Origin of the sequence: Blautia sp. MSJ-19 (assembly GCF_018918125.1) — a bacterium.
Lineage (GTDB): Bacteria > Bacillota > Clostridia > Lachnospirales > Lachnospiraceae > Blautia_A.
Genome location: NZ_JAHLQA010000017.1, coordinates 1 through 115,343, shown reverse-complemented (window position 1 = coordinate 115,343; position 115,343 = coordinate 1). Strand labels below are relative to the sequence as shown.

Annotated in this window: 94 protein-coding genes, 7 tRNA genes, 1 pseudogene and 1 riboswitch (1 of these 103 running past the window's edge); of the genes and pseudogenes, 19 read left to right on the top strand and 83 right to left on the bottom strand. The window is 43.8% G+C overall.

What is annotated here, in order from left to right; genetic code table 11:
• From KQI91_RS07510 to gpr, 18 genes are all read right to left on the bottom strand, one after another.
• Nucleotides 1-401, bottom strand: the 5' portion of a protein-coding gene (locus tag KQI91_RS07510; RefSeq protein WP_216392226.1) for an ATP-grasp domain-containing protein. It extends 787 nt beyond the left edge of the window; only the first 401 of its 1,188 coding nucleotides appear in the window; it begins with the start codon at nucleotides 399-401; its stop codon lies beyond the left edge, outside the window.
• Nucleotides 398-2,512 (bottom strand): pyridoxal-phosphate dependent enzyme, encoded by a 2,115-nt coding sequence (locus tag KQI91_RS07505; RefSeq protein WP_216392225.1) that lies wholly within the window; start codon nucleotides 2,510-2,512, stop codon nucleotides 398-400. The genes KQI91_RS07510 and KQI91_RS07505 overlap by 4 nt, the downstream gene beginning before the upstream one ends.
• 104 nt (nucleotides 2,513-2,616) lie before the next feature.
• Nucleotides 2,617-3,699 carry a dTDP-glucose 4,6-dehydratase gene (rfbB, locus tag KQI91_RS07500; RefSeq protein WP_216392224.1) on the bottom strand — a complete coding sequence of 361 codons (1,083 nt, stop codon included), beginning with the start codon at nucleotides 3,697-3,699 and terminating at the stop codon, nucleotides 2,617-2,619.
• A 57-nt stretch (nucleotides 3,700-3,756) separates the two neighbouring features.
• Nucleotides 3,757-6,447: a L,D-transpeptidase family protein gene (locus tag KQI91_RS16260; protein WP_216392223.1), complete on the bottom strand. Its 2,691-nt coding sequence runs from the start codon at nucleotides 6,445-6,447 to the stop codon at nucleotides 3,757-3,759.
• Between the two features lie 33 nt (nucleotides 6,448-6,480).
• Nucleotides 6,481-6,744, bottom strand: coding sequence for an HPr family phosphocarrier protein (locus tag KQI91_RS07490; RefSeq protein WP_216392222.1), 264 nt, complete (start codon nucleotides 6,742-6,744; stop codon nucleotides 6,481-6,483).
• Between the two features lie 14 nt (nucleotides 6,745-6,758).
• Nucleotides 6,759-8,039, bottom strand: coding sequence for a CdaR family protein (locus tag KQI91_RS07485; RefSeq protein WP_216392221.1), 1,281 nt, complete (start codon nucleotides 8,037-8,039; stop codon nucleotides 6,759-6,761).
• Entirely contained in the window at nucleotides 8,017-8,904 is an 888-nt protein-coding gene (gene cdaA / locus KQI91_RS07480) for a diadenylate cyclase CdaA (protein WP_216392220.1), read from the bottom strand. Before cdaA ends, KQI91_RS07485 begins: the two co-directional genes overlap by 23 nt.
• Before the next feature lie 44 nt (nucleotides 8,905-8,948).
• Nucleotides 8,949-10,055 (bottom strand): hypothetical protein, encoded by a 1,107-nt coding sequence (locus tag KQI91_RS07475; protein ID WP_216392219.1) that lies wholly within the window; start codon nucleotides 10,053-10,055, stop codon nucleotides 8,949-8,951.
• Entirely contained in the window at nucleotides 10,052-10,486 is a 435-nt protein-coding gene (locus KQI91_RS07470) for a hypothetical protein (protein WP_216392218.1), read from the bottom strand. The genes KQI91_RS07475 and KQI91_RS07470 overlap by 4 nt, the downstream gene beginning before the upstream one ends.
• A gap of 104 nt (nucleotides 10,487-10,590) precedes the next feature.
• Complete coding sequence (locus KQI91_RS07465) at nucleotides 10,591-11,310, bottom strand: ComF family protein (protein WP_253288428.1); 720 nt, start codon at nucleotides 11,308-11,310, stop codon at nucleotides 10,591-10,593.
• Nucleotides 11,311-11,345: 35 nt separating this feature from the next.
• Nucleotides 11,346-13,574: an SF1B family DNA helicase RecD2 gene (gene recD2, locus KQI91_RS07460; protein ID WP_216392217.1), complete on the bottom strand. Its 2,229-nt coding sequence runs from the start codon at nucleotides 13,572-13,574 to the stop codon at nucleotides 11,346-11,348.
• A gap of 108 nt (nucleotides 13,575-13,682) precedes the next feature.
• On the bottom strand, nucleotides 13,683-14,672 hold the full coding sequence (locus KQI91_RS07455; RefSeq protein WP_216392216.1) for a rod shape-determining protein: 990 nt from the start codon (nucleotides 14,670-14,672) through the stop codon (nucleotides 13,683-13,685).
• A 112-nt stretch (nucleotides 14,673-14,784) separates the two neighbouring features.
• Nucleotides 14,785-17,625 (bottom strand): excinuclease ABC subunit UvrA, encoded by a 2,841-nt coding sequence (gene uvrA / locus KQI91_RS07450; RefSeq protein WP_216392215.1) that lies wholly within the window; start codon nucleotides 17,623-17,625, stop codon nucleotides 14,785-14,787.
• Nucleotides 17,626-17,640: 15 nt separating this feature from the next.
• On the bottom strand, nucleotides 17,641-18,801 hold the full coding sequence (hemW, locus tag KQI91_RS07445) for a radical SAM family heme chaperone HemW (protein ID WP_216392293.1): 1,161 nt from the start codon (nucleotides 18,799-18,801) through the stop codon (nucleotides 17,641-17,643).
• On the bottom strand, nucleotides 18,773-19,231 hold the full coding sequence (locus tag KQI91_RS07440) for a hypothetical protein (protein WP_216392214.1): 459 nt from the start codon (nucleotides 19,229-19,231) through the stop codon (nucleotides 18,773-18,775). Before KQI91_RS07440 ends, hemW begins: the two co-directional genes overlap by 29 nt.
• Nucleotides 19,232-19,329: 98 nt before the next feature.
• Nucleotides 19,330-21,138, bottom strand: coding sequence for a translation elongation factor 4 (lepA, locus tag KQI91_RS07435; RefSeq protein ID WP_216392213.1), 1,809 nt, complete (start codon nucleotides 21,136-21,138; stop codon nucleotides 19,330-19,332).
• Between the two features lie 279 nt (nucleotides 21,139-21,417).
• Complete coding sequence (locus KQI91_RS07430; RefSeq protein WP_330654483.1) at nucleotides 21,418-22,686, bottom strand: stage II sporulation protein P; 1,269 nt, start codon at nucleotides 22,684-22,686, stop codon at nucleotides 21,418-21,420.
• Between the two features lie 104 nt (nucleotides 22,687-22,790).
• Nucleotides 22,791-23,699 (bottom strand): GPR endopeptidase, encoded by a 909-nt coding sequence (gene gpr, locus KQI91_RS07425; protein ID WP_216392212.1) that lies wholly within the window; start codon nucleotides 23,697-23,699, stop codon nucleotides 22,791-22,793.
• Nucleotides 23,700-24,003: 304 nt separating this feature from the next.
• Here gpr and rpsT point away from each other — a divergent pair, with 304 nt between their 5' ends.
• On the top strand, nucleotides 24,004-24,267 hold the full coding sequence (rpsT, locus tag KQI91_RS07420; RefSeq protein WP_022213351.1) for a 30S ribosomal protein S20: 264 nt from the start codon (nucleotides 24,004-24,006) through the stop codon (nucleotides 24,265-24,267).
• A 159-nt stretch (nucleotides 24,268-24,426) separates the two neighbouring features.
• On the opposite strand, the gene KQI91_RS07415 is transcribed toward rpsT, so the two are convergent.
• From KQI91_RS07415 to KQI91_RS07290, 26 genes are all read right to left on the bottom strand, one after another.
• Complete coding sequence (locus KQI91_RS07415; protein WP_216392211.1) at nucleotides 24,427-25,188, bottom strand: IclR family transcriptional regulator; 762 nt, start codon at nucleotides 25,186-25,188, stop codon at nucleotides 24,427-24,429.
• A 165-nt stretch (nucleotides 25,189-25,353) separates the two neighbouring features.
• Nucleotides 25,354-26,304: a phosphoglycerate dehydrogenase gene (locus KQI91_RS07410; protein ID WP_216392210.1), complete on the bottom strand. Its 951-nt coding sequence runs from the start codon at nucleotides 26,302-26,304 to the stop codon at nucleotides 25,354-25,356.
• A gap of 17 nt (nucleotides 26,305-26,321) precedes the next feature.
• Nucleotides 26,322-27,245, bottom strand: coding sequence for a dihydrodipicolinate synthase family protein (locus KQI91_RS07405; protein WP_216392209.1), 924 nt, complete (start codon nucleotides 27,243-27,245; stop codon nucleotides 26,322-26,324).
• A 9-nt stretch (nucleotides 27,246-27,254) separates the two neighbouring features.
• Entirely contained in the window at nucleotides 27,255-28,151 is an 897-nt protein-coding gene (locus KQI91_RS07400) for a dihydrodipicolinate synthase family protein (RefSeq protein ID WP_216392208.1), read from the bottom strand.
• A 13-nt stretch (nucleotides 28,152-28,164) separates the two neighbouring features.
• Nucleotides 28,165-30,921: a family 78 glycoside hydrolase catalytic domain gene (locus KQI91_RS07395; RefSeq protein WP_216392207.1), complete on the bottom strand. Its 2,757-nt coding sequence runs from the start codon at nucleotides 30,919-30,921 to the stop codon at nucleotides 28,165-28,167.
• A 27-nt stretch (nucleotides 30,922-30,948) separates the two neighbouring features.
• A complete protein-coding gene (locus KQI91_RS07390; protein WP_216392206.1) occupies nucleotides 30,949-31,776 on the bottom strand; it encodes a carbohydrate ABC transporter permease in 828 nt (275 codons plus the stop codon).
• The gene (locus KQI91_RS07385) at nucleotides 31,776-32,636 is read right to left on the bottom strand and encodes a carbohydrate ABC transporter permease (protein WP_216392205.1); all 861 of its coding nucleotides are present in this window, start codon (nucleotides 32,634-32,636) and stop codon (nucleotides 31,776-31,778) included. The genes KQI91_RS07390 and KQI91_RS07385 overlap by 1 nt, the downstream gene beginning before the upstream one ends.
• A 137-nt stretch (nucleotides 32,637-32,773) precedes the next feature.
• Nucleotides 32,774-34,048 carry an ABC transporter substrate-binding protein gene (locus KQI91_RS07380; RefSeq protein ID WP_216392204.1) on the bottom strand — a complete coding sequence of 425 codons (1,275 nt, stop codon included), beginning with the start codon at nucleotides 34,046-34,048 and terminating at the stop codon, nucleotides 32,774-32,776.
• A gap of 10 nt (nucleotides 34,049-34,058) precedes the next feature.
• A complete protein-coding gene (locus KQI91_RS07375) occupies nucleotides 34,059-35,090 on the bottom strand; it encodes a zinc-dependent alcohol dehydrogenase (RefSeq protein ID WP_216392203.1) in 1,032 nt (343 codons plus the stop codon).
• A gap of 362 nt (nucleotides 35,091-35,452) precedes the next feature.
• Complete coding sequence (locus tag KQI91_RS07370; RefSeq protein WP_253288427.1) at nucleotides 35,453-36,376, bottom strand: hypothetical protein; 924 nt, start codon at nucleotides 36,374-36,376, stop codon at nucleotides 35,453-35,455.
• Nucleotides 36,377-36,689: 313 nt separating this feature from the next.
• Complete coding sequence (gene nadA / locus KQI91_RS07365) at nucleotides 36,690-37,607, bottom strand: quinolinate synthase NadA (RefSeq protein WP_216392202.1); 918 nt, start codon at nucleotides 37,605-37,607, stop codon at nucleotides 36,690-36,692.
• Nucleotides 37,604-38,155, bottom strand: a complete 552-nt coding sequence (locus tag KQI91_RS07360) for a transcription repressor NadR (RefSeq protein WP_216392201.1) — start codon at nucleotides 38,153-38,155, stop codon at nucleotides 37,604-37,606. The genes nadA and KQI91_RS07360 overlap by 4 nt, the downstream gene beginning before the upstream one ends.
• A gap of 11 nt (nucleotides 38,156-38,166) precedes the next feature.
• A complete protein-coding gene (gene nadC, locus KQI91_RS07355) occupies nucleotides 38,167-39,018 on the bottom strand; it encodes a carboxylating nicotinate-nucleotide diphosphorylase (protein ID WP_216392200.1) in 852 nt (283 codons plus the stop codon).
• A complete protein-coding gene (locus KQI91_RS07350; RefSeq protein ID WP_216392199.1) occupies nucleotides 39,011-40,300 on the bottom strand; it encodes an L-aspartate oxidase in 1,290 nt (429 codons plus the stop codon). Before KQI91_RS07350 ends, nadC begins: the two co-directional genes overlap by 8 nt.
• Before the next feature lie 629 nt (nucleotides 40,301-40,929).
• Nucleotides 40,930-41,919 (bottom strand): DNA polymerase III subunit delta, encoded by a 990-nt coding sequence (holA, locus tag KQI91_RS07345; protein ID WP_216392198.1) that lies wholly within the window; start codon nucleotides 41,917-41,919, stop codon nucleotides 40,930-40,932.
• A 145-nt stretch (nucleotides 41,920-42,064) separates the two neighbouring features.
• Complete coding sequence (locus KQI91_RS07340; RefSeq protein WP_216392197.1) at nucleotides 42,065-44,329, bottom strand: DNA internalization-related competence protein ComEC/Rec2; 2,265 nt, start codon at nucleotides 44,327-44,329, stop codon at nucleotides 42,065-42,067.
• 91 nt (nucleotides 44,330-44,420) lie between these two features.
• Nucleotides 44,421-45,368 (bottom strand): GerMN domain-containing protein, encoded by a 948-nt coding sequence (locus KQI91_RS07335; protein ID WP_216392196.1) that lies wholly within the window; start codon nucleotides 45,366-45,368, stop codon nucleotides 44,421-44,423.
• A 10-nt stretch (nucleotides 45,369-45,378) separates the two neighbouring features.
• A complete protein-coding gene (locus tag KQI91_RS07330; RefSeq protein ID WP_216392195.1) occupies nucleotides 45,379-46,806 on the bottom strand; it encodes a sensor histidine kinase in 1,428 nt (475 codons plus the stop codon).
• A gap of 3 nt (nucleotides 46,807-46,809) precedes the next feature.
• Complete coding sequence (locus KQI91_RS07325) at nucleotides 46,810-47,499, bottom strand: response regulator transcription factor (RefSeq protein ID WP_216392194.1); 690 nt, start codon at nucleotides 47,497-47,499, stop codon at nucleotides 46,810-46,812.
• Nucleotides 47,500-47,536: 37 nt separating this feature from the next.
• Nucleotides 47,537-48,199, bottom strand: coding sequence for a ComEA family DNA-binding protein (locus KQI91_RS07320; RefSeq protein ID WP_216392193.1), 663 nt, complete (start codon nucleotides 48,197-48,199; stop codon nucleotides 47,537-47,539).
• Nucleotides 48,200-48,317: 118 nt separating this feature from the next.
• The gene (locus tag KQI91_RS07315) at nucleotides 48,318-48,752 is read right to left on the bottom strand and encodes a DMT family transporter (protein ID WP_216392192.1); all 435 of its coding nucleotides are present in this window, start codon (nucleotides 48,750-48,752) and stop codon (nucleotides 48,318-48,320) included.
• Between the two features lie 343 nt (nucleotides 48,753-49,095).
• On the bottom strand, nucleotides 49,096-49,245 hold the full coding sequence (locus KQI91_RS07310) for a hypothetical protein (protein WP_216392191.1): 150 nt from the start codon (nucleotides 49,243-49,245) through the stop codon (nucleotides 49,096-49,098).
• 11 nt (nucleotides 49,246-49,256) lie between these two features.
• Nucleotides 49,257-49,454 (bottom strand): FeoB-associated Cys-rich membrane protein, encoded by a 198-nt coding sequence (locus tag KQI91_RS07305; RefSeq protein ID WP_216392190.1) that lies wholly within the window; start codon nucleotides 49,452-49,454, stop codon nucleotides 49,257-49,259.
• 101 nt (nucleotides 49,455-49,555) lie between these two features.
• Nucleotides 49,556-51,736, bottom strand: coding sequence for a ferrous iron transport protein B (gene feoB, locus KQI91_RS07300; RefSeq protein WP_216392189.1), 2,181 nt, complete (start codon nucleotides 51,734-51,736; stop codon nucleotides 49,556-49,558).
• Between the two features lie 50 nt (nucleotides 51,737-51,786).
• On the bottom strand, nucleotides 51,787-52,005 hold the full coding sequence (locus KQI91_RS07295) for a FeoA family protein (RefSeq protein WP_216392188.1): 219 nt from the start codon (nucleotides 52,003-52,005) through the stop codon (nucleotides 51,787-51,789).
• A 215-nt stretch (nucleotides 52,006-52,220) separates the two neighbouring features.
• Nucleotides 52,221-52,430 (bottom strand): FeoA family protein, encoded by a 210-nt coding sequence (locus KQI91_RS07290; RefSeq protein WP_216392290.1) that lies wholly within the window; start codon nucleotides 52,428-52,430, stop codon nucleotides 52,221-52,223.
• A gap of 419 nt (nucleotides 52,431-52,849) precedes the next feature.
• On the opposite strand from KQI91_RS07290, the gene KQI91_RS07285 reads away from it, so the two are divergent.
• Entirely contained in the window at nucleotides 52,850-53,224 is a 375-nt protein-coding gene (locus KQI91_RS07285) for a metal-dependent transcriptional regulator (RefSeq protein WP_216392187.1), read from the top strand.
• 68 nt (nucleotides 53,225-53,292) lie between these two features.
• Here the strand turns inward: KQI91_RS07285 and KQI91_RS07280 are convergent, their stop codons facing one another.
• The 4 genes from KQI91_RS07280 to argC form a co-directional block, all read right to left on the bottom strand.
• Nucleotides 53,293-54,489 (bottom strand): aspartate aminotransferase family protein, encoded by a 1,197-nt coding sequence (locus KQI91_RS07280; protein WP_216392186.1) that lies wholly within the window; start codon nucleotides 54,487-54,489, stop codon nucleotides 53,293-53,295.
• Nucleotides 54,476-55,372, bottom strand: a complete 897-nt coding sequence (argB, locus tag KQI91_RS07275; RefSeq protein ID WP_216392185.1) for an acetylglutamate kinase — start codon at nucleotides 55,370-55,372, stop codon at nucleotides 54,476-54,478. Before argB ends, KQI91_RS07280 begins: the two co-directional genes overlap by 14 nt.
• Before the next feature lie 77 nt (nucleotides 55,373-55,449).
• A complete protein-coding gene (argJ, locus tag KQI91_RS07270; RefSeq protein ID WP_216392184.1) occupies nucleotides 55,450-56,673 on the bottom strand; it encodes a bifunctional glutamate N-acetyltransferase/amino-acid acetyltransferase ArgJ in 1,224 nt (407 codons plus the stop codon).
• A gap of 40 nt (nucleotides 56,674-56,713) precedes the next feature.
• A complete protein-coding gene (gene argC / locus KQI91_RS07265; RefSeq protein ID WP_216392183.1) occupies nucleotides 56,714-57,754 on the bottom strand; it encodes an N-acetyl-gamma-glutamyl-phosphate reductase in 1,041 nt (346 codons plus the stop codon).
• Nucleotides 57,755-58,302: 548 nt separating this feature from the next.
• Between argC and KQI91_RS07260 the strand changes: the two genes are divergently transcribed.
• The 4 genes from KQI91_RS07260 to KQI91_RS07245 all read left to right on the top strand — a co-directional run bounded on the left by KQI91_RS07260 (nucleotide 58,303) and on the right by KQI91_RS07245 (nucleotide 63,644).
• Nucleotides 58,303-59,535, top strand: a complete 1,233-nt coding sequence (locus tag KQI91_RS07260; RefSeq protein ID WP_022213603.1) for an argininosuccinate synthase — start codon at nucleotides 58,303-58,305, stop codon at nucleotides 59,533-59,535.
• Nucleotides 59,536-59,716: 181 nt separating this feature from the next.
• A riboswitch (purine riboswitch) is annotated at nucleotides 59,717-59,812 on the top strand.
• A 75-nt stretch (nucleotides 59,813-59,887) separates the two neighbouring features.
• A complete protein-coding gene (locus tag KQI91_RS07255) occupies nucleotides 59,888-61,174 on the top strand; it encodes an amidohydrolase family protein (RefSeq protein WP_216392182.1) in 1,287 nt (428 codons plus the stop codon).
• 35 nt (nucleotides 61,175-61,209) lie between these two features.
• Complete coding sequence (locus KQI91_RS07250) at nucleotides 61,210-62,586, top strand: NCS2 family permease (RefSeq protein ID WP_216392181.1); 1,377 nt, start codon at nucleotides 61,210-61,212, stop codon at nucleotides 62,584-62,586.
• A gap of 143 nt (nucleotides 62,587-62,729) precedes the next feature.
• Nucleotides 62,730-63,644 (top strand): DMT family transporter, encoded by a 915-nt coding sequence (locus tag KQI91_RS07245; protein WP_216392180.1) that lies wholly within the window; start codon nucleotides 62,730-62,732, stop codon nucleotides 63,642-63,644.
• 142 nt (nucleotides 63,645-63,786) lie between these two features.
• Here the strand turns inward: KQI91_RS07245 and KQI91_RS07240 are convergent, their stop codons facing one another.
• Both KQI91_RS07240 and KQI91_RS07235 read right to left on the bottom strand, forming a co-directional pair.
• Nucleotides 63,787-64,161, bottom strand: coding sequence for a metal-dependent transcriptional regulator (locus KQI91_RS07240; protein WP_216392179.1), 375 nt, complete (start codon nucleotides 64,159-64,161; stop codon nucleotides 63,787-63,789).
• 129 nt (nucleotides 64,162-64,290) lie between these two features.
• Entirely contained in the window at nucleotides 64,291-65,025 is a 735-nt protein-coding gene (locus KQI91_RS07235; RefSeq protein ID WP_216392178.1) for a hypothetical protein, read from the bottom strand.
• 388 nt (nucleotides 65,026-65,413) lie between these two features.
• Between KQI91_RS07235 and KQI91_RS07230 the strand changes: the two genes are divergently transcribed.
• The 7 genes from KQI91_RS07230 to KQI91_RS07200 all read left to right on the top strand — a co-directional run bounded on the left by KQI91_RS07230 (nucleotide 65,414) and on the right by KQI91_RS07200 (nucleotide 66,201).
• Nucleotides 65,414-65,488 (top strand) — tRNA-Pro (locus tag KQI91_RS07230).
• A 30-nt stretch (nucleotides 65,489-65,518) separates the two neighbouring features.
• Nucleotides 65,519-65,589 (top strand) — tRNA-Gly (locus KQI91_RS07225).
• 23 nt (nucleotides 65,590-65,612) lie between these two features.
• Nucleotides 65,613-65,686, top strand: a tRNA-Arg gene (locus tag KQI91_RS07220).
• A gap of 5 nt (nucleotides 65,687-65,691) precedes the next feature.
• Nucleotides 65,692-65,765 (top strand) — tRNA-His (locus KQI91_RS07215).
• 8 nt (nucleotides 65,766-65,773) lie between these two features.
• Nucleotides 65,774-65,845 (top strand) — tRNA-Gln (locus KQI91_RS07210).
• A gap of 10 nt (nucleotides 65,846-65,855) precedes the next feature.
• A tRNA-Lys gene (locus KQI91_RS07205) sits at nucleotides 65,856-65,928 on the top strand.
• Nucleotides 65,929-66,120: 192 nt separating this feature from the next.
• Nucleotides 66,121-66,201 (top strand) — tRNA-Leu (locus KQI91_RS07200).
• A gap of 318 nt (nucleotides 66,202-66,519) precedes the next feature.
• Here the strand turns inward: KQI91_RS07200 and KQI91_RS07195 are convergent.
• From KQI91_RS07195 to KQI91_RS07170, 6 genes are all read right to left on the bottom strand, one after another.
• Nucleotides 66,520-66,999 (bottom strand): metallophosphoesterase family protein, encoded by a 480-nt coding sequence (locus KQI91_RS07195; RefSeq protein ID WP_216392177.1) that lies wholly within the window; start codon nucleotides 66,997-66,999, stop codon nucleotides 66,520-66,522.
• Nucleotides 66,996-67,580 (bottom strand): XTP/dITP diphosphatase, encoded by a 585-nt coding sequence (locus KQI91_RS07190; RefSeq protein ID WP_216392176.1) that lies wholly within the window; start codon nucleotides 67,578-67,580, stop codon nucleotides 66,996-66,998. Before KQI91_RS07190 ends, KQI91_RS07195 begins: the two co-directional genes overlap by 4 nt.
• Nucleotides 67,577-68,728 carry a THUMP domain-containing class I SAM-dependent RNA methyltransferase gene (locus KQI91_RS07185; protein WP_216392175.1) on the bottom strand — a complete coding sequence of 384 codons (1,152 nt, stop codon included), beginning with the start codon at nucleotides 68,726-68,728 and terminating at the stop codon, nucleotides 67,577-67,579. Before KQI91_RS07185 ends, KQI91_RS07190 begins: the two co-directional genes overlap by 4 nt.
• Entirely contained in the window at nucleotides 68,725-69,270 is a 546-nt protein-coding gene (yfcE, locus tag KQI91_RS07180; protein ID WP_216392174.1) for a phosphodiesterase, read from the bottom strand. Before yfcE ends, KQI91_RS07185 begins: the two co-directional genes overlap by 4 nt.
• A gap of 89 nt (nucleotides 69,271-69,359) precedes the next feature.
• The gene (locus tag KQI91_RS07175) at nucleotides 69,360-69,671 is read right to left on the bottom strand and encodes a rhodanese-like domain-containing protein (RefSeq protein WP_216392173.1); all 312 of its coding nucleotides are present in this window, start codon (nucleotides 69,669-69,671) and stop codon (nucleotides 69,360-69,362) included.
• A gap of 147 nt (nucleotides 69,672-69,818) precedes the next feature.
• On the bottom strand, nucleotides 69,819-70,007 hold the full coding sequence (locus KQI91_RS07170) for a hypothetical protein (protein WP_216392172.1): 189 nt from the start codon (nucleotides 70,005-70,007) through the stop codon (nucleotides 69,819-69,821).
• A 514-nt stretch (nucleotides 70,008-70,521) separates the two neighbouring features.
• On the opposite strand from KQI91_RS07170, the gene uraA reads away from it, so the two are divergent.
• Complete coding sequence (gene uraA / locus KQI91_RS07165) at nucleotides 70,522-71,772, top strand: uracil permease (RefSeq protein ID WP_216392171.1); 1,251 nt, start codon at nucleotides 70,522-70,524, stop codon at nucleotides 71,770-71,772.
• A gap of 128 nt (nucleotides 71,773-71,900) precedes the next feature.
• Nucleotides 71,901-74,033 carry a glycogen debranching protein gene (locus KQI91_RS07160; RefSeq protein ID WP_216392170.1) on the top strand — a complete coding sequence of 711 codons (2,133 nt, stop codon included), beginning with the start codon at nucleotides 71,901-71,903 and terminating at the stop codon, nucleotides 74,031-74,033.
• Nucleotides 74,034-74,159: 126 nt separating this feature from the next.
• On the opposite strand, the gene KQI91_RS07155 is transcribed toward KQI91_RS07160, so the two are convergent.
• From KQI91_RS07155 to KQI91_RS07030, 26 genes are all read right to left on the bottom strand, one after another.
• On the bottom strand, nucleotides 74,160-74,459 hold the full coding sequence (locus KQI91_RS07155) for a helix-turn-helix domain-containing protein (RefSeq protein ID WP_216392169.1): 300 nt from the start codon (nucleotides 74,457-74,459) through the stop codon (nucleotides 74,160-74,162).
• Nucleotides 74,460-74,586: 127 nt separating this feature from the next.
• Nucleotides 74,587-75,114 (bottom strand): hypothetical protein, encoded by a 528-nt coding sequence (locus KQI91_RS07150; protein WP_216392168.1) that lies wholly within the window; start codon nucleotides 75,112-75,114, stop codon nucleotides 74,587-74,589.
• A 601-nt stretch (nucleotides 75,115-75,715) separates the two neighbouring features.
• Complete coding sequence (locus KQI91_RS07145) at nucleotides 75,716-76,411, bottom strand: L-ribulose-5-phosphate 4-epimerase (RefSeq protein WP_216392167.1); 696 nt, start codon at nucleotides 76,409-76,411, stop codon at nucleotides 75,716-75,718.
• 88 nt (nucleotides 76,412-76,499) lie between these two features.
• The gene (locus KQI91_RS07140) at nucleotides 76,500-78,098 is read right to left on the bottom strand and encodes a xylulokinase (RefSeq protein WP_216392166.1); all 1,599 of its coding nucleotides are present in this window, start codon (nucleotides 78,096-78,098) and stop codon (nucleotides 76,500-76,502) included.
• A 42-nt stretch (nucleotides 78,099-78,140) separates the two neighbouring features.
• Nucleotides 78,141-79,640 (bottom strand): L-arabinose isomerase, encoded by a 1,500-nt coding sequence (gene araA / locus KQI91_RS07135; protein WP_216392165.1) that lies wholly within the window; start codon nucleotides 79,638-79,640, stop codon nucleotides 78,141-78,143.
• 104 nt (nucleotides 79,641-79,744) lie between these two features.
• Nucleotides 79,745-80,755 carry an ABC transporter permease subunit gene (locus KQI91_RS07130; protein WP_216392164.1) on the bottom strand — a complete coding sequence of 337 codons (1,011 nt, stop codon included), beginning with the start codon at nucleotides 80,753-80,755 and terminating at the stop codon, nucleotides 79,745-79,747.
• Nucleotides 80,755-81,813, bottom strand: coding sequence for an ABC transporter permease (locus tag KQI91_RS07125; RefSeq protein ID WP_216392163.1), 1,059 nt, complete (start codon nucleotides 81,811-81,813; stop codon nucleotides 80,755-80,757). The genes KQI91_RS07130 and KQI91_RS07125 overlap by 1 nt, the downstream gene beginning before the upstream one ends.
• A complete protein-coding gene (locus tag KQI91_RS07120) occupies nucleotides 81,810-83,333 on the bottom strand; it encodes a sugar ABC transporter ATP-binding protein (protein WP_216392162.1) in 1,524 nt (507 codons plus the stop codon). Before KQI91_RS07120 ends, KQI91_RS07125 begins: the two co-directional genes overlap by 4 nt.
• A gap of 165 nt (nucleotides 83,334-83,498) precedes the next feature.
• Nucleotides 83,499-84,536 carry an ABC transporter substrate-binding protein gene (locus KQI91_RS07115; RefSeq protein ID WP_216392161.1) on the bottom strand — a complete coding sequence of 346 codons (1,038 nt, stop codon included), beginning with the start codon at nucleotides 84,534-84,536 and terminating at the stop codon, nucleotides 83,499-83,501.
• Between the two features lie 146 nt (nucleotides 84,537-84,682).
• Entirely contained in the window at nucleotides 84,683-86,119 is a 1,437-nt protein-coding gene (locus KQI91_RS07110; RefSeq protein ID WP_216392160.1) for a sensor histidine kinase, read from the bottom strand.
• Complete coding sequence (locus KQI91_RS07105) at nucleotides 86,116-87,765, bottom strand: response regulator (protein ID WP_216392159.1); 1,650 nt, start codon at nucleotides 87,763-87,765, stop codon at nucleotides 86,116-86,118. The genes KQI91_RS07110 and KQI91_RS07105 overlap by 4 nt, the downstream gene beginning before the upstream one ends.
• 193 nt (nucleotides 87,766-87,958) lie before the next feature.
• A complete protein-coding gene (locus KQI91_RS07100) occupies nucleotides 87,959-88,393 on the bottom strand; it encodes a DUF1700 domain-containing protein (RefSeq protein ID WP_216392158.1) in 435 nt (144 codons plus the stop codon).
• 97 nt (nucleotides 88,394-88,490) lie between these two features.
• The gene (locus KQI91_RS07095; RefSeq protein ID WP_216392157.1) at nucleotides 88,491-89,450 is read right to left on the bottom strand and encodes an ABC transporter permease; all 960 of its coding nucleotides are present in this window, start codon (nucleotides 89,448-89,450) and stop codon (nucleotides 88,491-88,493) included.
• A 12-nt stretch (nucleotides 89,451-89,462) separates the two neighbouring features.
• Nucleotides 89,463-90,959, bottom strand: a complete 1,497-nt coding sequence (locus KQI91_RS07090) for a sugar ABC transporter ATP-binding protein (RefSeq protein WP_216392156.1) — start codon at nucleotides 90,957-90,959, stop codon at nucleotides 89,463-89,465.
• 10 nt (nucleotides 90,960-90,969) lie between these two features.
• Nucleotides 90,970-91,908 carry an ABC transporter permease gene (locus KQI91_RS07085; RefSeq protein WP_216392155.1) on the bottom strand — a complete coding sequence of 313 codons (939 nt, stop codon included), beginning with the start codon at nucleotides 91,906-91,908 and terminating at the stop codon, nucleotides 90,970-90,972.
• A 152-nt stretch (nucleotides 91,909-92,060) separates the two neighbouring features.
• Complete coding sequence (locus tag KQI91_RS07080; RefSeq protein ID WP_216392154.1) at nucleotides 92,061-93,203, bottom strand: sugar ABC transporter substrate-binding protein; 1,143 nt, start codon at nucleotides 93,201-93,203, stop codon at nucleotides 92,061-92,063.
• A gap of 139 nt (nucleotides 93,204-93,342) precedes the next feature.
• Nucleotides 93,343-94,947, bottom strand: coding sequence for a response regulator transcription factor (locus tag KQI91_RS07075; RefSeq protein ID WP_253288434.1), 1,605 nt, complete (start codon nucleotides 94,945-94,947; stop codon nucleotides 93,343-93,345).
• Nucleotides 94,937-96,775: a cache domain-containing sensor histidine kinase gene (locus KQI91_RS07070; protein ID WP_216392152.1), complete on the bottom strand. Its 1,839-nt coding sequence runs from the start codon at nucleotides 96,773-96,775 to the stop codon at nucleotides 94,937-94,939. Before KQI91_RS07070 ends, KQI91_RS07075 begins: the two co-directional genes overlap by 11 nt.
• A gap of 261 nt (nucleotides 96,776-97,036) precedes the next feature.
• Nucleotides 97,037-98,287: a serine hydrolase gene (locus KQI91_RS07065; RefSeq protein WP_216392151.1), complete on the bottom strand. Its 1,251-nt coding sequence runs from the start codon at nucleotides 98,285-98,287 to the stop codon at nucleotides 97,037-97,039.
• A 91-nt stretch (nucleotides 98,288-98,378) separates the two neighbouring features.
• Nucleotides 98,379-101,663, bottom strand: coding sequence for a family 78 glycoside hydrolase catalytic domain (locus tag KQI91_RS07060; protein WP_216392150.1), 3,285 nt, complete (start codon nucleotides 101,661-101,663; stop codon nucleotides 98,379-98,381).
• Between the two features lie 66 nt (nucleotides 101,664-101,729).
• Nucleotides 101,730-104,255: a glycoside hydrolase family 3 protein gene (locus KQI91_RS07055; RefSeq protein ID WP_216392149.1), complete on the bottom strand. Its 2,526-nt coding sequence runs from the start codon at nucleotides 104,253-104,255 to the stop codon at nucleotides 101,730-101,732.
• Nucleotides 104,252-104,881 (bottom strand): YesL family protein, encoded by a 630-nt coding sequence (locus tag KQI91_RS07050; RefSeq protein WP_216392148.1) that lies wholly within the window; start codon nucleotides 104,879-104,881, stop codon nucleotides 104,252-104,254. Before KQI91_RS07050 ends, KQI91_RS07055 begins: the two co-directional genes overlap by 4 nt.
• A gap of 19 nt (nucleotides 104,882-104,900) precedes the next feature.
• Complete coding sequence (locus tag KQI91_RS07045) at nucleotides 104,901-105,539, bottom strand: hypothetical protein (RefSeq protein ID WP_216392147.1); 639 nt, start codon at nucleotides 105,537-105,539, stop codon at nucleotides 104,901-104,903.
• A 146-nt stretch (nucleotides 105,540-105,685) separates the two neighbouring features.
• Nucleotides 105,686-106,558 (bottom strand): carbohydrate ABC transporter permease, encoded by an 873-nt coding sequence (locus KQI91_RS07040; RefSeq protein WP_216392146.1) that lies wholly within the window; start codon nucleotides 106,556-106,558, stop codon nucleotides 105,686-105,688.
• Complete coding sequence (locus KQI91_RS07035) at nucleotides 106,558-107,472, bottom strand: carbohydrate ABC transporter permease (RefSeq protein WP_253288418.1); 915 nt, start codon at nucleotides 107,470-107,472, stop codon at nucleotides 106,558-106,560. Before KQI91_RS07035 ends, KQI91_RS07040 begins: the two co-directional genes overlap by 1 nt.
• Nucleotides 107,473-107,567: 95 nt before the next feature.
• Entirely contained in the window at nucleotides 107,568-108,890 is a 1,323-nt protein-coding gene (locus KQI91_RS07030; RefSeq protein ID WP_216392145.1) for an ABC transporter substrate-binding protein, read from the bottom strand.
• Between the two features lie 139 nt (nucleotides 108,891-109,029).
• Here KQI91_RS07030 and KQI91_RS07025 point away from each other — a divergent pair, with 139 nt between their 5' ends.
• The 4 genes and pseudogenes from KQI91_RS07025 to KQI91_RS07015 all read left to right on the top strand — a co-directional run bounded on the left by KQI91_RS07025 (nucleotide 109,030) and on the right by KQI91_RS07015 (nucleotide 113,639).
• Nucleotides 109,030-110,763 carry a sensor histidine kinase gene (locus KQI91_RS07025; RefSeq protein ID WP_216392144.1) on the top strand — a complete coding sequence of 578 codons (1,734 nt, stop codon included), beginning with the start codon at nucleotides 109,030-109,032 and terminating at the stop codon, nucleotides 110,761-110,763.
• A 58-nt stretch (nucleotides 110,764-110,821) separates the two neighbouring features.
• A pseudogene (locus KQI91_RS07020) lies at nucleotides 110,822-112,288 on the top strand (response regulator); the annotation flags it as partial.
• Complete coding sequence (locus KQI91_RS16475; RefSeq protein WP_442860602.1) at nucleotides 112,240-112,380, top strand: helix-turn-helix domain-containing protein; 141 nt, start codon at nucleotides 112,240-112,242, stop codon at nucleotides 112,378-112,380. The pseudogene KQI91_RS07020 and the gene KQI91_RS16475, both read left to right, overlap by 49 nt.
• A 500-nt stretch (nucleotides 112,381-112,880) precedes the next feature.
• Nucleotides 112,881-113,639 carry a PBECR4 domain-containing protein gene (locus KQI91_RS07015; protein WP_216392142.1) on the top strand — a complete coding sequence of 253 codons (759 nt, stop codon included), beginning with the start codon at nucleotides 112,881-112,883 and terminating at the stop codon, nucleotides 113,637-113,639.
• Nucleotides 113,640-113,736: 97 nt separating this feature from the next.
• Here KQI91_RS07015 and KQI91_RS07010 read toward each other — a convergent pair whose 3' ends face one another.
• Nucleotides 113,737-115,140, bottom strand: a complete 1,404-nt coding sequence (locus tag KQI91_RS07010; protein ID WP_216392141.1) for a glycoside hydrolase family 1 protein — start codon at nucleotides 115,138-115,140, stop codon at nucleotides 113,737-113,739.
• Nucleotides 115,141-115,343: the final 203 nt, after the last annotated feature.

The window sequence follows — 115,343 nt, the reverse complement described above, 5'->3', positions numbered from 1 at the left end:
TCAAGAGATTTTTCCAGTTCTTCTCTGCTTCGAATGCAGGTATGACGTGCACAGCGGACTCCGCCCTGCATAAATGCTTCTTTCATTTTGAACTTATCATTACTGATATCAGCGGCTTTTTCTGAAAGTCCCCTGAGTCCCAGTCTTTCACAGGTGTAACCAATTGCACGGACTCCTGCATCCAGACAACAGGTCGTAATGCCATCTGCCCCCAGCTCTCTGGCTGCTTCCAGTACCCTCACCGGATCTGTAATATCTGTATAAGAGCTCTGGTCTGCTTCTGCAAATCCGGGCCAGTCACCCGGGGTGCTGACTGCGATCGTCTTCAGTCCCATCTCATGTGCTTTTCTGTAAAGGGGAAGCTGTGAATAGCTTGCCCCAAGAATCATCAGTTTTTTCATAACTTTTTATTTTTCTCATCTTCCAGGAAATCAAAAAACAACGGTGTTCCGCCTGTATGCAGAAACAGTATCTTCCTGTCCTGGATATGATTTTCCTCCAGATATTTAACCATACCATAAAAAGCCTTTCCTGTATAGGTCATATCCAGTGGAATCCCATCTGTACCATAAACTGATTCAATCAGATCCGCAACTGGTTCTGACCAGACACCATAGCCACCTTCCATATAAGCATCTGTAAAACAGATGTTTTTTTCAAAATCTACCGGTAATTCTCTCTGAAATCTCTGTGCATACTCCCGCAGATTTTCAGCGATCACTTCCCGGCCTCTCTGTGCATTTCTGGAAACCGAGATTCCTATGATTCTGCGCTCATCCATTTGCCTGAGACTGCCCGCCAGAAGTCCGGACTGTGTCGCATTGGTACTGGATGCCAGAAAAATATAATCAAACCTGATACTGTGCTGTTTTTCATAGCAGCAGATCTCATCATAAACCGCTTCATATGCTTTCATTGGAACCCATTCTTTTCCCTGTCCTCTGGAATTTCCATAAATATAATATGGACGGTATCCTTTTTCTCTCAGTTCCTCCATTGCCTGTTCTACCGCATCCGCTATTCCGGATTTTTTGCAGGCAATCTCTGTAATTCCCATTTTTTTAATGATGCGGCTGTTTGCAGTTTCTCTGTCTTCCCGAACATCTTCTGTATTGTGTACCATATAGCACGGAATTTCCAGTTCATGGCACAATGTCGCCAATATCCTGCAGAGATTTGAATGATAATTTCCATATATGATCATACTGTCGCAGCGTTCTCTCTGCATATCTTCCACAAATCTGCGAGCGAAACGCACTTTGTTCCCGCCAAATGCAAATGGCAGAAGATCATCTCTCTTCATATAGAATTCATTATGGTTTTCGGTAAATCGCAGTTTCTGTGTCGGTGTATCGAATACATGAATCGGGTTTTCCCACGGTCCATGATGCAGAAGTTCCATCATTTCTTCTATGCTGTCTGCCTGCAGGATAAAAAATCCCGGTCTGCTTCCGCTGTCCACAATATGCGCATCTTTTACCCCATGCTCTATAACTGTTTTCCGAATTTTATCCGGATGATTTTCCTGCAGATATGCAAGAAGTTTTTCATCATTTTCATTCATAAGAAAACGAATCGCCGAGACATGGGGCACCGCCTCACAAAATACCGGAGCTTTGCCGGCAGCAGTATCTACCACCATCCCCACAAAATCCTGTCCGGTAGACAGAGGAACCAGATCCGAACCGATGCAGTCGCCTCCCATTCTGGATCCAATCTCTATGATACGTATCTGTCCGTTCCGGTCAATGCGAAGCTCACTGTGTCCGGCTCCATATCGCACTTCCAGTGCATCCAGTGCCCGAAAAACGGTCTCTTCCACTTTTTTCTTCATATCTTCTGACAGTGGTGCCGGCTGAAGATGTGCAACTTCAATATAGTGCGGACTTCCTGTCGTAAATTTCTTGGTAATTGCCAGACAGGTATGTTTTCCCTCAAAACTGATCGTCTCGACGCTGTACTCTGCACCGGAAATATATTCTTCCACAATTGCCTTTTTCTCAAAAGACTGAGCAGTCGCAAGTGTGATCGCCTCTGCCAGTTCCCCCGGATCATTCACTTTCGTGATTGCTCTGCTTCCCGACCGGTCCGTCGGCTTCACGATTACCGGATAGGAAGGCGGTGTAACCTGTTCTCCCTCAGAAACGCACTGAAAGAACGGTACCGGGATTCCGGCATTTCGAAAAGCTTCACGCATGGCATATTTGTTTGTCGAATGATAAATACAGGAGCTGCTGTTTCCTGGCAGACCAAGTTTTTCCGCCAGAAACTGTACCGTGATATTTGCCAGATCCGACCCGATCGTTGCAACCGCATCTGGCCTGATCTTCCGACAGATTTCCAGTATTTCTTCCTTTTCTGTAATACTGATCTCATAAAAATGATCCGCATCTTCTGCCCCGGTTGCTCCTTCCCGCCATGCAAATACATGCGTCTCATATCCCATATTATGAGCTTTCTGAATCAACGGCCTCTGAAAATCATTGGCACCGATAATCACAATTTTTTTCATTTTATCCTCTTCTTGTATCTTTTTTATAACAAAAATGCTGCAATCATTCAGGTTTGATCCGGAATCTCGCAGCATTTCATCCTCCGTATGATCACCGGAGCATTTTATTTGGTTTTGTACATTTCATCATAATATTTCTGGTAATCGCCGCTGGTGACATTTTTCATCCAGTCTTCATGTTCAAAGAACCACTGAATCGTCAGGCGGATGCCATCTTCAAAACAGGTTTCCGGATACCAGCCAACCTCTTCTTTGATCTTGTCCGGAGCAATCGCGTAACGACGGTCATGTCCCTTACGGTCTTCTACATAAGTGATCAGATTTTCGCTGACAAGTGCTTTGCGCGGATCATCATCCGGCAGCATTTCCTGCAGAGTATCCAGGATAATGTGGATAATCTGGATATTCTGTTTCTCGTTATGTCCGCCAATATTGTAAGTTTCGAAAAGTCTGCCCTTTTCCTGTACCATATCAATACCTTTGGCATGATCCATAACGTACAGCCAGTCACGAACATTCTTACCGTCTCCGTATACCGGAAGTTTCTTTCCCTGAAGTGCGTTGTTGATGATCAGCGGAATCAGTTTCTCCGGGAACTGATACGGTCCGTAGTTATTGCTGCAGTTCGTGATATTTGCCGGAAAATGATACGTGTCCATATAGGATTTTACCAGCATATCAGAAGATGCCTTGCTTGCAGAATACGGGCTATGCGGATCATACGGTGTTGTTTCATAGAAAAATCCACCATCTTCTTCCAGAGATCCATAAACCTCATCCGTAGATACATGAAGGAATTTTTTGTCCGGCTTGAAGGTTCCATCCGGAAGTTCCCAGGCTGCTTTGGCTGCATTCAGCATAACCAGAGTTCCAAGCACATTGGTCTTTACAAACACTTCCGGATTACGAATGCTTCTGTCTACATGACTTTCTGCCGCAAAATGTACCACACGGTCAATATCATTTTCTTCAAAGATCTTCATAATTGCATCACTGTCACAGATATCTGCTTTTACAAATGTATAATTCTCACGGTCTTCGATATCTTTGAGATTCTCAAGATTTCCGGCATAGGTCAGCTTGTCAACATTGATGATACGGATTTCATTATCGTACTTCTGAAACATATAATGAATATAGTTGGATCCGATAAAACCTGCACCGCCTGTTACAAGGTAAGTTCTCATAATTTCTTTTCCTCCTGAAAAGTGCCCTCCCTCTGGGAGAGCACCTTAGATTTTGTATTATTTGTTTGCGTAAGCCGGATCTGTAGGATCAAAGGTCTTGTTTCCTCTCAGAGGTGTCAGACGATTTCTTCCCAGAGGTCCTTTAAACACTTCCTGTGACTGGTAAGTTCCGCTCATAATATGAATGGTAGAACCATTGCAGTTGTCATATACCCATTTGGCATCAGCCACACAGCAACGGATACATCCATGAGAAGCAGGATTACCAAGCTTCAGATATTCTCCGACCGGAAGGTTATGATCATTTTTCTGACTGCATGCTACAGAGTGAACGAAGATTCCTCCCTGTCCACATCCATCTACATGTGTACCATACTGTCCCCAGGATGGTCCCATCAGAGGCTGCCAGCGCAGAGACCTGGAAAGCGTATAGGTACCTGCTGATGTCAGAGTGATCGGATTTCCTACAGAAACTCGAATTGTCTTGATCGGAATCGTCTTGGTGCTGTCGGTATATACCGTCATAACACCGTTGACACGATCGCATTCCAGATAATAACTGCTGCGTCTGTATTCAGAAGTTCTGTCATTGACTCTGTTTCCATATTTGTCAAATCGATACTGTTTTCCGTCAATCCATCTTACACAGTTCTTCAGAAGTTTGCCTGTCTTGGAATCCACATAGCGGACAAGATTCTTGCTGTCATTATATACAAACCAGCCTGCAGAAATAAAACGTCCTCTGCTGTCCACGATGCCTTTTTTGCCGTTCTTTGTAACAGACTTATTCGTCATTACTGTACAGTCTTTCTGGAAATAGAACCAGTAATTCTTGCCGTCAGATTTTACATATTTCCATCCATTGGAATACAGAGTACCGTCTGCACTTGCATAGTAATATTTGTTGTTCCATTTAATCCACTGGTTCTTGTACATCTTACCATAGTATTTCGTGCTGCTGCTTCTCTTGAAGAAGTAATATTTGCCGTTAACCTTGGTAAGACCATTTGCCATACGTCCGTCCGGCAGGTAATATCTGCCACCGGTCCAGTAATTCATAAGGCTGTTTCCCTTGCTGGAGAACTGGAACCATCCGATAAATTTGCCGTTTACTGTAACTTTCTTGATGCCCTTCTGCTCCTGTACGCGACCCGCGGTCTTGCCGAAGTAGTAATAACGGTTGCCCGCACCTTTGCATTTTACCCAGCGGTTTTTCCAGGTTGCACGCCGTCCGTCACTCACAAAATAGTATCTGTAATTGCCATATTTGACAAGTTTCTCTCTGTATACTACTGCTCCGTTGTTGGAAAGGTAATAGTATCCGTTAGCTGCCTTGACCATCTTGTTGCGAATCAGATATCCATTGGCATCTACCAGATACAGATTGTTAGTATCTGTACGAAGCTTATAAGCACCGATGCCTTTTTTCTGATAAACACCGTTGGCATCAAAGTAACGCCACTGTGTGCCACGGCTGGTCTTGCGTCCTGCCCATCCATTGCGTACCATCTTACCAGGAATGTCTGTTGCAGAAGCAGCTGTACGGAACATATATGTTCCCTTCTTATTGTTGTAGGTAAGATATTTGTCACCAACGTACGGCTTACCGTCTTTCAGAAGGTAATAGTAGTCCCCATCAATCTGATAAACCTTGTTGACATCAAACACTTCCTGCTTCGGATTGTAGTAATTGAATACTCCATCTGCTGCATTCCATCTCCATGCATTCTGAACCATCTGTCCCAATGCAGAGTTATATGGGGTCTTATAAGAAGATGTGATATCTGTTTTTGTGATCGTTGTCTCATCTGCGGTTGTAAAATAATAATAATCCATAGTATTACTTCCAACCAGACTTCTTCCTGTGATGAGATATCCATCTTTGTCAAATGCGTAATATCCTGTAAACAGCTCTGTTCCATCTGCTTTCATGGTCGTGATCTTTACCAGGCCATCTGCAGATGTATAATAAGTAGCAGAAGCTCCTGCTGCCTGTGTATCGATATCTTCTGTTACCTGAGTCACTTCTGCATCTGCATCCGTTGTCTCATCTGCCTGTGCCAGCTGTCCGGAATCCGCGTCCGATGTCTGTTCGCCTTCTGCAGATGGCTGTTCTTCCACAGTGCCTGCTTCTCCATTCTCTTCCACGGCAGCCTGTATAGCAGTTTCGTCCTCAGATACCTCTGTATTTTCTTCTGATATATCTGCTGCGTCTGCAGAATCATCATTTCCTGCGGTCTGTACAGTTGCTTCCTTCGCAGTAGTTTTCTCAATCTTATGCAGTTTCCATTTGGTCGGATTCTTTGCATTATCCGGCTCCCAACGTGTATAGTAGAGTTTTGCCTCCTGACCGCCCTCCTGATTGTCATTGATGGAAGTTTCTTTGGAAGCTCCCGCTGCTTCTGGAGTTTCCTCTGTCACAACTGCTGCCGTCTGTGTATCGGAAATCTCTGTATCCACTTCTGCATCAGAAGTAAAATCCACTTCTGCATCCTGCGTATCAGCAGTGTCCGTGTTATCCTCCTCCGGCACGACTTCCGGCTGTGCGGTATCAGCATCTGCCGTCTGAGAATCATCCTCACCTGTTATGTCCTCACTGTCATCCACGGTCGATACTTCTGCAGTATCTGTTGTTTCTGATGTTGCTGCTTCAGCAGAAAAATCCGCGGCACTGACAATACCTGCTTCTGCTGCTGTTGTCATGCTCATCGCCAGACTCAGCACTACAGCTACAACCTGTTTTTTCACAATTACTCCTCCTTATTACCCTTACACACTTTTTTATTCACCAAGACCTCCGCGTATCGCTTCAGTCAAAGCTTGCATTGCCACATCTTCGTCTGCTCCCTCACAGACAAGTTCTATTTCATCTCCGCATTTCACGCAGGCTCCCAGAACGCTCAGAACGCTCTTGGCATTTGCCGTTCCGCCTTCAAAAGAAAATGTGATAACGGAATCATACTTCATCGCCTCATTACACAAAACACCTGCCGGACGAAGATGAAGTCCTGACGGATTGTTGATTGTTATCTTCTGACTGACCATCCCTTTATCTCCTGTTAATTATTCTCATCAGCTGTGGAAATTCTGGATACCTCAACACCTGTCTTAACCTCATCCACCAGTTCATAACCTTCCGGAATGCTGATGCTGACAGGAACCTCAAAGCTTCCTTCTTCCATATCTTTGAGATCAATTGATGCTTCTATATCGCTGTCCTCCAGATCATCCAGACTGCTGTCGATCTTTTTGACGCGCACTTCTACATTTGCAGTATCAAAGGATACCTGCATACCATCCGGTGCATTTCTGACCAGAATGTTTTTTGTAGGTACCTCACATACGGTGCTTCCCTCCGGAAGAATATTCACACGTACAAATACGTCTTCACTGGAATCACTTGTAAGTTTGATTCCATCCGGAAGATATTGCGAAATATTGATTTTTTCTTCAAAATCGCTGTCTCTGCCTGAAATATCTGCGACAGAAGCCGGAAGTGTGATCGTATTATTCTGTTCTTTTAATGCTGCCAGTGATTCCTCGCTGCCTGCCACACTGATCACATTTGGTGTCGTGCTGACGCTCTCAACCTGATAACCGTCTGCAGGTGTTCCGGAATAATCTGCGCTGATCTTGACATTGGACTGAACCTTCCACAGTTTTGCTGTAACATAAACTTTGGAAACATTCAGATAGCTCATATCAGAATCCGTAAATTCCTCTCCATTCTTATCAATGATCTTGACATCTGTTTCCTGTATCACATCTTCAGTCACACCATCCACATCAATGGAGGCATTTACTTTATCTATTTTATTGATCAGAGAGACCGGACCTGTAATCTTGATTTTCTCCGGATTGGAAGTAAGTGAACCAACTTCATATCCTCTGTCCGGTTTGGTATTGTTCGTTGTTACATTGACTACAAATTCCTGCGTATCTTTTTCTTCCAGATGAAGACTCAGATTCTGTGGTGATACCTCTATATGATCCTGAGAAATCCTTCCACAGGTCACTGTGATCGGTACCATAACAGGGTCTGTATCCAGGCTGACTGCCTGCTGAAGATCTGCAACTGCGCGAATATCATTAATAGAAATCTTATCCAGGATCTTTCTCTGTGCTTTGATCGTAACACGGATCGGAACCTGCTCTTCATCCTGCATGCACATCTTGCCGTCCGCATCAATATACGCCTCATTGAGAAGCTGTACATCCGATACCACAAAAGATTTTGTGCTGATCGGATTACTGATATTCACAACCAGCAGCCATACGAGAATTGCAATCACAAGCGAAAGAATTTTCAGTGAAAGGTTATTTCCCACTTTTTTCTTCATGTCTCACTCTTCCCTTCAGCAACTGTCTCAGTTTATTGTTATCCACGATTTTCTTGTTCTGTGCTCTTTCCAGAATCTCACGAAGCTGACTGCTGCTGATATTCCGCATCAGCCTGCCATCCTGTGCTGCGGAAACCTGACCCGTTTCTTCTGAAACGATGATCGTCAGAGAATCTGTCACCTCGCTGATTCCAACACCGGCACGATGACGTGTTCCGAGCTGCTTGCTCAGTTCCATGTTATCAGACAATGGCAGATAACAGGTTGCCGCCACGATCCGGTTGCCCTTCACGATCACAGCACCGTCGTGAAGCGGCGTATTATGTTCAAATATGTTGATCAGAAGCTGACTTGTAAGAATCGCATCTACATTGATACCGGTCCGCACATATTCATCCAGACGGACTTCCTGTTCGATTACGATCAGTGCTCCTGTCTTTACCTCGGCCATGTCATAACATGCTTTGATCAGTTCATTGACTGTTTTGTCTGTAAACCGTTCCTTGACTTCTTTTCCCGAATCAAATGGTATGATCGAAGCCATGATTTTTTTCTGTCCCAGCTGCTCCACAACCTTACGCAGCTCCGGCTGGAAAATCACGACAATTGCCGTGATCAGCGCACTTGCCAGTTTTGAAACGATCCACAGAATCGTATTCATCTTGAACACATAAGCGATGATCAGAAACGCGCCAATGACCAGCAGCCCCTTAAGCAGAGTATATGCCCGTGTAAATTTGATCCATACCATAAACTGGTACACAAAAAATGTGATCAGACATATTTCAATTACATCGATAATACTGACAGACGGAAGGTTAATATCCGATAAATATCTTGTCAGTATCTCTGTAATATTCTGCATAAACGCTCCTCTCCTTTGGCTGCTTTTTCTGATTATTTACCTGATCAAAGGTCTTTCAGTGATTCTTCAAGTTTCTTTTCGAAATCAATGTCATTCATATCCGCTTTTTCTACAACAGATGCTTCTTCCGGCACTGATTCAGTTTTTTTTCTGACTGGTTCCTCTCCCTGAAACAGAGGTGTTGAATAATTTACTACTTTTTCTGCCGAACGTCTTTCTGCCCTGCCGGACTCTCCATTGATCTTTTTGATGCTTCTCTCAGACGTTGCGACCAGTGCCTTCGGAACAGCCTTTACATAATAATAGTAATCATCATCTTCATATTCCAGGCGTTCTGTTCTGGTATAGTCACCACCAAATACAAAAAACTCAAGCACGATTCCGATCAGTACGGCAATTACTGTATAGATGATCACTGATACTACCGGAATTGTGATTCCAAGACTCATACTTCCGGCAAGCATGATCACAATATAGATCACACCGCCAACTACGATAGCGATTCTCCATGCATAGTCAAACATACGCGTTCTGATCAGATTGACCGCCAGCACGACTACGATAAACGCGATCAGTGTCAGCCACATTTCTCCATTCTTCATCAGTCCATCCGCTAACAGAGTGATTTTGGTCATCACATCACTGTCTGCAGTCATCAGTATCGGAGACTGCACACGGATAAAACGGATGAAATAATATATGATCACGCCGCCTGCTGCCGGTAATGCGGATACCGCACTGCTCAGCAGTCCACTTCCGATCGGAAGAAGTGCCGGAATATCAAACGCAAAAGCAAGTGGTGTAAATACCAGTACAATATTCTTACTGCCACTGAAACGCAGGAACAGAATCATCATGAACAGGACCAGGATCAACATAAAACCTGCCACTTCGATTCCCAGTGCATAACTGTGTCCTACCATCAGTGCAAATCCGGTAAAGATCATCATTCCTGGTGGAAGGATACAACAGATCAGTGATAAGATCAGCACAACAAATATATTATCCAGAGCCGCCATATATCCCATATTGGAGTTGATCCAGATAAAATATACCAGAGCAAGGAGAAATTTTAATAAAGGAAGCAGATATATTTCATACTGCCCGTAAAGCCCTTTCAGTTTCTGTTTAAATTCCAGTAATGCTGTCATTTGCGATACCCTCCCGCTGTTCCTCTTCCGGACATCTTTTTCTCTTCCCGGCTGTAGATTTTATTCAGCTCAGTAAGCTGACTGTAGTACTCTTTGACACTTTTTTTGGCTCGGTAATATCTGACAGAATACTGTACATACGTCAGAATGGAATACAGGGCCAGAACGACCAGGTAGCCGATCAGTATATAGATTCCGAGTACCATAAGATTCATCTTATGGATATTTTCCATCAGATATTCTCCAAAGTATACCGCAACTGCTGCAATGATCAGAGCATATCCGATTGTTACCAGGAAAAAGTTCTTGATCAGTGCCAGTCCGATATAATCACTTCTGTAATATTTGCTGATCGGAAGATATTTTTTTCCTTTTCCCTGCTCATACATGGCAAGGTCTGTCATTATTTTAACCTTTTCTTCGTTGATCATATTTTGCTCCTTACAACCTATTATTTCTTCATACTATCAGAAATAATCATACATAGCTTGATTGTAACATATATCACGAACCATGAAAAGTGTTTTTTATGTTGTCAGCCTTCTCCATTCCCACTCTGTCCAATACATAAAGTCACGAAAAATACAGCCTCTGCCCCATTTTCCACCAGACACTCAGCAAGTGTTTCCACTGTACTCCCTGTCGTATATACATCATCCATGATCAGAATGGTAAGGCCCTTTACCGACTGTTCTACATAAAAAGCATTTTTCAGGTTATTTCTTCGTTCCACAGCATCCAGTTTTTTCTGAGATTTCGTTTCTCGCACTTTGCTTACAAGCTCCGGAGCGACCGGAACCTGCAATATCATCCCTGTTTTTTCCGCAAGATCAGCAGCCTGATTAAACCCACGCATCCGATATCTGCGTCCGGACAGTGGCACCGGCACGATCACATCCGGGTTCCATCGCAGAATTTCCTCTCCGACATACCTGCAGATTGATTCTGCATAAAACTGTCCGTATTCTCTGCATCCCTGATATTTATACCGCATAAGAGACTTTTTCATCCGGGTATTATACAGAAATACACCTCTTCCCCGGCAGAAACTCCTCCTTCTGCGTATGCATTCTCCACAATACTCTTCCAGTTCCCCTATTGGTTTTCCACATTTCAGGCAATAGTGTTCTGTCACCGGGTGGAAACTTCCTTTGCATTCCGGGCAGATCCGGATCGTCCTTTCTCTGAGGATCCCCCCACATGCCGGACAGCGGGGCGGATACAGAAGATCCAGACATTTTTCTTTGATTTTCAATAAGCACCTTTCTCCCCGATGGCACGCTCTCTTTGCTATTCTGTTTCCAGTATTCTCCGATCAAGAGAACTGTATCTTCTCTGTTGTTTTTCATTTCTGATCATTTCGCGGAAAGTTTCCTCACTTCCCACAACCGTCACACACTTTCTCGCCCTTGTGACTGCAGTATAAAGCAGATTACGGTTCATCAGCATCCTCGGGCCGGAAAGAAGCGGAATAATGACTGCCGGATACTCCGATCCCTGTGATTTGTGGATTGTTACCGCATAAGCAAGTTCCAGTTCTTCCAGCTGTTTAAACGAATACTCTGCCCATCGTCCATCTTCGAATTCTACTTCTGCCGTCTCGGCAAATTCATTGATCGTCTTGATGATTCCGGTATCTCCGTTGAATACGCCGACGCCTTTTTCGATCGGAATGCCATATCTGCCTCGGATTTCCCATTCAAGCTGATAATTATTCCGCACCTGCATTACTTTGTCGCCTTCCCGGAAAAGTCCCTGTCCCAGTTCTTTTTCTTTTTTTGATGCATCCGGCGGGTTCAGATAACGCTGCAGGATCTGATTCAGACGATCCACACCGAGAAGTCCTTTTCGCATAGGTGTCAGCACCTGAATCTCAAATGGCTTCGCCTCCACATATTTCGGAAGTTTCTCCTGAATCAGCGCGATCACGACACGAATGATGATGTCTGCATCATAACGCTTCAGGAAAAAGAAATCACGGCTTTTGTTATTCAGTACGACCTGCTCTCCTTCATTGATCTTATGTGCGTTTACGACAATGTCACTTTCCGATGCCTGACGGAAGATTTTCTTCAGTTCTACTACCGGAAATTGCCCGCTCCGTATAATATCACGCAGTACATTTCCCGGTCCCACACTCGGAAGCTGGTTTTCGTCACCGACCAGAATCAGCCTGGTTCCCGCCGTAACTGCCATCAGAAGGGAATGCATCAGATGAATATCTACCATGGACATCTCATCAATGATGATCACATCTGCCTCCAGAGGATTCTCCGCATTCCTTTCGAAATGGATCGGCTGCCCTTCCCTGTCATCCTCCGGCATACCACTAAGTTCCAGCAAACGATGAATCGTCTGTGCTTCATAGCCAGTCGCTTCCGTCATGCGTTTCGCAGCGCGTCCGGTCGGTGCTGCAAGACGAAGTTCTGCACCTTCCCCTTCAAAGAAACGGATGATTGCATTGATCGTGGTCGTTTTTCCGGTTCCCGGACCACCTGTCAGTACCAGCAGACCATGTCCTGCCGCTTCCCGGACCGCTTTTTTCTGCATCTCATCCAGTACAGTACCTGTTTCTTTCTCAATCTGCACCAGACGCCTCTCGATCATGGCTTCATCTTCCGGACAGAAAATATCCAGCTCACGAAGCATACGTGCCGTATTCAGTTCCAGATAATAGTACTGTGTCGGATAGATCAGAATCTGATCTTCCTGTTCTTTCTGAATGATCTTACGCTCCATCGCCAGATCAACCAGATGCTTTTCCATATAAGAAGCATCCACGCCAAGAAGATCGGAAGCCCTCTGAAAAAGTTCATCTTTGGGCAGATACGTGTGTCCCTCTCCGGTTGCCTGGAGAAGAGTATAAACCATGCCGCTTTTTATTCTGTAATCTGAATCTGTATGTATACCGATGCGATATGCGATCTCATCTGCGATCTTAAATCCGACACCACTGATGTCATCTGCCAGACGATATGGATTTTCCTGCAGGACACTGTATACAGAATCTCCATATTTCTGATAAATCTTTGCTCCCAGATTCAACGAAATTCCATATTTCTGTAAAAACATCATCGCTTTACGCATATCTGCCTTTTCAGATATCTGCATGGCAATTTCTCTTGCCTTTTTTTCACTGATTCCCTTGATTTCTGCCAGTCTCTCGGGTTCCTCTTCCACGATCCGCAGAGTATCCTCCCCAAAATGCCGGACGATCCTGCCCGCCAGCGCAGCTCCGATTCCTTTGATCGCACCGGATCCAAGATAACGCTCCATCGCCAGTGCATCCTCTGGCATTTTTTCAGTCAGTCTGTCTGCCTGAAACTGTTTGCCGTACACCGGATGCTGGATAAAACGCCCCTCCGCTTCTACGGATGCTCCCTGTGTGATCACCGGAAACGTTCCAACACAAGTCAGTTCCTCATCATCTTCTACTCCCTTTAATACCATAACTGTATAACCATTATCTTCATTTCTGAAAATAACATGGTCAATATACCCTGTTATACTTTCGCTCATTCTTTCCTCTTTCCGCCTGTTTCTCAGACATCATCCTGTCATCCTGCAAAACAACAAAACCAGGATATCTATGATCTTTCTCATAAATAATCCTGGCTTTTCCTGATCTTATGCATCCATTCTCGCCATGATCTCTGCATATTTGCCGGTTCCTACCGCGACAACATTCATGGCATCCTGCACAGTCAGTGTATTGACTCCTGTTCTCTGTTCGATCAGCGTATCCATCCCTCTGAGCAATGCTCCGCCACCTGCCAGAACAATTCCTCTGTCAACAATATCTGCTGCCAGTTCCGGAGGTGTCTTTTCCAGCACCCCATGAACGGCCTCCACGATCTGGTTGGTCGCATCTTTGACAGCCACACGGATTTCCTCAGAGGTCAGCCTGACTTTCTTTGGCAGTCCGGTAAGCACATTTCTTCCCTTTACTTCCATAACCTGCGGATTAGCTTCTTCAATTGCTGTTCCGATCCTGACTTTTATCGTTTCTGCCATATCTGAACCGATAAACAGGCTGTGTGCTCTTCGAATATAGCTCATGATCGCCTGATCAAACACATCTCCTGCTACCTTTATGGTCGACGAAACCACGACCCCGCCTACGGAAATCACCGCAATATCTGTTGTTCCTCCGCCAATATCCACAATCAGATTTCCAAATGGTTTTGTCACATCCACACCGGCTCCTATAGCAGCTGCAATAGGTTCTTCAACCAGAAAAACCTCACGTGCTCCAGCCTGATAAGTCGCCTCTTCCACTGCCTTACGTTCAATCTCTGTAATTCCGCTTGGAACACAGATACTGATACGAGGCTTACGGAATGCACGTCTTCCCATTGCCTTGGAAATAAAGTATTTCAGCATTTTTTCCATAACAACAAAATCTGTGATCACGCCCTGGCGTATCGGATAAATAACTTCCATATTGGAAGAAACATGTCCGGACATCTGTCGCGCTTCTTCACCGATCGCTTTGATTTTTTCTGTATCTTTATCGTATACGACCACAGACGGTTCTCTGAGCACCAGTCCCTTCCCGGAAGCATATACCAGACTGTTCGTCGTTCCAAGATCTATTCCTATATCATTTGCAGCCATAAAAGCTCCTTCCGTACCATTTCTGAAAAATCTTGCAGCTATTTTCTGCTCTTATAATCACGATTATTATAAACAACTTTCCATCAAATGAAAAGCCCCTGTTTCGTCCCTTTTATTTGAGGTATTTCGCTACATACTGGCCCGTATAAGACTGTGGACACTTCGCAATCTCTTCCGGTGTCCCGGCAGCGATCATCGTGCCGCCGCGTTCACCGCCCTCAGGTCCCATGTCAATAATATAGTCTGCGGTCTTGATCACATCCAGATTATGTTCGATGACAACGACCGTATTGCCGCCATCTGTCAGACGCTGCAGGATTTCCACCAGCTTGTGCACATCTGCAAAATGCAGCCCTGTCGTCGGCTCATCCAAAATGTAGATCGTACGTCCTGTACTGCGTTTGCTGAGTTCTGTCGCCAGTTTTATTCGCTGTGCTTCTCCACCGGACAGCTCCGTAGACGGCTGTCCAAGGCGGATATAAGAAAGTCCCACATCATACAGTGTCTGAATCTTTCTCTTAATAGAAGGAATATTTTCAAAGAAAGTCAGAGCTTCTTCTACTGTCATATTCAGCACATCGTAAATACTCTTGTCCTTATATTTCACTTCCAGTGTTTCCCTGTTATAACGCTTACCCTTGCAGACTTCACACGGCACATAGACATCCGCCAGAAAATGCATCTCAATCTTGATGATACCATCACCACTGCAGGCCTCACAGCGTCCGCCTTTGACATTAAAACTGAAACGTCCCTTTTTGTAGCCACGTGCCTTTGCATCTGCAGTAGAAGCAAACAGATCTCGTATCTGATCAAACACGCCCGTATAAGTTGCCGGATTGGAACGCGGCGTACGTCCGATCGGTGACTGATCAATACTGATGACCTTGTCCAGCTGTTCCAGCCCCAGAATTTCTCTGTGCTTTCCGGGAATCACCCTTGCCCTGTTGAGGTCTCTCGCAAGCGTTTTATACAGGACTTCATTGATCAGGGAACTCTTACCGGATCCACTGACACCGGTTACAGCCGTCATGATGCCAAGTGGCACATCGACATTTACCTGTTTCAGATTATTTTCCGCAGCTCCACGGATCTTGAGCCAGCCGGTCGGTTTCTTTCGTTCTGCCGGTACCGGAATTTTGCATCTTCCGCTCAGATAAGCGCCAGTAATGGATCTTTCATTCTGCATCAGAGTCTCTGCCGTACCGATCTCAACCAGTTCTCCACCGTGTTCGCCTGCGCCAGGTCCGATATCCACAACACAGTCCGCTGCACGCATCGTATCCTCGTCATGTTCCACTACGATCAGCGTATTTCCCAGATCACGAAGGCGCATCAGTGCCCGGAGCAGTTTGTCATTATCTCTCTGATGAAGTCCGATACTCGGTTCATCCAGAATATAAGCGACTCCGACCAGACCGGAACCAATCTGTGTCGCCAGACGGATTCGCTGCGCCTCTCCGCCTGAGAGCGTCGCTGTTGCACGGCTCAGAGACAGATAATCCAGGCCAACTTCTGAAAGGAAACCTACTCTCGCACGGATTTCTTTGAGAATCTGCTTTCCAATCAGCTCCTGCTGTTCTGTAAGCTGCAGCTCACCCATAAATTTCCTGAGATTTTCGATAGAAAGAGAAGTCACCTCATAAATATTGCGGTCTCCGACCGTCACTGCCAGAGATTCTTTTTTCAGTCGCTGACCTTTACAGGTTTTACACGGTGTGATGCGCATAAACGTTTCGTATTCCTGTTTCATCGCATCAGAACCGGTCTCACGATATCTCTGCTCCACATTCTTGATCAGGCCTGGAAATGCCACATCGTAAACGCCCTCTCCACGCTGTCCCTTGTAATATACTTTGACTGCACGACCATTCGTCCCGTGAATCAGGACATTTTTGACCTCATCCGGATAATCCTGAAACGGCGTATCCAGACTGAATTTATATTCCTTTGCAAGAGCATCCAGAATTGCCCTGGTAAAGCTGCCCTTGTCCGTACAGGACTGCCAGCCCATCACCACGATTGCTCCCTGAGAAATACTGAGAGATTTGTCCGGAATCATCAGATCTACATCAAATTCCATTTTGTATCCCAGACCAAAACAATCCGGACATGCACCAAACGGATTATTGAAAGAAAAGCTTCTCGGCTCGATCTCATCAATACTGATCTGACAATCCGGGCAGGCAAAGCTCTGACTGAATGTCCTGACATTACCATCCATCGTATCTACCATGAGCAGCCCCTCCGAAAGATCCAGTACAGTCTCTATGGAGTCTGAAAGTCTTTTTTCGATTCCTGGTTTGACAACCAGACGGTCTACGATGATCTCGATGTTGTGCTTGATATTTTTGTCCAGTTTGATCTCTTCGGACAGCTCATAAAGATTACCATCAATCTGTACACGCACATACCCGCTGCGTTTTGCCTGTTCCAGAAGCTTGGCATGCGTACCCTTGCGTCCACGGACTACCGGTGCCAGAAGCTGAAGCTTCGTTCTCTCCGGAAGTGCCATGATATGATCGGCCATCTGATCAACTGTCTGCTTCTTAATCTCTTTACCACACTTCGGGCAATGTGGAATGCCGATTCGGGCGTAAAGAAGTCTGAAATAATCATATATCTCCGTGACCGTCCCAACAGTCGATCGAGGATTTCGGTTGGTAGATTTCTGGTCAATGGAAATTGCCGGTGGCAGCCCCTCGATGGACTCCACATCCGGCTTTTCCATCTGCCCCAGGAACTGTCTCGCATAAGATGACAAAGATTCCATATATCGTCTCTGTCCCTCTGCATAGATCGTATCAAATGCCAGAGAAGACTTTCCTGAGCCACTGACTCCTGTCAGAACCACAAATTCATCCCTCGGAATGTCCACACTCAGATTCTTAAGATTGTTGACATTTGCTCCCCGGATCTTAATAAACTTTTTTCCTGTTGTTCGTTCAGACATCTTTCTCTCCTTCTATCATTCCTCCAGCAGAAACTCTGCCAGAATGTGATTGCTCACATGAATTCCTTTTCTTGTAAATCTCCAGTGATCCCCCGATTTTTCCAGAAAACCGATCTCTTTATATTTTTGCAGAACCGGTCCGTAAATATTCTCAAGTTGCTCGCCAAAGTTCTGTTCAAATTGTTTCTCCGAAATCCCCTCCGTCATACGAAGTCCCAGATACATAAATTCTTCTATCTGATCATTACGTGAAAGCTTCATGACCTCCTTACGGATTCGCTCTGCATCCGCTGAAAATCCCAGATACTCCTGCATGTCTCTTGTATTCGAAAATCGTTCTCCCCTGTAAAGAGAGGAAGCTCCCAGTCCAAGTCCCAGATATTCTGTGCGTTTCCAGTAACCAATATTATGCCTGCATGCATATCCCTCTCTGGCATAATTGGATATCTCATACTGGTGGTATCCATACTCTGCAAGAACCGCCGCCGTATCTTCATACATCTGATACTCTGTATCCTCATCCGGAAGATCCAGTTCACGTTCTGCAAACGGAGTCCCCTCTTCAATGATCAGACTGTATGCGGAAATATGCTCCGGTTTCAGCTCTGCCACCTGACTGAGATGTGCTCTCCACGCTTCCCCGGTCTGTCCGGGAATCGCAAACATCATATCTATATTAATATTATCAAAGCCAGCTTCTCGTGCCTGTCGATAACTCTGCAGAAACTCTTCATATGTGTGAATCCTGCCAAGCATCCTCAGTTCCGCCGGATCTGTAGACTGTAGCCCCAAACTCAGCCGATTGATTCCTGCACTTCGGTATCCTCGAAGTTTCTTCGGATCTACCGTGCCCGGGTTCGCCTCGATCGTTATCTCTGCCTCTGCCGAAAATACAAATCTGTCCCGAACGGCTTCCATAACAGAAGCAATCGCTTCTGCTTCCAGTACGGAAGGAGTTCCTCCTCCAATGAAAACAGAAACGATCTCATACGCTTCAGCCCCCTGCACTGCCTGTATCTCAGCAAGCAGAGCTTCTATATATCTGTCTCTTGTTTCCCGGTCTGACGGACCGGAAAGGAAATCACAATACTGGCATTTCTGCACACAGAATGGCACATGGATATACAGTTCCAATGGTGTACGTTTCTCATTCTTCACCGTATGTATCCTCGTCATAGGAATCGTACTGTTCATCCGAACCATCGTCATAACTTTCATCCTCAGACTCATCATAGCTCTGGCTGTCTGCTTCGTCAGATTCATCATAGTTCTGATCCTCTGCAGAATCCGATGTATCTTCAGAAGAATCAGAAGTCGATGTATCTGTTTCTCCGGAATTTGCAGTAGCTGTACTTCCAGCCGCTGCTGACGGATTTTCTGCCACATACAGATTCACCATACTGATGTCTCCATTTGCCGTCACCGCAGATACATCCACTGTATCCGGTGCCGGTGTCGGTGATGGTTCCGGCGTAATACTGATCTTCAGCACCTGCTCCGAAGCAGGATCTGTATTTTTCTGTCCACATCCTGCCACGCTGACGCAGAGTATCAGCATACTTCCCACTGCAATATATTTCGCTATTTTTGCAGGTCCTCTTTTCATGGTCCTGCCTCCCTTCTGTAAATAATCACGATTCACGGCAATATATCTTCCATGTTTATATGATCGTGCCTCATTATCTGCATGATCATAATTCTCAATTATTTGTCATCCAGTTTCAATACGCTCATAAATGCCTTCTGCGGAATCTCTACATTTCCGACCTGACGCATACGTTTCTTACCTTCCTTCTGTTTCTCAAGAAGTTTCTTCTTACGGGAAATATCACCACCGTAACATTTTGCAAGGACATCTTTACGCATAGCTCTTACTGTCTCACGGGCAATGATCTTGCTGCCGATCGCCGCCTGAATCGGGATCTCGAAGAGCTGTCTCGGAATTTCTTCCTTAAGCTTCTCGCACATCTTACGTCCACGCTCATAAGCTGTATCTGCATGCACGATAAAGGAAAGCGCATCGACTTCTTCTTTATTAACAAGAATATCCAGTTTGACCAGCTCACTGCGTTCGTAACCACAGAGTTCATAATCCAGAGATGCATAACCTCTGGAACGGGACTTCAACGCATCAAAAAAATCGTAGATAATCTCATTCAAAGGAAGTTTATATTTCAGAAGTGCTCTTGTTTCTTCCATATATTCCATCCCATTGTACTGGCCACGGCGCTCCTGGCAAAGATCCATGATCGCACCGATAAATTCCGTTGTCACCATGATCTCCGCATTCACCATCGGCTCTTCCATATATTCAATCTCAGAAGGATCCGGAAGGTTGGACGGATTCGTCAGCTCGATCACTTCGCCATTTGTCTTGTAAACCTTGTAAACAACACCCGGTGCAGTCGTTACCAGATCAAGATTATATTCTCTTTCCAGACGTTCCTGAATGATCTCCAGATGCAGAAGTCCAAGAAAACCGCAGCGGAAACCAAATCCAAGTGCAATAGATGTCTCCGGCTCAAAGAACAGAGAAGCGTCATTCAACTGCAGTTTCTCAAGTGCATCTCGAAGATCGCCGTATCTGGCACCATCTGCCGGATACAATCCGCAGTAAACCATTGGCTGAACCTTCTTATATCCCGGAAGTGCTTCTGCACAAGGTCTTTCATTATCAGTAACGGTATCACCGACTCTTGTGTCTCCAAGATTCTTGATACTTGCCGTAATGTAACCAACCATACCGGCAGTCAGTTCATCACATGGGATAAACTGTCCTGCTCCAAAGTATCCAACCTCTACAACTTCTGTCGTAAATCCTGTTGCCATCATACGGATCTGCGTACCCTTCCTGACACGGCCATCCATAACACGGCAGAAAACAATGACGCCTTTGTAAGCATCATAAATAGAGTCAAAAATCAATGCCTTCAGCGGTGCATCCACGTCTCCCTGCGGTGCCGGAATCTTTGTAACGATCTGCTCCAGCACTTCCTCGATATTGAGGCCTGTCTTAGCTGAAATCCTCGGTGCATCGTGTGCCTCCAGACCGATCACATCCTCAATCTCATTGACAACTCGATCCGGCTCTGCACTCGGCAGATCGATCTTGTTGATAACCGGAAGAACATCCAGATCATGATCCAGTGCCAGATATACATTGGCAAGTGTCTGCGCCTCAATTCCCTGTGCCGCATCCACAACCAGGATCGCACCATCACAGGCAGCCAGACTCCTGGATACTTCATAGTTAAAATCGACATGTCCAGGTGTATCGATCAGGTTAAAAATATATTCTTCTCCGTCGTTTGCTTTGTATACGATTCGCACTGCCTGTGATTTGATCGTAATACCACGCTCACGCTCCAGATCCATGTTATCCAGTACCTGAGACTGCATTTCACGCTCTGTCAGTGTACCGGTCTTTTCAATAATACGGTCAGCCAGTGTGGACTTACCATGGTCTATATGTGCAATAATGCAGAAATTACGGATTTTGCTCTGGTCTATCATTCTGCGGAATCCTCCTTACGTATTCAGCTCTATTTGTCAGAAAATGTTTCTTATTATAAAGTACAAAAAATCATACTACGAGGCATTATAGCATAGCTTTTTGTCTTTAGTCCAGCTCTTGTAAAAGGATATTTTCAGCAAACACTCCTCTGCCAGCTGTTCACACCTGCTTCGGTAATTGATATTTTTCATTATACAAACATATGTTCTAAATTGCAAGTGTTAATTTTTAAACCAACACGTTCCTTTCATTTTCTGACAGGCCAAGAATCGCACATTTTATCCCTCCCCCTGCAGCACCCGGTTCAGGATATCCGCGAATGGTTCCATCGCATTTTTTACCTCCTGCACGGTATTGGTCTGGGCACCTGCCTCAAGGAGAAGGGCACGTGGGCGCAGATGCAGATTATAACGGAGTCCTGCCAGATAAATTCCCCGATACAGTTCCGGATAATACAATGCCGCCTGGTATTCGAGCTGAAAAGAAAATGCCAGATTATCCTGTATGTACGGATTTGGCAGATAGGAAAGATCCCCACTGTTTATCGTATGACTCAGCCCATTATAAAACATGATCTGTGCAGTTGGCTTTCCGTTGATCTGTGTGACAAGATGCCGGTCCTCCGGTACACCATCCCGGTGCAGATCGATCAGCACCTGTACAGAAGGATGTTCTTCCAGTACAGGCTCCAGCCACTCCCTTGCATAATCATATGCTTTGCTCCGATCCAGTTCCCCTCCCGCCAGATCAAACGCCTCCGTCACATGCATGACCTGATATCCATAGTTCTCTGTCAGAAGCTGTGTCAGATAATCCCCCACTCCAACTATCGTGTCTTCCGTTTTTCCGGCTCTGGAATCAGCAAAAGTTTCCTGCGAATGACTGTGATAGATCAGAATCTGCGGTTCCTTTTCTTCCTTTGGAATCGTCAGATCCTCTCCCAGCAATGTTGCCGCATTCAACTGTTGTGCACTGGTTTCCGTATTGGAATCCAGAATAAAAAAATGATTCATCAGATAATCATAATCCGCAAGCGTCTCCGGTGCGAGGTCGATTTCGGGCATAGGCTGCACCTGTGCCGCTGCCGTGGCAACTTCCTCTTCCCCATGAATTTCTTCGTCTGTATCTTTTTGAGTCTCTGCCTGCTTTTCTGTATTTGAGGACTTTTCTGTGGTATCTGAGTCTTTTTCTCCCTTCTTTTCAGCCGGAGTTACAGTATTCTCCGGTTTTGCTGTCGGTGTGATTTTATCCTGTGCCACACTTTTTCCTGCCTTCTGCCCGTCCTCTGTATTTTCCTGCTTGTCCTCTGCTTTTTTATTTTCATTCACGACCATTCTGCCAAGATAACGGGCATTGCTCTCTTTCAGCTTTTCGTAGGTTTCCTGGTCTTGTCCTGCGGCACGCTCCTCTGCCTTTTCTTCCAGAAAACAATACAGCGGAAGCTGACGAAATACATTTTCATGCAGCACAAGAATTCCTGCTGCCGCAGACAATGCCGCAAGTATACATCCTTCCGCAACCAGATACAATGTTTTCCGGAATTTCACCACAGGATCACCCCTTTCAAAATATCCTATGATAAATTTTCCCGGATTATTCCCATCACAGGGCACCTCTCCAGAGATGCATACTCGCCTTTTGTACTCTCCTGTCAGACTTCACTGAACGCAATATTCAACCCTTCAGATATCGTAAAGCTTAAATACTTCACTGTCTCATCCACATCCTTCGGTGTCACAAACATACTGTAAAGATTTGGAGCGATCATTTCATCCAGAAACTCTTTCTGCTCCGCCTCTTCCAGGGCATCCAGTAAATGTGCCATAGAATCATGCACGATCGTCGCCGCATCCACTACAGTTGGAACTCCGATTCCGATCACTTTTACCTGCAGATTTTCCTCTGTCAGTCCATTTCTGTGATTTCCCACACCGGAACCGGGGTGTATTCCCGTATCTGTGATCTGTATCGTCCGGTTCAGCCTGCGGACACTTCTCGCCGCCAGCGCATCAATTGCGATCACCACATCCGGCTTTGTTTCTGACACCACACCCTGAATGATCTCTGCCGTCTCCATACCTGTCTGTGCCATTACACCCGGCACGATTCCGCTGATTCGGTGCATCTTCTCATGGCTGATTCCACGAAGTCCGTATTCCCTTATGATATGCCGGGTCATCCTGAGATTTTCCACCACATGCGGTCCCAGTGCATCGGCGGTGATTGCGGAGTTTCCAAGCCCGACTACAAGAATAGATTTTTCTTTTCGCAGATCGATCAGCTTTCTCAGATGATGCGAGATCTCTTCTGATATTTCTCTGTGGTAATCTTCATCCGGCTCCGACAGATTCGGCGATTCAATCGTAATATACGTTCCCTGTGGCCTTCCCATCGACTTTGCTCCGTTTTCTGTGACAATCTTTACAACGGTAGTTTTTACCTCTTTTTCCTCATCGTAATCCTCATGCACTTCCACACCACGGATCTCCGTATTCTCCTCCGCAAAGCGTTCTGTCGTTTCCAGTGCAAGGTCCGTCCGAATTCTTCTGCTGCCAGCCATTCTGTATCCTCCTGATTTTGTACTTTTCTCTACATTAGAAAATCACATTTTCTCCATCTGAAATAAGGTGAATCTTTACTATTAATCTCTGCCATTTAAAAAGAGATTATGTATGGAAGATACAGGATACAAAAGATTTCCTGCCATCCGAATAATCAATGAATAATTTTCGACATTTCTGCATTTTACTATTGACAATCAAAAATAAATATACTATCATATATAAGCATGTTTACAGAAGCGCCCGTGTCTGTTTCTGTAACAACGACACATTAAATAAAATCTGAAATGGAGGTGTACCACATTGGCTAACATCAAATCTGCTAAGAAAAGAATTTTAGTAAACAGAACTAAAGCTGCTAGAAACAAATCTATCCGTTCTGCTGTTAAAACTTCCATCAAGAAAGTAGAAACTGCAGTTCAGAAAAACGATAAAGCTGCTGCACAGGCTGCTCTTACAGAGGCTATCTCTACAATCAGCAAAGCAACATCTAAAGGTGTTTATCACAAAAACAACTGTGCCAGAAAAATTTCCCGTCTGTCTAAAGCTGTCAACAGCATTGGCTAATTCAGGAAATATACTTTTTTAATTATAAGCTTATAATTAAAAAGACAGTCACAACCGTCAGTGACTGTCTTTTTTCTTGTCTTTATTTTCTCCTACCCTACTCTTACCTCACACAAAAAAACTGCCACCGCATATGCAATGACAGTTTTTTATTTCTTTTTATAATCTGCTCTCAATTTTGGTAACATATTTTTTCAGAAGAATCGCCCATTCAGACATTTTCTCTTCTGTAAAATGACTTGCAAGCCCACTGATACTGATTGCCGCATACAGATTTCTGTTACGGTCAAATATCGGCATTGCAACACATTTTATCCCAAATTCATGCTCCATATCATCAATCGCATATCCTCTCTGACGAGTACGCATAAGTTCCTGTCTGAACAGGTCTTTGTCTGTGATGCTGTTCTCTGTAAATGCTTTCAGTTCGTGTGCTGTCAGATATTCATCAATCGCACGTTCATTCATATTCGCCAACATTGCTTTACCGATTCCGGTGCAATACATCTGAGCCCTCTCTCCAAGGATCGAACGCATCAGCTCAACAGATTCTGCTGGATACATTGCATCCAGATACAGCACTTCTTCTCGATATGGAACCGCCAGATAGACTCTTTCTCTGGTAATATTTGATAACTCCTGCATGTAAGGTCCGGCAATTTTAGTAATGGAATAATTATCTCCCAGAGCTTTACTCAGATTGAAAACCTGAATCCCCAACCGATACTTTCCTGTTTCTTCATCCTGTTCCAGATATTCCATAGATTTAAGTGTACACAGAATATTATGTACCGTACTCTTATACCATCCAAAGTACTCGCTGACTTCCGTCACTCCCAAAACAGGTTTCACAGTAAAAAGATTCAGAATTTCCAAAGCCTTCTGAAGACTCTTTACTTTAATTTCATTATTGTCTGCCATTACCCCTCCTCATAGATTTTATTTTACCATTTAGCTGGCCAAAACCTATATAACAATATAACAAATATAGCGTTACTGTTAATAGTAATAGTATAGCATCAATAAATTTTTTCATCAATAGATTTTCCCGGTAAACAGGTCATCCTCTGCCTTTATTTTGTACGATCAGACAAGTTTATGCTCTGGTTCTTTTCCATCAAAAACTGCCAGGATTGCTTTCGCTGTCACCACAGAAGTCGTCTCACAGTTTTCATATGTCTCTGCTGAAACATGAGGGGTTGCAATATAGTTTTCAAAGCCAAACAGCGGACCAGAAAGATCGATCGGTTCCGTTTCAAATACATCCGATGCAAATCCAGCTACTTTTCCTGTTCTTAACGCTTCTGCCATATCTTTTTCAGAAACGATACTGCCTCTTGCTGTATTTACTACATAAACGCCATCTTTCATCTTATTAAGAGTTTCCTGGTTGATCAGATGTTTTGTCTCTTCCGTTGCCGGAAGGTGAATCGAAATAATATCTGCTTTTTTCAGAACTTCCTCCTGTGAAACCAGCTTTACTCCAAGCTTATCTGCCATCTCCTGATTCGGATACTTATCATATGCGATCATTTCCGGATGAAATCCTGCAAGACGTTCTGCCAGATTTCTTGCAATTGCTCCAAATCCCAGAAATCCAATTGTACGGCTCTTAAGCTCATGAAACATCGGGCGAGGCCATTTTCCATCTCTCACTGCATTGTTCATCTGTGGAATCTGTCTTATTGAAGAAAGGATCAATGCTGCTGCCTGCTCCGCAACTGCCGATGAATTGATTCCCGGACTGTTGCAGACAACAATTTCTCCTTTTTCTGCTGCTTTCAGATCTATATTATCCACGCCTACGCCAAATCTTGCCAGAACTTTTAATTTCGGTGCAAAACGGAATACCTCTTCATTCCATGTATCAACTCCAACGACTACGCCGTCAATATCTCCTACAATTTCCTTAAGCTCCTCAAATGTATATGGTCTTCCATGCGGATTTTCAATAATCTCACAGCCAGCCTCTTCCAGTAACTTTTTACCCGGCTGACAATACTTAGAATAATTCGTTGCTGTTACCAGTACCTTCATGTGCATTTCCTCCTGCTTTATACCTCAAGCTCTTTTCTGATAAAATCAGTCAGTCTGGTAAGCTGATCCACTTCAAGACGAGCTGTTTCATTTAACAGTTCTGCCGGCTTCGTACGAGTATGGATCGATGCAAAATTGCCAATGCTCTTCTGATAGAACTTTGCATTCACCGGATAAACCTGTCTTTCAATCATAGAAGCCATTGTCAGAAAATCAGCAACCGTTCTTGCTTTCTCTGGTTCTTTATCATAATTTTCACACAGCCATACATAAAGATCTGCATGGAAATTTGCCATTACACCACTGAATCCGCTTCCACCAAGCTTCAAAGTCTCTAATAAAGTAGATGAGTTCGCATTAAAAAGTTTGAGGTTGCTGCCCTTGATCTTTGCAAGTTTTGCTTCCATATTGTGGATATCACAGCTTGTGTCCTTAATGAAATAAAATCTGCCTGTATTTGCGCACCATTCCAGAAGTTCCGGAGAAATTATTCTCTTATATGGATACGGGCATTCATAAAATCCCAGTGCCAGGTCTTCCGGAAGCAGTGCAAGCAGTTTTTTCAGATTTTCAAGCCATACTTCATCACTTTCTTCTTCTGTCGCCAGACGATTTGTAAGAAGAATCACTGCATCTACTCCGGTTTTTGCAACAGCATTCAGTTCTTCTGCCTGATCTTCAATCGTGTCTGAAATGTGACCGGATGCCACAACCGGTACTCTTCCTGCTGCTTTTTCTTTAATAAAACGAGCAAGTTCTACACGCTCTTCCAGCGATAAGAAGAACATCTCACTGGACTGGCAGTCTGCAAAAAGACCTGCAACGCCATTCTCAATATACCAGTTGATCAGTTTTTCCAGAGAATCATAGTCTACTTTGTTGTCGTCTGTGAATGGTGTCAGCATAACCGGCCATACACCATTGTTGAATTTCTTATTCATAGGCCCCTCCTATCGCTCGTATTCATCCAAGATCTTTTTAATTTCTGCCATCTGTATATCATCCAGACTCATACTGGATTGCTGCATCCACCGGCTTCCTCTGCCGTATAATTCTGTTGCAGCTTTAATGGATGCATTACCATTTCCATACAAATGAATCAGCTTATATAACTTATTGATTTTAACCTGGCATTCTTTTATTTTCTGCGTATCATGATTCAAAAAAGCTTCATACATCTCCACATACGGTTCGACTCTTACATTGCTGAGTCCCGAAACAACGCCATCTGCCCCTGCAAGGAAATTAGCTCCGCAGAGATAATCTTCTCCCTGTATCCATGCAAATTCCTTATTCTGATTTTCAAATAATCCCCTCGTATAATTCATAAAATTTCCTGAAGAATCTTTTACACCTGCAATATTTTTGACTGCAATCAGCTTGTCAATCGTTTCAGGCTCTATATAATTATGCGTTGTGGACGGAATATTATATATGATCAACGGAGCTGGCGATTTCTCCGCAATTGTCATATAATGTTCCAGAATATCTTTTTGAGAAGCTGCATGATAATACGGGGCAGTTACCACAATATAATCTGGTTCTATTTCTCCCAGAGCTGCGATTTCATCAATCACAGCTCTGGTATTTGAATTGATCAGAGCGGCACACAGAAATTTATCTTCAGGAAGCATTTGTTTCAGCGTACGGAACACCAGTCTTTTTTCTTCTGTCTTCAGATATGCGCCTTCTCCCGTTCCGCCACAGGCAAACAACCCCTGGACTCCTGCATCAAGCAAATACTCTGCCTGTTTTTCGAGTAGTTCCAGATTTAATTTTCCGTCTGCATTAATTGGAGTGACAATTGCCGGAATAATCCCCTGCAGCTTTTTTCCCGTTCTTTTCAAAGCCTGTCCCCCTTTATTTCACTGGTATTACTTTAAACTCATAGTTACCTGCTTCAATATGATAAACAACATATTTTTCTTCTTCTCTTAAATACGTCATTCCTTCAACATCTTCCGCATTCTGTCCATTCCAACAACACTTTGTTCCTTCGGTGATTTCAATTTTGTCCCATGCATTTTTCGGAATATACAGCTCTGCTGTCGTATTTCCCGGAACTTCTACTTTATATCTGAGTTCTTCTTCATTTCGCTCCCACGCTGACACCACTTTTCCACGAATGGTATTCACAGACGCTGATGCGTATGGAAGATCACCTGACATAATTGGTTTAAGAATAATCTTCTTAAATCCAGAAACCTCTTCATCCAACCCCAGACCAGCAAGGATTTTGTAGAAATATACGTCTACACTTCCTGCAAACGGATGACTGTGAGAATTAAAACATTTATCGTTATTGAGGAATTCCCATCTTTCCCAGAGTGTTGTAGCTCCTTCTTTCTCAATCTGATATCCAAATGACGGGAACGAAGTCTGTGTAATAAGCCTGTATGCCAGATCTTCATATCCATATTTAATCAGAACGTCAAACATAAACTTAAGTCCGACTACACCGGTATTGATATGCCATGCCCGCGTAACTTCCAGATCCTGCACCAGTGTTTCAAGTACATCTTTCACATTTTCTTCTGGCGTGATATCCAGCCACAGAGGAAGAAGGTTTGCAGTCTGACTACTTGATGAATACAGTGTTGCATATCGTTTCATAACTGCCGGTCTCTGATCTTCCGGAAGAACATTCAGCCAGGATTTGATTTTTTCTGCAAGCTCTTCATCAGAGAACTTAGATGCTGAATATCTGTCTACTTTAAGAAAACGTCTGTTAAATGCATCTGCTACTTTATTTGCCACTTCACGGTATTTCTGTGCCACATCTTTTTTGCCAATCCTTGCAGCCATGCGTGATACCATCAAAGCATCGTGACAGTAATACCATGTAGATGTGATCTCAAATGGTGTATCAACCGGATTTGCATGCATTGGTGGGCACCAGTCACCAAACAGTCCAAATGAAACAATTCCATCTTCATCTTCCTGACTTCCAAGGTAATCTACCCATTTCGTCATTGTCTCAAGACTTTCCTCAACAATTCTGTCATCGTCATAATATCTGCTCACAACCCATGGAAATTCAACACACGCTGTTGCATAAGTAGGGTCCGCCGGATAACAGCTCCAGTATGCCGGTGAAACACCAGCCACGCTTCCTGTTTCAAGCTGTGATTCTCTGATATCACCTTCGAATTTGCTATAAAACTGTGCCATGTCAAAATTGTAAGCTGCTGCTTCTGCTGACATCTGTGCATCTCCGACCCATCCCATTCTCTCATCTCTCTGACAGCAGTCTGTCGGAACGCTATGCAGATTACTTACCTGGGTCCATACATAATTTGAATGGATTTTATTAATGAGTTCATTTCCACAACTGAAACTTCCAATTCTTTCTACTGAAGAATGCACCACTCTTGCCTGCACGCTATCTATAGATGGAGTTCCCGGATATCCTCGAAGTTCAATATATCTGAATCCATGATATGTAAAATGTGGCTCAAAGATTTCTATTCCATCGCCTTTGCAGGTGTACGTATCAAGTGCTTCTGCATTTCTATTTGTATTCGGGCAAAGCATTCCTGTCTTTTCGTCTTTCAGTTCTGCATAATGTACAGAAATCACAGCACCAGGTTTTCCCTGCACCGTAAGATGCACCCAGCCGGCAAAGTTCTGTCCAAAATCATACAAATAGACCCCTGCCTGTGGCTGTGTCATAGAAACTGGAATCCGCGGTTTGATCACCTTCACTGCAGGGAATGTTCCCTGAGAAACTAATCTACCCATCTTTTCATCCACTTTGCTGGCATCTGCCCAATCTTTATCATCATAATCTGGCATATCCCATCCATCTTTTTCAAGACGTGCATCGTATCGTTCACCATCATAAATATCATCAAACACAATCGGACCATCCGATACTTTCCATGACAGATCAGATACAATGATATCCTCACTTCCATCCTCATAATATATATACTGCTGGTAAAACAATACCGGTGATTCTCCATATTTCTTTAATGGATGCCAGTTTTTTGCAATAGTTGTCTCATATGGAGAATAGCGTCCATTTCCAAGCATGACACCAACTGCATTCTTTCCTTTTTTCACACTTTCTGTGACATCATATACCGAATAATATATCTTCTGATCAAAATCTGTCCAGGCCGGATCAAGTACATGATCACCAATCTTATTCCCATTAATATAAAGCTCATAATAGCCAAGTCCGGATATGTATACTCTGGATTTTTTGATTTTCTTATCTGCTGAAAACTCTTTTCTCAGAAGATTACCACCTCGAATCCATTCAGCTTTCCATTCGGCATCTTCTAAAATTGCGGTTTCAAATCTCTCCTCATCTGTTTCGTATTCATTTCCCTGCTTATCCCAGATCTTTAGAGTCCACCGATATTCCCTTCTTGACTCCAGAGCCTGGCCTTCGTATTGTACATTTACAGTATTATCACTCTCACATTTTCCCGTATCCCAGACGCACTTCCCCGCTTCATCCCAAACCTGAATATTATACGCTGCCTGACCGGCTGCTCTTTCCAAAGCTTTGATCTTCCAAGAAAATCTTGGCTTTGATGTATCAATTCCTAACGGATTTTCTTTATATTCACATCTTTTTTCTAATACTTTTACTGTAATATTATTCATTTCTTTTCCTCCATCAAGTATGTTCTCTTATCCTTTCACGGCTCCTGCTACCATTCCTTTTACCAGATATTTCTGAAGGAATATCATTACAATACATATCGGTATGACAATACTTACAACCCCCGCTGCCGATAATGTCCAATAAGAAAGATCTTCTGCTCCATACTGTCCGATAGCTACCGGAAGAGTCATAGCTTTCTTCTGAGTAAGAATCAATGCAAATAAATATTCATTATATGAAAGCAAGAATGTAAATATAGATGCAGTTGCGATACCTGGTTTTGCAACTGGTAAAATAACTTTTGTAACTGTCTGAACCATATTACAACCGTCTATTCGTGCGGCTTCATCCAGCTCAGGAGGAATCGTTATCAGAAATCCTCTCATCAGCCATAATGCAAATGGCTGATTTGATGCTACTACGATCACAACCAGAATAAATTTTGTATCTGCCAATCCGAAATTAGTAGCAATTATAAAATAAGGAATCGCCAACAACATCTGTGGAAACATTCTTAACAACAATGTCGAATTTAAAATTCTGGTCGCAAATTTCCCACCATTTCTGATAAGGCCATATGCACCTAATGTAGCAGTAGGCACTGAAATCAATACACAGCAACAGGTAACTATTACTGTATTGTACAGATACTTGGTAAATCCTTTTTCAATCCAAAGAGTTTTAAAATTGTCAAATATAGGTGTATATATCCACTTAAATGACATGGAAAATGCATCGACCGGTTTTTTTGTTGCAATCATAACTGCGTAAACAAGCGGAAAGATTGAAATGAGTGCAACAAGAATCAGAACCACATAACTGATCACAACGATCATTCTTTTTTTCGCCCTCATCAATCCACCTCCTTAACTCTCAAAACTTTCATTATAACGTTTATGATCACGGCAAGAATGATCAGCGTTATAACACCAATTGCACATCCTCTTCCTACTCTGAGTTTTGTAAACGTAGTGGTATAATTATAGATTGCAAGAGTTTCTGTCGAAATTCCCGGGCCACCACCTGTTGTTACGTTTACTCTGTCAAATAGTCTGAATGCATCCATTGTCCTCATCATAAAAATGATAATAATTAACTGTCTCAGATTTGGAAGTTTTATTTTGGTAAATAACTGCCAGCTATTGGCTCCATCAATTTTAGCTGCTTCAATCTGATCCAAAGGCATCGACTGAAGTCCTGCATATAAAATAATTACTGAAAACGGTGTATTCTGAAACACTTCACCCAGAATAATCACCACACGTGACCAGAACGGTGAATCCAGCCACCCTGGTGTACTTATTCCTATCATGCGGCATATCTGATCAATAATTCCCCAGTTTGACATAAACATCCACCTGAAAATAACGCCCATCGCAGCCGCTGTTATGAAATAGGGAATATAGATCATAATACTGATTGGTTTTTTAAAGTGATGGATATTATCCAAAAGTAATGCTAATATCATTCCTATTACAAACTGACTTAATACCGCAACTAAGGTAAGTATAAGTGTAAAGCCCAGGGCACTGAGAAATTCGGAATCCTGGAATATACTGATATAATTTTCAAGCCCTATAAATTTTGCACTTTTACCAAGTCTGAAATCCGTAAAGCTATATATGATTGCATAACCTACCGGAAAAAGCATAACTGTAAAAATCAAAATAAAACTTGGCAATGCAAATAACAGGTATTTACTTTTTCGATCCATCACCTCAACCCTTTCTTTAAAAGTTATTCAAAAAGACAATACAGCACCACCATGCTGTCACGACTACGCAGATGTTTTTACATTTAGGCTATACTGTATTGTCTTTTTACTTTAATTCATTATTTTAATTCATAAAATCATTCATAATATCCTGCATCAGCGAGTATCTGTTCACATTCTTCTGCCGCTTTATCCATTGCAGCCTGTACATCTGTTCCATTGGATAATGCATCAGATAATGCAGTCATGGAAATTTCCATGATTTCTGAGAATTCAGGAATTGCAGATCTCATTTTTGCACCAGCCTGAATCGCTTCCCAGGCAGCTTTATAATCTGGTCTTTCTGCAAATAATGTATCATTCAGAAGTGATTCTCTGACTGGCATACCAGTTGATGCACCATCTTTCATAACATCTTCTGTAAGTGCATTACACATTGTCTGGAATACAAGATCCGGATCCTGTTCTGTAAATGCAGATATTGAGTAGCCGGCTGTCGCGTACAATGAAGCAGGAGCTCCGCCTTCTTCAATAGATGGAGAACTGTAGAATCCAACCTTACCAACAACCGAAGATTTCTCAGGATTGTCCATATCCCCTGATCTTGTTGTCTGAATCAGTCCCATTGCTGCCAATCCCTGGGCTACTGCAAGTGCAGTCTCATCAGAACCATATGTCATGCTGCCATCAGGACAATCATTCATTAATTTCTGTATGTATTCAACTGCTTTCATTGCCTCCGGGCTGTTAAATGTTGGTTTCATATCATCATCAAACCACCATCCACCACATGCTGTCATGAAGCACTGGAAGGTAATTGCAAGCATGTCTGATGCTTTCAGTGAAAGAGTAATGCCTGACATATCATCTGTATTCAGTTTATCTGCTGTATCTACCAGCTCATCCAGAGTCTTTGGTACTTCTAAGCCAGCTTCATCCAGTACGTCATCTCTTGCAAAAAGCAATGCAGCCCACTGATGGCTTGGAATGCCATAGATATGTCCATCGTATGTGTATGCATCCCACAGATAATCCGGGATATCGTCAAAATTGTAAACATCATTATATTTTTCAATATAATCGTCTAGTGGCATCAACCATCCGTTATCAGCAAATGTAGCCAGATCCGGCGGGAAAATGTATGTGATATCATATGCACTGGATTTGGATGATAAATTCATAGTCATCTTTTCCTGCCAGTCTCCATATGTGGTTAATTCAGTATTAACTGTGACATTTTCCGGTGCATTATCAATCATTGCCTGAGCATAATACTCCAGAGCTGCATATCTGTGACTCAGAAGGTTGATTTCCACATCTTTGTCTGCTGCATATACTCCACTGGCTCCCATCATAATTGTCATTGATGCTGCAAGCCCACCTGCTACCAGTTTTCTCCATCTATTCTTCATAAACTACCTCCTATGGGTTTAAAATGACTTTAATCGCTCCGCTGTTCTTATCACATAACAGGTCAAAACCTTCTTTTACTTTTTCAAGTGGCAGCCTGTGTGTGATAACTTTATCGATATCTACTTTTTTCATCCTTAAGAATTCCAGGGTTGTCTCGCATTCATCAGCATATCCTGTACTTCCGTATACATTCAGTTCTTTGTATATAATTTGCTGGATTGCAATATTAAGTTCCGGTTTTGTGAATCCAAGTGCAACAACAGTTCCTCTCTTTTTACACATATTCAGTGCCAGATTATAAGTAACCCCAATTCCAACAGCTTCTACAACTACATCTGGTCCTGCTCCATGAGTCTCTGCTTTAATCTTGTCCATAAATTCCGGATCATCTGATTTCAGGCAAATGTCTGCACCAACATCTTTCGCGATTCCCAGTTTGTAATCCGAAAGATCAACTGCGATGACTTTGACTGCTCCTGCAAGTTTTGCTGTCTGGATTGCCAGAAGTCCAATCGTTCCGGCACCAATGATCACAACAACATCTCCAAGTTTTACTCCACCTCTGTTGATCAGATGTATCGCATTTCCAAGTGGATCAAGGAATGTGCCATGGTCGTAGCTTACTTCATCCGGCAGATGATAAAGCTGTTTTTCATGCATAATCAGGTATTCGCACATTGCCCCATCCAGAAATCCTCTCATAGATGAACCAATCAGAAGTGAATGATCGCACAGATGTGGAAGTCCTTTCTTGCACATCGGGCATGTCTCATCATTGATCTGTGGATTAATAGCAACTCTGTCACCTGGTTTCCATTTTGTTACCTCAGAACCAATCTCTTCAACATCTCCGGAGGCTTCATGCCCCATAATGATTCCCGGTTCTCTTCGATCTAATCCATCCCCCATATATGGATGAATATCAGATCCGCAGATTCCAACCGCACGTATACGGATAAGTACCTCTTTCGGACCCGGTTTCGGTTTTTCACGATCACAGATTTTGAATTCATAAGGTCCTGTAAAAACTGCTGCTTTCATAGTTTACTGCTCGCCCTCCTTGTTCATTAATAATGTACAGTGTTTTTGCTTTTATCTAAAAAAATAAATTCCTCCTCTCCAATCTTGTATCCGTTGTTTTGTTCTGTATTATTGAACATCGTTCTTGTACATTGGGTGAATAAAAACCTGGATAAGGGATGCTCCAAGTTTTTTGTTCTGTATATTTGAACTATGTTCTTTATATTTGTATAATACCATATCACATTCCAATATGCAATCCGCTAAATCAGACAATATTTTTCGCTATTTTTTGTATAAAGCGACGAATTTTCCAAAAACAAACAGGATGATGGATTTATTTCCATCACCCTGTTTGTAATCTTCTGGTTCTAATTTCCCCCTCACCGGGAATTCTTGATTCTATTTTTTATCTCTTCTACTGCATATCCTGTATATTGTGCAATCTTCTCGATCGATTCACCCGCTTTTAACATCGCTTGAATAATTTCCCTTTTTCCCTCATCATAACCCGTTTCATATTCTGCCTTCCGAAGCTTTTTATCTTCTTCCTCTTTATTATACTCAAATATACTCATCGCGATAACCTCCGCTCTATTAGCCCGGAGAAAATCTTCCAGGATTCCCTCCTGAATGCACTCATTTACTGCTCGTTCCACGGCTGCATCCAGACTCATTTCTTTTTTGTATTTACGTACTTTCGCTACGTACTGTGCATATTCTCTCAACGTTTGGCACTGTTCCATCAGTTCTTTATTGTGACCTTCATTGATATTCAGGGTGATCACTTTTAATTCCAGTCTCGGCTCTCCGGCCAGGTTTTCGTATGCCTCAGATAAAGAATTCTCCCAGTATTCTTCTTCCTTCTCCGTTCCATTATAAAATACAATGAAATATGGAGCCGGAACCTTTTGTACTGATGAGGAATACAGGGATTTTTTGTTTACCAGTTTCTGATATTCTGCCGATATGTAGAATAAATCCCCTAGCGGGATATTCGGATTGTACGTCGATTGGTGTTCATACAAGAGCATATTCATGTCTATAATAAACGCCAGATCATTCTTCATTCCCATATAAACGGCACTCTTAAGCGTCACAATCTCCAGTTCTTCCGAATTTTCATACGCCGTTCTGTTAATCGCATTGTACAGCGATAACAGATTCTCCTTATCCGAAAACAGCATCCGAAATACCGTATCCTTATACTTTCTGTTTGCCGTTGGCAGGTTACTCTTCACCTGTGTTCTTTTTGCTATTTGATTTTTCTTTCCTGTTACTTTACGTGTCTTTTTGTTTTTTGCCATAGGCAGCACCTCCCGTTATTGCAGGAGTCAAAATATAAAGTAATATCAGCTGCTTCACTTAATTAAAACCCCTGCTTTTTATTTTGATTGATTTAAAAGCATGGATTTCTGAAATGACATTAGAAAATAGACTGGCATGAATGCCATAGACTTATAGAAAGTATGCTTTGCAATCATAGTACCATCTGTTCTCATGTATTTCAAGAGACTTTATAAAAAGTCAATTAATTTTTGCTAATCACTTCTGATTTTTATAAAAAACAAGCTGCTGAGAATACACTTCCCAGCAGCTCCACTTTTTCTTTATCTATATTCAGCCTCCGAGCTCCACCATACGATGAATGCAGCGGCCGGCGCCTTCCATGACATTCTCAGGAAGTTCGATAACTTCCCCGCCTGTTCCTTTCAGGCAATTGTAAATATCCATCAGTGTCGTGATCTTCATGTTCATACAGGTGAGCATGACGGACAATGGGTAGAACTGTTTGTCCGGACATTCAAACTGCAAATGTTCCACGATGCTGTTTTCAGTTCCAATGATAAATTCTTTGTTCGGTGATTTCTTTGCATATTCCATAATTCCCGTTGTTGATCCGACATAATCAGCAAGCTCTACAACTTCCTGACGGCATTCCGGGTGAACCAGGAGCAGTGCATCCGGATGTGCCTGTTTTGCTTTTTCTACATCTTTTGCACTGACAATGATATGTCTTGGACATCCACCTTTGTAGAATACAAACTCTTTTTCCGGAAGTTTCTCCGCAACAAAACGTCCCAGATTCGGGTCCGGAATAAACAGGATCTTGTCATTTTCCAGTTTGCTGCAGATCTGCACTGCGGAAGAAGATGTCACACAGACATCGCATTCTGTCTTCAGCTCAGATGTGGTATTAATATAAGCCACAACTGCATGATCCGGATGTTCTGCCTTTAATTTGCGCAGACTTTCCAGATCCAGCTGTTCTGCCATCGGACATCCGGCAGTCGGATTGGCAAGCCATACTTTCTTTTCCGGACTCAACACTTTACATGTCTCCGCCATAAATCGAACTCCGCACATGATCACACCCTTGCAGTTACTTTTGGATGCCTGCACACTCAGTCCATAAGAATCTCCCATATAATCTGCTACTTCCAGGATTTCCTGTCCCTGATATGCATGGGCCAGAATACATACATCCTGTTCTTTTTTCATTCGCAGGATTTCCTGCTGAATTTCCTGTATTGTCATAACTTAATATTTCCTTTCTCTGTATTCTGTTCCCACGGTTGAAGTGGTGCCAGAAATCCGGCTTTTTCCAACTGTTCCCCAATCAGGTCCAGTCGTTCCTCACTGGAAGCTTCAATCAGATGATAATGATATCCCGAAGTCGCATTACTGAGCACAGTAGAACGACTATTCTGTAAAGCCTCGATAAATTCATTCACATCCTGTCTGGAGCGGATATCCATCTCAGCACTGACGCGTCCATAAACTCTGTGACTGATGCTGATATTTTTGACATGTCCTCCACAGTCCACGATAAGATTCAGTTCCTCTGCTGCCTTGTCCTGACTGTGACGCACTTTAAATTCGCGTGTACAACTGCTGTCCTGCTGCATGACATACCCTTTTGTCGTGGAAAGGATGCCCGGTGTTGACGCGCGGATCACTGCCAGATCCTGCACGATCACCTGGCGACTGACCCCAAAGCGTCCCGCAAGTTCCCTTGCAGCCACCGGTACATCTGTCTGATTCAGGATTCTGAGTATTTCTCTACGTCTTTCTCCTGTATTCATAAGTTTTCTCCTTATAACGCATGAAGATTTTTCATAGAAATGTCAAGGATCGGAGCGGAATGAGTCAGGGCACCGCTCGAAACAAAATCAACACCGATCTCACGAATCTTCTGAATATTTTCCTTTGTAATATTTCCGGAGCATTCAGTCTGTGCTCTGCCATCGATCAGCTCGACTGCCTGTCTCATTACTTCCGGAGTCATATTATCCAGCATGATAATATCTGCTCCTGCTTCTACAGCTTCTTTTACCTGATCCAAGGTCTCCACTTCGATCTCGATCTTACGTACAAACGGTGCATAGGCTTTTGCCATCTGTACCGCTTTGGTAACACTTCCGGCTGCTCCAATATGATTATCTTTCAGCAGAACTCCATCAGAAAGATTATATCTGTGGTTGCATCCACCGCCTACTCTTACTGCATATTTTTCAAACACACGACAGTTCGGAGTTGTTTTACGGGTATCCAGAAGTGTCACCTTGCTTCCTTCCAGAAGTTTTGCCACCTGTCTGGTATAAGTAGCAATTCCACTCATTCTCTGCAGATAATTCAGTGCTACACGTTCTCCGGAAAGAAGCACGCGGATATCACCTGTTACAGTTGCCATCAGGTCACCCTTCTTTATTTCATCTCCGTCTTTGCAGTGAAAATCAATCTCTGTTTTTTCATCCAGGATCGTAAACACTCTTGCATAAATATCAAGTCCGGCAATCACACCGTCCTCTTTCGCGATCAGATCTACAGTTCCTTTTGTAGCGGTTGGCATAACTGCATTTGTGGAAACATCCTCGCTTGTGATATCTTCCTGCAGTGCCATACGGATCAGCTGATCAGCCTGCATTTTCATTGTAATTTCATTCATGACTCTTCTTCATCCTTTCGATTTCATTTAAAACCATTTCATGATAAACAGTCAGAACTGCATCTCTGTCCTCATATGGTTTCAGATCTATAGTACCCGGTCTGCATGGATCAGGTTTTCTTCCAAATATCATATCATCTGCCGCTCTTCTTGCAAAGACCAGAGATTCAAGAAGTGAATTGCTTGCAAGACGATTTTTGCCATGAACTCCGTTGCAGCTTGTCTCACCACATGCGTACAGACCTTTCATGGAAGTCCGGCTTCCCAGGTCAACCTTGATTCCGCCCATGAAATAGTGCTGTGCCGGAACGACCGGAATCGGCTCTTTACGTGGGTCAAATCCCTCTTCTACACATCTGTGGAAAATATTCGGGAAATGTTTCATGATAGTCTCTTCACCAAGCGGACGCATATCTTCCCATACAAAATCTGTTCCGTCCTTTTCCATCTGTGCAAAAATTGCCTGACTGAGCAGATCTCGTGGCTGCAATTCATTGGTAAATCGCTGTCCGTTCTTGTCATACAGGAGTGCTCCTTCCCCTCTGACGGACTCAGAAATCAGGAAACGGCGTCCCGGTTTGTGTGAATAAAGAGTTGTCGGATGAATCTGTATGTAATCCAGATGTTCCAGTACCACCTGATGCTTCATGGCGATTCCAAGCCCGTCGCCTGCAATATGCGGGAAATTGGTTGAGTTTTTGTAAAGTCCGCCGAGACCTCCACAGGCAAGAACCACATACGGTGCTCTGACCGGATATACCTCATTGTTTTCATCCATCACGATCACGCCACCACAGATGTTGTCTTTTGAGATGATATCAACCATGGTCATATATTCACAGATTTCAATGTTATCCCTCGTCAGTGCCTGATTCAGAAGAGTCTGTGTAATCTGTTTGCCAGTAATGTCTTCATAAAAAAGGATTCGTGGCTGAGAATGTGCACCTTCTCTGGTAAAATCCAGCTCTCCGGTCTCTGTTCGTGCAAATGTAACATCCCTCTGCAACAGATCTCTTATGATGCTGTTGGAGCTGCGGATCATCAGTTCAACTGCTTTTTCATCATTTTCGTAGTGGCCTGCCCGCATGGTGTCTTCAAAGTAATCGTTATAATCTTCTTCACCTCTGAGCATACAGATACCGCCCTGTGCCAGGAAGGAGTCAGACTGATCTGCCTGCTGTTTGGTAAGCATGAGCACTTTCATTCTGGAAGGCAGATTAAGGGCGCAGTAAAGGCCTGCTGCTCCTGTTCCTACGATAATGACGTCGTAATTTTCTTTCATGTGTTTATCCTCGTACCGGTTCACGCCGGTTTTCTGTTGGGTTTTGTGTTTTCTGATTTGTGATTATACTACCCGACATGTTAGGTGTCAAGACACCTATGTATATTGGTGTAAAGAAATATTATATATCCACTTCTCAGCTAGAAAAATATATTGGAGCCATACCTCTTGTCTCCTTCACGGCTACAGATTCAATTTTTTATTCTTCTTATTTTCTTTACACCATATACATGTCGCATCAGTAGGGCGGCGTTCCAGGTTCTTCCCCTTTGCACCGTCTTCCCGCCGCCCTACCCATGCGCACGCCCCTTCCCGGGGAGAGAAACTAAATAAAAGCGAAAAACAGGTGTGCTAATTATACGAAACCAAGAAATAAAAAAATCCCAACAACTATACTATTCGCAAGCCTTTGCAGATATCTGTAGTTGTCCTTGAATATGTTCTGTCTGTGTTGACAAAATCAGAAGCTCTGTCTGAGCGTCAGCGAGTTTGCTGATGATTTTGACGTTTTTAACAGACAGGTTATATTCTAGTACAACCAGATATCGAAACTGCTTGCAGGTAGTATAGTTGTTCGGGATTTTCAAACTCTCTCGGTACTATATTTTATCTCACCTGTTCTACACGTTTTATTTATTTCTCTCAGTACTATATTTCACTATCAGTAATTCCACACTCAACACATCCTGCAGTCTTCCGGTCTTGACCGCCTCCTCAGCCTCAACAAAATCTTCCTCCGCCTGCTCCAGTTCCTCTGTGCTGTATGCTCTTGCACATGCCAGTATATTTCTCGCAGCAAAGGATGGTACCCCAAGTCTGGATGAAATCTCATTCTGAGATGCACCTTCACCCGCCATCTTCTTTGCCAGGCACATCTGTCGGAACTGCTTCGACAAAAGGAACAAAATCCTCATCGGTGGTTCACGCAGTGTCAGAAGGTCATTGTACAGATCCAGTGCCTTCTTCTGATTCCGTTCCGTAACCGCGCGCACCATATCAAAAATCTTATTTTCCGTTCTTGTGGTACAGATTTCCTCAATATCCTCTCTGGTTACAATATCCTGCCCCATCGTGTAAGTAATCAGTTTCTCAAGTTCCATACGAATGTTTCCCATATCTGTTCCGGTCCTGGTGAGGAAAAGCTCCATATCCCTGGTCGTGATCTTGCGACCCTCTCTCGCCAGAATTCCAGCCGCCCATCGCATCAGCGTCTTTTCATCCTGCTTTGCAAATTCCACAATACGACCGCAGCTCTTGACCGCTTTGTACATACGGCTTCGCTTATCCACTTCCTCCTCCACAAAAACGATACGCACATACTCCGGGAGAGTTTTCATATAATCTGCCAGTTCATCACATTTATTCTTGAAAAATCCGGAGTTTTCCACAAGGATCACTCGATGATCCGCAAAAAACGGCATCGTCTCACAGAGATCGATCATCTCCCGTACCTCGATTCCCTTGCCCTCATATTTACTGAAATTCATCGTATCATCATCCGGATTCAGTGCATGGATCAGTTTTTCTTTATACTGAATCCTCAGATAAGCTTCTTCTCCAAAAAGAAGATACGCATTTTTGAAATTTCCCGTCTTGATGTCTTCCTGTAAATTCTTCACTTCTCGCGGAACCTCCTGCTCAAATACTGCCACCTCTCACAGTCTCTGTGATCAGCCTCATAATACTCACTATCTGTTTAGTATAGACGATTTTTCCCTTTTTCTCAACGAATAAATCTCCATCCATATATCCGGTTAATTTCTTTCATGAATCTGTAAACGTTTCTATCCAGATGTTTTCGCCATCCGTAGTCACCGTCACCGCTCCACCTTTCATCGTATACCAGATCTTTGCCCCGGCATCTTCCAGTCTTTCTATTGTCTCGTCGGATGGATGGCCGTATGTATTGGTTGAAGAACAGGAAATCACCGCCACCTCCGGCCGCACCACATCCAGAAACTCCCGACAGGTTGAATACCTCGAACCATGATGTCCTACCTTCAGAAAATCCACATCGTCCAGTTCCGATAATAGTTTTTTCTCTGTTTCCGTGCCGATGTCGCCTGCAAACAAACCTTTGAATCCGTTATACACCATTTCCATGACCATTCCATCTTCGTTTGCATCTGTCCCCGTCGCCCCGCTCTCCGGTGCAAGAAACCTGAGAAGCACATTTCCTGCACGGATGTTTTTGCCTCTTCTGCCTTTCTGTACACATATGCCAGCTTCCCGTGCTTTCACCATCAGTTCCTGATATGCTTTATCCGGCTGTTCCCATTCTGGAAGGATCAGATTATCTACCCGCACAGAGGTAAGATTTTGCCCTATATAATCAAGCAGTTCCTGCACTCCACTGATATGGTCCTTATCTGTATGTGAGATCAGAATCGCATCTATCACGCCAATCCCCTGATTTTTCAGATATGGCAGTATCTGATATCGTGCAATGTTCTTTTTGTTGCTGCTTCCACTATCAAGCAGAAAATTCTTTCTTTCCGGTGTCCGTATCAAAATGCAGTCTCCCTGTCCGATGTCCAGGCAGGTAATCTGTAATTTTCCCGCTGGTCTGACACATGCACATCCGATTCCCGCCAGAAACATAATCATAGAAAGCCCGAGGAGCATCCCACGTTTTCTCCTGTAACTTTTTTCTGCCGCATTGTTCGACAACTGCTTTTTTCTGCCTGTGTGTCTTTCCTGACTCAACAGCCACAGTCCACCAGACAGTAAAATATAATATACTGCACACTGCCACAATTTCGGACTTCCGGCAATCCATGTACAGAACGGTATCCCCGATGCTGTTTCACACAGCTTTTCGTACAGAAAAAGAAGGAGCCTTCCCGGCAGGATCACATATGATGCCGCAGCTCCTGACACCATACCGACCACAACTCCTGCAATTCCACTGACCAGCACTATTCCAACCGTGGGAAGTACCAGCAGATTAAGAAAAAATCCGACGATTGAAATCTCTCCGTAAATTCGCAGCATGATTGGAAACGTCATCATCTGTACTGCAAAAGAGGCTGCCAGACTTCTGACAAACATACGCAGCTTCCTGTTTTCAACTTTGATCCATTCGGTTAATATCGGTGCCGCCACCCCAATTCCGGCAACTGCTCCGAACGACAGCCAGAATCCACTGTTATACAGATTTGCAGGTGCATCCAGCAGTAACAAAACTGCGGATACTGCCAGAGCCGTAAGCAGATCATACGTCCTGCCGGCGATCCTGGCCCCTACAGCAAGCAAAAACATACATACAGCACGCATCGTCGAGACACCTTCACCTGTAAGCATGCCATATTGAAGCAAAAGCGACAGAGACACCAGCCCTGCCATCACATTCCCTGCACCGGCTTTTTTCAGGATATCAAAAAGTCCTATTCCAAGTACACTGATATGCAGCCCGGAAATTGCCAGAATATGTATGATTCCCGCCATTTGATAACGTATCTTCAGATTCTCTTCAAGATTTGTCTTGTCCCCGAGCAGCATGGCTTCAAAAACCCCTGCATCATCTTCTGCTGCCACTTCCAGTGTCTGCATCATCTGTTTTTTCAGTTTCTGCATAAACTGTCCGTATCTGGAATAACTTTTGCTGCAGGCCTGCATTTTTCCATCTTTCATAAAATAATAAATGTTCCGGCAGGCATAATACTGCTGTGAATCAAATTCTCCGGGATTCCTTGGTGCAGGCACCTCCTCCAGTTTTCCTGCAATTTTTACATTCATTCCTACTGGAAGTTCTTTATTCGATTTTAAAAACACTCTTATATTTTTAATGGGAATTTGTTCTGATCCGACGATCAGAGAGACATGTTTCAGATAGACAGAAAGTGAATATTCCGAAGCCTGACTTTGCTGTACTTCCCCGCAGACAACAGCATCCGGATGTTCCGTAATATAATTCTGTACAGATTCCGGCAGAGGATTTCCACTGATCATTGCAAATCCGGCCAGATCCAGAAACCACATACAGAACATCAGAAGCAGGCACACAAGACACAATGGTCGTGTTTTCATATGCCACCCTTTCTGTATAGATCATAGATAGGAAAGAAAATATCTGTTACTGTCCGTTCACAGCAGCAGATATTTCCTGTCACTGACCGCCTCAGGATTCTTCCTTCTCCTGTGCGATCAGATCTTCATTTTTTTCATAAAATTTGTACAATGGAAGGCTGTCCTGAAAGTTTCCTTCTGTACTGCCCTCAATAGAAATCTGCACTCTGTCAACATCGCAGGAATCTGCGATCGAATTGACAACAGAATAGATAGAAATGTTTTCTCCGACCTCTGTTGCCCCACTCTGGAACGCATTGTTAAGATCCATATAGCAGATCTTATCCGCAGTGATCACACTCAGTACAAGTGAACTCTGTGGTATTGTTGGATAATGTCCGTCTTCCATCGGTCCCTTTGCGAGCTGTTCCAGAACTACCCGTTCTTTTGGCAGAGATCTTCTGTAATACACATTTCTTGTTTCTTTCACCAGATTTTTACCGCTTTTATCCGTAAAATACAATGTAAACGTATCATAGCGATAGCTTTCTGTATCTTTTCCGGAATACTGTGCAAACGTATCTGATGTCATTTCTCCGATTTCCTGATTCCTCGAATTCTTCAGTGCCTGTCCCGCAACGGTAAACTGTACCTTACGGATATCTGAAATCTGCAGAAATGTCTGCACAATGCCTGCCCTCGTCATGACTTCCCGTATCTTACTCATACTGGAATATTCGTCACTGAAATCAATCACAAGCAGGTCTTTCTGTACTTCATAAGAATTTATGGAAACATCCTCAGGCAGAAGGCTGACATCTCCATCCGGAGCTTCTTTGCTGCCAAGCTTCTGCATGAGATCTTTTACCATAAAATCAGTGGAATCCTCCTCCGGAGAATACGGTGCCTCTTTAAGCGCCGTCTCACTCTCATTCATATAATACAGATGATACTTACTGTCCTCCTGGGAAGTTTTGTTGCTTTTTGTTTCAATACTGCATCCGGCAAGTAAACTGCAAACCAGTGCTGCCAGAAGAAGTACTCTTATATATTTCTTCATCCGGCACCTCCTACGGAATATAAGACAACGGGACACGAACTGAAAATGTAGTTCCTTCCCCTTCTCTGCTGAATACTTTGATCACACCATGATGCATGGCAATCGTACTTCTGGTAATTGCAAGTCCCAGACCGGTTCCTCCGATCTCTCTGGAATGCGATTTGTCCACACGATAAAATCTCTCAAAAATACGATCAATGGAATCCTCCGGAATACCCATACCGGAGTCTGCCACTGTAACATAGAAAAATTTGTGGTCAGCATCCAGTGATACACGTACCCAGCCATCATCCACATTATATTTGATTGCATTTTCCACCAGGTTGCTGATAGCGGAAGTGAATTTCAGTTCATCCACATCTGCCTCTACCGGGCGGAAGCTGTCCAGGATCAGGTCAATATTACGTTTATCCGCAATTGGACGCAGACGTTTCAGGATATCTTCCAGAAGCTGATTGATATCCATATGACTGATCTGCAGATCAGCAGACTTCTTGTCCATTTTGACCAGAGTAAGAAGATCTGTGATAATTCGGTTCTCTCTGTCAATCTCCGCTGTAATGTCACGCATAAATTCCTGATAAAGTTCTTCCGGAACTCCCTCCTGTCCCACGAGAGAATCCGCAAGGACCTTCATGGAAGTCATCGGAGTCTTTAATTCATGTGACACATTGGAAACAAATTCAGAACGAGATTCATCCAGAACTTTCATACGTGCAAGCATCTTGTTAAATGCATCCGTGATCAGCTCCGTCTCTGTATAATCCGGAACAGAAATTTCATCCTTCTGATAACCATCTGTAAGATCTTCGATTGATTTTGTGACTCTCGCCAGAGGTTTTACCAGAATTGTGGAAAGAACATAGGCAAGCAGCACCGATAAAGCAACAATGATCCCCGTGATCAGCATAGCCATCTGTTCCTGGTCTCCTACAGTCGCCATTACATCACTCACAGAAATATTCAGCAGCATCACTCCCTGAATCTGTGGTACATCCGCACTCTTTACCGGAATCGCCATCTCCAGCATCTGCCCGTATTTATGATAGTTCGTTGCCTCGCCGTTCTTAAAACATTTCACAACTTTTGGTGAGATCAGCGTTCGTCCCTCATCTACATGATACGTATCCGCAACTACACGGAGATCCCTGTCTACAAGAACGATCCTGCCCCCGTACACATTAGACAACAACTCCAGCTTGCTGTTTACAGACTGGGAGCTGGAGTCATTGAGATAATTTTCTTTGATGATCTGGTTACACAGGATCGCACACTCTGTCGTAACCTCACTTACTTTTACTTCAATCGCCTGCTTTTCATAATTGCTGATCATGAGCTGTGTCACAATAACACTCGGCACAATTCCCAGTATGATCAGTATGACCAGTATCCGAAAACGCAGACTCCTGAAAAACTTCGTCTTTTTTTTCGTTACCATGGATTATGCCTGGAAGTAATATCCCACACCCCATTTGGTGTGTACATATTTTGGCTCACTGGGATTAGCCTCGATTTTTTCACGAAGACGACGGATATGTACATCCACAGTTCTTACATCACCCGGATACTCGTATCCCCATACAATATTCAGAAGATTTTCGCGGCTGTATACCTTATTCGGATTAAATACCAGGAGTTCCAGCACATCGAATTCCTTTGCAGTCAGATTGATCTCTCTGCCCGCAATAAATACACGGCGGCTTTCGCAGTCAAGCTTCAGATCTCCTGCTTCAATTGTTTTGGCTTTTTCTTTTTCTTCGTGTTCAGAACGTGCACGACGCATGATTGCTTTGATTCGTGCCTTTACTTCAAGGATATTAAACGGCTTTGTGATATAATCATCTGCACCGTAATCCAGCCCCAGAATCTTATCCATATCCTCGCCTTTTGCAGTCAGCATGACGATTGGAACATTGGAAAATTCTCTGATCTGCTGGCAGACTTCCAGTCCATCCATCTTCGGAAGCATCAGGTCCAAAAGAATAATGTCATATTTGTTTTCCTTTGCTTTCTCAACCGCTTCTTCTCCATCATAGGCACAGTCAACTTCCATGCCATCCTGTTCCAGATTAAAACGGATTCCCTTTACGATCAGTTTCTCGTCATCAACTACTAAAACTTTCCTGCTCATTCTTTTCTCCTTATTTGTTACTATGAGTGTATAGCTTTTATTCTACTGCTATTTTATCTTTTATTGCCGAAAAAGTACTTTCTTTGATTCCCGGCACCTGCATGATCTCTTCGATACTGGAAAAACGCCCATGTTCTTCTCTGTACGCAAGGATTGCCTGTGCCTTGGCATCACCGATCCCGGTCAGACTCTTAAGTGCTGCTGCATCCGCTGTGTTGATATTTATCACGCCTTCTGCAGTCACCTCTGATCCGTTCTCTGACTTCGCCGACTGTATTTGCGCAGGTAAAGTGCCCTCTTTCACTTCCTCCTGCGTAGGTACATAAATCTGCTGGCCGTCAGCAACAGGCTGTGCCTGATTCACTGCTGAAGCAGCAGCTTCCGGCAGGAATCCCCCTGCTGCCTCAATCGCCTGAAATACTCGGCTGTCTGTCTTTAGGGCATAAACTCCCGGCACATGCACCGCTCCACAGACATCTACAAAAACTTCCACCAACTCTTCTGCCGGTATTTCTGATATCGTTGTCTCCGTCTGGTTCTCTGTCTTTTCGTCTCTGCTCTCAGCCTGCAGATCCGAACTCTCCTCATGTACCTGTTCGTCCAGCATTATTTCTGTTTTTTGCTTCTGACATCCACCCATCCCCATTCCGGTAAATAACAGGGTTACGCCTAACATCAGACTGTATAATTTTGCTTTCATGATATCGGTTCACTTCCTTCCGCAGTAGTACGGCAGAATTCCCCGATTCTCACACTTAACCATGTCTTATTTTAACGAATTCCCGATAGATTTACAATAGGAAACTTTATTTCCTCTTTTATTTCTCCCATTTGAAGATCACAATGCCGGCGATTGCGATCAGCATTCCAAAGATTTTTCTCCACTCAAATGGCTGCTGTGCAGTTCCAAACATGCCAAAAAGTTCGATCACATACGCTACGATCAACTGTGAAATAACGATCAGCATGGCTGCTTTTGCCGGTCCCAGTGCTCCCATGCTCTGAATGACTGTGATTGTAATAAATGCTCCGATCACACCTCCCAGCAATGTATATTTATTGTCTACCTGCCAGAGTGCCGATACGCTCTGCCTTCCATTAAAAAGCCATGCCAGAACGCAAACTGCAAATGCCGAAAGCTGCACCCATCCGGTCGACACCCACAGGCTGGTCTGCTTTGTTACTTCTGTATTAAAAACTCCCTGAATACTCATCAGTGCCCCTGAAATCAATGCTGCCAGAATTCCCCACATAAAAATATACCTCCACGCAAAACAGACCGGATCTTGCTTACACCAGTCCATTAGTTTTATTATCAGCATATACAGAATTGTACTTTTTATGCAGTTCACTTATTCATAAAGCTGTCCATTTTCAGCACAGGCAAAAAAATCCCGCAGTCTTGTCTGTACTGCGGGAGCGGGGGAGAAGATTTTATTCAGTTCTCAGATAATTATCCTGTTCATATATAGTATATCAGTGAATGCTCACGACTCTGTAGCCTGCATCTTTTACAGTTTTTCTGAGCACTTCATCATCGAGTTCACGATCGTAGGTAACAACTGCCTCATTTCAGGACTATAATTATGTCTACCATTATTCGTCATCTCTTCTGAACTCTTCATCTTTTTTCTGTTCTCTTTTTTTCTTAAGCCATTGAAATCCCTGATAGAGCAGCATTCCTACAATATAGATGACAATGACTGCCCCAAACATATACATCGTGGATCCTGTCGAATTTCCCATATCAGTGCCTCCTATCTCAGACGTTTTTTAGAGGACTGTGCAGTACTTTTGTTAAAAGCAGCCCCGCTGCAGCCGCCACAGCTTCCACAGTTGCCGCTGCAGCCACTGCAACCCATGTGTTTGCCTTCTTTGGCATTTTTTACATTTTTATAGATTATATATGCACAATATCCAAGGATCAAAGCCATGATAATAATATTTGCCAGCATTTTATTCATCCTCTCTAATCACTACCAGTCACTCAGGTTACTTATTAAAACAGAGGCCGGACACATCTCTGTATCCAGCCCCCTTATTTTATCTCTTTTATTTATGCCTGTACAGAACGTTTGGAATAAACTTTCTGATCTTTGTACGGATCTGGTCTGAACAGCAGGAACAGCATTACGATAAGTACTGCGAATCCTACTACAGTTCCGATACCGAATGCTCCACCAGTTACGAAAGAACCGATCTGATAGAAGCAGAGGCATACGATGTAAGCGAATACGTTCTGGAAGAGAATTGCGAACCAGAACCATTTTCTGTCGTTCATTTCTTTTGCCATTGTTGCGATAGCTGCAAGGCAAGGAGAATCAAGAAGGTTGAACATCAGGAAGGAGAAAGCTGCGATTCCTGTCGGGAACCAGCTTGCAACACCTGCCGCAACATTTACTGCATCTTCTGTATCACCAGCTACGTTAGCCAGGACACCCATTGTAGATACGATAGCTTCTTTTGCTGTGAAACCGGAGATAGAAGCTGCTACCGGCTGCCATTCGCCGAATCCAAGCGGAGCAAAAATCGGAGCGATCACACCACCGATTGCTGCCATAAGGCTGTCTGCACTGTCTTCTACCATACCGAATCCACCATCTGTGAATCCAAATCCACCAAGGAACCACATTACTACGCAAGCAAGGAACAGGATTGTACCAGCTTTGATGATGAAGCCTTTCAGTCTTTCCCATACATGAAGGAGAACTGTCTTAGCCTGCGGAATATGATACTGTGGAAGCTCCATTACGAACGGAGCCGGTTTACCGGAGAACGGTTTTGTTTTCTTAAGAATGATTGCTGCTACAAGTACAGCTACGATTCCGATGAAGTACATCAGAGGAGCGATAAAGGAGCTCTCTGCATATCCTGCAGTCTCACCGGCGATTACACCACCCATAAGAGCGATAACCGGAAGTTTTGCACCACAAGGAATAAAGGTTGCTGTCATGATAGTAAGACGTCTGTCATTGTCCTGCTCAATGGTCTTGGAAGCCATGATTCCAGGGATACCGCATCCAGAAGAAATAAGGAGCGGAATGAAGCTCTTACCAGAAAGTCCGAAGTGACGGAATACACGGTCCATAACGAATGCGATACGTACCATGTAACCACAGTCTTCAAGGATGGACAGGAACAGGAACAGGATTGCCATCTGAGGAACGAATCCAAGTACTGCACCAAGACCACCAATGATACCATCAACTACAAGTCCCATTACCATATCGCCAGCGCCGATGCTGGTAAGGATATTTGTAAAGAAGTCCTGAATAGCTACTACGAATACATCATTTGTCCAGTCTGTTACGAATGTTCCGACTGTTGTAACGGATACATAATATACAAGCCACATAACTGCAACGAAGATCGGGATACCAAGGATACGGTTGGTAACGATACGGTCAATCTTATCGGATACAGTCAGCTTGTCTTTTGCTTTTTTAACAGTTGTGTTGACAACTTTCTGGATAAATTTGTATCTTTCGTCTGTTACGATACTCTCCATGTCGTCGTCATGCTGTTTTTCAAGTTCCTGACGTTTGGTATCAACCAGAGACTGTCCGGAAGCAGAAAGCTTCATAGCCTCTTTAACTTTTTCGTCGTTCTCAAGGAACTTAACAGCATACCATCTCTTCTTGTCATCTGTAACAGATGTAGGAAGAACACCTTTTACTTCGTCAATAGCTGCTTCCAGATCTTTGGAGAAGATTTCTTTTGGAAGATCAACTTTGCTGCTCTTTGCAACTTTTACTGCTTCGTCGATCAGTTTGTCAAGACCTTCGCCTCTCAGTGCGGATGTCTCAATGATCGGGCAGTCAAGCAGCATGGAAAGACGCTTGGTGTCAATCTTGATTCCTCTTTTTTCAAGAAGATCGGCCATGTTCAGTGCGATAACAACCGGAACGCCTGTTTCGATCAGCTGTGTGGTCAGATACAGGTTACGCTCGATGTTGGTTGCATCGACAAGGTCAATGATCACATCTGGATTCTCTTTGAGAACATAGTCACGGCTGACTACTTCTTCCAGTGTGTATGGTGAAAGGGAATAAATACCAGGAAGGTCAGTTACGATGATGTCTTCGCCTTTACCTTTCTTTCCCTTTAACTTACCTTCTTTTTTCTCTACAGTAACTCCCGGCCAGTTTCCTACGTACTGGTTAGCGCCCGTTAATGCGTTGAACATTGTTGTTTTACCACAGTTCGGGTTGCCGGCAAGTGCAATCTTAATTGCCATTTTTTCTTACCTCCTTATCCTTATATGTAGTACAGAACACTACTACTCACTTATTTTACCTGTACGCACTGAGCATCGTTCTTTCTTACAGATAACTCATAGCCTCTTACAGTGATTTCTACAGGATCTCCAAGCGGAGCAACTTTTCTGATGAACAGTTCGCTTCCTTTTGTGATTCCCATATCCATGATACGACGTTTGTACGCGCTGTCTCCTTCAATCTTAGTTACAACAACGGTAGTTCCGACTTTTGCATCACCTAAAGTCATTGTTCTGTCTCCTTTCTCCCTTTGATTATGTTTATTTCATTTGTTAATACCCGACGAATCACTTCGCTGCTCTGCAGCTCACGTGATTCTGCAAACATTCGGAATCTACAAAGCTTCATGCTGAAACTTGCTTCTTTCTCATGTTTAGGTGTCTTCCAAGTCCATACGTCTCTGCGTGTAAACACGCTCGACATCTGAGCTTTTGAACCCTGGTATTAAATCATAATGTGCCTTGCCATATCTGAATTAACTGCTACACGTGCGTCTTTAATGTTTACGATCACGTTTCCGCCGATTGCTGAAACAACACTTACTTCAGCATCATTGACAAATCCAAGATTTGCAAGAAAACGTCTTGTTTCTTCGTTTCCACCGATTTTCTGGATCTTACATTTTTCTCCGATTCCTGCCATTGTGATTGGCATCATATGTATCAGCCCACTTTCTTTTTATTGAGAATTTTTTTCTTTAGCAAAAAAGTTCACAGTTAATCACCGTTTACTTTTCACTTACATGGGTTAGTATATGCTAACGTAGGTAAGCTGTCAAGTACTTTTTTTCGTTTCGCAAAACTCTTATTTGTTGTGTATAACCACGGTTTGTTGTAAGTCACTTTTATTTGTACTATATAACTATCGTTTGTCAAAAAGAACCTTTTTGCATCTGTATATTTTGATACCAAACCGCATAGAATATTTGTACATTTATGCATTTTTGTTGTTCTTATAATCAAAATATGGTATTATAGAAATGGTATAAATTTAAGTGAAAACCTTGAATTTTAAAGCTGATAAATGAGAAATCATTTTCAATTAGATTATCAACAGAAATTGGGGTGTAATGGATGCATACAAACGAATCCGCCGAAAACTATCTTGAAACAATTCTTATTTTAAGTAAATCACATCCGGTCGTACGTTCCGTAGATGTCGCCTCTGAACTGGGCTTCAAGAAATCCAGCGTCAGTGTTGCAATGAAAAAACTTCGTGAGACAGATCAGATCACCGTATCTCCGGAAGGATACCTTTACCTGACAGAATCAGGTCGCGCTACTGCAGAAAAAATCTACGAGCGTCATCTTTTTCTTTCCGAATGGCTTGAAAAGCTGGGGGTTGACCCGGTCGTTGCAGCCAGTGATGCCTGCAAGATCGAGCATGTGATCAGTACAGAGAGTTTTGCCGCGATTAAAAAACATATTGATCTCGACAGCATGGAATAATAGATTTGATTTTTATCCTTAGATTTCAGATTTGTAGAATAGTTTCAGAACAGGCAAGAGCCCGGCAGTTACGCCAGGCTCTTTTCTAATTTCTCAATCATTTCATCAATATTTTCTTTTGTGATAACAAGCGGAGGCACGAGACGGAGCACGTCGCTTCCTGCAGAGATCACAAGAAGTCCGTTCTCAAGTGCTTTTGTCACAACACTTCCTACAGTCACGCCTTCAATCACCAGCCCCTGCATGAAACCTTTTCCACGACGGGCTGCAACGATTGGATATTTATCCACAAGTATATCCAGTTTTTCCTCAAGATATGGGGTTAATTCCTGTACATGTGCAAGAATCCTATCCTGTTCAAAGATATCAAATACCTTGCTGACAGCTGCACATACAAACGGATTTCCACCATAAGTAGTACCGTGATCTCCCGGTACGAGGGATCCTTCTGCTGCCTTCTGTCCAAGTACAAAGGCTCCTACCGGAACACCGCAGCCAAGTGCTTTTGCACAGGTCATCACATCCGGTTTGACACCGTAAGACTGCCATGCGAAGTAATATCCGGTACGTCCCATACCGCACTGGATCTCATCAAAGATCAGGATGATATCTTTTTCGTCACAGAGTGCACGAAGTCCCTCAAGGAATTCTTTCTGTGCCGGGTAAATTCCACCTTCTCCCTGTACGACCTCTGTGATGATCGCGCAGGTCTTGTCTGTGATCTGTGATTTTACGCTCTCCAGATCATTGAAATCTGCAAATTTCACGCCACCGATCAGAGGTTCGAACGGCTCTCTGTAATGTTCGGTTCCTGTGACAGAAAGAGCTCCCATACTTCTTCCGTGGAAGGAATGGTTCATTGCGATGATCTCATATTTCTGTGCTTCTTTGCCATATTTTGCATAGGCATATTTACGTGCAACTTTGAGTGCACCTTCGATTGCCTCTGTTCCGCTGTTTGTGAAGAATGCTTTGGAAAGGCCGCTGGCTTTGACCAGTTTTTCTCCTGCTTCGCTCATCGGCTCATTGTAATAAAGGTTGGAAATATGAGTCAGCTTATCGATCTGTGCCTTCAAAGCATCATCATATCCCGGATAATGATATCCCAGGGCATTTACTGCGATTCCGGCAGCAAAGTCGAGATATTTTTTGCCCTCTGTATCATAGAGATAGCATCCTTCCCCATGGTCAAACATGACCGGGAAACGGTTATATGTATGCAGAATATTTTCTTCTGCATGATTCATCTGTTCATTCATGCTCATTGTAGTATTTCTCCCCGTCTTCTCTTAAAATAGCAGTACCGATACCTTTGTTTGTAAAAATCTCCAGAAGGAGGCTGTGCGGAATACGTCCGTCCAGGATATGCACTCTGTTTACGCCCTCTTCAATAGCGTCGATGCAGTTCTGCAGTTTCGGGATCATTCCACCACCTACATAACCTTCACTGATCAGTTTTTCTGCTTCATGCACATGCAGTTCAGAAATCAGAGAACTTGGATCATCTTTGTCTTTGTATACACCTTCAATATCAGAAAGGAATACAAGTTTTTCTGCATGAACAGCCTCTGCGATCGCACATGCTGCATCATCTGCATTGATATTGTAGGAATCAAAATTCGTATCAAATCCGATCGGGAATACGATTGGAAGGAAATCTCTCTCCAGAAGATCCTGTAACACCTTCGGATTGACTTTTTCAATATCACCTACATAACCGATATCTTCACCCTTGGAAAGCTTTTTGTGGCACTGAAGAAGGCCACCGTCCTTGCCGCTGATACCAACAGCCTGTACACCAAGAGATTCTACCAGAGTAACCAGCTCTTTGTTTACCTTTGCAAGAACCATCTCTGCAATCTCCATAGTGTCCTTGTCTGTTACACGAAGGCCGTTTACAAAGCGTGGTTCCATGCCGACTTTGTTGACCCAACGGCTGATTTCCTTACCACCGCCGTGAACGATAATCGGTTTGAATCCGATCAGTTTCAGAAGAACAACGTCTTTGATGACATTTGCTTTGAGTTCTTCGTCCAGCATGGCACTTCCGCCGTATTTTACTACTACAATCTTTCTATTAAAACGCTGTATATAAGGAAGAGCCTCGATAAGAGTTTCCGCCTTGTCCAGATATTTCTGATTTACCATTTTTCATTTCTCCTCGATTTTTATAGTATCGTGCAAGCACGAACAGTTTTTGAACTTTTCACCCTGTTATATTGGCGTTATGATCTGTAGTCCGCGTTGATCTTGACATAATCATAGGTAAGATCACATCCCCATGCGGTTGCGGTACAGTCTCCCATTTTGATGTCTGCGATCGCAGTTACCGCTTCTTCTGAAAGGATCTTTGTCGCTTCTTCTTCGCTGTAATTAACAGCCACACCGTTTTCGATGATCTGGATCTTGCCTGCTTTGCTCTCAAAGTAGAGGTCTACTTTTTCCGGATCAAACTGTGCGCCTGAGTAGCCCATCGCGCAGAGGATTCTTCCCCAGTTTGCATCATGTCCGTAGATTGCCGCTTTTGTAAGGGAGGAAGTAACAACGGATTTACTCAAAGTCACTGCCTGTTCCTTGCTCTCTGCACCGATGATCTTTACTTCAAACAGTGCCGTTGCACCTTCGCCATCACCTGCGATCTTCTTGGCAAGTGTGGTGTTGATGTAATTCAGTGCCTCGCAGAATTTCTGATAATCTTCGTTTTTCTCATTGATCTCCGGATTCTCTGCCATTCCGTTTGCCAGCAGAAGAACGGTATCGTTTGTGGATGTATCCCCATCAACAGATACCATATTATAGGTATCTTTGACATCCTGGCTCAGAGCTTCCTGAAGAAGCTGTTTGGAAATGCATACGTCTGTTGTGACAAAACCAAGCATCGTGCACATGTTCGGATGGATCATTCCGGATCCCTTGCACATACCGCCGATCGTAACTGTCTTGCCGCCGATCTCGATCTCTACGGCAACTTCTTTCTCTACGGTATCCGTTGTCATGATCGCTTTGGCTGCTTCGTTTCCGGCTTCCAGAGTTCCTTTGAGCTTCGGAGCCATTGCCTTGACACCGTCGGAAAGTTTCTCGATCGGAAGCTGCATGCCGATAACGCCTGTAGATGCGACCAGTACACTGTTTTCATCTACGTTCAGAGTCTCTGCTGCTGCTTTTGCTGTTGCACGGCAGTAGCTGAATCCCTCTTCTCCTGTGCATGCATTGGCGATACCGCTGTTGCAGACGATCACCTGTGCACTTGGATGTTTATAAACGATCTCCTGATCCCATTTGACCGGAGCTGCCTTTACGATATTTGTGGTAAAAGTTCCTGCTGCCACGCATGGTTTCTCGCTGTAGACCATTGCCATGTCAGTTCTTCCCTGATATTTGATCCCTGCTGCTGTGGATGCCGCCTGGAATCCTTTTGCCGCTGTAACTCCACCTGTAATAACCTTCATAACTTATACTCCTCCTTGGTACAAAAATCTCCGTTTTTATTTACGGAAGCATTGGAATCTGATGAAGTCCTTCTGCCTCGTCGAACCCGAACATCAGGTTCATGTTCTGTACAGCCTGTCCCGCTGCACCTTTTACAAGGTTGTCGATCGCGCCCATCATGATGACACGTTTGGTCCTCGGGTCGATCTTGAAGTTGACATCTACATAGTTGCTGCCTTCGACACATTTGGTCTGCGGGCATACGTCTTTGTCAAGGACACGGATGAATGTTTCATCTGCATAATATTTATCGTAAGCTGCTCTTACTTCTTCATAGGAAACTTCTTTCTTGAGAGAAGCGTATGCAGTTACCAGGATTCCTCTGTTCATCGGGATCAGATGTGGTGTGAAGTTGATCAGCACTTCCTGCCCGCATGCATAGCCAAGCTGGTCCTCGATCTCCGGTGTATGGCGGTGAGTTGCTACGCCGTATGCTTTGATATTCTCATTTACTTCACAGTAAAGATTCGGAACTTTGGCTCCTCTTCCTGCTCCTGAAGTACCGGATTTTGCATCGATGATAATAGTGTTCGGATCGATCAGGCCTTCTTTGAGAAGCGGGTAGATGGATAAAGTGGAACAGGTCGGATAACATCCCGGGTTCGCGATGAGTCTTGCTTTCTTGATGTCCTCACGGTTGATCTCGCACAGTCCGTAAACTGCCTCATCGATAAACTGAGGAGATTTGTGCTCGATGCCGTACCATTTCTCATATTTCTTTACATCCTTGATACGGAAATCTGCACTCAGGTCGATGACCTTTGCTTTGGAAAGGATTTCTTCATTAACAAGAGACGCACAAAGTCCCTGTGGTGTTGCAGTAAAGATCACATCTACTTCGTCTGCAAGTGCAGCCATATTGTCGTCCATGCACTTCGCATCTACCAGTTTAAAAAAGTTCTGGTATACATCTGCATATTTCTGATCGATATAACTTCTTGAGCCGTACCATGCAACTTCTACTTCTTTATGTCCAAGGAGCAGTCTTGCCAGTTCATTTCCTGCATAACCGGTTGCTCCGATGATTCCTGCTTTAATCATTTCTCATTCCTCCTAGAATCACAAATTAGCAGTTACTTTATGCGCAACTGCTTGAAACGGGGATCTCCTCCCGTATAAACTGTATTGATTATACCATTACTGCTCATATATTCGCAGTAATTGGTCAAAATCCATTCCAAATTGCCTGCGGCAATGGGATTTTGCCCCGTATGTCTCAGGATTTTGCCATATCTGGCAAAACACTTCGCGGGACATTCTCCGTATAAACTGTATTGATTATACATCTATACTGCATAATATGCAATACAAAATTTTACCATTTTCGCATCCGCATTCCGCGATTTTATGTATTTTTATGGGTTCTTTCCTATTTAATAGTGCATTTTTATGCAAAAATTTCTTTTATTTTTTTGTATATTGGTATTGCATATTTATAAAAATTGTTGTATATTATTTCTTGTCGAAACACGACAGGACATGAAGATTCAATACTTTATCAAATCAGCGTATGAATCTTTACCTTTTATAATAACAAATATTCATGTATCTGCCAAGTAGCAGAAAATCATTTTCAGGAGGAATACATTATGAAAGAAAAAGTTGTACTTGCATACTCAGGTGGTCTTGATACCACAGCACTGATCCCGTGGCTGAAAGAAACCTTTGATTACGAAGTTGTCTGCTGCTGTGTAAACTGCGGACAGGGAAACGAACTGGATGGTCTGGATGAGAGAGCGAAACTTTCCGGAGCTTCCAAATTATACATCGAAGACATCGTTGATGATTTCAGTGACAACTACATCATGCCATGCGTACAGGCAGGTGCTGTATACGAACACAAATATCTGCTCGGAACATCCATGGCTCGTCCGGCTATCGCAAAGAAACTCGTTGAGATCGCACGTAAAGAAAACGCCGTTGCTATCTGCCACGGTGCTACCGGTAAAGGTAACGACCAGATCCGTTTCGAACTTGGTATCAAAGCACTTGCTCCGGACATCAAGATCATTGCTCCTTGGAGAATGACAGATGTATGGACCATGCAGTCCCGTGATGATGAGCTCGCATTCTGCCAGGCTCATGGAATCAACCTTCCATTCGATGCAAGCCACAGCTACAGCCGTGACCGTAATTTATGGCACATCAGCCATGAAGGTCTGGAACTTGAAGATCCTTCCCAGGCTCCGAACTATGACGACATGCTCGTTTTAAGTGTAACTCCTGAAAAAGCACCAGATAAAGAAACAGAAGTAACCATGACATTCGAAGAGGGTGTTCCGAAAACTCTCAACGGAAAAGCAATGAAAGTTTCCGAGATTATCACAGAACTCAACCGTCTTGGCGGCGAAAACGGTATCGGTATCGTTGATATCGTAGAAAACCGTGTTGTTGGTATGAAATCCCGTGGTGTATATGAGACTCCTGGCGGAACTATCCTGATGGCAGCTCATGAGCAGCTTGAGGAACTGATTCTTGACCGTGATACCATGGAAGCCAAGAAAAAGATCGGCAGCCAGTTCGCTCAGGTCGTATACGAAGGAAAATGGTTCACACCACTTCGTGAAGCACTCCAGGCATTCGTAGAATCTACTCAGAAATATGTAACCGGTGAAGTGAAATTCAAACTTTACAAAGGAAACATCATCAAAGCTGGTACAACTTCTCCGTACAGCCTGTACAACGAATCTCTTGCATCCTTCACAACAGGTGATATGTATGACCACCACGATGCAGACGGATTCATCACACTGTTCGGTCTTCCGCTCAAAGTTCGTGCAATGAAATTACTGGAAGTTGAAAAGAACAAAAACAACAAATAAATAACCGTCATTCTTATATCCCGGCAGTCTGGCTTTTCAGGCTGCCGGAATTTTTATGCAGATCTGTTATCATTCAACATTTTTATTTTGAGAAATTTTGTACAAATTTTTCATGCAATATTCTCCATGCAACTTATGAATTTGCATTTGACAGAAAACTGTTCCTATTTTATAATAATTTCATAAACAACACCACAAAGCTTATATAGGTCCATAATTGGTTGGACGTCTCTACCAACTACCGTAATAGTTGCCTATAAGTGTTACTGGTCACAGTAACTCGTCGGGCAAAAATATTCGGTATTTTTTTTGCCTGCCGACGTGTTTCATCAGCAAAAAGGAGGTAGCTTTTATGACCAGAAATCCAGCCACATTTGCACTCAGAGGCGCTGTATGTTTCAGCACAGATCCCCAACATCTGACCTGTTTTGAGGACGCTTATCTTGTCTGTCAGAATGGTCGGACTGTCGGTGTTTTTCCGGAAATCCCAGAGCAGTTTCACGGTATTCCATGTGAAGATTTCAAAAAATGCCTGATCATCCCGGGAATGAACGATCTTCATCTGCATGCCCCACAGTATGCTTTTCATGGTATGTATATGGATCTGGAACTGCTTGACTGGCTGAACACAGTCACGTTTCCGGAAGAATCCAGATATGCAGATCTGAATTATGCAGAAAAAGCATATTCTATCTTTGCCAATGATTTAAAACACAGTGCCACAACCCGCGCTTCTATCTTCGGCACTTTACATGTGGATGCAACAGAACTTCTGATGGACCTTATGGAGAAAACCGGTCTCAAAACCTTTATAGGTAAAGTAAATATGGACCGCAACGGCTCTCCGGCTCTCCAGGAAGAAAGTGCTGTTGTTTCTGCAAAGGACACTGTCCGCTGGCTTGATGATACCTCAGGAAAATATGAGAATGTCAAACCGATTCTCACCCCTCGTTTTACCCCTTCCTGTACAGATGAACTCATGACCAGACTGGCAGAGATCCAGCGAACTTACCGTCTCCCGGTACAGTCTCACCTTTCCGAAAACCAGGGCGAAATTGCCTGGGTAAAAGAATTATGTCCAGGAACTTCTTTCTATGGAGAAGCCTACGATCAGTTCGGACTTTTTGGCGGTAAACAATGCCCGACGATCATGGCCCACTGTGTCTACAGTTCCGACGCAGAGCTCTCTCTTATGAAAGAACGGGGTGTATTCATCGCCCACTGTCCACAGTCCAATACCAATCTCTCTTCCGGTATCGCACCGGCAAAGCGTTATATTGAAGCGGGACTTCATATCGGACTCGGTACAGATATCGCCGGTGGTCACTCCCTGTCCATGCTTCGCGCAATTGCAGACGCCATTCAGGTATCCAAGCTTCGCTGGCGTCTGGTGGACGATTCTCTGAAACCGCTTTCACTGGAAGAAGCCTTCTATATGGCTACTATGGGCGGTGGCGCATTTTTCGGAAAAGTCGGCACTTTCGCGGAAGACTATGAGTTTGATGCACTGATTCTGGACGACAGCAGTCTCCGGCATCCTCAGCCCCTCACGGCCAGAGAACGACTGGAACGACTGATCTATCTCTCAGATAACAGCTGCATCGCCGGAAAATATGTTTCCGGAAACAAAATCTTTTAGTGCATACATCTGCACAACACGAAGGGGGTACTTATATGAATCTCGACAAAATTTTCCACCTGAAAGAAAACCACACAGATGTCAAAACTGAGGTTATGGCAGGAATCACAACCTTTATGACAATGGCCTATATTCTGGCTGTCAACCCGAATATCCTGTCTGCTTCCGGCATGGACCGCGGATCTGTCTTTACAGCAACCGCACTGTCCGCATTTATCGCAAGCTGCCTGATGGCACTTCTGTCCAACTATCCATTCGTTCTTGCTCCTGGAATGGGCCTGAACGCATACTTTACCTACACCGTAGTTCTTGGTATGGGATACACCTGGCAGCAGGCACTTGCAGCAGTATTTGCAGAAGGTATTATCTTTATCCTGCTTTCTCTCACCAACGTGCGTGAAGCGATCTTTAACTCCATTCCGATGAACCTGAAACATGCCGTATCCGTAGGTATCGGTCTCTTTATCGCATTTATCGGACTCCAGAACGCCAAGATCGTTGTTGGAAATGACTCTACACTGGTCAGCATCTTTTCCTTCAAATCCTCTGTAGCGGATGGAACTTTTTCCTCACAGGGAATCACCGTACTGCTGGCCCTGATCGGTATCCTGGTAACCGCTATCCTTCTTGCAAAAGACGTTAAGGGAAGTATCCTCTGGGGCATTCTGATCACATGGGTACTTGGAATCATCTGTCAGCTGACACACCTGTATGTACCAAATGCAGACCTCGGATATTATAGCCTGCTTCCTGATTTCTCAAACGGAATCTCTGTACCAAGCATGGCTCCGACCTTTATGAAGATGGACTTTTCCATTGTATTTTCACTGGATTTCGTAGTCATCATGTTTGCATTCCTGTTTGTAGATATGTTTGATACTCTTGGAACTCTGATCGGTGTAGCTTCCAAAGCTGACATGCTCGATAAGGACGGCAAGCTTCCAAAGATCAAAGGTGCTCTTCTCTCTGACGCTGTCGGAACAACTGTAGGTGCTATGTGCGGTACTTCCACCGTTACCACCTTTGTAGAAAGTGCTTCCGGTGTTGCAGAAGGCGGACGTACAGGTCTTACCTCCATGGTAGCAGGTATCCTGTTTGCTCTTTCCCTCCTTCTTTCCCCGATCTTCCTGGCAATTCCTTCCTTTGCCACAGCACCGGCTCTGATCGTCGTAGGTTACCTGATGCTGACTTCTGTTACAAAGATCGATTTCAGCGATATGACAGAAGCGATCCCTTGCTTTATCGCGATCATCGCAATGCCATTCATGTACAGTATTTCCGAAGGTATCTCCATGGGAGTTATTTCTTATGTAGTGATCAACCTGATCACCGGAAAGGCAAAAGAAAAGAAGATCAGCGCACTGATGTACGTACTTGCCGTACTGTTTGTGCTGAAATATATTTTCATCTGATTTTATAATTATTCATGCAGGCTCTGTCTACGCAGGGCCTGTATTTTTTTATTTTCGCCCTTTATCAATGCATAGTTATGCAGTATAATACAAGGAGCAATTCGTTAGTATCCAATACGTTAATTTACACGAGGAGAAACATTATGAAAAAAGAATCTGTTCCGGTCAGGAATTCGCTTTTGCTTTTGCTGACCGCCACCATCTGGGGTGTCGCCTTTGTCGCTCAAAGTGTCAGCATGGACTACATCGGTGGCTTTACCTTCAATGCAGTCCGTAACCTTATCGGTGCTCTTACTCTGCTGCCGGTCATCTGGGGGCTTGGCAAGGCAAAATCTGCCGAAGAAAAGAAACGTATCCCGTCATCTTCCGACCGAAAAACCCTGATCACAGGAGGTATCTGCTGTGGTATCCTGCTCTGTCTGGCAAGCAATTTTCAGCAGTTCGGTATCAAATATACCACCGTCGGTAAGGCCGGATTCATAACCGCATGCTACATTATCATTGTCCCGGTAATCGGCATCTTCCTTAAGAAAAAATGCAGCCCTTTTATCTGGATTGCCGTTGTCCTTTCCCTGTGTGGACTTTATCTTCTGTGTCTGACTCCAGGCGAAGGATTCGCCATCGGTAAGGGCGAACTGCTTGTGTTGATCTGTGCAGTACTTTTTTCCCTGCATATTCTGGTCATCGATCATTTTTCGCCTCTGGTGGACGGTGTCAAAATGTCCTGCATCCAGTTTCTGGTCTGCGGAATTCTTTCCGGAATCCCGGCACTTCTCTTTGAAAGTCCGAATCTTTCCGGAATTTTCGCCGCCAAAGTTCCGATTCTTTATGCAGGAATCATGTCCTGTGGTGTTGCCTACACCTTGCAGATCGTTGGACAGAAAAATATGAATCCTACGGTTGCATCACTCATTCTCAGTCTGGAATCCTGTATTTCAGTTATCGCCGGATGGCTGATCCTTGGACAGAACTTAAGCGGACGTGAGATTTTGGGCTGTGTGCTGATGTTCAGTGCAATCATCCTGGCACAGCTTCCGCAAAAAGAGACGGCTGTTTAACATATAATTTCCTGCATATACAAGAAAAAAGTCATCACTTTCAGAATTGATACACTCCACCTTCTGATCGTGATGACTTTCTTATATTCGCATATTATTCAAACAGATATTTCCCGTTCTGTCAGCTTCACTCTTCGTCTTCTTAAATCTCACCTTTGGCTTTCAGATGCTCTTTGATCTTCTCAAAGCTCTCATCGCTGACATCATGCTCCATCTTGCAGGCATCTGCTCTGGCAACTTCATCACACACACCCAGACCTTCCAGCATTTTTGTAAGAACTGTATGACGCTCATAAATTCTGTTCGCAATCTCTGCTCCCTTTTCCATCAATGTCACAGTACCATAACGGTCCATAGCAATATACCCATCTTCTCTGAGAAGTTTCATTGCATGACTGACACTTGGCTTGGACACCCCGAGCATAGTCGCAATATCAACGGAACGAACTCCGCCGCCTTTCTTAGATAAAACAAGGATTGCCTCCAGGTAATCCTCCGCCGATTCTCTGATTTGCATAAAAAATACCTCCCATATGGGTACATAATACCACAGATTTACCCTGAATTCAACAATTGTTTTTCGGAACTAACTTTATGTCTCTGAACACATTTCTCCGCACACAGCAGTGCTTCCGACATACAATCTTTATTTATCATCTCCGGTAAGACGGAGAATATCGCGGATTTCATCAACCTTCATATCCAGGATGATCGCCAGTTCATCAATCGTGAAAGCATTTTTTTCATCTTCCCCGTCATTCAGATCACGAACATCTTTCTCCAGTTTCTCCACACGTGCTACCAGACTGTCATCTTCAAATTTTCTCTGTGTCTGTTCTTCCAGGACAAGCAGAATTCCCCTGCGAATTTCCGCAAGAAGCCATTCTTCATCTCTACACTCTTCTCCCGCATTTCCCAACGCCTGAATAAGGCAGAGATTTGCCTCCTGAATCAGATCTGCAAGCTGCATTTCTTCTATATTCATTTCTACAGCCATGTCTGCCACTGTTTTCATATAATAAGAAGTAAGTGCCTGTGCAGCTTCCTGCCGCCCCTCTGCCAGTGCCACAAACAGCCTGTCAATATCCATATCCGGAAGTTCCGGCAGCTCTGCAACATACTCTTTCAGATAAGCTTCCTCTTCTGCCGTCAGCGGAACCTTTTTTCGTTCCGTTTCTTTTGCTTCCGCACCTGCTGTTTCCATTCCCTCGATCATGATTCCCTGTGAAGTGAGATATTTGAGTACTCCAAGAAGCTGGCTCTTGTCTAAATCACAGCCTTCAAATACCTGGCGAATCTCTGCAACTTCAAGCGTATTATCATGCTTTTTTGCAATTTCCTGCACTTCTTTTAGTTTATCCTGAAATTCCTGTACGTTCATTTTATATTTCTCCTTTATTCAAACAGATTTATTTTTCTCACATTTATAAAATATAAAAACTAAATATTTTCGGACTGAAAATAAACCGATGCTTTTATAATTCGATTTTTATTGTAACATTTTCTATACTTTTTTTTCAACAGGATGTACTCTGTTTCTACTAAATTTCTTTTGATGATATTTGAGATTTTCTTATTTTTTTCCACTTTTTATGGCAAAATCAAAAACTTTTTTTGCCCTCAAACCATTGTAAAATCAGGCTTTTTCGGGTTCTTCAAAAAAAAATTAAAAAAAATCGAAAAAAGCTGTTGACATTTGCATATCGCTATAATATAATATGTCTTGCGTTGAGCGACAGAGCAAAACGCAAACAACTAAATACCGTTAACGGGGTGTGGCTCAGCTTGGCTAGAGCGCCTGGTTTGGGACCAGGAGGCCGCAGGTTCGAATCCTGTCACCCCGATGCTGTAAACAAATACCGTTTCAGCGACATGCGGGTGTAGTTCAATGGTAGAACACCAGCCTTCCAAGCTGGATACGTGGGTTCGATTCCCATCACCCGCTTCTCTGTTGCGAAGCAGAGGAATGTGTCTGTAGCTCAGCTGGATAGAGCAACGGCCTTCTAAGCCGTGGGTCGGGGGTTCGAATCCCTTCAGGCACGCTGTGGTGGGTATAGCGCAGTTGGTTAGCGCGCCAGATTGTGGCTCTGGAGGCCCAGGGTTCGAATCCCTGTATCCACCCTCGCCTTTGGGCTATCGCCAAGCGGTAAGGCACAGCACTTTGACTGCTGCATTCGCTGGTTCGAATCCAGCTAGCCCAGTCTTTTATATGGGATATTAGCTCAGTTGGTAGAGCACTTGACTTTTAATCAAGTTGTCCGGGGTTCGAATCCCCGATGTCTCATTTTAAAGCATTATCGTTTAACGGTAATGCTTTTTTCATACTACTTTTACGTCACACAGATGTGACATAAAACTATTATTTTGCGGATGTGGCGGAATTCTTAGTTCTTGAACATCAGTTCAAGATCAGGCAGACGCTAATCGATTTATCGATTGTCTGACAATTCCGTTTTGTCTGTTTATTTATTATTTTGCGGATGTGGCGGAATTGGCAGACGCGCCAGATTTAGGTTCTGGTGTCCACGACGTGCAGGTTCAAGTCCTGTCATCCGCAGTTTTATTCAGGTCGTAAGGACCGCAAAGGGATTTTGCAAACCGCAAAGGGACTTCGCCAGTCCCTCTGCACACCCTTGGCTGAAAAGCAAAGGATTTCTTCGTTTTTCAAATAGGAAATGTATCGAACAACAGCAGGAGACTTCTCTCTCGTATGGGGAAGATTTCCTGCTGTTTTAGCATTCTATTGGTTTAATTGGCCATAACTTTAACTTCTTCCATGGTCATCCAGTGCCCTCCCCAAATATGCAAAAAGACCCCAGCCCACAGTTCTTACCTGTTGGGCTGGAGTCTCATGTACGTACTTTATTCAAATATTCTACAGATATCGAATCTCAACGGTCATCTCACCACCAGGAGCAGTCTCGAGAACCGCGTAACTGGGCTTTCTGCCGCGTTGTCTCGGATAGGACAGACTTCCCGGGTTAACCGCCAGAATGCCGTCTATTTCCTCAATTACAGGCTTGTGAGTATGCCCAAAGAATACCATATCACACTCTCTGGCTTTTGCTTCTTCTGCAACACCTGAAATATCCATAGATACGCCATAATAATGACCATGTGTGACCAAAACACGTTTTCCCTCAATCTCTATCACATCTTCTCTCGGAAGGTCTGAAAAGAAGTCATTATTACCTGAAACAATACAGCAGGGACACTCTGCAAGAGCTTCTATAAAAATCTCTCTTCCCTCTACATCCCCGCAATGCGCCAGCATATCAAACGGTGTTTCCAGCATCACCGCTCTTTCCAGATTTTCATCACGTCCATGGGTGTCACTGACAATCAGTACTTTCATCGAAGTTCATCCTTTATAGCACGCAGAGCTTTTCCTCTGTGGCTGATCTTATTCTTTTCTTCCATGGAAAGTTCTGCTGAAGTACAACCATATTCAGGAAGATAAAAGATTGGATCATAACCAAATCCGTTGGCACCGCTCTCTTCATAACCGATCCTGCCTTCCATGGCTGCCCGCACTGTTTTCATGCTTCCATCCGGAAATGCCGCAGCGATCGCACAGACAAATCTGGCAGTTCTCTTTTCATCCGGAACACCTTCCAGTCTCTCGATCAGCTTCGCGTTCTTAATATGATAAGAAGTATCTTCACCCATATAACGTGCGGAATAGATTCCCGGTTCCTTATTCAGATAATCTATCTCCAGTCCAGAGTCATCTGCCAGTACGATCTCTCCTGTCAGATCACAGATTGCTTTTGCCTTGATCTGTGCATTTTCTTCAAAAGTTTTTCCGTCTTCTACAATATCCGCATGGATTCCGGCATCTTTTAAAGAAAGAAGCTCTATGTCCAGATCCCCGAGAATTTCACGGATTTCTTTCATTTTTCCCTGATTGCCTGTAGCAAAAATTACTTTTTTCAATCTTTTTTCCTCCTTGGCGGTTTCGGCCCCAGAAACTGATAATAATAGGTCTTAAGCATACCGTTATAGATCTTACGGTTTTTGTCAGCTTTGCGTCCAATATCATTTTCCGCACGGTCATAAGACGTGATCAGATACATCGACCATTTATCGAGTCGATTATAGCTCTCTCCGATCTCTCTGTACAACTGTGGAAGTGCTTCTTTTTCTTCCAGACGTTCACCATATGGCGGGTTTGTGATGATGAATCCATATGGTTTCGGATGGCTGAGATCCCTGACTGCTCTCTGCTGGAAATGAATAAGTTTGTCCACCCCTGCCATTTTGGCATTGGCACGTGCGGATTTCAACGCCTCCGGATCAATATCATATCCCTGGATGTCCGTATCAACATCCAGATTCACGCGATCCTGTGCTTCCTCTAACGCATCATACCAGCATTTGCGCGGAACCAGATGCTTCCAGTCTTCTGCAAGGAAAGAACGGTTCATTCCCGGTGCCATGTCTGCTGCTATCATAGCCGCTTCGATCGGGAATGTACCACTTCCACAGAATGGGTCAACCAGAATTCTGTCTTTATTCCATGGTGTCAGCATGATCAGTGCCGATGCCAGAGTTTCTGTGATCGGTGCTTTGACTGTCATCTGACGGTATCCTCTTTTATGAAGAGAAACACCGGAAGTATCGATTCCGATTGTCGCCACATCCTTCATAAACGCTACACGGATCGGGAAACTTGCCCCATCCTCCGGAAACCAGGAGATTCCATAAACCGTTTTCAGTCGTTCCACGATTGCCTTCTTCATGATCGACTGAATATCGGACGGACTGAACAGGGCACTCTTTACAGAATTTGCTTTTGCCACCCAGAATTTACCGTCCTTCGGAATATATTCTTCCCACGGGATTGCCTTTGTTTTCTCAAAAAGCTCGTCAAAAGTCACTGCCTTGAACTCGCCTGTTTTGAGCAGGATCCTCTCTGTCGTGCGCAGAAACATATTCGCCTGTGCAATGCCTTCTGCATCCGCCAGAAACGTAACCTTACCGTCCTCGACCTTGCTGATCTCGTATCCAAGATCCAGAATCTCACGTTTCAGAACCGCCTCCATGCCAAAGTGACATGGTGCGATCAATTCCATATATTTCATCCAAGCCTCATTTCCTTGATGATATTTCCATCAAAATCTTTGATCGTAAATACTTTGTCTTCCAGAACTGCATATGTAGGCGGATTTCCTTCTTTCGGAATGGATACAGAACCCGGATTCAGAAGGATGTATCCTTCTCTCTGCTCTGCTTTCAGCACATGTGTATGACCGTGAATCAAAATATCACCTTCATGAAACGGCGGCAGATTATTTTCATTATAAACATGTCCATGTGTCGCATAAAAAGTCAGCCCGTCAATTACCAGAATACAGTAGTCTGCCATGACCGGAAACTCCAGGACCATCTGATCAACTTCTGCCTCACAGTTTCCCCGTACTGCGTAAATATCATTTTTCATTCCATTCAACATTTTGATAACTTCCTTTGGTGCATACTCTTTAGGAAGATCATTTCGTGGTCCGTGATAAAGCAGATCGCCCAGCAGCACCAGGCGTTCTGCCTGCTCTTCTTTATATTTTTCCAGCATCATTCGACAATAATATGCCGAACCATGTACATCCGATGCAAACATGTATTTCATATAGATTCTCCTCTTACTATTTTAGCATGATCTGCAGCTGCTTCTTTTGTCCACAGCTACCGTTCCTTTTCTTATTTACCTTATCATGGTTATCGCGAAATTACAAGATTTCTTCCTCTGTATGCTGCAAATCCGCCAATAACAGACCGCGTCCGGTATCCTCTTCTGACAAATTCTCTTGCCGCTGCCATACTCGCGCCTCCTCTGTCACAATAAAAAACAAGTGTTTTATTCACCGGAAGATCGTTTCTGTTTTCCAGTTCTTCATATGGAATGCTGACTGCCCCCGTCACATGACTGCTGTCATATGCTTCTTCATCTCTGAGATCTATGATCAAAGCATCCGTACGCCCCACATAATAGTCGAGCATTTTGGCTGAAATTGTTTCAATAGGAAACATGACAAACCTTCCTTTTTTATTTATCATATGTTTCTTTTTCTTTTCGGTGCATGCCCTGCCTTTTTCCCGAAGCAGACGAACATCAATGACAAAGAGGCCGGCACATGGCCAGCCTCTTTTAAAGAGAAGGGAAAATCCTGTTTTGCTTTAGTATCTGTCAGAGTAATCACTCTGTTCCTTATCATATGCATTGGAAGTTCTGTTTCCGTAGCTGTTTCTGGACACATTCTTAGAACTGTTCTTGGAACTGTTTCTGCTGTCCATCGCATTCTTATCGGAAGTTTTATCTGTGCCGTAGTTTTTCGCTTTGTTTTCGCTTTCATAATTTTTTGCCATTTGTACATTCCTCCTGGTTCATTTTGTAATGTAACTTCATTACATCCGTTAGTATGGCCCGGACAACAAAAAAATATTCACAGCTTTCTGCATTCTTTCCAGAAACAAACCGCTCTTAACGATGGATTATTTTTTCCATTTATAAATATTTCGTTATCAGATTTTTACTTTAAAACAGAGAAATACCCGGTAGGGGAGCTACCGGGTATCTCAAGGGGAGTATAAATAATTAAATAAGGGGTTATGTAAAAAGAATTTTTGAAGGGTTAATCCTTTTTACATTGAAGATTATAATATAATTTTATGAAAAAAGCAACAACATTTCATGAATAAGTTGCCTGCTTTTGTCCAAATATGTTACCGTTTCTGTGCACAATGCGTTCATCTCAGACAACCCAACAGATCTCCCCTCCACAGCCTTTCACAATTTTAAATAGTAATGCCCACCCAGCTGTGGTATAATAATTCCGAATTTGAGCTGTCTGCCCTGTGCAGATAAGAAAGAGAGGATAACGTGGAGAGAAAAATCATCCAAGTAGAAGACAAAGTACCTGTTAACCTGTTAATACCACTGAGTATCCAGCACATGTTTGCCATGTTCGGGGCATCTGTCCTGGTACCATTCATGTTTGGTATCAACCCTGCCATCGTTCTTTTGATGAACGGTATCGGAACACTTTTATTCATCCTGATCACCAAAGGCAAAGCACCGGCCTATCTCGGTTCCAGTTTTGCATTCCTGTCACCTGGACTTCTGGTCGCATCCAAATTCGGATTCCAGTATGCCCTGGGCGGTTTTGTGGTCCTCGGTATCTGCGGTATGATCGTTGCGCTGATCATTCGCCAGTGCGGAACCAACTGGATTGATATTGTTCTTCCAACCGCTGCCATGGGGCCGGTAGTCGCTCTGATCGGTCTGGAACTTGCCGGAAGTGCTGCAAGCACAGCCGGACTTCTTGATGAACAGGTCGATATGAAAAATGTGATCGTATTTCTGATCACTCTCGGAGTTGCCGTATTCGGTCAGATCCTGTTCCGCGGATTCTTATCCGTCATCCCGATCCTGATTGCGATCATTGCCGGATATGTAGCAGCCGCTGCCTGTGGAATCCTTGATTTTACTGCTGTAAAAGAAGCTGCATTCTTTGCACTTCCGAATTTCCAGGCACCGAAGTTTAATCTTGAAGCAATCCTGACTATCCTTCCGGCACTTCTTCTTGTAACTTCCGAGCACATCGGACATCAGATCGTAACCAGCAAGATCGTCGGCAAGGATCTTCTGAAGGACCCGGGGCTTCATCGTTCCCTCTTTGCAGACTTCTTCTCAACAACAATATCCGGTTGTCTTGGTTCCGTACCGACTACCACCTATGGTGAAAATATCGGTGTCATGGCCATGACAAAAGTCTACAGTGTTCAGGTCATCGGCGGCGCCGCAGTTCTTTCTATCTGCTGCTCTTTCCTTGGAAAACTTGCAGCCCTGATCAACACGATTCCTGGTCCTGTTATCGGCGGAATCTCCTTCCTCCTGTACGGCATGATCGGAACTTCCGGTCTTCGTATGCTAGTAGACAATCAGGTAGATTACAGTAAATCCCGTAACCTGGCACTGACTTCTGTAGTATTTATCGTAGGACTTTCCGGAATCGCTCTGAACCTTGGTAATGTAAAGCTCACCGGTATGGTTCTTGCATGTGTAGTTGCCATGGCATTAAGCCTTATCTTCTATATTCTTGATAAGCTGCATCTGACAAATGATCTGTAAGCCGCATTTTACAGTGCTCTGTAGATATATTTCCGGGCATGCTCCGGAATGATATTTTTACAAATATGTAATACGAATAAGTTCCCGGTCTGAACACTCAGGCCGGGATTTTAGAAATGGAGAAAGAAATGAAATCCTATCATCAGAAATTTGTATCCGACCATCCCTATGAATCCGCTCCTATGGCAGAGATTTCCGGTTTTCCGGTCCGTCCAGGTGTCTACGACCTGAATGGAGCTACCCCGCTGCAGAATGGTGTAAATTTTACCATTCATACCTGTGGCGGAACCTCCTGTGAGCTGCTTCTGTTTCATCGTGCGCAGGAAGAGCCTTTTGCCGTGCTTCCTTTTCCTGAAGCCTACAAGATCGGAGACGTTTATTCCATGATCGTCTACGGACTGAATATTGATGAATTTGAATATGCCTATCGTGTAGATGGCCCGTACTGTCCGGAAAAAGGACTGCTGTTTGACAAAAATAAAATCCTGCTGGATCCATATGCCAAGGCAGTGGCCGGTCAGCGTACCTGGGGCATCCGCTGGGATCACACCTATCATGCCCGTGTCGTCAAAGACCGTTTTGACTGGGGTGACATGCCACAGTCCAAAAGAGAACTCTGCGATCTGATCATCTATGAGCTTCATGTCCGCGACTTTACCCACCACCCTTCTTCTGGTGTACAGCATCGCGGAACTTTTTCCGGACTTATGGAAAAAATCCCATATCTGAAAGAACTTGGAATCAATGCAGTCGAACTGATGCCAATCTTTGAGTTTGATGAAACAATGAATTCCCGTACTGTAGACGGCAAACAGCTCCTGGAATGCTGGGGATATAATACCGTTGGATTTTTTGCACCAAACAGCAGCTATGCGGCCGCCAATGAACATAACCGCGAAGGCACCGAATTGAAAACGCTGATTAAAGCACTTCATGATAACGGCATTGAAGTCATCCTGGATGTTGTTTTTAATCATACTGCGGAAGGCAATGAAAAGGGAAATACATTCAGCTTCAAGGGGTTTGACAACAATATCTATTATATGCTGACTCCGGACGGGAATTATTATAACTTCAGCGGCTGTGGAAATACCCTGAACTGTAACCATCCTGTCGTACAGCAGCTGATTCTGGAATGTCTGCGTTACTGGACGATCAATTACCGTGTTGACGGATTCCGTTTTGACCTTGCAAGCATCCTTGGGCGAAACGAGGATGGTTCTCCTATGAACAATCCTCCGCTGCTCCGTACCCTTGCAGATGATCCGATTCTGAGTAATGTAAAACTGATTGCAGAAGCCTGGGATGCCGGTGGACTTTATCAGGTAGGCAGTTTTCCTGCAAGCGGACGCTGGGCAGAATGGAACGGCAGATATCGTGATGCACTCAGAAGTTATCTCAAAGGGGATTCCTGGAATGCATGGGATGCCGCATGGAGTATTTCCGGTTCCGGTGATCTCTATGGTGGATATTATGACAATACACACAGCAACTATGCCGGTTATAATTCCTGCGTCAATTTTCTGACATGTCACGATGGTTTTACCCTGTATGATCTTTATTCTTACAATGACAAGCATAACGAAGCCAATGGCTGGAACAATACAGACGGTGCGAATGACAACCGTAGCTGGAACTGTGGTGCAGAAGGTGAAACAGATGATCCTGAAGTTCTGGCTCTTCGTCGCAGAATGATACGAAATGCCTGTGCAGTCCTGATGTGCAGCCGTGGAACACCAATGTTCCTGGCCGGGGACGAATTTGGAAATACCAAGTTTGGAAATAACAACAGTTACTGTCAGGACAATCTCACTTCCTGGCTGGACTGGCGTATGCTCGAAAAGAACAGAGAACTTTTTGAATTCTTTAAGTTTATGATTGCATTCCGCAAAAAACATCCGGTTATCCACAAGCAGCTGCCGGCTTCAGTCTGTGGAATGGATCTTATCCACACGCATAATGTGAATGCGGAGGAAACCGATATTCCAAGAGATGCGCGAACATTCTGTGTAAGTTTCGCAGGATATGATAAGGAAAAGGGAAAAGATGATCTGATCTATGTTGCAGTCAATACATTCTGGGAAGATGTCACCATCACACTGCCGAATCTTCACGGAAGGGGCGCATGGCATTTAAGCGTCAACACGTATGGCGATGGAAATGGACAATACTGCTACCCGGAAGGACAGGAAGCTCGGATTGATGGAAGTTTCGTGATGCGGCCCAGAAGCGTGGCGGTGTTCACAGGAAGAGATTATTAAATAGGGGATTAAACCAAAACATCTTCTCTGTATAGCAAAAACTCCCTCTCTGAAAACGGCTTCGGAATTCAGAGAGGAAGTTTTTATACCCAGAAAGTTCCTGCCAAAGACTCCCTTTATCCATTTTCATTTGTCAAGCCATTGACGGATGATATTTTCACTAACCTTAAGAACCCTCGCAATTTTTTCAATCGAATCTCCTTCTTGAAAAAGCAAAATTGCAGTTTCTTTCGCCTTGCTCTCTTCTCCAGCCTCAAGTCCTGCTTCGTATTCCGCTCTCCGGAGTTTCTTTTCTTCCTCTTCTTTGTCATACTCAAATATACTCATCGCAATAACCTCCAATCGGTTCTTCCGTAGAAAATCTCTCAGGATTCCTTCCCGGATGCACTCGTCCACTGCACGTTCTACTGCCGCATCCAGATCCATTTCTGCTCTCCATGTTTTACTACAATTTGTACTAATTTAGATTGACAATCCTTTACAGCTATTATATAATAATAATCAAGAAATGAGTTCTTTTACTGAGTACGGTTAAGCAACCTGAAAAGGTATCTCATTTCTTTTTTATTTCTATGATATCATATAAATACATTTTATGCTCTTTTGAGCATCTCATGACCATTAATGCATTAAAAATATTATATCTTTCTATATTCCCCTCTCTGCCATACACAGGTAATGCAAATTTACTCTCATATTTATACCATCCATATTTTGCATCTTTAGCATGTTTTTCTTTTCGGTTCTCTTCATAATATTTTCCCACCGCAATTTCTATCATTTCTGGAATAGCCTGCGCTGCATTAGCCTTTGCCTTTGCACTTGTCCCTTTAAGTCTATGTGTATAATTGGAATTAGCATATTCATCCGGCAAATCCGTTCCAATATAAACAATTTCCTTGGTATCCGCTATACTATAAAATTCTCCCACATATTGCTGCAAATACGCTTCCACATCATTCCAACATATTTTTCTTCTTCCCTTAAAAATAATATCATTTATAACAACAATCTTATCTCCATTTAAGTCCTTAATGATATTTACATTTCTATTTTGCCGATTTTCATTGTTTTTTGCCATAAGTACTACCTCCTGTTCTCGCAGGAGATAAGCATATAAACTACTAGCAATCATTACACTCAAAACTCCTGCTTTTCTTATTTATTTGGATTAAAAGCATGGATTTCTGAAGTGAATTAAGAAAAATAGACGACATCACTGCCCTGAACTTATAGAAAATATGCTTTGTATTTATAGTACTATTTGTTCTTCTATGTTGCAAGAGATTTTTCTATATAACGGAAGATGGTATCTCATGTGTACTCCTACCTTTCACCCAACCACCAGTGGCGTCCGTCGCCACTACCCCCAGATAAAGTCCGGTGAGATATGAGAGAAAAGAAAAAACTCCAGCCAGGAATCCCTGTGATTATCATCTGAATCTGGTTCGCCTGAAAAAATTCGTCCAAGTATCGGAATGTACAGGTTTTTGCGTTGATACAGAAAATGCTGCTGTCTGAGCATCTTTGATGCGAGTTCAGCACTTTTCTGTATCGTTTTTAGCAAAGTTCTGTACTTCCTGATACTTTAGAATTTTTGAATTGAACCATGTTCAGATGATAACTCACAGGACTTCCCCACTGGAGTCTTTTTTTCTCAATTCCTCACCGGGAATTCTTTATCACTTTTTAATCTGTCCATAATAAGCATTCTCTCCATGTTTCCGGTAATAATGCTTATCCTGCAGTTCCTGCGGTGCCGGTTTTACATGTGGATTGATCAGCTCACAGCGGCATGCCATCTTGGCAACTTCCTCAAGTACCACTGCATTATGCACTGCTTCATGTGCATCCTTACCCCACGTAAACGGTCCGTGATTCTTGCAGAGTACAGCCGGAACAGCCTCATAGTCAAGCTTTCTGAAATGATCTGCGATCAGAATACCTGTATTCTTCTCATAAGCTTCCTCAATCTCATCTTTTGTCAGATTACGTACACATGGAACTTCCCCATAAATATAATCTGCATGCGTCGTTCCGTAGCACGGAATCGCTCTGCCTGCCTGTGCCCAGCTTGTTGCCCATTCCGAATGTGTATGTACGATTCCTCCGATATTTGGGAATTCATTGTAAAGAACCACATGAGTCGGAGTATCAGAAGACGGATTGTATTCTCCCTCTACTTTATTTCCCTGAAGATCTACCACTACCATATCTTCTGGTTTCAGCTTTTCATATTCCACACCGCTTGGTTTGATAACAAACAGACCTTTTTCACGGTCAATACCACTGACATTTCCCCAGGTAAATGTTACAAGACCATATTTCGGCAGATCCATGTTGGCTTTGTATACCTCTTCTTTTAATTTCTCAAGCATTCTCTTTCTCCTCCTTTTATGTGTTTCTTAAACGACTCCAGGGGCACTGCTCACTCCGTTCACAGTACCCCGCATTTCTTAATATTTTTTACCAGATTTTTGATTCCACTGCTGCCCGTTCGATCGGCAGGCCTTTGAGATATCTGTCCATAAACTTGTTGAATCCTTCTACGCCTTCCGGTTTCGGATCAAGAGTGCTTCCTTCATTTCCGGCAAATACACGATTGTCCAGGAATTCATCCAGAGTCTCTCCGTCTTTCTTGTCTACGAGATAAGCTGCCAGAAGTGCGATTCCCCATGCGCCGCCCTCACCTGCGGTTGACATAACAGATACCGGTGCATTCACTGCGTCTGCAAGGATCTGCTGTCCGACACCTTTGGTCTTGAACAGTCCGCCGTGTCCTAAGAGTCTGTCGATCTTGACATGCTCCTGGTCGATCAGGATGTTTAAGCCCACGCGCATTGCTCCAAGGCAGGTGTAAAGATTAGTTCTCATAAAGTTTGCAAGTGTAAATTTGCTCTCAGGAGAACGAACGAATAACGGACGTCCTTCTTCGAATCCTGTCATATGCTCTCCGGAGAAATAGCAGTATGACAGAAGTCCGCCGCAGTCCGGATCACCTTCCAGTGCTTTGTTGTAAAGGGTTCCGAACAGCTTGTTCATATCCACTTCCATTCCCATTGCTTCTGCAAATTCCTTAAATACATTTACCCATGCATTCAGGTCAGAAGTACAGTTGTTGGAATGTGCCATGGCAACAGCATCGCCGGCCGGTGTGGTTACCATATCGATTTCTTTGTATGGTTTGGAAAGTGCCTTTTCCAGAACGATCATTGCAAATACGGAAGTACCTGCGGATACGTTTCCTGTGCGCTGTTTTACGCTGTTGGTAGCTACCATGCCGGTTCCTGCGTCACCTTCCGGCGGGCACATCGGGATTCCGGCTTTGAGTCTGCCTGTCGGGTCAAGGAACTTCGCACCCTCTTCTGTCAGAGTACCGGCATCCTGTCCTGCGACCAGAACTTCCGGCATGATATCACGGAGTTTCCACGGGAATCCGTAAGGCTCTACCAGTTTGTCAAATTTCTCAACCATTTCCTGGTTGTAATCTTTTGTCTCAGAATCAACAGGGAACATTCCTGCTGCATCACCGATACCAAGAACACGTTTTCCTGTCAGCATACGGTGTACATAAGCTTCCAGTGTGCACATGTAGTCGATATCTTTCACATGCTCTTCTCCGTTCAGGATCGCCTGATACAGATGTGCAATACTCCATCTCTGCGGGATATTGTACTGGAAAAGCTCCAGAAGTTTCTCAGAAGCTTCTCCTGTGATGTTGTTTCTCCAGGTACGGAATGGAACCAGAAGCTTCCCTTCCTTGTCAAATGGCATATATCCATGCATCATGGCACTGATTCCAAGTGCACCGACACTTGTCAGCTCTACTCCATATTTCTCCTGAACATCCTTTACCAGATCGCTGTAGCTTCCCTGCAGACCGTTTCTGATATCATCCAGAGAGTAGGTCCATACACCGTTTTCATAACGGTTCTCCCACTCATAGCTTCCGGATGCGATCGGATTATATTTGTCATCTACCAGAACCGCTTTGATTCTGGTAGATCCGAACTCTATTCCAAGTGCTGTTTTGTTATTTAAAATAGCTGTCTTTGCTTCACTCATTATAAAATTCCTCCCGAATGTTTTGCTCGTCACATCCGCCTTTTATTTCCTGAATGCAAGCTCATTCCATCTCAGCTCATTCTTGAAGTTGCGGATGGTTGTATCCTTGTCAATGTAGACAGCTTCGATTCCCATTGCTGCTGCCCAGTCACCCATCTGTTCAGCAGTCAGGTCATAGGAAAATGCAGTATGATGAGCGCCTCCTGCGAGGATCCATGCCTCCGCTCCTGTTGCCAGATCCGGCTGCGGAGTCCAGAATGCACTTCCTACCGGAAGTTTCGGCATCGGTTTCTCTGTCTTCTTGCACTCAACATCATTGATGATCAGACGGAATCTGTCACCAAGATCGATCAGAGAAGTTGCAATCGCCGATCCTGTCTTGGATGTAAATACAAGTCTTGCCGGGTCTTCTCTGTCACCCATGGAAAGCGGGCATACTTTGATGCCGATCCTGCCATCCGCGATAGTCGGGCAGACTTCCAGCATATGTGACTGAAGAATGCCTTCCTTACCCGGAACAAGATTGTATGTATAATCTTCCATGAAAGAAGTTCCCTTCGCATCCTTCACGCCTGCAGTCATGATCTTCATCAGACGAACCATTGCTGCTGTCTTCCAGTCACCTTCTGCGCCAAATCCATATCCCTTCTCCATAAGGCGCTGCATTGCCAGTCCCGGAAGCTGCTGTAAGCCGCCAAGATCGCCGAAATGAGTAACCACTGCCTGATAATTCTTTTCTTCCAGGAATCTCTCAAATCCGATCTCAATTGCTGCCTGTACTGCTACATGACGTTTGAATTCTTCCGGGTCTCTGCCCTCAAGAAGAATGTCATATTTATTATAATATTCTTCGACCAAAACATCAATATCGCCTTTGGAAACATCCTTCACATAATCACATACTTCGTTGACCGGATAAGCGTCAACTTCCCATCCGAATTTAATCTGTGCTTCTACTTTATCGCCCTCGGTAACAGCTACATTTCTCATATTGTCAGCGACACGGCATACACGGATATGGCTGCTTTCCATGATTCCGACTGCGGTACGCATCCAGGATGCCAGTCGCTCCTGAACTTTCTTATCAGCCCAGTGTCCAACGATGACTTTTCTCTCGATTCCCATGCGGGTAACAATATGTCCATACTCTCTTCCACCATGAGCGGACTGGTTTTCATTCATGAAATCCATGTCGATCGTGTCATATGGGATTTCTTCGTTAAACTGTGTGTGCAGATGGCACAGCGGTTTTCTGTATTCTTTCAGACCAAGGATCCAGGATTTTGCCGGTGAGAAGGTGTGCATCCATGTGATCACACCAGCGCATTCTTCGTCGTCATTTGCCTCGTTGAATGTTTTACGGATCAGTTCATTTGTGATCAGTGTCGGTTTCCATACGAGTTCAAATGGAAGAACGCCGGATTTGTTCAGTTCTTCTACGATGATTCTGGAGTGCTCTGCTACTTTTCTTAAACACTCATCTCCATAAAGATCCTGTGAACCTGTGCAAAACCAGAATTTGTAATTTTTACCTGTGATCATGATTCAAAAACCTCCTGTTTTTCTATACTGCTATTTTTGTATACTATCATTCCTGAGTACCCAGGCATATTGTAATCTTTTAAAAACATTCTAATTTTTTAATATTATTTTTTCTTCTTTGCAGATGCCAGTACGGACTGGATCACGATGAAGAAGCAGAGCAGTGCGGAAAGTACGATTCGTACCCACCAGCTTGATAAAGTACCCTGTGCAGTGATCAGACTGGAGATCGTTCCTTTGATCAGTACACCAAACATGGAACCGATCGGAGTTCCAACACCACCGGAAAGAAGTGTTCCACCGATAACGGCTGAGGAGATTGCATCCATCTCAAGACCTTTTGCCTGCTCTACGAAACCGGCACAGCTGTTGAGGCAGAAAAGGAATCCGCCAAGTCCTGCAAGAAAGCCATCCAGTACATAGGCACGGAACATTGTTTTCTTGACATCAAGTCCCATCATCAGGGCACTCTGTCTGTTGCCGCCGATCGCATACAGTTTACGTCCGAATTTGAAATATTTCAGAAGTACTGCGATAATGAGAACTACGATGATTGCGATCACTACTGTCGGCGGGATGTACGCCGGGATAAATTTGCCTTTTTTGTTTGTAGAACCAAACGGCATGTAGAAACGGTAATTTGCCCATTTCAGAAATACTTCGTTTTTGATGGAAATCATCTCAGTACTGATGATTGCTGTCATACCACGTCCAAAGAACATGCCGGCAAGTGTTACGATAAATGGCTGGATTCCCATGTAAGTTACAAGGAAGCCCTGTACGATACCAAAGGCAAGACCGATCAGAAGTGCTGCAAGGACTGCCACATAGGCGCTCACACCTTTATTTTCCATAAGATCTGCCATAACCATGCAGACAAGTGCTGTTACGGAACCAACGGAAATATCAATACCACCGGTGATCATAACGATTGTCAGGCCACAGGAAATAACGAGAAGACCTGCATTGGATACAAAAAGATTCAGAAACATCTGCGGTTTGGCAAAACCTTTGTCTGCAAAGATCACCATACCTGCTGCATACATAACGAAGAACAGAACGATCGTGATCAGCAGCAGAAATCCGGTACTTGTCATTTTCTTTTTCTGTTTCATTATTTCTGACCTCCCTCTGCTGCAACGGAAACTTTTTTGCTTCTGTGATTTGCAACGAATTTCTTAAATACATCACTCTGTAAGGTTACAATGATGATAACAACGATCGCCTTATAAACAGGCAGCTGATCGGCTTTTACATTCATCGCATACAGAGTTGTTGTCAGTGCCTGGATCGTATAAGCTCCAATTACGGAACCGATCAGACTGAATTTACCACCACCAAGGAAGTTACCACCAAGTGCAACTGCCAGGATGGCATCCATCTCAAGGTTCAGACCGATGTTATTTGCATCTGCAGAATAGATACGGCTGGATGCCACCAGTCCGGCGATTCCCGCAAGAACACCACAGATCACATAAGTCAGGAATTTGATCATGGTAGAATTAAGGCCTACCAGACGAGCTGCTTTTCCATTGATACCAACACTTTCAATGTAAAGTCCAAGAGCTGTCTTTTTTAAAATCAAAGCTACAATAACTACAGTTACGATTGCGAAAAGAACCGGTGTCGGAACCGGAGATTTACCAATATATCCACCTGCCATCTGGAAAGATGGTACACGGATGTATGTAATCTGTCCGTTTGTTACGAGCTGTGCAATACCACGGCCGGCCGTATAAAGGATCAGGGTCGCAACCATCGGCTGAATATTGAGCTTTGCTACCAGAAATCCATTGAATGCACCGCACAGTGCAGAAGCAAGAAGTGCTGCGATAACTGCAAGGATAATGGAATTCTGATATGCTGTTACAGAAGATGCACCACCGGATAAGATCTGGCAGCAAACAGCTGCTGCAACTGCCATAACAGCACCGACACTGATATCCTGTCCACCGGATGCTGCGGTAACAAGTGTCATGCCGACTGCAAGGATTACCAGTTCAGAAGCACGATTGATAACGTCAATAACATATCCATAAAGGACACCATTTCGAATTGTAATATTAAAGAAGTCCGGAGTCTTGATCACATTGATCAGAAGTACCGCGATCAGACACACGATAGGAAGAAAAAGTCGCGCGCTCGTGATCTTTTTTAATTTACTGTTGTTCATTTATCGTCACCTCCTGCAATCGCTTTCATGATGTTGCTCTGTGAAAGCTCGCTCTCTTCCAGTTCTCCGACTTTTTCACCATCTCGAAGGACTGCCATTCTGGAACAGGTACGGAGCATTTCTTCTACTTCTGAGGAAATGAAGGTTACTGCCATTCCCTGATCTGCAAGATCCAGAACGATCTTCTGGATTTCTGTCTTGGTTCCGATATCGATACCTCGTGTCGGCTCATCCAGAATCAGATATTCCGGATTTGTCAGAAGCCAGCGACCAAGGATAACTTTCTGCTGGTTACCACCGGAGAGACTCTTGATTGGGGTCTCACGGCTCGCGGTCTTGATCTGCAGCATATCTATATATTTATCAGCTGCTTCTTCCATCTCCTTGCGGCTCATCGGATGGAACATGCCCTTCTTCGCCTGCATTGCAATAATAATATTCTCTCTTACAGAAAGATCTGCAATGATTCCTTCTGCTTTACGGTCTTCCGGAAGATATGCCATACCAAGTTTCATAGCATCCAGAGGGCTGTTGATCTTAGCCTCTTTTCCATTTACTTTCAGTGTTCCGCTGTCTGCCTTGTCCGCACCGTAGATAGAACGAACCAGTTCTGAACGTCCGGAACCAAGGAGTCCGGTGAGTCCGATGACCTCACCTTTGTTGATCTTGAGATCAAACGGTTTGATCGTTCCTTTATGTCCAAGTCCGCTCGCCTCAATAACCGGTGTATCGGAGAAGACTTTTTTATCTTTATGATCTCCCTTGATATCCGCCAGGTCATCAAAGTCTTTACCCATCATCTTGGCAACCAGCATAACTCGTGGAAGATCTTTTGTTTCATATTCTCCTACCAGTTCACCATTTCGAAGTACTGTGATCCTGTCACAGACTGCATACACCTGCTCCAGGAAATGTGTAACAAAAATGATTCCTACCCCTTCCCCACGAAGTCTGCGCATCAGAACAAACAGTTTCTCTACTTCTTCATCATCCAGAGAGGAAGTCGGCTCATCCAGGATCAGAACCTTACATTTCATATCGACTGCACGTGCGATCGCGATCATCTGCTGGATCGCTACAGAACATTCATCCAGCATCTGTGTCGACGGAACATTAATATTCAAGCTTTCCAGAAGCTTCGCAGAACGTGCATTCATTTCTTTCCAGTTGATCATTCCAACCTTGTTTCGCGGCTCACGGCCGATAAACAGGTTTTCCGCAACAGTCAGGTTCGGGCAGAGGTTTACTTCCTGGTAAACCGTACTGATTCCATTTGCCTGTGCCTCCTGTGGAGAATGATTGATAATATCTTTATTTTCACCATTCATATGAATGGAACCGCTTTCGAATTCATGTACACCGGTCAGAACTTTGATCAGTGTTGATTTTCCGGCTCCGTTTTCTCCCATCAGTGCATGGATCTCGCCTTTGCGAAGTGTAAAATCCACATGGGAAAGGGCACGGACACCGGTGAAATTTTTACTTATATCACGCATTTCCAAAACAACGTTTTGTTCCATTTTCTTTCCTCCATTCCCTGTTTTATTCCATTTTTTCCTTTATTTTGCCTGTTTTTGAGCGCAAAAGGGGCGTGGCCCATAAAATCCGTCTGATCTGGATCCTGTTCCACGCCCCGGGCTCATTACTTATAACTATGCTTCAGTTTAATTTCAAGTTATTCAAGATTAGTATGCACGTCCGTCGATGATTTCCTGAGTGATCGGTGTGATGTCATAATCTGTTCCATCGATTGTAACTTTTGTTACTGTATCATCAGCTGCAAATGCAACTTCGTCTACATATGCCTGTTTGTCAACATCTTCGCCGGCTTCCAGTTTCTGGATGATTTCTTCTACACGTGGTCCGTGGAGTGGGTTACACTCTGTATCACATGTGATTTCTCCGGAAAGTGTCTGTGTAAGACCTGCGTTTGTGGTATCGAAGGACATTACAAGGATCTGGCCTTCTTCGCCGCCTACTTCATATCCTGCTGCTTTGATCGCATCGATTGCACCAAATGCTTCGTTATCGTTCTCGCAGTATACAACGTCGATATCGTCACCGCTCTGTTTCAGGATAGATTCCATAACTTCCTGTCCTTTAGCCTGTGTGAATTCACCGGACTGCTGAGCAAGTGTTGTCCAGTTGTCATGAGCTTCTACAGCTTCATCAAATCCTTCGGTACGTCCGATCTGAGCAGATGCTCCGATGGTTCCCTGGATATCAACAAGATTGATTTCTTCGTCGCCACGGCCTTTTGCTTCAAGGTATGCATCCAGCCATGCCATTGCTTTCTGACCTTCCAGTTTGAAGTTTGATCCTACCCATGCGGTGTAGAGACTGTCGTCAGATACATCTACCATACGGTCAACGATGATAACCGGAATTCCTGCGTCTTTTGCTTCCTGAAGTACTGTATCCCAACCAGTCTCAGTTACAGGTGCAAGTACGATATAGTCAACTTCCTGCTGGATAAAGTTACGGATCGCTGTCAGCTGATTTTCCTGTTTCTGCTGAGCATCATCAAAGATCAGCTCATATCCGTTATCTGTTGAGAAAGTAGCTTTCATGGATTCTGTGTTTGCAGTACGCCAGTCAGATTCTGCACCTACCTGTGAGAAACCAACTGTAATAGTGTCATCGTCCGCTGCCATAACGTTCACTGCGGAAAGTCCTGCTAACATAGATACTGCCAAGAGTGCGGTCACCATTTTTTTCTTCATTTTGTAATCCTCCCTTTACATTTGTTTCGTGTTTTTTAAGATGGTTTTATTATAGCAATTTGATACGAAAACTCCATGGATTATTTTCGGAAAAAAGTTCAGTCTTTTATCTATCTTTCTGTTTTATTTTTAACAGGTTGGATTTTTTACGATTTCGGTTGAATATTTTTTCCAAGTCGTAATTCTACGGTTGTCCCCTCTCCTTCTTCAGAAGAAATCGTCATTCCATAGCCCGGTCCGTAGTACAACGCAATGCGTTCTGCCACGGCAGCCAGTCCAAATCCAGCCCTCTCTCCCGTCCGGATCGCCTCCTGTACCTCATGAAGCCGTTCCGGTGTCATTCCCTGTCCATTATCACTGACAGTAAGAACGATCGCATCCGCTTCTTCCCTTCCGGTTATCGTAATCTTGCCTTTGCCACGACGGTTTTTGATTCCATGATAAAGAGCATTTTCAGCAAGCGGCTGAATGGAAAGCTTCGGCACCTGTATCCCGTCAAGTTCTTTTGGTATGGATAATTCAAACTCCAGAATATCACGATAGCGGAACTGCTGAATCTCCAGATAACTTAAGGTATGTCTCTCCTCTTCTGAAAGAGGAATAATATCATTTCCCTTAGAAAGAGATGTCCGGAAGAAAACAGAAAGGCTGGAGATCATCTCTACCGCATCATCCGTCATACCGCCCTCGATCAGCCATACGATCGTATCCAGTGTATTGTACAGAAAATGCGGATTAACCTGTGCCTGAATCAGCTGCAGCTCTGTCAGATGCTGCATTTCTTTCTCCTGACGGACATTTTCCAGAAGTCCGCTGATTCTGTGTGCCATCTTATTGATTCCCTGATCCAGTTCTTCAATTTCTATAATCTCCGCACTTACCGGAAATACATCAAAATTTCCACGTCCGACTTTTTTTACTTTATCCAGCATTTCCGTTACCGGCCGGATGATTCCACCTGTCAGACGGAACGATCTTCTCATAAGAATTCCCAGCGTTGCAAGAAGAAGTACTGCCATTCCAGAGATCAGTATCTTGACCCGACGGGTAAGACTCGTCTCAACCTTTACGAGATACATGGATTCATTATAGATATAATTCTGCATCTCCTGCATGATCAGCCCCGTAATGATACGAATGTTACTGTCCATAAATTCCATTCGTTTATCATATTCTTTAATCTCCATCAGCTGTAGCATTCGCTTTTTCAGATTATCCAGATACGCATCCAGGCTGTTCAGGCATTTTACCCCACTGGCGTGATACGTATTCTGACGCAGTTTTTCCATAATATTCTGAGCATCTTCTACCTGTCCCACCACATCATCCAGTTCACTGGCTTCTTTGGAACCGATTGCCAGATAATACATTTCCAGATCCAGTTCATCCTTAAAACTCAGATTAAATTTACTGCTGACCGCCAGATTCTCTGACAGTTTATTGTACTGCCCGGCATACTGCCAGAAGATCAGCAGTAAAATAACCAGCAGGCAGGCCATTGGAATCATTGTACTGAACAGAAGCCTGTTCATACGTTTCTCAAGCCCCATCTGCTTTTTTATTTTCTGAGGTGCTCCTTTCATGCTTTTTCCCCCCGTGCCTTACGGTAATCACTCGGAGTCATACCCTGCGTTTTCTTAAAAAGATAACTGAAATAATGTGCATCTTTATATCCGATCTCTCCTGCGATCTCACTGGAACGCATACCTGTACAACGCAGAAGTTCTTTTGCCTTATTCATACGTAAAGCAGTCAGATATTCAATAAATGTCTGTCCCATGTTCTGGCTGAACAGAGCACTGAAATGATTGGAACTGACATTTGCAACATTGGCAACTGTATTTAAGGAAATCTCCTCATCCATATAATGGCTGTCAATAAAATCCACTGCGGTTTTCAAAATGCTGCGGTTTTTGTTTCCGGAATTCTGATCACGGATCTCTATTGCCCCTGAAATCATTTTTTTGGCATAAGCAATCGCACTTTCCATATTCTTTCCGCTCTCTGCAAGCACATCTTCTGTATCTGCCGGTTCCATCTCATTTGTATCGCATCCCAGTCCCTTAAGAAATGAAACAACAGAAAAACGCACATTCAGAATGACATAATTTCGAAATACAAGAGACTCCATCGGTTCCTGCCCGATCGCATAAAAATAATCTTTTACAAAGTTCTCCGTCTCTTCCTGCAGACCATTACTCAGGAATTTCTGAAGGACTGCCGGATTCAGGGCATTCACATCCACTTTCTGCAGATACGCATTATCTTCTGTCTCCGCCTGCCCGCTGTGCTGCTCCATAGCTTCCATCTCATCATAGTAAAGAATATTTTCATCATACAGATATCTCTGTGAAAAAGCTCTTGATGCAGTATGATAACTCTTTTGTATCTGACTTAACCGCTCCACAGGCTGACCGACTGCCAGAAACCATTCCCGTCTTCCTTCCTGCCTGTTCAGAATCTTACTGATCTCGTCCACACATGTCCTTGTATTTTCTTCAATGTTTTCTTTCTGTCCTTTAAGCAATACTCCATAAGCAAAAATATTGCTTCGAAACAACATGGCAGATGAATGGCCTGAAAAAAAGTTTTCCAGAAGTTCCAGCGATTCTGCCTCCCATGAAGAATACTCATCTCGCTGTCCGGAAAAATCTTCCTCACAGTTCATGGTAAAGATCAGAACATTATAAGCTTCTGCCACAATATCCAGACCAAGCTTTTCTGCTCTTTTGTAAACCTCCATCATATCCATGGAACCACGGACCAGTGCTTCAAAGAAATCACGACTGCTGTTTTTCTCATAAGCCTGCATCTCTCTCTGAAACTTCTCAAAATACTCTTTCTGCGTTTTTTCATGTTCATAGCGACTGCGGATCTCGGTAAGTCGTTCGATCAGAGCATTCCTGGTAATTGGTTTCAAAAGATAATCTTCCACTCCAATACTGATTGCCTGCTTTGCATAATTAAAGTCATCATAACCACTTAAAATAACGACTTTTAATTCCGGGATCTCTTTTTTGGCCAGTTTCGCCAATGTCAGCCCATCCATAAACGGCATCTTGATATCCGTGATCAGAAGATCCGGCTTCTGACGGATCAGCAGTGGCAGTGCCATCTCGCCATCTGCCGCCTCACCAACCAGTTCAAACCCCAGATCCTCCCACGGAATCATCCTTTTGATCGTTTCCCGAACGATCACCTCATCTTCTGCCAGAAAAATCTTTAACATCTCTCCACCCCATTCTTTATGTCTCGTATTATCAAGTAAATCTTTATATACTATACCAGTTGTGCTATTTTCAGACAAGTTGGATTTTTGCAAATCATCAGACGCGCCACTGGCGCCTCTTCGATATGCAACGCAAAAATAAGCAGCAAAACGGAAACTTTAACTTTCTCCGTCTTGCTGCTGTAATTCTTCCTCACCGTCTGGGACGAAAACGCACCAGATAAATAATAATCCCTGCAACTACCATGATCGGAATCAGAATTCCAAGTAATACACACAGGATCGCCAGTACAATTACTGCGATCAGGATCGCAAGTACTTTGCCATACCAGGTAGAAAAATCCAGTTTAAATGATTTCGTTCGGACGTGCCTGCTGTCAGAAGTCTGCTCATAGGCAGAATCAGCATCCAGATAGGGGGTATTCTCACCCACCTCTGTGTCCAGAAGTGTCCTCGCGATCAGTCTTGGATCTCCCAGCTCGTTCATTATCTCAGATTCACTGTTGCCTGACTGCATCCTCTCTTCAATATAATTGCGATAATACTGGATATGTGTATTGATCTGACTCTCCGGCATCTGTCCGGAAAGCTGACTACGTAAAATATCAAGAAATTCATTTTTGTCCATAGCATTTCTCCATATACATCGGTAGATATTGTGACTATTTTACCACACATGTACAGTCAGGCAAAGATATTGAAGTATTAAATTTTCATAAAACGGCTTATTTAACGATCATACCAGTCTTTCTGTCACTGAACAGTGCAACTTCAATCAGGAAAATCACACCAAGGATCAGCTGCTGAAGCTGTGTCGGCATCATCAGCATGACCAGACCACTGGAAAGAACTTTGTAAGTCATAACACCAAGTACGATATTGTAAAATTTTACTTTTGCACCACCATTGACAGGCATTCCACCAAGTACCAGAGCGATCATGATCTGTGTCTCAAGCTGATTTCCTGCTGTGGAGGTTACAGATCCAACCTTGATCGCATTTACAAAAGCTGCCAGACCTGTGATACATCCTGCTGCCATAAAGATAAGGATCTTGGTTCGTTCTACGCGGATACCTGCATATCTCGCTGCAGTCTCTCCTGCACCGATCGCTTTGAGTCTGTATCCAAGACCAGTGTATGTAAAGATAAGATATGCGACTATAAAGATGATAACTGTGAAAGTCAGCATAAATGGCAGTGTATTGTATTTGGAAATATCACTTACTGCATAAACCGGAGAATTTGTTGTTGCATAAGCGCAGACTCCACGGAACAGATACATGGTACAGATCGTAACGATAAAACTTGTGATCTTTCTTTTTACATTGAAGTATCCATTGATCAGTCCGATCAGACCGCCGGTTACAATTCCGCCAAGTGCTGCCAGGACCATGTTGTAATGGGACAGCCAGCATACTACGATGGAAGCCACGCCAAGCATGGAGCCCTGTGAAAAATCAAGACCGCCCATGGTCATGACCATAAATACACCGATTGATGAGATCAGAAGCATATAGGACTGGCTGAGAAGCAGTGAAAGGTTTTTCGGCTGAAACAGTCTTCCGTCAGTCAGAACTGCAAATAATACACAGATAATAACAAATCCCGCGATAGGAAGGATCGTACGCACAATGGGACGTTCCAGAAATGGTACTTGTTCAGATGATTTTTTTGTTGTATCCATTTTTTTACCCCCTTAAATCATATTGTCAATCAGATCTGTATCTTTCAGATCCGGAGAGCGGAAAAATTCACCATTGATCTTACCGTCTTTCATGATAAGGATACGGTCAGCCATACCAAGAAGCTCCATGATCTCCTCTGAGATCATAATGATGGATTTTCCATTTTTTCTCATATCGTTCATCATGGCATAGATATCTGCTTTTACCTTGACATCAATACCACGGGTAGGGGAATCAAGGATGATCAGATCTGAATCCTTGCCGACCCAGCGCGCAAGAACAACCTTCTGTTTATTACCACCGGAAAGTGCGGAAACAAACTGGTCAACTCCTGTCATTTTGGTACTCATCTGTTTTGCATATTTGTTGGCAAATTCTTTCATTGCCTTGCCGCGGAGAAATCCGTTTGTCTTGAGGTCTTCCAGGGACGGCAGACAGATGTTGTTTCCGATCGTATCATTGATGACAAGGGATTCATTATCTCTGTCCTTGGATGCATAGGCAATGCTGTGCTTGATCGCATCCGGAATAGAATTGATCGGAGTACCGTCTCCTAAAGTTACCGTTCCCTGACGGAAATAGGATGCACCAAAAAGTGCTTTTCCTACTTCATGCATACCGCATTCAGAAAGTCCGCCGATTCCAAGGATCTCTCCCTTGTGAAGTTCCAGGTTCAGATCTTCGATCTGACCTTTGACAGTAACATTCTTTGCGGAAAGAACAACTTCTTTTGAAATTTCTTCACCATAATCTGTACGATAATAGTTATCACCGATCTCACGTCCAACCATAAGGGCTTTCAGTCTGTCCGGTGTCGCTTCCTGTTTGCCGATAGACCCGATCTTTACACCATCACGGAGAACGCTGATGTTATCAGACTGTTCGATGACTTCTTCCAGGTCATGCGAAATAAAGATCACGCAGTTTCCTGTATCACGCACTCTGTGCATTACTTTGAACAGTTCCTCACGGCCTTTCTGTCCAAGTGCTGTCGTTGTCTCATCAACTACCAGAACCTTCGGGTTGAAATAAGTTGCCTTTACGATCTCAACCAGCTTTCTGTCCTCAAAGTTATAATCGTCAATAACTTTGGTTGCATCAATGTAGTTAAAACCATAGCTGTCCAGATATTCCTGTGCCTGTTTGTTCATGGCCGCAGTGTTTTTGATGCCGTGTTTTGTAAATTTATCTTCATTTCCAAGAAAAATATTTTCTGCTACGGTCAGACCGGAAAGTGTTCCAATCTCCTGTACGATGATCGCAACTCCCTGATGATTTGCCTCTACCTGGTTTGTAGCTGTGATCTCCTTGCCTTCCAGGATAAATTTACCGGAATCCTTCTGATAGATACCTGTCAGACAGGAAGTAAGTGTGGATTTACCGGAACCATTTTCACCGATCAGCGCATGGATCTCGCCTTTTTCGAAGGTAAAGGAAACGTTGTCCAGGGCATGTGTGATGCCAAAATGTTTATCAATATTTTCTGCTCTTAATAATATCTCACCCATAATCGTCCTCCTATTTCACTACAAGACCTTTGACCGGCTTGGTCGTCAGTGCAACGATCAGAAGCAGGGCAGCTCCGGTAACCACATTCTGGATCGTAGTCGGAGCACCAAGTGCAACAAATCCATTGAACATAAGCTGAATGATCATCTCACCAATTACGATTGCCACTACCGGATGACCATATTTCTTAAATGCCAGTCCGAAGAAAGTTCCCATCAGAGGAGTAAAGTTACGGCTCATAGAAGAAAGGTTGGAAGCAGATGTCATGGAAGTACCAAAACTGATCGTCAGGATTGCCTGAAGTCCGAAGAAAAATCCGGCAAGTGTAAATGCCACGATCTTATATTTCGAAACATTTACACCCATGTTCTTTGCAACAACTTCATTGCTTCCGATCGCATAGGTATAAGTACCGATCTTGGTATATTTCAGGATAAATGCACAGAGACAGTATGCGATCAGCGCCAGGATCAGGTTTACCGGATAATCACCAAAAGCTCTGTATTCTGTTGCGAGAATTACGTTCTTTCCGTTCGTCGCATAAACACTCAGTGCTTCATAGATCAGTGAAAGTGCACAGGTAACGATCAGGGAAGAAATATGTAATTTGATATAGACGATTCCGTTGATCAGGCCGATGATCGTACCGCAGATCAGAGGTGCGATGACAAGACCGGCATAGCCGAATTTCACACTTGCATTGCAGGCAATAATAGAGGAAAGTACGATATTTGCACCAACACTCATATCAAAAGGTCCCATAACACAGATAAAATAAAGACCGCAGCCGCCTACTGCATAGATCAGAGCTGATTTCATATAGGTTGCCAGTTTGTCCGGGGATCCGAAGGTAGTCGGTGCAAGTACCTTGAACACTGCCCAGAAAACTACAAGCATAAGTACCAGAATACCAATTCCATAATACTGGTTTTGTTTGAGTTTTTTCATAACCATTCTCCTATTCATTTCTTCGCCCGCCAGAAGCAGGAGGCCAACACTCCTTCCGGTTGGTCTTTTGCTTTTGGCGGGCGCATATTACTGCTTCTTTTTAAATTGCTGCCTTCCGAAAAGAAGGCAGCAGATTTTGGGAGTCGTGTCATTTAGTTGCTGTGACGGGAAATAACGTCGTCGATGGAAAGTGATGTTGCTGCTTTGTTCAGATCATCGAAACTGTATCCGGCCATCTCAACGATTTCTTCATCTGTGTACGGATCATCGTCAACGAAGTATTTCTGATAGTTTTCATAGTCGTCCGGAGAAGATACATACAGGTATGGGAATTCAATCTCATATCCGAAGGAACCTTCGTCCTTTGTATAGTTGCCTTTTACTGCGTTGTAAGTCATAAGGAATGCGAATAACGGGTCACAGAAATGTCCGCCGGACTCTGCAAACATTCCGCCTGATTCAAGCTGTTCTTTCAGGTCATCGAGGAAGTCTGTGGAAACAACATCGATCTTGCCTGTAAGTCCTTCGTTTGCCAGAGCACCGATAGAACCAACCAGCGGGTCACCGCCGCCGCCTGCAACGATCAGGGCGTCCATATCAGGATTGGAGTTATACAGGGAAAGAGCTGCTGCTGCACCTTCTTCAGAAGAAGTATTTGCATATACAGGCTCTGTCATAGTTGCCTGATCATCCGGGTTTGCTTCGTTCCATTCATCAACTGCTTTCTTGTATCCTGTCCATCTCTGCTGGAATGTAGCATCACCAACGGTCCATGCTTCCAGGCCGATGTTTCTGTCGCCGTTTTCAAGAAGCAGATTTACAAGTGTATATCCGTTTGTAACCTCATCTTCGTGTACTGCACCAAGATAGTATGGGGAATTGCATGCTGTCTGGTATACTTCCGGGCTGTTTTCTTCGGAAATGATACGGAAGAACTGTGTCAGATAAACCTGGTTTGCTTCGCATGTCTGGATTGCAGAAGTCATTTCTGAATCAGCGGAGTTACAGATCACGATACCGTCGCATCCTGCTGCACAGAGCTGTTCAACAGAAGCTGTAACCTGCTCTGATACATGTCCCTGGTCTACATACATTACGTTTACATCCAGTGCTGCTGCCGCTTTGTCAATGATCTTTTTGCACTGGCTTCCAAGTACGTCTGTGGAACTCCAGATAGAAACACCAATTGTAATATCATCTCCTGCTGCGTAAGTTGTCACTGCACTTACCGGGACAGAAGCCACCATTGCTGCTGTTGCTGCGATAGCAACCAACTTTTTCATTCTTTTTTTCATCTTGTAAAAACCCTCCTTAAAATTTTTGAGCCAGAGTATGTTTTCGTTCCGTATCCGGCTTCGTTGTGATTTTATTAAAACATACTCTGGCTTTGTTCAGTTAGGACATATTTGGATTTTTTTGTTGCACATTTTTGACCTATTTATACATATTATTGCGGTACTCTCTCGGACTTACTCCTACTTTTTTGCGGAAAACACGGCTGAAATAGTTGTAATCATCATAGCCGACGAGAAAAGAGATCGTCTCCAGTTTCTTCTCTTCATCCTCCATGAGACGGATTGCCTGTTCCATCCGGACTCTGGTAAGACAGGCAATGATGGTCTCTCCGTAAGTCTGGCTGAACATCCTGGAAAGATAGCTCGCATCCATATGATACGCCGCGGCAAGTGCCGTCAATGTGATATTCTCATGGTAAGAAGTGAGTATATACTGACGGATCTGCTCCACTTGGCTTCCGGCAGAATCCGCGCTGTTTTTGTCCGAATTGTTTTCCCACAGACTGTCCAGCAGGATCCTGATCGATGCCATAACGGAAGGTGCATCCAGACATTTCATATAATAATCAATGTCATCCATCGCTTCTTCCGCCTGCGCGGTGAGCTCCGGATGCTGTTCCTGTACATAACGGTAAAGGATCCCCGTGATCCTCCGTACATACTGTTTGACATCAAGGAAAGACCATTCTCCATTGTCGCAGTGCTTAAAATCACAGGTCCGGAAAATCAGTTTTGCTGTCTCACTTTTCTTCCCTGTATTCAAAAGATGGTATACTTCTTCTTCAATTCGATGGGACACTGTTTTTCCTACGGACTGACTGCTTTCCTCCTGCGAACATGCCAGAATACAATGGCTGTGCGTAAAAGGTCGTGTCACCAGAACGGCAACCATATCTCTGTACATACTTCCAATATCATCCAGAGATCCAGTCTGTTCATGAAGGATCACCGAAACAGGACCATACTCAGCCAGCGGAAATTCTTCAAGGATGTTTTCTGCCAGGATTCTGAGCGAGTTGGTTCTATAGGAAGTAAAGATAAGAAATTCACTCATTTTATTGCAGTTATTAAAAATAATAGCCCCGGCGTTGCAGCCGGTCAGATTTCTGAGCCTTGTCTTGATACTTAACGACATCTGCAGATTATCATATTCAAATTTCTCCGCAATCTCCGCAATATTATAAAATTTCACCAGCAGGGCTGCCACACCGGAAAATTCTTTTGTTGAAGAAACGTGCGGCTGTGCTGTGAACTGTCCGTACAGCTTTCCTGACAACAGTGCAGAGTATTCACTGTCCTCGAGAAAAGAGGAAATTTTGTGTTCCTGGATCTGGTTTGTTTCTTTGTGTTTTCGCGCCATCTCCCTTTCTTCCAGGATTCCAAGAGCTTTGGTGAGGATCTTTACAAGTTCCTCTTTTCCTACCGGTTTGAGGATATAGTCCAGTCCTCCTGAGACAAAAACACCTTTTACTTTGTCAAAATCATCATATCCGCTCACCGCAATCGTAATGATCTCCGGATGTTCTGTCTGAAGCTTCTGCAGAAGTTCCAGACCACTCAGAAACGGCATATTGATGTCCGTCAGGATAATATCCGGTTTTTCTTCTTCAATACGTTCCAGTACTTCTTCACCATCACAGGCCGGATCCAGAAATTCAATAGAATAGTCCTCCCATGAGATCAGACTCCGGAGATTTTCCCTGCTCCAGTACTCATCATCCGCTGCCAGTACTTTATATTTCATCTTTTTCACAATGGGCACCTCCTGTTATATTTTCCCCATTCTCTTCCTCACTGGAAACGATCGGAACTGTGATCGTGACCATTGTACCCTCTCCGGCCTGACTTTCGATCCACAGTCCGTATTCCGGTCCAAACAATTGTTTCAATCGTGCATTTACATTCAGGATTCCGATAGAAACGCCTGTCTCCACACGTTTCCGGTCATTTTTCTTCAGAAGTATGTTCATGGCTTCCGCATCCATTCCTGTACCATTATCTGAAATTGTGACCACAAGATTTTCTCCGATATGTTCGGAACGGATCAGAAGTTTCTTGTCTTTTCTCCTGGTATTTCTGAGGCCGTGTGTAAGCGCATTCTCCACCACCGGCTGAAGGCAGATTCTTGGAAGTCTGTCCTTCAGTGTTGCATTGTCGATCTGATATTCATATGCCACCGAAGATCCGTTCCGTACATCCATGACATAAAGATAATTACGGACATGATCCATCTCATTCTGAATGGTAGAAAGTTCATCCGTCATATTCAGGCTGTAGCGGAAAATCGCTGACAGGGAATGACAGAGCCCGCTTACAAGAGGACAGTTCTGTGCATTCGCAATCCCACTCATGGTATTTAATGTGTTATACAGAAAGTGTGGGTTGATCTGTGCCTGAAACATTTTGAACTCTGTTCGCTCCACCAGCATCTTATTCTGGAGTTCTTCTTCTGCCATCGCCTGGATACGGTCCAGCATTTCGTTAAATTCTGTTCCAAGTACTGTCAGTTCTTCTGACCATCCGACCGGACTTACACGCAGAGATGACTCTCCGTTTTTGATACGGACAATGGTGTTTCTCATTTCTTCTACCGGTTTTGTCATCCATCTGGACAGCATAAATACAAGCAGAACGATTGCACCGATCATACCTGCCATAATGATCAGAAGTGTCCGTATCAGCGATTTCTGTGTTGCTGTCAAAAGAGACTGCGATACCAGGACAAATGCTTCCAGATTATAATCTTCCTGCGAAACCTGTATCAGGTAATTTCCATCATATTCCTGTTCAAGCTGATCAGAGTTGTAATAATTTTCGACCACCTTTGCAAGCTGTTTCTGGATTCTTTTCTGCGATACAGAAGCCTGTCCTGTTTTTGCTATCACCTGGTCACCTACAGGCTGCAGCCACAGACAGACCTGTTCTACATCAACATACTTGGACATGATCGACGTGAATGCAGAACTATTGATATCACATACCAGATATCCGATATTTTCTCTTTCCTCATCATAATTATGGAGTTTCAGCACCAGACGGACCACACTTCGTTTTGCAACGGGATTGTAATAGCCGGAAATCATAAAGTCTGTCCGTTTATCATGTACATAATCATAGAGTCTTTCTGTGTTGGAATCATACTCCGTCTGATACAGATCTCTTGGAAAAGAAGACGCATTATATCGGTAGGCACTGACAACTTTGTCCTGTGTATCGTACAGATACAGTGCAAGAAGCTGATCTTCTTTCGTAAAACGCTTTCTGGCAAAATACCAGCTTCTCCAGTAATAATCCTTGAGGCTGGTTCCTTCTTCTGCCGCCGACCGAAGATCACTGATCAGATCCTGCTCACTGTAGATCGTCAGCATTTCGGTACGTACATTATGGATAAAAGACGCGATGTCTGTCTGCATCTTGTTGAGCGAGATCTCATGATCCGAAATACTCTCCGCCCGGATCTGCCGCCTGAGTGTCTGATGAAATAAAAAAGTCTGCAAAAGAAGCGCAAATACCACACTCGTAATACAAAAGACAAGCAATGCATTACGCATGGTAAATTTTTTATGATTCATATATATTTCCTTTTCATACAAATTAGGTGTGATTTTCGTAACTGTTCAGTGCCCTCGCGGGATACTACCTGCTGAATAGTTACTGATTTTTTTAATTCTTTTATTATCCATAATTATAAGCATGGCATTTTTTCAGGTAAATACAGATTCTTATGAATAAAGTTGGTTTTTTTATTTTAACCCCCAAAATAAAATCAGACTTTCAACCAGTATCTTTTATCTGATACTGACTGAAAGTCCGATCCTGTGTTTTTTATTTTCTCAATGCTTATATGCGTAATTCAGAAGTGTTCTGGAATCTCTCCAGCGTGCATTGGACGTCGGGCCGCCCAGAACAACCGATATGTATGTATTTCCCCGTTGCGAACGACACAGACCTACAAAACAATACCCGGCCTTATTGGTATATCCGGTCTTCATTCCGATCACACCTGGCGTATTGCCAAGGAGTTCATTTGTAGTACTTACAGAAAAGCGCCGACGTGTATTGATACTTCTGAAGGAATAACTCTTTGTATTGACAATTTTCTGAAAGGCAGGTTTCTCAATCGCATAACTGGCGATTTTTGCAAGATCCGATGCTGTTGTGTAGTGATCATATCCGGCATCCAGACCATTTGGCGTTGCAAAATGCGTATTGGTACAGCCAAGTGCTGTCGCTTTCTGATTCATGAGACTGACAAATTTATTCTGCGAACCGCTTATATGCTCCGCAATCGCTGTCGCCGTATCGTTATGTGAGGGAATCATTAGCGAGTAAAGAAGATCCTTCATATAAAATTTTTCTCCCTTTCTGGCATATAACTTTGTCGCTTCCATGGAGACTGCCCTGGAAGAAAATTTCACGACCTCATTCATCTTGCTGTTCTCAAGAGCAAGAATGCAGGTCATGATCTTGGTCGTGCTGGCATTTGCATGTCGGAGATTTTCGTTTTTGGCATACAATACCTTACCTGTATCCGCATTGATAAGGATCGCACAGTCTGAAGTCAGATTATAATTCAGACCAGAATGATTCAAAGAACCATCATTCGCAAAATAATAGGTTGTTTTGTTGATTGTCTTTTTCCCGGTATACGCTTTTCCGGTGGAATCAAAATAGTATCTCTTACCCGAGGGAAATGTGTACCAGCAACCGGTAACAAGAGGTCCTGTTTTTTTTGCATAATAATAACCGTTCTTGTATCGGAACAGACGGTTTTTATACAGGTAGCACTGTGAACGGGTTCCAAAATAATACTTCTTACCGTTGATCGTATGCATTCCATACCAGGCTTTTCCTGTACTGTCAAAGTAATAATGCTTGCCCTTGATGCGCAGATATTTATTTTTGCAGTACTTCTTATTCGCACAGCGGTAATACAGTCTGTTATTCCTGCTGACAATCTTTCCGGCCGGAGCAGCCTGCAGCTTTGGAAATGAGCTTGCTGCAGATGCAACAGTACCTCCACCTGCCAGAGAAATAAACAAGACAGCCAGAACCAAAAACAGTAGGTTTCGTTTCTTTTTCATCTGATCCTTCCCCCTGATATGACAATATCTGCCAAAATTCTAGCATGAAACCTTCTGGTTTTCCAGCCTGAATTCTGGCAGATATCGTTTTTTATAATGCGAAAGTATATTCTCCGCTTCCAAGCTCTTTTGTCTCGCCACCGAGAACCAGAGTCGCTGTTGTGTTTTCCGGAATGCGGCAGGTGTAGGAATAGCCGTTTTCGGTCTGTTTCCATGCACTTTCGATGCGTCCGTAAGGAGTATCAAAGCCGCCTTCTGCAAATGCAAGTGTTCCCATCTCCGGTTTCAGCGTGAAGTGTTTGTAGCCCGGATGCTCTTCATCTCTCTGGATACCGAGTGTATTTTCATACAGCCAGCTTAAGACACTTCCCAGTGAATAATGGTTGAAGCTGTTCATGGAGTTGTTTCCACCGAATCCGTTTTCGCGGGTGAAACTGTTCCATCTCTCCCAGATCGTGGTCGCGCCCTGTGTGACCGGATACAGCCAGCTCGGGAAAGCAGTCTGTGTGATTGTCTTCTGAGCAGCTTCCGGATAGCCGCCTTTGCTCAGCATCGGATTGATCGGACCGGTTCCGAAGAAGCCGGACTGGATCGTGTAGTTGCCTTCTCTTGTCGTACGTTCCAGGTGTGCAAATGCTTTTTCTCTGACTGCATCGGCAAACACGTCGCAGTTCAGACCGATGGAGTAGCTTCCCTGTACATCACAGGTAGTTCCGTCCGCATTCTTTGTGATACCAGTCTCTTTATCTGTGAAAGTATCGTTCCAGTATGTCTTTGTCTCTTCGGCAATCTGGTGATATTTCCTCTGTCCTTCGGTGTTTCCGGTAAGTGTGGCAAATCTTTCCATAAGAACTGCATTTCTGTAATGGAATGCATTGAAGATCAGGTAATTGTCTGCCGGAACCGGAGCCAGCCAGTCACCCAGCCACTCACTCTCATGAAGTGCCGGTGTTCCCGGAAGCCCGAAGGCTTTCATGCTGTCCATCCAGCGATCCATCGAATCATAATATTCATCGATCAGTGCTGCATCTCCATACTGCTGATACAGTTCCCATACCATCAGGATCATGGCACTCTCATAAGTCTGTCCGCCAAAACCGCCGCCAGCCGGTGCGATACTCGGCAGTCTGCCTTCTTCTGTCTGCATGTCTTTCATTGCCTGCAGGTTTCTCAGATAGAAGTTCTTCACATTGCTCTGATAGGTTGCAGTACGGCAGAAGATATGGGTATCTCCCATCCATCCCATACGCTCATTTCTCTGCGGGCAATCGGTCGGGATACTGATAAAGTTACAGTACTGGCTGAATTTCACGTTCTGTGTAAAACGGTTGATCAGCTCGTTGTCACAGTGGAATTTTCCGGTGATCTTGTCCACGCTGGAAAGAAGGACTGCCTGCACATCTTCGAGTGCCGGAGCTTCGTCCACACCACTGATCTCAATATAACGGAATCCGTGGAACGTAAATCTTGGCTTATAGATTTCTACGCCTTCACCTTTGCAGTAATAAGTGTCCTCATTGGACGCTTCCCGCAGGTTTGCCTGCAGCATCTGTCCAACAAGGCCTTCATATTCCGGCAGATCCGGATAAAGGACTTCGCCATAACGGATCGTAACCTTCTGTCCTGCTTTTCCTTTCAGTTTCAGAAGCGGTACACCTGCGATCTCCTGTTCCAGATCATAGATATACGTGCCCAGTAACGGCTCAGTCATTGATTTTGCGGTAAAAGTTTCCACCTCATGTACCGGTGCCTGATAGTTTCCGACAAGTTCCGGCTCTTTCTCATTCATCGCCGGCCAGCATGCGGCTCCCGGGAAGATACCTTCCTGTTCCTCCATCACAACCGGTGTGATTACTTCCGGCTTCTTCATGCCATCTGCTTTGAAATCCGGTCTGGAAAAATCATAATAACAGTCTTCCAGACGTGCATCATAAGTCTCACCGTTAAAGAATCCCGCATAGCGATATGGTCCTTCGCCAAAATACTGCCAGGTATTATCATCGGTAACAATGGTCTCTTTGTGTCCGTCTTCATAAGTGATGACCAGTCTTCCAAGGAAGGATGGCCTGTCACCCCAGTAGTTATAATTGTACAGACGGAAGCTGAAAGAATCGCTCCACCATCCGGATGCGAGAATGCATCCGATACCGTTTTCGCCTTCCTGTACCAGATCGGTCACATCGTAAGTCTGATACATCAAATGACTGTCATACTGGCTTGCTCCCGGTGCAAAATATTCCTCTGTCACACGTTTTCCATTCATGCTGCATTCATAGATACCACGTGCCGTTGCATACAGTCTTGCACTTGCCACTTTGCCGTTTACCGTAAAGTTTGTACGGAGCATCGGCAGAGAAAAACGACTCGGGTTGGAAATCTCCAGGCATTCTCCTTTGAGAGTCTTTCCGTTTTCTGTATCAACAGCAAGGATCTCTGCACACGGTTTTCTTAAATTGCGTACACGGATTCCCTGATATTCTGCCTCACTGTCCGCTCCTACATAATATCCCATCTCACAGAGACGCGGAAATGTCGTGACATCAAATGCGCCAAGCGGATTCAACTGTCTTGGAATTCTCATCTGTCCACCAAACGGGCTTTCTCTGTATGCTTCATCCACTTTGCAGTCATCCAGATACGTATACGCACCATTTCCTTCTACTTCAATCGTCAGTTTGTGGAAATCATGCCTGTTTTCTTCTGTGACCAGTTCTTTTCCTGTTTCCAGATCTTTGGTGCCGAGTTCATACAGCGGAACATCTGCAACATCTTCTTTGCAGTATCCTCTTCTGTAGACTTCGATCACGGCCGGTTTTTTCTCAATATTCAGGACGAAACGGATATCGTTCGCTCCTTCAACCTGAAGCTCGTTTTTGCTGATATCCATAAGTCTCGCATCATTTGCACCAAATACAATGCCTGCTTTCGTGCCCTCTTTGATGCGGAAGGTGCTTTCCAGTACAAACACGCCAAGTTTCTCAGATGCCACGTTAAATTCCGGGGCACCGATCCACTTTGCGCCGTCCCATGCGGAAATATTTCCGTTCATCAGACCGGTCTCGAACCAGGAAGAGGTCTCTGCCTCTTCTCCATCCTGATTCCATGCCTTTACTGTTACATAATATCTTGTCTCTGCTTCCAGAGCTTCACCTGCATAAGCAGTTCCTGCTGACTCATCAGTGTCCATCACTCCACTGTCCCATGCATCTGCACTGCCTGCTGATTTTCCAACCAGGATCTGTGCCTGTTTCTGCTGAGTGTTCTGTTTCTCAGATTTCAGTTTCCAGGAAAATACCGGTTTTTCCACATCCAGACCAAGTGCTTCTGTGATCTGACTGACTCTCAGATCATATATTTCAAAGTTTTTTTCGCTCATAATTTTGCCTCATTATTATTGCTTCTACAAATGATTTACTTCGTTTTACAAAGTTGTATCCGAAGATTATTTTACTTTCTTATACGGAACTGCATTCTCAAACTGATTTGACTGCCATACGATATTTACCAGACGGCTGATGCATGCCTTGAGGTCATCCATAGAAAGTGTTCCGTCGGCAAGCTCCTGATTCAGATTGTCTCTGTCACTGAATGCGCCAGGCATTACCAGGTCATTTCCTGCTCTCATACATCCGGAAGCAGTACAGTCCGGTCCTTTTTCTGTTGTTGTCCAGTCAGTCATGATCATACCTTCGAATCCCCACTCACATCTTGCTGCTCTGGTGCAGATATCTTCACAGTTTGCAGCATGTACTCCGTTGATCAGATTATAACTGGTCATAACAGCCATTGGCTGTGATTCTGTGATTGCAATCTCAAATCCTTTCAGATAGATCTCACGCAGAGTTCTTTCACTTACGATACTGTCTGAACCCATTCGGTTGTCTTCCTGATTGTTGCATGCAAAATGTTTGATTGTAGTTCCACATCCCGGTACCTTCTGTACACCGTTTGTCATGGCAGCTGCAATTTTTCCGGCAACAAGCGGGTCTTCGGAATAGTATTCAAAGTTACGTCCACACAGTGGATTACGATGGATGTTCATACCCGGAGCCAGCCATAAGGTAGTGGAAAATTCTTCCATCTCACCGCCGATCATTTCACCGACTTCCTCTATCAGAGCAGTATCCCATGTCTGTGCAAGGAGTGTTCCTACCGGAATGGCTGTACAGTACTGGTACCAGGTTTCACCCGGTTCCGCCGGTTCACCTTCACAGAAAAGCCCACCTTCCAAGCTGAATTTAAACGGTTTGTTGACGATCCTGCCTTCGTAAACGTTATAATGCTTCATCAGACGAAGACCTGCCGGTCCGTCAGACAGAACAATTCCCGGTACACCATCTTCCAGTGCACAGTTATTTGTTTCACCTGCAGAACCCGGCACAGAAATTCCGGCAGAACCAAGGTTGCTTCCCTGTCCTTTACCCGGATCTCCGCTTGCCAGTGCAACCAGTTTCTCAGTGCTTAAAGTATCTACGAATTCACGTGCTTCTGCAGGTACACATTCTGCATTGGAGCGGTATTCTACCACACGTGTTTCTACATCTGCTGCTTTTAATTTCATAACCGGAAGTGCCTTTTCTTCTGTAAATTTCAGAAGTGTGCCAAGTTTCTGATTCATCTTCTCAGAAGGCTGTTTCATCTCTTCCAGCTCGTCCTTCAGCGGGCAGATATTCTGAGTTTTAGTAAGAGTTACATCTCCATCCAGTGCAAGAACCGCACACGGAGCGGAAGCTTCCAGACTGTTGCCTGCCCAGATCACATAAGACCCTTTTTCCAGAACCCATGCAGCTTCTGCTTCGCTGTAGGATTCCAGTTTATCCAGTGCGATTTCAAATGTCAGTTTCTCACTCTGTCCCGGTGCCAGAAGTCTGGTTTTACCGAATGCAGCAAGACGACGGTATTCTTTTTCCAGTTTGCCTGCCGGACAGGTAGCATAGAGCTGTACAACTTCTTTTCCGCTGTAAGTATCCCCTGTGTTGGTGGTTTCTGTCTCCACGACAATCTTGTTGTCTTTCAGTTCTGTTTTAAGCACTTTTGTTTCAAATGTTGTATAGGAAAGTCCAAATCCAAATCCATATCTTACCGGTACATCAAAGCTGTCAAAGTAACGGTATCCGACATACATGCCCTCTGTATAAAATTCTTTATCCACGTTTCCATTGTTATGGGAGAATGTCCTGCTGTTCGGATAGTCTTCATATTTAAATGCCCAGGTATCCGTCATCTTTCCGGATGGAGTCACCTTACCGCTGATGATGTCAGCAAACGCATTTCCGGCTTCCATACCAGGCTGCACGATCTGAAGAAGTGCTTCAATATTTTTATATTCATCCATAAAGGAAAGATCAGCCAGTCCACCGGTATTGACTGCAACAACGACATGTTTGTACAGACTGCAGATGTCCGAGAGCTGTTTCTTCTCATCTTCTGTCAGGTAATAATCTCCTGCTTCATCAAAACGGTCAGCTCCCTCTCCTGCCACACGGCTGAGAATATAGATGGCAACTTCTGCATCTGTCTGCGTGATTGCACCACCTGCCGGCATTCTGAACGGAGTCGTAGCATAGACATTAAAGAAGCCTGACACCTGATCTTCCAGCTTCGCAGCTCTTGCTTCAATCTCATCACGCCATGCATATCTTGCTTCCTGATACTGTCTGTCGTAATCATTAAGCCAGTCTTCTGTCGTGATCACAAATCCGGCATTTTTCATTCCCTGGAAAATACTTACTGTTTCACGCTCATTGACATCACCGGATCCGGTGCCGCCCTTGATCGTTCTGGACGCGCCGACACCATAGAGAGCAACCTTGCTTCCCTCTTTGAGCGGAAGAAGCTGTCCTTCGTTTTTCAGAAGTACCATACCTTCTGCGGCTGCTCTTCTTGCAACCTTGCGGTTTTCAATCTCTCTTTTTGTTACTGTATTGTCTGTTGTACCTGTGAAATGTCTTGTCTTGATGGTTCTCATTCCACTGTTTCCTCCTCTACATTTTCATAGTTTTTGAAAAGATCTGCAAAATAAATCGCTGCCAGATACGCCGGTCCGGATAATCCGATCAGAAAATCCACCGAAACAAATCGATAAGATACTGTCAGAAGTGCCGCCGGGATCAGTGTCAGGATCAGCATCAGAACTGCCTGTGGAAGTTTGCCTACGCAGAACAGCAGGGCATTCTTTGCTGTATTTTTTATCGTATTGTCAAAACGCGCCAGCACTGCAAAAATATGAAGCAGTACCATCGCAAAAATCAGTATGATCACAAAAAGTACCACGCGGTATACGGTTCCAAATGTTCCTGTAATGGAACGAAGGAGCCAGATATCAAATGTCATGAATGCGATCAGACCGCCAAAGATCAGCCACAGAATCGTCGCCTGTTTGAAGTTGTCTTTAAACGCATGGAAATATCCGGAAATGATCTTTCCGTCTTCTTTACGCACCATACGCATGACCATTGTATACAATGCTGTCATGGCTGCGCCCGCTGTAAAGATTGGGATACAGCAGACGATCGTCAGGATATTCAGCACGATCAGATTTCCAAGCGTATTCAAAAACCTTGCCAGTGCACCATCCGGTGAAAAAATTCCCATTTCTCTATACCTCCTGTAATTACATGACTCCTGCAAGATACAGGAGATATTTTACTGCTTCATCTTTGTGCGGTGTGTTATAAATAATGCCAATTGCCGCATCTGTCTCTTCGTTTGTGTAACATCCGTCTGCCTGCATGACCGGAAGATCATCTGCCATAATGCCGATCACTCTTCCGTCATCTGTTGTCAGAAGTTTGTCTTTCAGCGTTTCCAGCTGTTCGTCTGTCAGACATTCGTGCAGATCCATCCATGTCTCTGAGCCGTCATATTTCACGAAATCATCTTTCAACATACCGCAGACATCCAGAAGTTCACTTCCGATATCTGCCATAAATTTCGAAAGACTGGTCATGGAATAATTTCCGGAGTCCGTTCCCTGGAACATCAGATTGTTCTGGATCTGTACCTGATATTTTTTCTGGTCAAGACCGGAAGCTTCCATATACTCCTCTGCCATCTTCTCACCGCTCATTTCGCTATGGCAGTCGATCAGCATGACTGAGAGTGCCGTGTCTTTTGCTGTCAGAGATGTCACCAGAAAATACAGGACCAGGATCACCACGATCATGACCGCTGCAAAAGGCAGTTTATAATATGTCCAGAAATATTCCAGATTGTTCTTTATATTCTTTTTCTTTTCTGTTTTATCACTCATCTGAAATACTCCTTTTTACGAATTTCTGATTTTAATTATATCTTGCATTCACAGCATTTCAAATCCAAATTTTTCTAAATATCCTGCATTTTAAAATATGGGCCGGCATAAAATACCGACCCATATGGATTTCTGTATAAAGGGCATCAGCCTTTGACTGCACCTGCTGCGATTCCGTTTACGAACTGTTTCTGCAGTGCGAGGAATACAATGATCAGAGGCAGTGCACAGAGTACACATGCTGCAAACAGTACGTTCCACTGTGCAGGGTTCTCCTTGTCACCAAGGAACTGGAGCATACCTACCGGGAGGGAATACTGTGCTTTCTTTGAAATAAATACCATTGGATAGAAATAATCATTCCAGATCCACAGTCCCTGTGTGATGACACAGGATACGATTGCCGGCTGAAGAAGCGGGAATACTACGGAAGCAAAACGCGTCGGCAGGCTGGCACCATCGATATATGCAGATTCTTCGATCTCAACCGGAACACCTTTCATGAATCCTGCGAACAGGAATACGGAGAACGGAAGAGAACAGGTGATAAACATGATCATTGGTGTAAAACGGGTATTCGGGATACCCAGTCTGTTCAGTGTCTGAGCAATCGGAACGATAACCATCTGAGATGGAATGATCAGACCTGAAATAAAGAAGTAATACAGGAATTTCGCTGTTTTTGTTTTGATACGTCCAATCGGGTAAGCTGCCATTGTAGCAAAGATTACAATGCAGAATACAGAACCAACAGTTGTCAGGATACTGTTGACCAGTTCCATCGGATAGTTCATGTTGCTGAATGCCTGTTTGTAACTTGCCATTGTGAACTCAGAGAACAGGATCAATGGAGATGCCTGGTTTCCCGGAGAACGAAGGGAACTGGAAAATACGATGACCAGTGGTGAAATTACAATAATACAGAATAAGATGATCACGAGGTAGATCAGGAAGCTCTTTGGTGTCAGCTTCATATATCCCTCAACTTCGCGGGCTTCTTTTTTCTTTCCGAATGCCATTATAATTCCACCTCCCTCTTATTCATATACAGAAGCATAAGTACTGTGACTATGATAATAAATGCGAATGCGAGTACAGAGAACGCACTTGCACGCCCCATCTTCATATCAGTAAAGGCTGTCTCATATACCTGATACATCAGAGTCTTGGTGGATTTACCAGGACCACCGTTTGTCATGATGAAGGAATAGTCGAATGCCTTCAGACCGGAAATTACGGAAAGGATAACGTTGATGGTAACTGTTGATGAGATCAGCGGCAGTTTGATCTTGTGGAACAACTGCCATTCTGTACATCCGTCGATACGTCCTGCTTCAAGAAGACTTTCATCTACTGTCTGCAGACCAGCCAGATAGATGATCATGGTAGTACCAAATGCTTTCCATGCTTCTACGATCGCGATCGCATAAAGTGCTGTCTTGTAATTACCCAATGGGTTGAATGCTGCTCCATCCAGTCCGATCATGGACAGGAGGCTTGCGATCATACCGGAACCTGGCATATAAACGTAAGACCAGATAAATCCAACTACGATCGCACTGAACAGTGCTGGGAAGTATGCGCAGGTACGGAACAGACCTTTGAAATGAATCTTGGTGTTCAGGATCATTGCAACGCCAAGACCTACCACGTTACTGATCAAGACAGTCAGCACTGCATAAATCAGAGTGTTTTTCATGGAGTTTGTCAGTGTACCATTGTCTAATACTTTGATATAATTCTTCATTCCAACGAAATCAAAATCATAATTGACACCATTGAAGTTTGTTATACTGTAATAAAAAAGCTGCAGTACCGGGTAGATCCAGAAGATCAGGAAAAATGCAAGTGCCGGTATCAGGAAGAAGTACATCTTATTGGTAAATACCAGAGATGTATTTGCACCTTTTCTTTTCATTTTTGGTTGTGCCATTCCTTTTCCCTCCTATGAAATGGAACTGCCCTGAAGCTTACCGCAAGTTCCAGGGCAGTGATTATCATATTCTTTCTTAAATGGTTAAGCCCTAATTATTCGTCCAGAAGGTCTTCGAATTTATCCTGCATTCCTTCAGTGATATCAGAGATTTCTGTTCCCTGACCGCCAACCATTTCACTGAACAGAGAAAGCATTTCGTTTTCTGTTCCTGCCGGCCATGCCTGGTTGCACCAGTAGAATCCTTTACCTTCGTTCAGAAGATCAACGAATGGTTTAAACAGATCATAGTTTGGTGAGGAATCAGCACCGTTACCATATGTTGCAATGATCTTACCAGTTGCAAGGTAAGCATCCCATACTTCTGATTCTCCATCCATCCAGTAGTCAAGAAGTTCTTTGCATGCATCTACATTTTCAGATTTGCTGTAAATACTGTATCCTGCGGAAAGGCATGTTGCTGTGTAAACGCCATCTGTACCCGGAAGTGGGAAGTATCCTCTTTCGAAATCTCCAGCTGCACCGTCTGCCAGAAGTGCTGTAGCGTTGAAGGAACCGTCAAATGTCATAGCAGCTTTACCGTCGATGAAGTCTGTGATTGCCTGAGAAGCACCATATCCAAGAGATTTGGAAGAATCAATGTATCCTTTTTCATACAGTGTGTTGTACATTTCAAGAACTTTATCCCATGTTCCCTCATCTGTAAAGCTTGCCTCTTCATCTCTTAACTGAGTATCGAAGTCTGGGTTTTTGGAGTAGATCTCGTCTGCTGCCAGCTGATACAGACCGAACTGCATAACGTACTGATCTTTGTCACCCATTACGATTGGCTGGATTCCTGCATCCTGCAATTTCTGGCAGTCCTCAAGGAACTCATCCCATGTCTGTGGCTCGCTCTCGATACCAGCCTGTGCAAACAGGTCTTTGTTATAGTATGTACCAAGAATGGATACACCAGCTGTCTGTGTTACGATATCTCCGTCATATGTAACAGAAGAAAGGCTGTCTTCTCTTCCCTGTACGCAGTCAAGATCATTTAAAGAAGTAAGGTATCCGGCTTCTGCCAGTGCGTAGCAGGAGTTCTGTCCGGCGTACATTGGCTGGGTAAGGATGATATCCGGGCATTCGCCGGAAGCAAGTTTCGTTTTCAGAGAGGTATAGTAATTATCATCCGGAAGTTTGGTTACCTCAAGTGTTACGTTCGGCCATTTTTCTTTGATCAGTGCCGGTAACTGTTCTGTTTCGAAGTCGTTGTCTGTTGCAACACCGGAAACCATCATTGTGATCGTGATGTCTCCTGCGTTCTCAATTGCTTCATGATCGTATCCGTCTGCTGCGAATACCGGAACTGCTGCCGGTGCTGTAGCGCATGCGGTAACGCCTGCAAGTGCAACTGCTGCCATTTTTTTGAATTTCATAATTGAATTCCTCCCTTTCACGTTCTCACACGTTGTTCACGTGTTGTTCATTTGATGTTTACATTCTAGCACAGGCATGGTACACTTTTGTTGGGTTTGATGGTATACTTTTTTTAGATTTTATTTCCGAGGTAAAAATATGAAACTACGTACAAAAATCTTCCTTATGTTCAGTATTCTGGCAACCGTCCCGCTGATCTTTTTTACTGTATTCTGCTATCAGCGATACATACAGACCACCTATGAACGGATGGATGTCATTTCTTCCCATCTGTTTGAAAATGCCCAGAATGCAACAAATGAAACCTTAAATTCCATCCGACAGACAGCCGGAACCTTTAACTTTTATTATGATGATGGTTCCAGCATTATCGGTGATCTGAAGAAATTCAAAGATATCAATACTGTGCCTGACAGCTATGAATACTTCAAAATGTCCAAGAATTTCAAGCGCACCTGTCAGAATCTTCTTTATTCTAATGAAGATATTTACGGCATCTATATCTTCACGCCGTCCGGTTATATCTTTAACTGTACCAACGGCGAGAACGGCACGATCCAGTCCAATTATGATTTTCAGAATGCGGACTGGTATCAGGATACCCTGAATCTTGACGGTGCCATGTATGTCAGCAGCAATGATGTCCATGACTGTTTTACCGGTGATCGTCAGACGATTTTCTTTACCCAGTGCCTGAAAGACATTTACACACACGAAGTCGTCGGTGTACTGATGCTGGACTGTGACGCAGATATGCTTGACCTAAGTGCCGTCAATACCATGCCGGATGTCACGCTCCTTACCATCGACAATACCGATACCAATGCGGTTCTGTACACCAATTATAACGAAGTCCCGGCCAATTTTACAAGCGATGGAATAAAAACCCAGGAGACTGAACTGAATCTCGCACCTCTCCGCCTTACCATGGTGATGGACTATGCAAATCTTTCCAAAGAATTTAATGTCACGGGAATTCTGATCATTGTGATCTGCGTAGCCTGCATTGTCGGATATATTCTTTTCGCCTACATCATCTCTCGTTATATGGTCCGCCCGATCGAGCACTTAAGCCGTAAGATGTCTTCTCAGTCAGGACACGCGCTGATCCAGTCCACACGCTACCTGAACCGTACAGACGAGATTGGTACTTTATATAATGAATACAATGCCATGGTTGAATCGCTCAATTCAGCTGTCAAACAGGATTATCAGGACAAGCTGGTTCTCCTCGATGCACAGATGAAATCTCTCGAAGCAAGAATTAACTCTCACTTCCTGTTTAATACACTCGAAGCGATCAACAGTATCGCGGAACTGGAAGACAATGAGACAATCGCAGTCATGTCACTGGCACTTGGAAACATGTTCCGCTATACGCTTAAGACACAGAGCGAACTGGTAACGGTACAGGATGAGCTTGGTCATGTAAATGATTATGTCACGATCCAACAGATCCGCTTTGACAACCGCTTCCATCTGGATCTGGACATTCCGGACGAATATCTGGATAACAAAGTACTGAAACTGATCCTGCAGCCGTTGGTCGAAAATGCTCTGTATCATGGCTTAAATTACTGCACCACCGGCGATACAATTACAATCCGTGCTCACGTGGAAAATGGCTGCCTGCTTCTCGATGTACACGACAACGGGCAGGGCATGGATGAAGAAACACTCGCCGCACTGCAGAAATCCCTCAGCGAAGAAGCTTCTTTCACCGAACTCGGTCACCGCAATAAACAGAGTATCGGATTAAAAAATATCCACAGCCGAATCGAACTTTATTATGGTCACGGCTATGGACTGACTGTTACAAGCAAACAGGGCGAATGGACAAACGTCCAGATCCGGCTTCCTGTTCTGAAATAACAGAACAAAAACAGATCATGCGCCAACAGAATCACAAAAAGCCAAGGAGGAAACTACTATGTACACATATATTGTCATAGATGATGAATCACTGATCCGCAAAGGCACGATCAAGAAACTGCAGCCAATGGAAGACCAGATTGCCTGCATTGGAGAAGCCGACAACGGCAAAGCCGGAATCGAACTGATCCAGGAAACACATCCGGATTTCGTTATTCTGGATATGCAGATGCCGGTCATGGGCGGCAGAGAACTCCTGCCTTATCTGGCAGAAAATTATCCCGACATGCCGCTGATCGTCATCAGTGGATACCGGGATTTCGATTATGTCAAACAGGCGATCTCTGCGAACGCCATTGATTATATTCTGAAACCATTCAGCAAAGAAGCGATCCAGGAATGTGTATCCCGTGCAATTGAACATCTGGAAGACAATCAGACACTGTCCCGCATCTCCGACAGTGATGAACAGAAAGAAGCTGCCTATTACGAATATGATATCCAGTATCTGACCAATCTGATCCTTGGTTATCACACCGGCGAAGGCTCCATTTCCTCCAAACGCCTGAACTTTGTCAATGATACGCACCAGCTGGTTCTTCTGACTCTTTATTTTGAATCTGCTGCCGAAATGCAGAACATTAACATCCAGGGCTGGCTCGAAGACGGAGGCTTCGGTGATCTTGCATTGTATCTTCCAAACACTTCCTCCAATCAGATGGGATTTCTGGTTCTCTTTATGCCAAACACAGAAGTGATCCATTCCAGACGTCTGGTAGATCAGATTTCCACTGCACTCACGGATTATGCGCATCATCTGCAAAATGAACTGATCATCGGTATCAGTCATGCACATTCCGATCTCAGCGAACTGCATGCTGCTTTTACGGAAACTTCTACCGCATTAAACCAGAGAGAACTGAAAGATTCCTCTGAAACGATCTTTTATTATAGTAACAATCCGGAACCCAAAGCATTTGTCTGGGATCAGGAAGACGAATTTCTGTTCCGTGTGGAAGCCGGAATGCCAGGCGAAGTGCAGTCACTGACAGAGCGACTTTTTGATCTTATGAGCAATGTCTCCGGATTTACTCTTGCAGATGCAAAATACTATTGCTACTACCTGTCCGGTCAGTGCCGCAACATCCTGAATTATTACCTGAAACAGGAAACTCCGAAATCCTCCAACAGTATTCAGAATGTGGTCAACTATATCTTTTCTCTGAAAGAGCTGAAAGAATATTATCACCAGTTCTTTATGAACATCACAGAACTTCTGAAAACAGAAAGTATTTATTCCGGTAATGATGCGATTGAAAAGATCCAGACTTATATGCAGCATAACTACCAGAAAAATCTGACCCAGGATTTTATCGCATCCCTCTTCTATCTGAACAGAAGCTACCTGAGCACCCTGTTCAAACAGAAAACAGGCATGAAGTTTGTGGATTACCTGAACGAAGTCCGGATTGAAAAATCAAAAGATCTCCTCAAGGATTCCAACCGCAAAATGTACCAGATCTCCAAGGCGGTGGGTATGACAATCCGAAATATTTCTTCCGCATCTTTAAGAAAAAAACTGGCATGACCCCGGAGCAGTACCGGGAGAGATTATAAAATATACCTACTTATAGAAAAGCGTACAGTCCCTGATTTGTTATTGTTCAGGAGCTGTACGCTTTTGGTTTACTCTAACTCAATTCGAATAGGAGTGTTGCCTATTATTTCTTTACAATCCACTTTCCATTTCTATTGGATCCTTGTCTTTCGACTACCCCCTCCTCACGCACTTTCGGCTCCTTTTTTCGGCTCTTTTTTGGCTCCTTTTCGGCTCCCTTATGACTATGCGCTGGTTCTTCACACTTCATTATCTCATCCGTATAGCAAATAACTAACCACAAGCATAAAAATCTAATTTGGCATCATTTTCCTGTAGATTTTTTTCTAAAATTGTGTATAATAGAAGTAGGAAATAACACAGGCTCACATGCTGAGGGAATCATATCGGCTGATCCGGGCACTCCCCTGTTAAAAAAATAATCGTGAACGATTGCCGGTAACAAAGCTCTTGGATAAATCCAAGGGCTTTTGTTTTTGTAAAGGAGAATTATACACATATGAATATTACTGACATTCAGGCGTGTGCTGATTTCTTCCAGGATAATTATTTGAAGACATTCTATTTTGTTATTACATATAATGGAAACAGCTTCATGCTGATTGGAGAAAAATCTAATTTCCCGCACTTAATGGGAATCCAAAGTAATACATATAGATCAAACGGCTATAATAAGCCTCAGTATCTCTTCAATGATATAATTGACAGAAAGCCAATCAACACAGCTATTATTCCAAATAACATATCTACCACATCCAAGATGTACAAGAAAATCCAGAATTTCACAAATAGCACGGATATCTTCTGGAAAAATACCGGTCCGCTTACAATAAACTACAATCCCGCGCTTAGCAGCACCAAACTAAATAATGTTGATGTTTTACTTACAGATATCAACACTGGCTATATGCTCGGTTGGGTATCCAATAACAAAATTGCTGTCAATGCTAATATCAAGATGGAAAAGTATTGTATCTGTACATGGATCGATGAAAGCAATGGCAGCCAACAACGCAAAGAAAAATACATGCCAGGACAAGATGTAGAATTAATCCGATTTGTATTTGCTCTTGATGAAAACTCAAAGCTTATTAGAAAAAAGGAATATTCTTACGATCATTCACAGAAAAAATCCATTCTTGAATCCTGCGAGAGAAATGGCTGTAATCTTCTTGTCGACTCAATTAACGCACATTATTACACAGAAATAGCTGTTGCCGATGGTATTCATTGTAAAGTTAACGGCACACACTTTTAAATCTTTAGATTACACATTCAAATCTACAGTTTTTTCTTTTTAAAAGAAAAACTCCCCAGAAAACCTTGTAATTCAAGATTTTCCAGGGATATGGGTTTTAATCTAATTCTGCACCGTTGCTTTCAATTACTTTCTTGTACCAGTAGAAGCTCTTCTTTTTATAACGGTTCAATGTACCTGTTCCGTCATCGTTACGGTCTACGTAGATAAATCCATAACGCTTGCGAAGTTCTGCAGTGGAGGCGCTTACCAGGTCGATGCAGCCCCAGGTAGTATAGCCCATGAGTTCTACGCCGTCTTTGATTGCTTCTTCCATCTGTTCAATGTGGTCACGCAGATACTGGATGCGGTAATCATCTTCGACTGTCCACTCTCCGTCTGCTCCCTGGACCAGTTTATCCACAGCACCCAGACCGTTTTCCACGATAAACAATGGTTTCTGATAGCGGTCCCAGAGGGTATTTAATACATAGCGAAGTCCTTTCGGGTCGATCTGCCAGCCCCACTCGCTTGCTTTGAGGTACGGGTTCGGTACGCCGCCAAGGAGGTTTCCTTCGCCACGGACATTTTTCTCCGGATCTGCTGTCGCACATACGCTGACATAGTAGCTGAAAGATACAAAATCTACAGTATTCTTGAGAATTTCCATATCTTCATCGGTCACGGAAATGGAAATTCCGTGCTCTCTCATATAACGCTTCGCATATCCCGGATAATAGCCACGGACATGTACATCTGCGAACATCATGTTTTTGTGGTCCTGCTCCATTGCCGCAAGCACGTCAGACGGATCTGCTGTCAGTGGATATACCGGCATGCTTAAGATCATGCAACCGATCTGGAAATCCGGATTGATCTCATGACCGATCTTTGTCGCCCATGCACTTGCAACCAGCTCGTGATGCACTGCCTGGTAGAGGTCACTCTGGGAAAGTTTTTCCTTCGGTGTGTTGATACCGCCACTCATAAACGGGGATTCCAGAATGGAATTGATCTCGTTGAAAGTCAGCCAGTATTTTACCTTATCTTTGTAACGGTTAAACACCGTTGTTACATAACGTTTGTAGAACTCGATCAGGTCGCGGTTTACCCAGCCGTCATAATGCTCTGCCAGGTACAGCGGTGTCTCATAATGGGACAACGTTACCAGCGGCTCAATCCCGTATTTTCTGCACTCATCAAACAGATCATCATAAAACTGAAGTCCTGCCTCGTTCGGAGTCTCTTCATCACCATGCGGGAAAATACGACTCCATGCGATCGAGGTACGGAATACTTTGAATCCCATTTCTGCAAATAATTTAATATCTTCTTTATAACGATGGTAAAAATCAATTCCGACCAGTTTCATATTGTCATCGGTCGGCTGTTCGCTTCTCGGTCCTTTGATCCCGTGCGGAAGGACATCCTGGATGGACAGTCCCTTGCCATCTTCCTGATAAGCACCTTCACACTGGTTTGCGGCTACTGCACCGCCCCATAAAAAATTCTTCGGAAACATAGATTGACTCCTTTCTTAGATATCCAGGGCTGCGTGGTATCCCCAGTATACTGCATTTGTGATCGTAGAAACTTTGCTTGCATCGTAAACGGTGCAACCCGAGTACCTTTACAAATTAGATGCCGTTTTTACGGCATGCTTATTTCTGAGTTTCTGTTTTTACTGGTTTCCGTATGTGTGTTGGCAGTTCTGGTGACCATGGC

Bases quoted from the DNA above. Each gene is read 5' to 3' on its own strand.
- KQI91_RS07095 (WP_216392157.1), bottom strand. From the start codon at position 89,450: ATGGATACAACAAAAAAATCATCTGAACAAGTACCATTTCTGGAACGT.
- KQI91_RS07470 (WP_216392218.1), bottom strand. From the start codon at position 10,486: ATGATCAACGAAGAAAAGGTTAAAATAATGACAGACCTTGCCATGTAT.
- KQI91_RS07475 (WP_216392219.1), bottom strand. From the start codon at position 10,055: ATGACAGCATTACTGGAATTTAAACAGAAACTGAAAGGGCTTTACGGG.
- cdaA (WP_216392220.1), bottom strand. From the start codon at position 8,904: ATGCAGAATATTACAGAGATACTGACAAGATATTTATCGGATATTAAC.
- KQI91_RS07115 (WP_216392161.1), bottom strand. From the start codon at position 84,536: ATGAAGAAAAAAATGGTGACCGCACTCTTGGCAGTATCTATGTTAGCA.
- KQI91_RS07350 (WP_216392199.1), bottom strand. From the start codon at position 40,300: ATGAAAGAAAATTACGACGTCATTATCGTAGGAACAGGAGCAGCAGGC.
- KQI91_RS07310 (WP_216392191.1), bottom strand. From the start codon at position 49,245: ATGGGAAATTCGACAGGATCCACGATGTATATGTTTGGGGCAGTCATT.
- KQI91_RS07335 (WP_216392196.1), bottom strand. From the start codon at position 45,368: ATGAAGAAATATATAAGAGTACTTCTTCTGGCAGCACTGGTTTGCAGT.
- KQI91_RS07395 (WP_216392207.1), bottom strand. From the start codon at position 30,921: ATGAATAATATTACAGTAAAAGTATTAGAAAAAAGATGTGAATATAAA.
- KQI91_RS07315 (WP_216392192.1), bottom strand. From the start codon at position 48,752: ATGTGGGGAATTCTGGCAGCATTGATTTCAGGGGCACTGATGAGTATT.
- KQI91_RS07090 (WP_216392156.1), bottom strand. From the start codon at position 90,959: ATGGGTGAGATATTATTAAGAGCAGAAAATATTGATAAACATTTTGGC.
- KQI91_RS07155 (WP_216392169.1), bottom strand. From the start codon at position 74,459: ATGGATCTGGATGCGGCAGTAGAACGTGCAGTGGACGAGTGCATCCGG.
- KQI91_RS07255 (WP_216392182.1), top strand. From the start codon at position 59,888: ATGACCAGAAATCCAGCCACATTTGCACTCAGAGGCGCTGTATGTTTC.
- KQI91_RS07185 (WP_216392175.1), bottom strand. From the start codon at position 68,728: ATGAAATATATGGAATTGATCGCACCATGTCACTTTGGCATGGAGGCG.
- KQI91_RS07170 (WP_216392172.1), bottom strand. From the start codon at position 70,007: ATGGCAAAAAATTATGAAAGCGAAAACAAAGCGAAAAACTACGGCACA.
- argC (WP_216392183.1), bottom strand. From the start codon at position 57,754: ATGATTAAAGCAGGAATCATCGGAGCAACCGGTTATGCAGGAAATGAA.
- uvrA (WP_216392215.1), bottom strand. From the start codon at position 17,625: ATGTCTGAACGAACAACAGGAAAAAAGTTTATTAAGATCCGGGGAGCA.
- KQI91_RS07440 (WP_216392214.1), bottom strand. From the start codon at position 19,231: ATGAAAAGAGGACCTGCAAAAATAGCGAAATATATTGCAGTGGGAAGT.
- KQI91_RS07250 (WP_216392181.1), top strand. From the start codon at position 61,210: ATGAATCTCGACAAAATTTTCCACCTGAAAGAAAACCACACAGATGTC.
- KQI91_RS07320 (WP_216392193.1), bottom strand. From the start codon at position 48,199: ATGAAAGCAAAATTATACAGTCTGATGTTAGGCGTAACCCTGTTATTT.
- KQI91_RS07235 (WP_216392178.1), bottom strand. From the start codon at position 65,025: ATGAACGTACAGGAATTTCAGGATAAACTAAAAGAAGTGCAGGAAATT.
- KQI91_RS07110 (WP_216392160.1), bottom strand. From the start codon at position 86,119: ATGAAAGGAGCACCTCAGAAAATAAAAAAGCAGATGGGGCTTGAGAAA.
- KQI91_RS07290 (WP_216392290.1), bottom strand. From the start codon at position 52,430: ATGCCAATCACAATGGCAGGAATCGGAGAAAAATGTAAGATCCAGAAA.
- KQI91_RS07485 (WP_216392221.1), bottom strand. From the start codon at position 8,039: ATGAAGAAAAAAGTGGGAAATAACCTTTCACTGAAAATTCTTTCGCTT.
- KQI91_RS07245 (WP_216392180.1), top strand. From the start codon at position 62,730: ATGAAAAAAGAATCTGTTCCGGTCAGGAATTCGCTTTTGCTTTTGCTG.
- KQI91_RS07195 (WP_216392177.1), bottom strand. From the start codon at position 66,999: ATGAAAGTACTGATTGTCAGTGACACCCATGGACGTGATGAAAATCTG.
- KQI91_RS07415 (WP_216392211.1), bottom strand. From the start codon at position 25,188: ATGGCAGACAATAATGAAATTAAAGTAAAGAGTCTTCAGAAGGCTTTG.
- KQI91_RS07280 (WP_216392186.1), bottom strand. From the start codon at position 54,489: ATGAGCATGAATGAACAGATGAATCATGCAGAAGAAAATATTCTGCAT.
- argB (WP_216392185.1), bottom strand. From the start codon at position 55,372: ATGGTAAATCAGAAATATCTGGACAAGGCGGAAACTCTTATCGAGGCT.
- KQI91_RS07100 (WP_216392158.1), bottom strand. From the start codon at position 88,393: ATGGACAAAAATGAATTTCTTGATATTTTACGTAGTCAGCTTTCCGGA.
- KQI91_RS07040 (WP_216392146.1), bottom strand. From the start codon at position 106,558: ATGGCATTCGGAAAGAAAAAAGAAGCCCGCGAAGTTGAGGGATATATG.
- KQI91_RS07305 (WP_216392190.1), bottom strand. From the start codon at position 49,454: ATGCTGGCAAATATTATTATCATGGCTTTGATCCTTGGATATTGTGCA.
- KQI91_RS07455 (WP_216392216.1), bottom strand. From the start codon at position 14,672: ATGGCTGCAAATGATATAGGAATAGATCTTGGAACGACGAACAGTCTG.
- KQI91_RS07330 (WP_216392195.1), bottom strand. From the start codon at position 46,806: ATGGTAACGAAAAAAAAGACGAAGTTTTTCAGGAGTCTGCGTTTTCGG.
- araA (WP_216392165.1), bottom strand. From the start codon at position 79,640: ATGATCACAGGTAAAAATTACAAATTCTGGTTTTGCACAGGTTCACAG.
- yfcE (WP_216392174.1), bottom strand. From the start codon at position 69,270: ATGAAATACATGTTTGCATCGGATGTACATGGTTCGGCATATTATTGT.
- KQI91_RS07045 (WP_216392147.1), bottom strand. From the start codon at position 105,539: ATGAGTGATAAAACAGAAAAGAAAAAGAATATAAAGAACAATCTGGAA.
- KQI91_RS07340 (WP_216392197.1), bottom strand. From the start codon at position 44,329: ATGAAAACACGACCATTGTGTCTTGTGTGCCTGCTTCTGATGTTCTGT.
- KQI91_RS07070 (WP_216392152.1), bottom strand. From the start codon at position 96,775: ATGAATCATAAAAAATTTACCATGCGTAATGCATTGCTTGTCTTTTGT.
- KQI91_RS07505 (WP_216392225.1), bottom strand. From the start codon at position 2,512: ATGAAAAAAATTGTGATTATCGGTGCCAATGATTTTCAGAGGCCGTTG.
- KQI91_RS07035 (WP_253288418.1), bottom strand. From the start codon at position 107,472: ATGGCACAACCAAAAATGAAAAGAAAAGGTGCAAATACATCTCTGGTA.
- argJ (WP_216392184.1), bottom strand. From the start codon at position 56,673: ATGAAGGTTATTACAGGTGGAGTTACAGCGGCAAAAGGATTCCAGGCG.
- KQI91_RS07390 (WP_216392206.1), bottom strand. From the start codon at position 31,776: ATGAGGGCGAAAAAAAGAATGATCGTTGTGATCAGTTATGTGGTTCTG.
- KQI91_RS07015 (WP_216392142.1), top strand. From the start codon at position 112,881: ATGAATATTACTGACATTCAGGCGTGTGCTGATTTCTTCCAGGATAAT.
- KQI91_RS07160 (WP_216392170.1), top strand. From the start codon at position 71,901: ATGAAATCCTATCATCAGAAATTTGTATCCGACCATCCCTATGAATCC.
- nadA (WP_216392202.1), bottom strand. From the start codon at position 37,607: ATGACAATACAGGAAATTCAGCAGGAAATCCTGCGAATGAAAAAAGAA.
- KQI91_RS07025 (WP_216392144.1), top strand. From the start codon at position 109,030: ATGAAACTACGTACAAAAATCTTCCTTATGTTCAGTATTCTGGCAACC.
- KQI91_RS07075 (WP_253288434.1), bottom strand. From the start codon at position 94,947: ATGAAATATAAAGTACTGGCAGCGGATGATGAGTACTGGAGCAGGGAA.
- KQI91_RS07125 (WP_216392163.1), bottom strand. From the start codon at position 81,813: ATGAACAACAGTAAATTAAAAAAGATCACGAGCGCGCGACTTTTTCTT.
- KQI91_RS07140 (WP_216392166.1), bottom strand. From the start codon at position 78,098: ATGAGTGAAGCAAAGACAGCTATTTTAAATAACAAAACAGCACTTGGA.
- KQI91_RS07130 (WP_216392164.1), bottom strand. From the start codon at position 80,755: ATGAAACAGAAAAAGAAAATGACAAGTACCGGATTTCTGCTGCTGATC.
- KQI91_RS07030 (WP_216392145.1), bottom strand. From the start codon at position 108,890: ATGAAATTCAAAAAAATGGCAGCAGTTGCACTTGCAGGCGTTACCGCA.
- recD2 (WP_216392217.1), bottom strand. From the start codon at position 13,574: ATGAGCGAAAGTATAACAGGGTATATTGACCATGTTATTTTCAGAAAT.
- hemW (WP_216392293.1), bottom strand. From the start codon at position 18,801: ATGACGAGGATACATACGGTGAAGAATGAGAAACGTACACCATTGGAA.
- KQI91_RS07410 (WP_216392210.1), bottom strand. From the start codon at position 26,304: ATGAAGGTACTGGTAACAGCAACGAATTATTCTAAGTATTGTCAGCCG.
- rfbB (WP_216392224.1), bottom strand. From the start codon at position 3,699: ATGAGAACTTACCTTGTAACAGGCGGTGCAGGTTTTATCGGATCCAAC.
- nadC (WP_216392200.1), bottom strand. From the start codon at position 39,018: ATGAATGAAATTACAATGAAAATGCAGGCTGATCAGCTGATCCGTATG.
- KQI91_RS07285 (WP_216392187.1), top strand. From the start codon at position 52,850: ATGCATACAAACGAATCCGCCGAAAACTATCTTGAAACAATTCTTATT.
- KQI91_RS07055 (WP_216392149.1), bottom strand. From the start codon at position 104,255: ATGAGAACCATCAAGACAAGACATTTCACAGGTACAACAGACAATACA.
- KQI91_RS07010 (WP_216392141.1), bottom strand. From the start codon at position 115,140: ATGTTTCCGAAGAATTTTTTATGGGGCGGTGCAGTAGCCGCAAACCAG.
- feoB (WP_216392189.1), bottom strand. From the start codon at position 51,736: ATGGCAATTAAGATTGCACTTGCCGGCAACCCGAACTGTGGTAAAACA.
- gpr (WP_216392212.1), bottom strand. From the start codon at position 23,699: ATGGCTGGCAGCAGAAGAATTCGGACGGACCTTGCACTGGAAACGACA.
- KQI91_RS07295 (WP_216392188.1), bottom strand. From the start codon at position 52,005: ATGACTTTAGGTGATGCAAAAGTCGGAACTACCGTTGTTGTAACTAAG.
- KQI91_RS07050 (WP_216392148.1), bottom strand. From the start codon at position 104,881: ATGGGAATTTTTTCACCGGATGGTGCACTGGCAAGGTTTTTGAATACG.
- KQI91_RS07085 (WP_216392155.1), bottom strand. From the start codon at position 91,908: ATGAAAAAACTCAAACAAAACCAGTATTATGGAATTGGTATTCTGGTA.
- KQI91_RS07120 (WP_216392162.1), bottom strand. From the start codon at position 83,333: ATGGAACAAAACGTTGTTTTGGAAATGCGTGATATAAGTAAAAATTTC.
- lepA (WP_216392213.1), bottom strand. From the start codon at position 21,138: ATGATAGACCAGAGCAAAATCCGTAATTTCTGCATTATTGCACATATA.
- KQI91_RS07060 (WP_216392150.1), bottom strand. From the start codon at position 101,663: ATGAGCGAAAAAAACTTTGAAATATATGATCTGAGAGTCAGTCAGATC.
- KQI91_RS07490 (WP_216392222.1), bottom strand. From the start codon at position 6,744: ATGGTCAGTCAGAAGATAACAATCAACAATCCGTCAGGACTTCATCTT.
- KQI91_RS07360 (WP_216392201.1), bottom strand. From the start codon at position 38,155: ATGAATACAGGAGAAAGACGTAGAGAAATACTCAGAATCCTGAATCAG.
- KQI91_RS07080 (WP_216392154.1), bottom strand. From the start codon at position 93,203: ATGAAAAAAAGAATGAAAAAGTTGGTTGCTATCGCAGCAACAGCAGCA.
- KQI91_RS07370 (WP_253288427.1), bottom strand. From the start codon at position 36,376: ATGGCAAAAAACAAAAAGACACGTAAAGTAACAGGAAAGAAAAATCAA.
- KQI91_RS07375 (WP_216392203.1), bottom strand. From the start codon at position 35,090: ATGAAAGCAGCAGTTTTTACAGGACCTTATGAATTCAAAATCTGTGAT.
- KQI91_RS07325 (WP_216392194.1), bottom strand. From the start codon at position 47,499: ATGAGCAGGAAAGTTTTAGTAGTTGATGACGAGAAACTGATCGTAAAG.
- KQI91_RS07260 (WP_022213603.1), top strand. From the start codon at position 58,303: ATGAAAGAAAAAGTTGTACTTGCATACTCAGGTGGTCTTGATACCACA.
- KQI91_RS07145 (WP_216392167.1), bottom strand. From the start codon at position 76,411: ATGCTTGAGAAATTAAAAGAAGAGGTATACAAAGCCAACATGGATCTG.
- KQI91_RS07240 (WP_216392179.1), bottom strand. From the start codon at position 64,161: ATGCAAATCAGAGAATCGGCGGAGGATTACCTGGAGGCAATCCTTGTT.
- KQI91_RS07405 (WP_216392209.1), bottom strand. From the start codon at position 27,245: ATGAATAAGAAATTCAACAATGGTGTATGGCCGGTTATGCTGACACCA.
- KQI91_RS07105 (WP_216392159.1), bottom strand. From the start codon at position 87,765: ATGTTAAAGATTTTTCTGGCAGAAGATGAGGTGATCGTTCGGGAAACG.
- KQI91_RS07175 (WP_216392173.1), bottom strand. From the start codon at position 69,671: ATGTTTCCTATTGAAACAATTTCAGCCAAAATGCTCGACTATTATGTG.
- KQI91_RS07380 (WP_216392204.1), bottom strand. From the start codon at position 34,048: ATGAAGAATAGATGGAGAAAACTGGTAGCAGGTGGGCTTGCAGCATCA.
- KQI91_RS07385 (WP_216392205.1), bottom strand. From the start codon at position 32,636: ATGGATCGAAAAAGTAAATACCTGTTATTTGCATTGCCAAGTTTTATT.
- KQI91_RS07150 (WP_216392168.1), bottom strand. From the start codon at position 75,114: ATGGCAAAAAACAATGAAAATCGGCAAAATAGAAATGTAAATATCATT.
- KQI91_RS07065 (WP_216392151.1), bottom strand. From the start codon at position 98,287: ATGAAAAAGAAACGAAACCTACTGTTTTTGGTTCTGGCTGTCTTGTTT.